This is a genomic window from Mesorhizobium sp. P2_A12 (assembly GCF_056405075.1).
Genome location: NZ_JBFUCU010000012.1, coordinates 1 through 112,045, shown reverse-complemented (window position 1 = coordinate 112,045; position 112,045 = coordinate 1). Strand labels below are relative to the sequence as shown.

The 112,045-nt window shown below is 61.8% G+C and carries 107 protein-coding genes, 2 tRNA genes and 2 pseudogenes (1 of these 111 cut by a window edge); 41 read left to right on the top strand and 70 right to left on the bottom strand.

Translation table 11 applies throughout. The features are described 5' to 3' along the window. From AC1DZU_RS23060 to moaA, 11 genes are all read right to left on the bottom strand, one after another. On the bottom strand, positions 1–212 hold the start of the coding sequence (locus AC1DZU_RS23060) for a DNA alkylation repair protein (RefSeq protein WP_477288646.1). 493 nt of this gene lie to the left of the window's left edge; only the first 212 of its 705 coding nucleotides appear in the window; the start codon lies at positions 210–212; the stop codon falls past the left edge of the window. 8 nt (positions 213–220) lie between these two features. After that, a complete protein-coding gene (locus tag AC1DZU_RS23055) occupies positions 221–1,090 on the bottom strand; it encodes an NAD(P)-dependent oxidoreductase (protein ID WP_477288644.1) in 870 nt (289 codons plus the stop codon). Between the two features lie 214 nt (positions 1,091–1,304). Beyond that, positions 1,305–2,174: an ABC transporter permease gene (locus tag AC1DZU_RS23050; protein ID WP_477288642.1), complete on the bottom strand. Its 870-nt coding sequence runs from the start codon at positions 2,172–2,174 to the stop codon at positions 1,305–1,307. After that, positions 2,171–2,890 carry an ABC transporter permease gene (locus AC1DZU_RS23045; protein WP_095091530.1) on the bottom strand — a complete coding sequence of 240 codons (720 nt, stop codon included), beginning with the start codon at positions 2,888–2,890 and terminating at the stop codon, positions 2,171–2,173. Before AC1DZU_RS23045 ends, AC1DZU_RS23050 begins: the two co-directional genes overlap by 4 nt. 76 nt (positions 2,891–2,966) lie before the next feature. Continuing rightward, a complete protein-coding gene (locus AC1DZU_RS23040) occupies positions 2,967–3,752 on the bottom strand; it encodes an ABC transporter substrate-binding protein (RefSeq protein ID WP_184874204.1) in 786 nt (261 codons plus the stop codon). Between the two features lie 150 nt (positions 3,753–3,902). Continuing rightward, positions 3,903–4,418 (bottom strand): molybdopterin-guanine dinucleotide biosynthesis protein B, encoded by a 516-nt coding sequence (gene mobB / locus AC1DZU_RS23035; protein WP_477288639.1) that lies wholly within the window; start codon positions 4,416–4,418, stop codon positions 3,903–3,905. After that, positions 4,415–5,047 carry a molybdenum cofactor guanylyltransferase MobA gene (mobA, locus tag AC1DZU_RS23030; RefSeq protein WP_477288637.1) on the bottom strand — a complete coding sequence of 211 codons (633 nt, stop codon included), beginning with the start codon at positions 5,045–5,047 and terminating at the stop codon, positions 4,415–4,417. The genes mobB and mobA overlap by 4 nt, the downstream gene beginning before the upstream one ends. Before the next feature lie 44 nt (positions 5,048–5,091). Then, on the bottom strand, positions 5,092–6,012 hold the full coding sequence (locus AC1DZU_RS23025; RefSeq protein ID WP_477288635.1) for a DMT family transporter: 921 nt from the start codon (positions 6,010–6,012) through the stop codon (positions 5,092–5,094). Positions 6,013–6,133: 121 nt separating this feature from the next. After that, positions 6,134–6,493 carry a hypothetical protein gene (locus AC1DZU_RS23020; protein ID WP_477288633.1) on the bottom strand — a complete coding sequence of 120 codons (360 nt, stop codon included), beginning with the start codon at positions 6,491–6,493 and terminating at the stop codon, positions 6,134–6,136. A 118-nt stretch (positions 6,494–6,611) separates the two neighbouring features. Continuing rightward, positions 6,612–7,085 (bottom strand): hypothetical protein, encoded by a 474-nt coding sequence (locus tag AC1DZU_RS23015; RefSeq protein ID WP_477288631.1) that lies wholly within the window; start codon positions 7,083–7,085, stop codon positions 6,612–6,614. A 58-nt stretch (positions 7,086–7,143) separates the two neighbouring features. Further along, positions 7,144–8,139 carry a GTP 3',8-cyclase MoaA gene (gene moaA, locus AC1DZU_RS23010; protein ID WP_477288629.1) on the bottom strand — a complete coding sequence of 332 codons (996 nt, stop codon included), beginning with the start codon at positions 8,137–8,139 and terminating at the stop codon, positions 7,144–7,146. A gap of 200 nt (positions 8,140–8,339) precedes the next feature. Between moaA and AC1DZU_RS23005 the strand changes: the two genes are divergently transcribed. Both AC1DZU_RS23005 and AC1DZU_RS23000 read left to right on the top strand, forming a co-directional pair. Beyond that, positions 8,340–8,693 (top strand): gamma-butyrobetaine hydroxylase family protein, encoded by a 354-nt coding sequence (locus AC1DZU_RS23005; RefSeq protein WP_095091538.1) that lies wholly within the window; start codon positions 8,340–8,342, stop codon positions 8,691–8,693. Positions 8,694–8,759: 66 nt separating this feature from the next. Then, positions 8,760–9,371: a pyridoxamine 5'-phosphate oxidase family protein gene (locus tag AC1DZU_RS23000; protein ID WP_095091539.1), complete on the top strand. Its 612-nt coding sequence runs from the start codon at positions 8,760–8,762 to the stop codon at positions 9,369–9,371. An 18-nt stretch (positions 9,372–9,389) separates the two neighbouring features. On the opposite strand, the gene AC1DZU_RS22995 is transcribed toward AC1DZU_RS23000, so the two are convergent. Beyond that, positions 9,390–9,842 carry a MarR family winged helix-turn-helix transcriptional regulator gene (locus AC1DZU_RS22995; RefSeq protein WP_378916515.1) on the bottom strand — a complete coding sequence of 151 codons (453 nt, stop codon included), beginning with the start codon at positions 9,840–9,842 and terminating at the stop codon, positions 9,390–9,392. A gap of 47 nt (positions 9,843–9,889) precedes the next feature. Between AC1DZU_RS22995 and AC1DZU_RS22990 the strand changes: the two genes are divergently transcribed. Further along, positions 9,890–10,801 carry an alpha/beta hydrolase gene (locus AC1DZU_RS22990; protein ID WP_477288626.1) on the top strand — a complete coding sequence of 304 codons (912 nt, stop codon included), beginning with the start codon at positions 9,890–9,892 and terminating at the stop codon, positions 10,799–10,801. A 13-nt stretch (positions 10,802–10,814) separates the two neighbouring features. Here AC1DZU_RS22990 and AC1DZU_RS22985 read toward each other — a convergent pair whose 3' ends face one another. Continuing rightward, positions 10,815–11,210 (bottom strand): rhodanese-like domain-containing protein, encoded by a 396-nt coding sequence (locus AC1DZU_RS22985; protein ID WP_184874214.1) that lies wholly within the window; start codon positions 11,208–11,210, stop codon positions 10,815–10,817. Between the two features lie 58 nt (positions 11,211–11,268). Further along, on the bottom strand, positions 11,269–11,883 hold the full coding sequence (locus AC1DZU_RS22980) for a TetR/AcrR family transcriptional regulator (RefSeq protein WP_477288624.1): 615 nt from the start codon (positions 11,881–11,883) through the stop codon (positions 11,269–11,271). A 99-nt stretch (positions 11,884–11,982) separates the two neighbouring features. Here AC1DZU_RS22980 and AC1DZU_RS22975 point away from each other — a divergent pair, with 99 nt between their 5' ends. After that, entirely contained in the window at positions 11,983–12,729 is a 747-nt protein-coding gene (locus AC1DZU_RS22975) for a 3-oxoacyl-ACP reductase family protein (RefSeq protein WP_477288622.1), read from the top strand. 212 nt (positions 12,730–12,941) lie between these two features. Continuing rightward, positions 12,942–14,822 (top strand): L,D-transpeptidase family protein, encoded by a 1,881-nt coding sequence (locus AC1DZU_RS22970; RefSeq protein ID WP_477288620.1) that lies wholly within the window; start codon positions 12,942–12,944, stop codon positions 14,820–14,822. Between the two features lie 123 nt (positions 14,823–14,945). On the opposite strand, the gene AC1DZU_RS22965 is transcribed toward AC1DZU_RS22970, so the two are convergent. From AC1DZU_RS22965 to AC1DZU_RS22955, 3 genes are all read right to left on the bottom strand, one after another. Further along, positions 14,946–15,428: a hypothetical protein gene (locus AC1DZU_RS22965; RefSeq protein WP_477288618.1), complete on the bottom strand. Its 483-nt coding sequence runs from the start codon at positions 15,426–15,428 to the stop codon at positions 14,946–14,948. 246 nt (positions 15,429–15,674) lie between these two features. Beyond that, positions 15,675–16,415 (bottom strand): lysozyme inhibitor LprI family protein, encoded by a 741-nt coding sequence (locus AC1DZU_RS22960; protein WP_477288616.1) that lies wholly within the window; start codon positions 16,413–16,415, stop codon positions 15,675–15,677. A 382-nt stretch (positions 16,416–16,797) separates the two neighbouring features. Next, on the bottom strand, positions 16,798–17,055 hold the full coding sequence (locus AC1DZU_RS22955) for a PepSY domain-containing protein (protein ID WP_457154209.1): 258 nt from the start codon (positions 17,053–17,055) through the stop codon (positions 16,798–16,800). A 252-nt stretch (positions 17,056–17,307) separates the two neighbouring features. Here AC1DZU_RS22955 and AC1DZU_RS22950 point away from each other — a divergent pair, with 252 nt between their 5' ends. After that, positions 17,308–17,514, top strand: a complete 207-nt coding sequence (locus AC1DZU_RS22950; RefSeq protein ID WP_477288614.1) for a hypothetical protein — start codon at positions 17,308–17,310, stop codon at positions 17,512–17,514. 114 nt (positions 17,515–17,628) lie between these two features. Here AC1DZU_RS22950 and AC1DZU_RS22945 read toward each other — a convergent pair whose 3' ends face one another. After that, positions 17,629–19,149 (bottom strand): winged helix-turn-helix domain-containing tetratricopeptide repeat protein, encoded by a 1,521-nt coding sequence (locus AC1DZU_RS22945; RefSeq protein ID WP_477288612.1) that lies wholly within the window; start codon positions 19,147–19,149, stop codon positions 17,629–17,631. Here AC1DZU_RS22945 and AC1DZU_RS22940 point away from each other — a divergent pair. Beyond that, positions 19,149–19,445 (top strand): hypothetical protein, encoded by a 297-nt coding sequence (locus AC1DZU_RS22940; protein WP_477288610.1) that lies wholly within the window; start codon positions 19,149–19,151, stop codon positions 19,443–19,445. The two genes, AC1DZU_RS22945 and AC1DZU_RS22940, sit on opposite strands and share 1 nt — an antisense overlap. A gap of 86 nt (positions 19,446–19,531) precedes the next feature. Here AC1DZU_RS22940 and AC1DZU_RS22935 read toward each other — a convergent pair. Beyond that, positions 19,532–19,831 (bottom strand): annotated as a pseudogene (locus AC1DZU_RS22935) (GcrA family cell cycle regulator); the annotation flags it as partial. Positions 19,832–20,217: 386 nt separating this feature from the next. On the opposite strand from AC1DZU_RS22935, the gene AC1DZU_RS22930 reads away from it, so the two are divergent. After that, positions 20,218–20,571: a hypothetical protein gene (locus AC1DZU_RS22930; protein ID WP_477288608.1), complete on the top strand. Its 354-nt coding sequence runs from the start codon at positions 20,218–20,220 to the stop codon at positions 20,569–20,571. 176 nt (positions 20,572–20,747) lie between these two features. Here AC1DZU_RS22930 and AC1DZU_RS22925 read toward each other — a convergent pair whose 3' ends face one another. Then, a complete protein-coding gene (locus tag AC1DZU_RS22925; RefSeq protein WP_477288606.1) occupies positions 20,748–21,425 on the bottom strand; it encodes a peroxiredoxin-like family protein in 678 nt (225 codons plus the stop codon). Between the two features lie 367 nt (positions 21,426–21,792). On the opposite strand from AC1DZU_RS22925, the gene AC1DZU_RS22920 reads away from it, so the two are divergent. Both AC1DZU_RS22920 and AC1DZU_RS22915 read left to right on the top strand, forming a co-directional pair. Further along, on the top strand, positions 21,793–22,071 hold the full coding sequence (locus AC1DZU_RS22920) for a hypothetical protein (RefSeq protein ID WP_477288604.1): 279 nt from the start codon (positions 21,793–21,795) through the stop codon (positions 22,069–22,071). A gap of 176 nt (positions 22,072–22,247) precedes the next feature. Next, on the top strand, positions 22,248–22,460 hold the full coding sequence (locus AC1DZU_RS22915; RefSeq protein WP_477288602.1) for a hypothetical protein: 213 nt from the start codon (positions 22,248–22,250) through the stop codon (positions 22,458–22,460). Between the two features lie 205 nt (positions 22,461–22,665). Here the strand turns inward: AC1DZU_RS22915 and AC1DZU_RS22910 are convergent, their stop codons facing one another. The 3 genes from AC1DZU_RS22910 to AC1DZU_RS22900 all read right to left on the bottom strand — a co-directional run bounded on the left by AC1DZU_RS22910 (position 22,666) and on the right by AC1DZU_RS22900 (position 24,548). Further along, on the bottom strand, positions 22,666–23,406 hold the full coding sequence (locus tag AC1DZU_RS22910) for a hypothetical protein (RefSeq protein ID WP_477288600.1): 741 nt from the start codon (positions 23,404–23,406) through the stop codon (positions 22,666–22,668). A gap of 245 nt (positions 23,407–23,651) precedes the next feature. Beyond that, positions 23,652–23,726 (bottom strand) — tRNA-Val (locus AC1DZU_RS22905). 138 nt (positions 23,727–23,864) lie between these two features. Next, complete coding sequence (locus tag AC1DZU_RS22900) at positions 23,865–24,548, bottom strand: phosphoglycolate phosphatase (protein WP_477288598.1); 684 nt, start codon at positions 24,546–24,548, stop codon at positions 23,865–23,867. A 391-nt stretch (positions 24,549–24,939) separates the two neighbouring features. Between AC1DZU_RS22900 and rpiA the strand changes: the two genes are divergently transcribed. From rpiA to gor, 3 genes are all read left to right on the top strand, one after another. Further along, positions 24,940–25,671: a ribose-5-phosphate isomerase RpiA gene (gene rpiA, locus AC1DZU_RS22895; RefSeq protein WP_477288596.1), complete on the top strand. Its 732-nt coding sequence runs from the start codon at positions 24,940–24,942 to the stop codon at positions 25,669–25,671. Continuing rightward, a complete protein-coding gene (locus AC1DZU_RS22890) occupies positions 25,658–26,266 on the top strand; it encodes a DUF2059 domain-containing protein (protein ID WP_477288593.1) in 609 nt (202 codons plus the stop codon). Before rpiA ends, AC1DZU_RS22890 begins: the two co-directional genes overlap by 14 nt. A 116-nt stretch (positions 26,267–26,382) precedes the next feature. Then, positions 26,383–27,771, top strand: coding sequence for a glutathione-disulfide reductase (gene gor, locus AC1DZU_RS22885; protein ID WP_477288591.1), 1,389 nt, complete (start codon positions 26,383–26,385; stop codon positions 27,769–27,771). A gap of 51 nt (positions 27,772–27,822) precedes the next feature. On the opposite strand, the gene AC1DZU_RS22880 is transcribed toward gor, so the two are convergent. The 3 genes from AC1DZU_RS22880 to AC1DZU_RS22870 form a co-directional block, all read right to left on the bottom strand. Continuing rightward, positions 27,823–28,461: a glutathione S-transferase family protein gene (locus AC1DZU_RS22880; RefSeq protein WP_477288589.1), complete on the bottom strand. Its 639-nt coding sequence runs from the start codon at positions 28,459–28,461 to the stop codon at positions 27,823–27,825. A 200-nt stretch (positions 28,462–28,661) separates the two neighbouring features. After that, positions 28,662–30,026 carry a magnesium transporter gene (gene mgtE, locus AC1DZU_RS22875; protein WP_477288587.1) on the bottom strand — a complete coding sequence of 455 codons (1,365 nt, stop codon included), beginning with the start codon at positions 30,024–30,026 and terminating at the stop codon, positions 28,662–28,664. 271 nt (positions 30,027–30,297) lie between these two features. Continuing rightward, entirely contained in the window at positions 30,298–32,190 is a 1,893-nt protein-coding gene (locus AC1DZU_RS22870) for an ABC transporter ATP-binding protein/permease (protein ID WP_477288585.1), read from the bottom strand. A 621-nt stretch (positions 32,191–32,811) separates the two neighbouring features. On the opposite strand from AC1DZU_RS22870, the gene AC1DZU_RS22865 reads away from it, so the two are divergent. Beyond that, entirely contained in the window at positions 32,812–33,240 is a 429-nt protein-coding gene (locus tag AC1DZU_RS22865) for a hypothetical protein (protein WP_477288583.1), read from the top strand. Between the two features lie 42 nt (positions 33,241–33,282). Here AC1DZU_RS22865 and AC1DZU_RS22860 read toward each other — a convergent pair whose 3' ends face one another. Together AC1DZU_RS22860 and AC1DZU_RS22855 are read right to left on the bottom strand one after the other, a co-directional pair. Further along, positions 33,283–33,963 carry a DsbA family oxidoreductase gene (locus AC1DZU_RS22860; protein ID WP_477288581.1) on the bottom strand — a complete coding sequence of 227 codons (681 nt, stop codon included), beginning with the start codon at positions 33,961–33,963 and terminating at the stop codon, positions 33,283–33,285. A gap of 18 nt (positions 33,964–33,981) precedes the next feature. After that, complete coding sequence (locus AC1DZU_RS22855) at positions 33,982–35,802, bottom strand: extracellular solute-binding protein (RefSeq protein WP_477288579.1); 1,821 nt, start codon at positions 35,800–35,802, stop codon at positions 33,982–33,984. 232 nt (positions 35,803–36,034) lie between these two features. Here AC1DZU_RS22855 and AC1DZU_RS22850 point away from each other — a divergent pair, with 232 nt between their 5' ends. Beyond that, positions 36,035–36,664: an invasion associated locus B family protein gene (locus tag AC1DZU_RS22850; protein ID WP_095091562.1), complete on the top strand. Its 630-nt coding sequence runs from the start codon at positions 36,035–36,037 to the stop codon at positions 36,662–36,664. Between the two features lie 74 nt (positions 36,665–36,738). Here AC1DZU_RS22850 and hspQ read toward each other — a convergent pair whose 3' ends face one another. Next, entirely contained in the window at positions 36,739–37,062 is a 324-nt protein-coding gene (gene hspQ / locus AC1DZU_RS22845) for a heat shock protein HspQ (protein ID WP_167392389.1), read from the bottom strand. Between the two features lie 172 nt (positions 37,063–37,234). After that, positions 37,235–38,443: a UbiH/UbiF family hydroxylase gene (locus AC1DZU_RS22840; protein WP_477288577.1), complete on the bottom strand. Its 1,209-nt coding sequence runs from the start codon at positions 38,441–38,443 to the stop codon at positions 37,235–37,237. Positions 38,444–38,557: 114 nt separating this feature from the next. Here AC1DZU_RS22840 and AC1DZU_RS22835 point away from each other — a divergent pair, with 114 nt between their 5' ends. The 8 genes from AC1DZU_RS22835 to AC1DZU_RS22800 all read left to right on the top strand — a co-directional run bounded on the left by AC1DZU_RS22835 (position 38,558) and on the right by AC1DZU_RS22800 (position 46,780). Further along, the gene (locus tag AC1DZU_RS22835) at positions 38,558–39,454 is read left to right on the top strand and encodes a DUF2182 domain-containing protein (protein WP_477288575.1); all 897 of its coding nucleotides are present in this window, start codon (positions 38,558–38,560) and stop codon (positions 39,452–39,454) included. 14 nt (positions 39,455–39,468) lie between these two features. Beyond that, positions 39,469–40,083 (top strand): DUF1326 domain-containing protein, encoded by a 615-nt coding sequence (locus AC1DZU_RS22830; protein ID WP_095091806.1) that lies wholly within the window; start codon positions 39,469–39,471, stop codon positions 40,081–40,083. After that, a complete protein-coding gene (gene pcsA / locus AC1DZU_RS22825; RefSeq protein WP_477288573.1) occupies positions 40,080–40,901 on the top strand; it encodes a phosphatidylcholine synthase in 822 nt (273 codons plus the stop codon). The genes AC1DZU_RS22830 and pcsA overlap by 4 nt, the downstream gene beginning before the upstream one ends. A 22-nt stretch (positions 40,902–40,923) precedes the next feature. After that, positions 40,924–41,904 carry a quinone oxidoreductase family protein gene (locus tag AC1DZU_RS22820; RefSeq protein WP_477288571.1) on the top strand — a complete coding sequence of 327 codons (981 nt, stop codon included), beginning with the start codon at positions 40,924–40,926 and terminating at the stop codon, positions 41,902–41,904. Between the two features lie 133 nt (positions 41,905–42,037). After that, positions 42,038–43,615 (top strand): ABC transporter ATP-binding protein, encoded by a 1,578-nt coding sequence (locus AC1DZU_RS22815; protein WP_477288569.1) that lies wholly within the window; start codon positions 42,038–42,040, stop codon positions 43,613–43,615. Next, positions 43,612–44,742, top strand: a complete 1,131-nt coding sequence (locus AC1DZU_RS22810) for an ABC transporter permease (RefSeq protein WP_477288567.1) — start codon at positions 43,612–43,614, stop codon at positions 44,740–44,742. The genes AC1DZU_RS22815 and AC1DZU_RS22810 overlap by 4 nt, the downstream gene beginning before the upstream one ends. Beyond that, entirely contained in the window at positions 44,742–45,662 is a 921-nt protein-coding gene (locus tag AC1DZU_RS22805; RefSeq protein ID WP_477288565.1) for an ABC transporter permease, read from the top strand. The genes AC1DZU_RS22810 and AC1DZU_RS22805 overlap by 1 nt, the downstream gene beginning before the upstream one ends. A gap of 50 nt (positions 45,663–45,712) precedes the next feature. Continuing rightward, positions 45,713–46,780 carry a BMP family ABC transporter substrate-binding protein gene (locus AC1DZU_RS22800; RefSeq protein ID WP_477288563.1) on the top strand — a complete coding sequence of 356 codons (1,068 nt, stop codon included), beginning with the start codon at positions 45,713–45,715 and terminating at the stop codon, positions 46,778–46,780. A 48-nt stretch (positions 46,781–46,828) separates the two neighbouring features. Here the strand turns inward: AC1DZU_RS22800 and AC1DZU_RS22795 are convergent, their stop codons facing one another. The 7 genes from AC1DZU_RS22795 to AC1DZU_RS22765 form a co-directional block, all read right to left on the bottom strand. After that, positions 46,829–47,935, bottom strand: a complete 1,107-nt coding sequence (locus AC1DZU_RS22795; RefSeq protein ID WP_477288561.1) for an acyltransferase family protein — start codon at positions 47,933–47,935, stop codon at positions 46,829–46,831. A 99-nt stretch (positions 47,936–48,034) separates the two neighbouring features. After that, positions 48,035–49,348: a 30S ribosomal protein S12 methylthiotransferase RimO gene (gene rimO, locus AC1DZU_RS22790; RefSeq protein ID WP_477288559.1), complete on the bottom strand. Its 1,314-nt coding sequence runs from the start codon at positions 49,346–49,348 to the stop codon at positions 48,035–48,037. 147 nt (positions 49,349–49,495) lie between these two features. Beyond that, a complete protein-coding gene (locus AC1DZU_RS22785) occupies positions 49,496–50,155 on the bottom strand; it encodes a TerC family protein (protein WP_477288557.1) in 660 nt (219 codons plus the stop codon). A 187-nt stretch (positions 50,156–50,342) separates the two neighbouring features. Next, positions 50,343–50,771, bottom strand: a complete 429-nt coding sequence (locus tag AC1DZU_RS22780; protein ID WP_457154815.1) for a DUF930 domain-containing protein — start codon at positions 50,769–50,771, stop codon at positions 50,343–50,345. Positions 50,772–50,827: 56 nt separating this feature from the next. After that, the gene (locus tag AC1DZU_RS22775; RefSeq protein WP_477288554.1) at positions 50,828–51,526 is read right to left on the bottom strand and encodes a DUF2161 domain-containing phosphodiesterase; all 699 of its coding nucleotides are present in this window, start codon (positions 51,524–51,526) and stop codon (positions 50,828–50,830) included. 354 nt (positions 51,527–51,880) lie between these two features. After that, a complete protein-coding gene (locus AC1DZU_RS22770; protein WP_477288552.1) occupies positions 51,881–52,684 on the bottom strand; it encodes a sterol desaturase family protein in 804 nt (267 codons plus the stop codon). Positions 52,685–52,742: 58 nt separating this feature from the next. After that, entirely contained in the window at positions 52,743–53,666 is a 924-nt protein-coding gene (locus AC1DZU_RS22765) for a class I SAM-dependent methyltransferase (RefSeq protein ID WP_477288550.1), read from the bottom strand. A 142-nt stretch (positions 53,667–53,808) separates the two neighbouring features. Here AC1DZU_RS22765 and AC1DZU_RS22760 point away from each other — a divergent pair, with 142 nt between their 5' ends. The 3 genes from AC1DZU_RS22760 to AC1DZU_RS22750 are packed head-to-tail and all read left to right on the top strand — an operon-like array spanning position 53,809 to position 57,259. Beyond that, positions 53,809–54,567, top strand: coding sequence for a TylF/MycF/NovP-related O-methyltransferase (locus AC1DZU_RS22760; RefSeq protein ID WP_477288548.1), 759 nt, complete (start codon positions 53,809–53,811; stop codon positions 54,565–54,567). Positions 54,568–54,581: 14 nt separating this feature from the next. Further along, positions 54,582–56,609: a glycosyltransferase gene (locus tag AC1DZU_RS22755; RefSeq protein WP_477288546.1), complete on the top strand. Its 2,028-nt coding sequence runs from the start codon at positions 54,582–54,584 to the stop codon at positions 56,607–56,609. Beyond that, positions 56,609–57,259, top strand: a complete 651-nt coding sequence (locus tag AC1DZU_RS22750) for a class I SAM-dependent methyltransferase (protein ID WP_206073843.1) — start codon at positions 56,609–56,611, stop codon at positions 57,257–57,259. The genes AC1DZU_RS22755 and AC1DZU_RS22750 overlap by 1 nt, the downstream gene beginning before the upstream one ends. Before the next feature lie 97 nt (positions 57,260–57,356). Here the strand turns inward: AC1DZU_RS22750 and AC1DZU_RS22745 are convergent, their stop codons facing one another. The 9 genes from AC1DZU_RS22745 to AC1DZU_RS22705 all read right to left on the bottom strand — a co-directional run bounded on the left by AC1DZU_RS22745 (position 57,357) and on the right by AC1DZU_RS22705 (position 71,295). Next, entirely contained in the window at positions 57,357–58,721 is a 1,365-nt protein-coding gene (locus AC1DZU_RS22745) for an HlyD family type I secretion periplasmic adaptor subunit (RefSeq protein WP_477288544.1), read from the bottom strand. Further along, positions 58,721–60,514: a type I secretion system permease/ATPase gene (locus tag AC1DZU_RS22740; RefSeq protein WP_425492244.1), complete on the bottom strand. Its 1,794-nt coding sequence runs from the start codon at positions 60,512–60,514 to the stop codon at positions 58,721–58,723. Before AC1DZU_RS22740 ends, AC1DZU_RS22745 begins: the two co-directional genes overlap by 1 nt. A gap of 17 nt (positions 60,515–60,531) precedes the next feature. Next, the gene (locus tag AC1DZU_RS22735) at positions 60,532–62,022 is read right to left on the bottom strand and encodes a beta strand repeat-containing protein (RefSeq protein ID WP_477288541.1); all 1,491 of its coding nucleotides are present in this window, start codon (positions 62,020–62,022) and stop codon (positions 60,532–60,534) included. Between the two features lie 169 nt (positions 62,023–62,191). After that, positions 62,192–64,291 carry a CAP domain-containing protein gene (locus AC1DZU_RS22730; protein WP_477288539.1) on the bottom strand — a complete coding sequence of 700 codons (2,100 nt, stop codon included), beginning with the start codon at positions 64,289–64,291 and terminating at the stop codon, positions 62,192–62,194. Between the two features lie 166 nt (positions 64,292–64,457). Then, the gene (locus AC1DZU_RS22725; protein WP_477288537.1) at positions 64,458–67,091 is read right to left on the bottom strand and encodes a matrixin family metalloprotease; all 2,634 of its coding nucleotides are present in this window, start codon (positions 67,089–67,091) and stop codon (positions 64,458–64,460) included. 181 nt (positions 67,092–67,272) lie between these two features. Continuing rightward, a complete protein-coding gene (locus AC1DZU_RS22720) occupies positions 67,273–69,966 on the bottom strand; it encodes a M10 family metallopeptidase C-terminal domain-containing protein (protein ID WP_477288535.1) in 2,694 nt (897 codons plus the stop codon). An 86-nt stretch (positions 69,967–70,052) separates the two neighbouring features. Next, a complete protein-coding gene (locus AC1DZU_RS22715; protein WP_167392394.1) occupies positions 70,053–70,211 on the bottom strand; it encodes a hypothetical protein in 159 nt (52 codons plus the stop codon). Between the two features lie 573 nt (positions 70,212–70,784). Then, positions 70,785–70,874: transfer RNA gene (locus AC1DZU_RS22710), tRNA-Ser, on the bottom strand. A gap of 97 nt (positions 70,875–70,971) precedes the next feature. Next, a complete protein-coding gene (locus tag AC1DZU_RS22705) occupies positions 70,972–71,295 on the bottom strand; it encodes a hypothetical protein (protein WP_477288533.1) in 324 nt (107 codons plus the stop codon). Between the two features lie 517 nt (positions 71,296–71,812). Here AC1DZU_RS22705 and AC1DZU_RS22700 point away from each other — a divergent pair. The 9 genes from AC1DZU_RS22700 to AC1DZU_RS22660 all read left to right on the top strand — a co-directional run bounded on the left by AC1DZU_RS22700 (position 71,813) and on the right by AC1DZU_RS22660 (position 81,473). Further along, positions 71,813–72,412: a c-type cytochrome gene (locus AC1DZU_RS22700; protein WP_477288531.1), complete on the top strand. Its 600-nt coding sequence runs from the start codon at positions 71,813–71,815 to the stop codon at positions 72,410–72,412. A gap of 652 nt (positions 72,413–73,064) precedes the next feature. Further along, positions 73,065–73,394: a c-type cytochrome gene (locus tag AC1DZU_RS22695; RefSeq protein ID WP_477288529.1), complete on the top strand. Its 330-nt coding sequence runs from the start codon at positions 73,065–73,067 to the stop codon at positions 73,392–73,394. 322 nt (positions 73,395–73,716) lie between these two features. After that, on the top strand, positions 73,717–74,946 hold the full coding sequence (locus AC1DZU_RS22690; protein WP_477288527.1) for a septal ring lytic transglycosylase RlpA family protein: 1,230 nt from the start codon (positions 73,717–73,719) through the stop codon (positions 74,944–74,946). 103 nt (positions 74,947–75,049) lie between these two features. Next, positions 75,050–76,216 (top strand): D-alanyl-D-alanine carboxypeptidase family protein, encoded by a 1,167-nt coding sequence (locus AC1DZU_RS22685; protein WP_477288525.1) that lies wholly within the window; start codon positions 75,050–75,052, stop codon positions 76,214–76,216. 208 nt (positions 76,217–76,424) lie between these two features. After that, a complete protein-coding gene (gene tmk / locus AC1DZU_RS22680; protein ID WP_457153016.1) occupies positions 76,425–77,099 on the top strand; it encodes a dTMP kinase in 675 nt (224 codons plus the stop codon). Next, positions 77,096–78,151, top strand: a complete 1,056-nt coding sequence (locus AC1DZU_RS22675) for a DNA polymerase III subunit delta' (protein ID WP_477288522.1) — start codon at positions 77,096–77,098, stop codon at positions 78,149–78,151. The genes tmk and AC1DZU_RS22675 overlap by 4 nt, the downstream gene beginning before the upstream one ends. A 137-nt stretch (positions 78,152–78,288) precedes the next feature. Further along, positions 78,289–79,842 carry a methionine--tRNA ligase gene (metG, locus tag AC1DZU_RS22670; protein ID WP_477288520.1) on the top strand — a complete coding sequence of 518 codons (1,554 nt, stop codon included), beginning with the start codon at positions 78,289–78,291 and terminating at the stop codon, positions 79,840–79,842. Then, positions 79,842–80,654, top strand: coding sequence for a TatD family hydrolase (locus AC1DZU_RS22665; RefSeq protein ID WP_477288518.1), 813 nt, complete (start codon positions 79,842–79,844; stop codon positions 80,652–80,654). Before metG ends, AC1DZU_RS22665 begins: the two co-directional genes overlap by 1 nt. Before the next feature lie 3 nt (positions 80,655–80,657). Continuing rightward, on the top strand, positions 80,658–81,473 hold the full coding sequence (locus tag AC1DZU_RS22660) for an MBL fold metallo-hydrolase (protein ID WP_477288516.1): 816 nt from the start codon (positions 80,658–80,660) through the stop codon (positions 81,471–81,473). 389 nt (positions 81,474–81,862) lie between these two features. Here AC1DZU_RS22660 and AC1DZU_RS22655 read toward each other — a convergent pair. Continuing rightward, a pseudogene (locus AC1DZU_RS22655) lies at positions 81,863–82,350 on the bottom strand (RidA family protein). Positions 82,351–82,545: 195 nt separating this feature from the next. On the opposite strand from AC1DZU_RS22655, the gene AC1DZU_RS22650 reads away from it, so the two are divergent. Then, complete coding sequence (locus AC1DZU_RS22650) at positions 82,546–83,241, top strand: TetR/AcrR family transcriptional regulator (protein WP_477288514.1); 696 nt, start codon at positions 82,546–82,548, stop codon at positions 83,239–83,241. A gap of 18 nt (positions 83,242–83,259) precedes the next feature. Here AC1DZU_RS22650 and AC1DZU_RS22645 read toward each other — a convergent pair whose 3' ends face one another. Then, entirely contained in the window at positions 83,260–85,419 is a 2,160-nt protein-coding gene (locus tag AC1DZU_RS22645; RefSeq protein ID WP_477288512.1) for a mechanosensitive ion channel family protein, read from the bottom strand. 269 nt (positions 85,420–85,688) lie between these two features. On the opposite strand from AC1DZU_RS22645, the gene AC1DZU_RS22640 reads away from it, so the two are divergent. After that, the gene (locus AC1DZU_RS22640; protein ID WP_477288510.1) at positions 85,689–86,597 is read left to right on the top strand and encodes an agmatinase; all 909 of its coding nucleotides are present in this window, start codon (positions 85,689–85,691) and stop codon (positions 86,595–86,597) included. 27 nt (positions 86,598–86,624) lie between these two features. Here AC1DZU_RS22640 and AC1DZU_RS22635 read toward each other — a convergent pair whose 3' ends face one another. From AC1DZU_RS22635 to AC1DZU_RS22605, 7 genes are all read right to left on the bottom strand, one after another. Further along, positions 86,625–87,278, bottom strand: a complete 654-nt coding sequence (locus AC1DZU_RS22635; protein WP_477288508.1) for a glutathione S-transferase family protein — start codon at positions 87,276–87,278, stop codon at positions 86,625–86,627. Between the two features lie 56 nt (positions 87,279–87,334). Further along, positions 87,335–88,207 (bottom strand): aldose 1-epimerase family protein, encoded by an 873-nt coding sequence (locus AC1DZU_RS22630; protein WP_477288506.1) that lies wholly within the window; start codon positions 88,205–88,207, stop codon positions 87,335–87,337. Positions 88,208–88,382: 175 nt separating this feature from the next. Next, positions 88,383–89,099 (bottom strand): Bax inhibitor-1/YccA family protein, encoded by a 717-nt coding sequence (locus AC1DZU_RS22625; protein ID WP_477288504.1) that lies wholly within the window; start codon positions 89,097–89,099, stop codon positions 88,383–88,385. Positions 89,100–89,122: 23 nt separating this feature from the next. Continuing rightward, positions 89,123–89,896, bottom strand: a complete 774-nt coding sequence (locus AC1DZU_RS22620; RefSeq protein WP_477288502.1) for an anti-sigma factor family protein — start codon at positions 89,894–89,896, stop codon at positions 89,123–89,125. Next, the gene (locus AC1DZU_RS22615) at positions 89,893–90,426 is read right to left on the bottom strand and encodes a sigma-70 family RNA polymerase sigma factor (protein ID WP_477289232.1); all 534 of its coding nucleotides are present in this window, start codon (positions 90,424–90,426) and stop codon (positions 89,893–89,895) included. The genes AC1DZU_RS22620 and AC1DZU_RS22615 overlap by 4 nt, the downstream gene beginning before the upstream one ends. 169 nt (positions 90,427–90,595) lie before the next feature. Further along, a complete protein-coding gene (gene phnX, locus AC1DZU_RS22610) occupies positions 90,596–91,411 on the bottom strand; it encodes a phosphonoacetaldehyde hydrolase (protein ID WP_477288500.1) in 816 nt (271 codons plus the stop codon). Further along, positions 91,408–92,565, bottom strand: a complete 1,158-nt coding sequence (locus tag AC1DZU_RS22605) for a TIGR03364 family FAD-dependent oxidoreductase (protein ID WP_477288498.1) — start codon at positions 92,563–92,565, stop codon at positions 91,408–91,410. Before AC1DZU_RS22605 ends, phnX begins: the two co-directional genes overlap by 4 nt. Positions 92,566–92,766: 201 nt before the next feature. Here AC1DZU_RS22605 and AC1DZU_RS22600 point away from each other — a divergent pair, with 201 nt between their 5' ends. Continuing rightward, the gene (locus tag AC1DZU_RS22600) at positions 92,767–93,951 is read left to right on the top strand and encodes an amino acid aminotransferase (RefSeq protein WP_477288496.1); all 1,185 of its coding nucleotides are present in this window, start codon (positions 92,767–92,769) and stop codon (positions 93,949–93,951) included. 123 nt (positions 93,952–94,074) lie between these two features. Next, positions 94,075–94,881 (top strand): nucleoside triphosphate pyrophosphohydrolase, encoded by an 807-nt coding sequence (gene mazG / locus AC1DZU_RS22595; protein ID WP_477289230.1) that lies wholly within the window; start codon positions 94,075–94,077, stop codon positions 94,879–94,881. A gap of 6 nt (positions 94,882–94,887) precedes the next feature. Here the strand turns inward: mazG and hflX are convergent, their stop codons facing one another. The 8 genes from hflX to dusB all read right to left on the bottom strand — a co-directional run bounded on the left by hflX (position 94,888) and on the right by dusB (position 105,009). Next, on the bottom strand, positions 94,888–96,279 hold the full coding sequence (hflX, locus tag AC1DZU_RS22590; RefSeq protein ID WP_477288494.1) for a GTPase HflX: 1,392 nt from the start codon (positions 96,277–96,279) through the stop codon (positions 94,888–94,890). Further along, entirely contained in the window at positions 96,280–96,525 is a 246-nt protein-coding gene (gene hfq, locus AC1DZU_RS22585; protein WP_006202172.1) for an RNA chaperone Hfq, read from the bottom strand. A 145-nt stretch (positions 96,526–96,670) separates the two neighbouring features. Continuing rightward, the gene (locus AC1DZU_RS22580) at positions 96,671–97,534 is read right to left on the bottom strand and encodes a D-amino-acid transaminase (protein ID WP_477288492.1); all 864 of its coding nucleotides are present in this window, start codon (positions 97,532–97,534) and stop codon (positions 96,671–96,673) included. 87 nt (positions 97,535–97,621) lie between these two features. After that, positions 97,622–98,983, bottom strand: a complete 1,362-nt coding sequence (ntrX, locus tag AC1DZU_RS22575; protein WP_095091615.1) for a nitrogen assimilation response regulator NtrX — start codon at positions 98,981–98,983, stop codon at positions 97,622–97,624. Beyond that, on the bottom strand, positions 98,973–101,258 hold the full coding sequence (locus AC1DZU_RS22570) for a sensor histidine kinase NtrY-like (protein WP_477288490.1): 2,286 nt from the start codon (positions 101,256–101,258) through the stop codon (positions 98,973–98,975). The genes ntrX and AC1DZU_RS22570 overlap by 11 nt, the downstream gene beginning before the upstream one ends. Positions 101,259–101,387: 129 nt before the next feature. After that, positions 101,388–102,848, bottom strand: a complete 1,461-nt coding sequence (ntrC, locus tag AC1DZU_RS22565; protein WP_477288488.1) for a nitrogen regulation protein NR(I) — start codon at positions 102,846–102,848, stop codon at positions 101,388–101,390. After that, on the bottom strand, positions 102,845–103,987 hold the full coding sequence (locus tag AC1DZU_RS22560; protein WP_477288486.1) for a two-component system sensor histidine kinase NtrB: 1,143 nt from the start codon (positions 103,985–103,987) through the stop codon (positions 102,845–102,847). Before AC1DZU_RS22560 ends, ntrC begins: the two co-directional genes overlap by 4 nt. Further along, a complete protein-coding gene (gene dusB / locus AC1DZU_RS22555) occupies positions 103,984–105,009 on the bottom strand; it encodes a tRNA dihydrouridine synthase DusB (RefSeq protein WP_477288484.1) in 1,026 nt (341 codons plus the stop codon). The genes AC1DZU_RS22560 and dusB overlap by 4 nt, the downstream gene beginning before the upstream one ends. Positions 105,010–105,240: 231 nt before the next feature. On the opposite strand from dusB, the gene AC1DZU_RS22550 reads away from it, so the two are divergent. Next, the gene (locus AC1DZU_RS22550) at positions 105,241–106,464 is read left to right on the top strand and encodes a bifunctional 2-C-methyl-D-erythritol 4-phosphate cytidylyltransferase/2-C-methyl-D-erythritol 2,4-cyclodiphosphate synthase (protein WP_477288482.1); all 1,224 of its coding nucleotides are present in this window, start codon (positions 105,241–105,243) and stop codon (positions 106,462–106,464) included. Beyond that, a complete protein-coding gene (locus tag AC1DZU_RS22545; protein ID WP_477288480.1) occupies positions 106,461–106,949 on the top strand; it encodes a CinA family protein in 489 nt (162 codons plus the stop codon). The genes AC1DZU_RS22550 and AC1DZU_RS22545 overlap by 4 nt, the downstream gene beginning before the upstream one ends. 65 nt (positions 106,950–107,014) lie before the next feature. On the opposite strand, the gene AC1DZU_RS22540 is transcribed toward AC1DZU_RS22545, so the two are convergent. The 7 genes from AC1DZU_RS22540 to AC1DZU_RS22510 form a co-directional block, all read right to left on the bottom strand. Next, positions 107,015–107,473: a type II toxin-antitoxin system RatA family toxin gene (locus tag AC1DZU_RS22540; protein WP_477288478.1), complete on the bottom strand. Its 459-nt coding sequence runs from the start codon at positions 107,471–107,473 to the stop codon at positions 107,015–107,017. Between the two features lie 114 nt (positions 107,474–107,587). After that, positions 107,588–108,553, bottom strand: a complete 966-nt coding sequence (gene lipA, locus AC1DZU_RS22535) for a lipoyl synthase (protein WP_379025166.1) — start codon at positions 108,551–108,553, stop codon at positions 107,588–107,590. Positions 108,554–108,691: 138 nt separating this feature from the next. Beyond that, positions 108,692–108,949: a GlsB/YeaQ/YmgE family stress response membrane protein gene (locus AC1DZU_RS22530; protein ID WP_095091622.1), complete on the bottom strand. Its 258-nt coding sequence runs from the start codon at positions 108,947–108,949 to the stop codon at positions 108,692–108,694. Positions 108,950–109,039: 90 nt separating this feature from the next. Then, a complete protein-coding gene (gene lpdA / locus AC1DZU_RS22525; RefSeq protein ID WP_477288476.1) occupies positions 109,040–110,485 on the bottom strand; it encodes a dihydrolipoyl dehydrogenase in 1,446 nt (481 codons plus the stop codon). Positions 110,486–110,501: 16 nt separating this feature from the next. Then, positions 110,502–111,140, bottom strand: a complete 639-nt coding sequence (locus AC1DZU_RS22520) for an SGNH/GDSL hydrolase family protein (protein ID WP_477289228.1) — start codon at positions 111,138–111,140, stop codon at positions 110,502–110,504. Next, the gene (locus AC1DZU_RS22515) at positions 111,137–111,559 is read right to left on the bottom strand and encodes a hypothetical protein (protein WP_477288474.1); all 423 of its coding nucleotides are present in this window, start codon (positions 111,557–111,559) and stop codon (positions 111,137–111,139) included. The genes AC1DZU_RS22520 and AC1DZU_RS22515 overlap by 4 nt, the downstream gene beginning before the upstream one ends. A 14-nt stretch (positions 111,560–111,573) precedes the next feature. Continuing rightward, a partial coding sequence (locus tag AC1DZU_RS22510) for a 2-oxo acid dehydrogenase subunit E2 (protein WP_477288472.1) occupies positions 111,574–112,045 on the bottom strand: 472 nt, incomplete at its 5' end.

Sequence of the window (112,045 nt, the reverse complement as noted above, 5' to 3'; positions counted from 1 at the left end):
TCCATGATCCCTGTCTGCCAAAGCGCGAAAGCGCGCTCGTGGTTGCGCTTGATTTTTTTGGCAATCTGCCGCTGCACGCCGTGCGAGATGCCGAGCGCACGTTCGATCTTGATGCCGTAGCGCAGCATGCCGAGGCGATTTTCTTCCGAGCCGATCGAGCGCAGATGCGCGACGATTTCTTCGGCACTGGATTGGGGCGAAAGCTCGGCCATCGCGAACCTTATTTTTCCAGGCGCGCCAGCAGCGAGGACGTATCCCAACGCTTGCCGCCCATTGCCTGCACATCCTTGTAGAACTGGTCGACAAGTGCTGTCACCGGCAGTTTGGCGCCGTTGCGGTCGGCCTCGGTCAGGCAGATGCCAAGGTCCTTGCGCATCCAGTCGACGGCGAAGCCGAAATCGTATTTGCCGGCATTCATCGTCTTGTGCCGGTTCTCCATCTGCCAGGAACCGGCCGCACCCTTGGAAATCACCTCGATCACCTTCTCGATGTCGAGCCCGGCCTTCTTGCCGAAATGGATGCCTTCGGCAAGACCCTGGACGAGGCCGGCGATGGTGATCTGGTTGATCATCTTGGTGAGCTGGCCAGCACCGGCCGATCCCATCAAGCCGACCATGCGGGCATAGGCATCGATAACGGGCCTGGCCCTGTCGAAAGCTTCCTGCTCGCCGCCGACCATGACGGTCAGCACGCCATTCTCGGCGCCCGCCTGGCCGCCGGAGACCGGCGCGTCGAGAAACGAAAACCCACCGGCCTGCGCGGCCGCCGCCAGTTCGCGTGCGACCTCGGCCGAGGCCGTGGTGTTGTCGATGAAGACCGAGCCCTTCTTCATCGATTTGAAGGCACCTTCGGGACCTGTCGTCACCGAACGCAGATCGTCATCGTTGCCGACGCAGGAGAAGACGAAATCCTTGCCCTTGGCCGCCTCCGCCGGCGTCGGCGCGAGGCTGCCGCCATGCTGGCCAACCCATTGCTCGGCCTTGGCCTTGGTGCGGTTGTAGACGGTGACGTCATGGCCACCCTTGTTCCTGAGGTGCCCGGCCATCGGATAACCCATCACGCCAAGACCGAGAAATGCCACAGATGCCATGATTTTACCCTTCAGACGGAAACGAAATTTGCTGCGAAAGCTCTAAAGCGCGTCGCGTTGAAACGGATTCAAGCGACGCGCCCTAGGTCTTTGTTTCTATGCATGTCGTTGCCCCAAGCCGGGGCCACTTTTGGGCGACATGCATAGGCTCTGCGCTCATTTCGTCAAGACGCCTGTGGGCTCATCGACTGGTGCAGGCAGTATATGGAACCAGTCAGCGTTTCAGGTGGATGGTGATCCGGCGCTCGATCCATTCGATGCCATGACGCAATATCTCGACCATGACGAGGTAGACGACGGCGACCCAGATATAGGCCTGAATATCGAAGGAGTTGGCGAAGGCGAGCTTTGCGTTGCCCATCAGGTCATAGACGGTGATGATGGCGACGATGGCCGAAGCCTTGATCATCAGGATGAGTTCGTTGCCATAGGGCCGCAAGGCGACGATCAATGCCTGCGGCAGGATGATCTTGCGCAGCGTCTGCAATTTGTGCAGGCCAAGGGAAGCTGCACCTTCCCATTGGCCCCTGGGCACGCTCTCGATGGCGCCGCGCAGGATTTCGGCCTGGTAGGCGGCGGTGTTGAGCGCAAAGGCAAAGACGCCGCAGTTGAATGCATCCTTGAAAAAATCCCAAAGCGTGAATCGGGCGACGGTCAGCCCATCGCTAAACACGGGAAGGTAGATGCCGAATTCGCTGAGTTGCGGCCGGAAAGAGCCAACGCCGTAATAGACCAGAAAAGTCTGGACCAGCAGCGGCGTGCCACGGAAAAAGTAGACATAGCAATAGGCGAGGCCGGATAGGATCCGGTTGCTGGACATACGGCCGTAGGCGACAGGGAGCGACAGTATCGCACCAAGCACCATCGCTATGGCGACCAGCGACAGGGTGACCCCAAGCCCTCTCAGATAGGCCGGCGCATATTTGGCAAAGAAGGCCGGATTCCAGGCAAGGACGAGATAGGCAACGATGCCCAGGCCGAAGGCTATCCACAGGCAGACGAGCGCGTAGCCCGCGATGCGGGGACGCGGCCAGCCCCGCGCCCGCGGCGGTGGCCGCTCGACCATGGTCGCTGTAGCGCTCATCGTTGTGCCTCCCGCCGGCCGAGCGAGCGCAGGATGGCGCTGGTGGCGAAGGACGACACTATGGCCAGACCGAGAAAGACCAGGGCCGCCACGCTGTAAAACAGGAACGAGTGCTTGGTGACGCGAGCGGCCACACCGGCATTGCGCAGCGTCTCTGCGAGACCGACGACCGACACCAGCGATGTATCCTTGAGCAGACTAAGCCAGCAGTTTTCCAAGCCGGGAAACGCGATACGAAGCAACTGCGGCAAGATCACCTTGCGCATGGTCAACCAGTTGGAAAGGCCAATGGCATAGCCGCCCTCATACTGGCCTTTCGGTATGGCGCGGAATGCCGACAGGAAAACTTCGCTGGCATAGGACGAGAAGATCAGGGAAAGCACGATCATGCCGGCGACGAAGCCGTTGACGTCGATGGTCGCGTCGGGCCGGAAATATCGGATGAGATGCTGCAGCAGAATTGGCACGCCGAAGAAAAACAGGAAAAGCGTCACCAGTTCCGGCAGGCCGCGGAAGACCGTGGTGTAGATGTTGGCGGCGAGGCGTAGCGAGGGTTCTTCGGACTGTTTGGCGTATGCAATGAAAAAGCCGATTGTCAGCCCGATCGGCAGCGTGGCGAGTGCGAGCGCGACGGTAACCAGGGCGCCATAAGCGATATCATCAAGCCAGCCATCGGGTCCCCAACTGAGAAGTGTCCATAAGCTCTGGGCTGGCATTGACTGGTCTTGTCTCCACGGCGATCACAGAAGACCGGAAAGGCGGCGGGAGTCTCCCGCCGCCTTTGTCATACTATCAGGATTCGGCGCCGAAGACGTCGAACTTGAAGTATTTGTCGTTGATTTCCTTGTACTTTCCGTTGGCGCGAATAGCATCGATGGCCGCATTGAACTTGTTGACGAGATCGGTCTCGCCCTTGCGTACGGCAATGCCGGCGCCTGGTCCGAAGATGTCGACCGGTTGCGGCGACGGCTGGCCGAGAATCTTGCAGCATGCGCCATCAGGCGAATCCAGCCACTGCTGAAGGACAACAATATCGTCCTCGATGGCGTCGAGACGACCATTGGCAAGATCTGCCTGCTCCTCGGGGCTGCTCGGATAGCCCTTGACGGTGCTGTCAGTGTAAGTCTTCGAGGCATAGTTGAAATGCGTGGTCGTGGTGGCGACACCAATGGTCTTGCCAGCGAGATCTGCCTTGGTCACGCCTTTCAGCGTGCTGTCTTTAGGCACGGCCAGGGCCGACGGCGTGTTGTAATATTTGTTGGTGAAGTCGACCTTCTCCTTGCGCTCCGGCGTGATCGACATCGAGGCGACGATGGCGTCGAACTTGCCGGCCTGGAGAGCGGGGATGATGCCGTCCCAATCCTGGGCGACGAAGGTGCACTTGACCTTCATCTGGTCACAAAGCGCCTTGGCGATGTCGATGTCGAAACCGACGAGCTGGCCATCGGCGGTGAGGTTGTTGAAGGGCGGGTAGGCGCCTTCGGTGCCGATCCTCAGGGTCTTTTCCTGGGCCTGGGCTACGCCGAGCGTCAGCAGCGCAGCCGATGCGGCAAGCGCGATACGCAGTGCAATACGCATGATAGTCCTCTCTTTATGGTCCCGGCCGTCGTTCCAAACGGCTCTGTGGGGCGGTGCTTTTGACCGCCCGCTGGCGCGATACTCCCACTCTTTCCAAGAAAAAAGCAACTGCAAAACCACAAAAATGGGCAAGGCTATTCTGCCGCTGCGTTAGCTCTCAGCAACGAGCCCAGTGTCCCGCTCGATGAAGTCGGCTATTGATTTCACTTCGTCGAGATCGAACACCGGCAAGAGCTCGCCTTCGGCCGCAAAATCGGCGGCGACGGCGACGATGTTCGGATCCGTTGCCGAAAGCGGCGTGCGGTCCTTCGCTTCCAGCCGTCGGGTTTCGATCTTGCGGTGGGCTTCGCGCTTGTAGCCTTCGACCAGCACCAGATCGCACGGTGCGAGCCGTGACAGAATCGCCTCCAGTGTCGGCTCATTCTCACCGCGCAGTTCGTGCATCAGCGCCCAACGATTGCCGGATACGATCGCGACTTCGGTGGCGCCGGCCTGCCGGTGGCGGAAGCTGTCGGCGCCCGGCTTGTCGATGTCGAAGTCATGATGCGCGTGTTTCACCGTCGACACCTTCCAGCCGCGCCGGACAAGTTCCGTGACCAGCCTTTCGGTCAATGTCGTCTTGCCGGAATTCTTCCAGCCCGTGATGCCGAAGACGCGTCTGTTCATGGTTTCATGCTTTGCAACAGACGTTCGGCCTGAACAAGATCGTCGGGCACGTTGATGTTGAAGAAAGGGTCGACCGGTTGGCCCGCGGATTGCGGAACCGGAAATTCCACCTCGACAAATTCATGCCGTTCGATGAAGGCCGAAACCCGCCTGATATCCTCATCGACCAGAAAGTGCCGCAAGGCGTCGCGGCAGTCCGTCGGCCACAGCGCGAAGGTCGGATGCCGCTTGCCGGCCGAGCACGCAACGGCAATCGAACCGGGACGCTGATCGGTTGCGGCAGCCAGTCGTTCGACAAGATCCAGTGGCAGGAAGGGCGTGTCGCCGGCAGCGGTGACGATCGCGTTGCAAGCCGTGTTGGCGGCGGCCCATTCGAGGCCGGTCAGGATTCCGGCAAGCGGGCCGGCAAAGCCCGTGACCGTGTCGGCAAGCACCGGCAGTCCAAAGCGCGAGAACCGCGACGGATCGCCGTTGGCGCTGAGCACCAGGGGGGCGATCTGCGGGCAAAGGCGCGACACGACCTGGTCAAGCACGCGACCGCCGCCAAGCGGCAACAGGCTCTTGTCGCCACCGCCCATTCGTCTGGACTGACCGCCGGCCAGAATGATCCCTGCAACATCTCGCTTCATGCCACCGAGCCTGTACGCCAGCCGTCGGAAATCACAAGAGCCGACTAGATTCCATCCGGGACCATGCTTGGTCCGGTGCTTTCGGCGACGATCTTTCGCCGGCCGACCACTCGCTCGCGGTAAAGCGCATAGAGGCCGGAGCCGATGATGATCGAGGCACCGACGATCATCGGAAGATCGGGAATGTCGGCGAAGACGAACAGGCCAAGCAGGATCGACCAGATCAGGGCCGTGTAGCGGAACGGCGCGATGAAGGAGATGTCGCCCGCCCGCATCGCCATGATGATGAACTGGTAGCCGATGAGCACCAGCACCGCGGCCAGCGCCAACAAGGCTGTGCTGTTTCCCGTCATCGGCGTCCAGCCCCCCATCGGCGAAAGCAACGCGGCTCCCAGGATTGTCATGGCGAGCGCGGTGGCGGTCGACACCAGCAGCGTCGGAATGGCCTGGGGAATCCGCTTGGTGGCGAGATCGCGCACTGCACAAGAGGCAACGCAGGCCAGCGCCACCAGCGAGTAGACGCTGAACCCCTCAAAACCTGGCCGTACGACGACCAGCACCCCGGCAAATCCGATGGCGATGGCCAGCCAGCGCCGCCAACCGACGCCCTCATTGAAGACAAGCGCTGCGCCCATCGTCACCGCCAGCGGCAGCGCCTGGAGGACGGCCGAGACACTGGCGATCGGCAAATGGGCGAGCGCGATCAGGAACGTCACCGTGCCGCCGGCTTCGCCGAGGACGCGCAGGGCCACCATAGGGTCGAGCATCGAGCGTAGCCGGACGAGGGCACCGCGCTGCCAGGCAAGCGAGCCGACGAACAGGGTGGCAAATGCTCCCCTGATCAGCATGACTTGCGCCATGTTCATCGATTGCGACGAGTATTTGGTGATGGCGTCGTTGAGGGTGAAGCCGGCCATCGCCACTACCATGAACAACGCGCCGCGAAGGTTTGGGGAAAGGGGCAAGATGACTACCGGCTCCGCTTTGCTTAAAGCCTGTAGCAGTCGGGCATGAAACAGCAACAGCAAAGGGCTGGGCCACAGGATTGTCCGGTGCCCAGAATATCGCCTGCCATGGCGGCGGACCTTATTTCTTCGGCGTCAGAATTTCGGTGCCGTTGCCTTCCTTGCCGGCGATCGTCCACAGGCCGTGCAGCGACCCGTCATCCTCGACCTTGTAGACGACAAGGCCGATGTCCTTGCCCATTACATAGCCGGCCGAGAAGGCGTCGTCGTTGCGCATGCAGATACCGTCGGAGGACGAGCCCCCCGTCTCCCAATGGATCGCGCAGGTCGTCCCGCTGGTCAGCGTGATGGTGGCTTCGCCACCATAGGCCGAGCCGTCGAAATTGGTGCCGGCGACCGTATAGGTGCCGCCGATCGACTGGGCCGTAGCGGGCAAGACCGTGAGGCCAAGCAATGCGAACGAAAGAAGAAGTTTGCGCATGGTGTATTCCCCCAGAGCGAAAGACCGCTACGAGACGGAGGCTAGGCGGGAAAACTCCGTCGGTAAATCAGGCGAACATTTGTGAACAGGGATTTGTCGGCGGTGTGGCCGAAAATGCTCATGGTCCTTTGAGGCTGCTGGCGATGGCGCCGACCAGCGGATCGTATTTCGACTTCAGGGCGGGCGGGTAATCGACCCAGACCGTGCGGATGACGCCATCCCGGCCGAACAGGCGTCGCTCGTAGAAGATCTTTCCATTCTTCAAGCCCGACAGCACGGCCCAGTCCTTGCCGGCCCTGCTGTAGGTGACCTTGTAGCCGGGTTGACTACTGGCCTTCTCCGCCGCCACGAAACCCTTCGGCGTGTCGTCGTCGATGTTGAGGATCCCCGAGCAGATCAGGCTGGCGCCGTCGGCACTCAGCCATTCCTGGCCGTCGCCATTTTCCGGCTCGGGCTGGCGGTCGGTGAAGATGTCGTCGGGAAAGGTGCAGACGGTGCCGAAGCGCTCATTTGTGTAAGTGAATGGCGCGGCGACGGCGTTGGTCGCCGCAATTGTTGCGACAGCCGCCAGAAATGACGAACGACTCAGCATATCCCACCTCGAAGCCAATGACCCCCGGAGGCGATCCTGCATGAATTTCGCGAAAAGATCAGCCGCCGGTGACGCTCATGTGCCGCGAAACGGAGGGGCGGCTGGTGCGGCGGTCGATGATGAAATCATGGCCTTTCGGCTTGCGGCCGATCGCCTCGTCGATGGCCTCCGCGACCAGCTCGTTGCCTTCGGACGCGCGCAAGGGCGCGCGCAGGTCGGCGGCGTCCTCCTGGCCAAGGCACATGTAGAGCGTGCCGGTGCAGGTCAGCCGGACGCGGTTGCAGCTCTCGCAGAAATTATGCGTCATCGGCGTGATGAAGCCGAGCCGTCCGCCGGTCTCGGCGACATGCACGTAGCGGGCCGGGCCGCCGGTCTTGAAGGGAATGTCGGTCAGCGTGAACTGGCGTTCCAGCGACGCGCGCAGCAGCGACAGCGGCAGGTACTGGTCGGTGCGGTCGCCGTCGATCTCGCCCATCGGCATGGTTTCGATGACCGTCAGGTCCATGCCGCGGCCATGCGCCCAGCGCATCATGTCGGGCAGTTCGGCGTCGTTGAAATCGCGCAGCGCCACCGCGTTGAGCTTGACCTTCAGCCCGGCCGCAAGTGCTGCATCGATGCCTTGCATGACCTTGTCGAGATGGCCCCAGCGGGTGATCTTGTGGAACTTGTCGGCATCGAGCGTGTCGAGCGAGACGTTGATGCGCTTGACGCCGCAATCGGCGAGCTCGGCGGCGAAGCGCGACAGCTGCGAGCCGTTGGTGGTCAGCGTCAATTCTTCCAGCGCGCCGCTTTTGAGATGCCGCGACAGCTGGCGCACGAGGTGCATGATGTTCTTGCGAACCAGCGGCTCGCCGCCGGTGAGGCGCAATTTCCTGACGCCTTTTTCGATGAACACCGTGCACAGCCGGTCGAGTTCTTCCAGCGACAGCAGGTCCTTCTTCGGCAGGAAGGCCATGTCCTCGGCCATGCAATAGGTGCAGCGGAAGTCGCAGCGGTCGGTGACCGACACCCTGAGATAGCTGATGGTGCGCCCAAAAGGATCGATCATGTCCATGCTTCAAACAATTCCCGTGGCCGTGAGCGGCATCGTTATATACCGCTATGTGATACGATCCGGCCTGCCATTCAAGATACCGCTTCTCGATCTTTGGTAACATTCCCTGGCCGACATCGCATGTCGGCTCACCTCAAACGGCCTTTTCCCTTCCGGCGAAGCAGCGTAGGGAAGGGTGGATTGCCAAGGGAACGAACACCATGACCGCACCCAGGGAACTCCGGGTCTCGAAGGACCGCAAACTGCTGTCCGTCACCTTTCCCGATCATCGGCCGTTCGAACTGCCGGCGGAGCTGTTGCGTGTCGCTTCGCCATCGGCCGAAGTGCAGGGCCATTCGCCGGACCAGCGGGTGACGGTCCCCGGCAAGCGCAATGTGGCGATCCTGAAGATCGAGCCGGTCGGCAATTATGCGGTGCGCATCACCTTCGATGATTTTCACGACACCGGCATCTTCACCTGGAATTACCTGCACACGCTCGGCCACGAAAAGGACGAGCGCTGGAATGCCTATCTCGCCGAGCTTGCGGAAAAGGGCTTGAGCCGGGACCGCTAGGCCGTCGCTGTCGTCAAAACGTCATCGATGTGGGGTAGCGCCGGCAAAGGTTTGGAGACGAGGAAGATGTCGGTCATCACCACGGTCGAGCAGCTCGAGGCGCTCTATGGCGTTCCAGGCGAGGCTTCGTTGGTCAAGGAACTCGATCACGTCATTCCGGAATACGCAGCCTTCATCGAGGCCTCGCCGTTCGTCGCGCTGGCAACCAGCGGACCAGAGGGCCTGGACTGTTCGCCGCGCGGCGATCTCGCCGGTTTCGTGCGCATCGTTGATCCGAAAACGCTGATGATGCCGGACCGTCGCGGCAACAACCGCGCCGATTCGCTGAAAAACATCATTCGCGACCCGCGCGTCGGTCTTTTGTTTCTCGTGCCGGGCTCCGGCACGACGCTTCGCATCAACGGCAGGGCCCATATCACGACGGATACAGCGCTGTGCGCATCGTTCACGGTGGACGGCAAGGCGGCGCGCTCGGTCACCGTCGTCGATATCGATACGGTCTACTTCCAATGCGCCCGCGCCATCGTCCGCTCCGAGCTGTGGAACCCGGCGAGGCATGTCGACCCGAAGTCGCTGCCGACGCCCGGACAGATCCTGGAAATCACCAGCCGCAGGAACATCGACGGCGAGACCTACGACAAGGAATGGCCGGAGCGGGCGAAGAAGACGATGTGGTAGGTTTCGGGGCTGAAAGGGCTAGGCGTCTTTCAGCACATCGTAAATCTTGCGCATCTGCTCGCCGATCATGTCGCATTGTTCCGGCGTCGACTGGCTCATCGCCTTCTCGATCAGCGCCATGTGCACTTTCAGCGCCTGCATCAGCAGCGCCTCGCCGGCTTCGGTCAGTGCAAGCCGCAGGATCCGCTTGTCCTTCTCGTCGCCTTCGCGGCGCAGCAGGCCACGCGCCTCCAGCTGCGGCAAGAGCATTGTGATGTTGGAGCGGCCGACGAGCAGCTTGCGGGCAAGGTCGTGCTGCGACATGCCGGGGTGGCGATAGAGGTTCATCAGCACGTCGAGCTGCGCCGGTTTCAGGTCGAGCGGCGCCAGTTTCGTCGCCAGCGTGCGTTCAAGCACATGGCAGGCGCGCGCCACCGCGACCCAGTTGCGAAAACGCGGGTTGTCCCAAGGTAACTCTTGTTTATTGTTCATCTTTGAACTATTATGTTCATGCTTGAACGTATGGATGGATTCTCACTATGGCATCAATCGGGCTGAAGGTCATCCGGCGGGTGTTTGGTGCGGCTGAGCGTATTGCGCCGCGCCTGACCGGACGCGCGGCTTTCGAACTGTTCTGCCGCACGCCGAATGTGAAGGCGCTCAGCGATGGCGAGCGCCGCGCCGTGGACCGTGCGGCCGGGTTCATGAGAGAGGCGCGCCATCACCGGCTGAAGACCGCGACCGGCTGCGTCATGGTGCACGAATTCCGGCCGGAGCCGGGCAGGGCGGCGGCCGGCACCGTGCTTGTCGTGCATGGCTGGCGTTCGCGCACCGAATATATGCGTGCGCTGATCGAAGGCTATCGCGCGGCCGGCTACAGGGTGGTTTCGCTTGACCTGCCTGGCCACGGCCAGTCGCAGGGCCGACGGCTGAACATGGTCAATGCCGTGGATGCGGTGCGGGTCGCCGGCGAATGGTTCGGCCCTTTCGTGGCTGTTGTCGGCCATTCCTTTGGTGGCGCCGTCGCCGCCAATGCCCTCGCCGGCTCGGTCAAGAACATCCCGCCGCTGGTGGCGGGACGCCTGGTGCTGATCGCAGCGCCCAGTTCCCTGCCGGCGATCTTTGCCGACTTCAGCCGCATGCTCAATGTCGGCCCGCGCTCACAGGCCGCCATGGCGGACCGTGTCGAACATCTTTCCGGCCGGCCGCTGCACGAATTCACCGGCGACCGCCAGCTCGCTCACGCGCCGGTGCCGACCCTGGTCATCCACGCACCGGACGACCGTGAAGTTCCGGCCGATCATGCCACACGCTATGCCGGCGCCGGCGGCCATGTGCGGCTCTACTGGGCCGACGGACTTGGCCACCGTCGCATTCTTGCGGACAAGGGCGTGGTCGGACGCGCGGTCGGTTTCGTCGGCGAGCATCCCGAGCCGTCGCTGCTGCACTGAACGGCCATCGAGGCTATTTCTTCTTCCCGCCGGGCTCGACCGGCAGTCCGGCCGCCTTCCAGGCGGTGTAGCCGCCAAGGATGTGCTTGACCGGTGACAGCCCCATGTCCTGCGCCGTCTTGGTGGCCAACGCCGAGCGCCAGCCGCCGGCGCAGAAGAAGACAAAGCTCTTTCCCGAAGCGAAGAACGGCTTGTGATAGGGGCTTTCGGGGTCGATCCAGAATTCCAGCATGCCGCGAGTGACATGCTTGGCGCCGGGGATCCTGCCGTCGCGTTCGACCTCGCGCGGATCGCGCAGGTCGACGAAGATGGTGTCTTCATCGTCAAGCAGCCCGGCCGCTTCCTCCGGCGACACCACCTCGATCTCGGCATTCGCCTCATCCAGCAGTTCGCGATACCCTTTTTTCACAGGCTTGTCCTCCCGACCGGCTGGCTGTCTGGATTTGCAGCACAATGGCCGGCGTTTGTCACGCTCTGTCCGTGCCGGCCATCGTCTGCCACGCCGCCATCGCGCCGGCCACGGTTGCCAGAAGCGCTGAATGCGAGGCGCCGTCGCGGGCCTGGATCGACATGCCGTGCTGGACAGTGGCGTAGAAGGTGGCGGCAGCGCTGCAGTCGAATCCGACCGGCAGTTCGCCTTCGGCAAGGCCGCGTTCGAGACGCGTGCGCAGGGCGGCATGATTCTCGGCGCGACGACGGCGCAGATCGTCGCAGATGGCGCCGCGGCTGGAGTCCTGGTGCAAAGCGCCGAGCGTTATCAGGCAGCCCTGCGGGCGATCGGTCTGCGCGTAGGCTTTCGCCGTGAGGCATAGAAATTGTTCGATCGCCTGACGCGCGGTCGGCGCTTCCTCAAGCGCCAGCCAGATATCGGCCCCCTCGGTGCGCGAATAGAAATCGGTCGCCTCGAGGAACAGCGCCTCCTTGCTGCCGAAGGCGGCGTAGAGGCTGGGCGAGTTGATGCCCATGGCGGCGGTCAGCTCGCTCATCGATGCGCCTTCGTAACCGCGAGCCCAAAAAACCTCCATCGCGCGGTGCAGGGCTGCGGTTCGATCGAAGGTGCGGGGGCGGCCTCGTTCCGACATGACGCCCTTTTCTGTGTTGATCGATACATAATTCAGTTGACGCGGCCGGGCAAGACTGACAGTTATTTATGTATCGATCATTACAAAAAGGAGAAACAAATGTCGCCCAACAGCTTGAACGGCAAGGCCGCGCTCGTCACTGGCGGCAGTCGCGTCATCGGTGCGGCGATTGCGCGACGGCTTGCCGCCGAGGGCGCCAGCGTCGCGCTGACCTATGTGCATGGAGAGGAGCAGGCCCGCTCGGTCGTTGCCGAGATAGAGGCCAAGGGTGGTCGCGCCATCGCCATCAAGGCCGACAACCGCGATGCGGTGGCCATAGACAAGGCCGTCGATGACGCCGTGGCCGTATTCGGCCGACTCGACATCCTGGTCAACAGCGCCGGCATCTGGCGTGCCGCACCCATCGACACCCTGTCGCTCGCCGATTTCGACGAGACCATGTCGGTCAATCTCAGGGCGCCGTTCGTCGCCTCGAAGGCGGCGGCAGTGCATATGGGCGAGGGCGGCAGGATCATCTCGATCGGCAGCAATCTTGCCGAGCGGGTGACCGACACAAGTCTTGGCGCTTATTCGGCCAGCAAGGCGGCACTTGTCGGCCTGACCAAGGCGCTGGCGCGCGACCTCGGCCCGCGCGGCATCACCGCCAATGTCGTTCACCCCGGTTCGACCGACACCGACATGAATCCGGCTGATGGCCCGCATGCCGAACACCAGCGCCAGAAAATGGCAACGCCGCGCTTTGGCAAAGCCGAGGACATTGCCGGTATGGTCGCCTGGCTCGCGGGACCGGAAGGCCGATTCGTCACCGGCGCGGCGCTGACCATCGACGGTGGCGCCAACGCCTGATCCCCGCAGGATCTCCCCCGGCCGGAGCGGAGACACTTCGCTCCGGCCGTCACGATGTTGTGAAACCGTTCTGCAACAAGCGTTCCAAAATTTATGGAAGCTTAACGAAATCAGTATGAATCAGTATAGTCGCGCCTTACATCCGCCATGCGGTGAGCGAGATCGTCTTAACGGTGCGGAACGGGAACCGGTTACAGCCGGGCGGGTGATTCATGAAATTCCTCCGAAACAAAGCAACCGTGATGCCGCTGGTGGCGATCTCGGCAACGCTGGCCTTCGGTGTGCCTCAGGCAGGCGCGCAAGGGCTCTTCGACATGCTTTTCGGAGGTGGCGTCAGGCACGAGCCGCAAGGTGAGTTTCCACCCGCGCCGCCCAAGCACAAGCCGAAAGTGCCGGGTGGTGGCGGCGGCGTAAAAATCAGCAGCCCGTCCTACTACACCTACAAGGCCGATCGGCTGGTGCGCATCGACTTTTCGGCGCTGACCGCGGCGCCAATGCCGTCGGCCCCGCAGGATGCCGCATTCGTGCCCTCAGCCACGGGGGCTGCCTTCCACGACGCGATTGCCGGCTTGAGCGACTACGAACTCTATGCCGAGCCCGATATCGCCAAGGCGCTGATCGCCTACTACTCGGCCAATCCGGATTTCATCTGGGTGACGGGCACGGGCCTCAATAGCCGCGCGCAGGATGGGGTGCGGGTGCTGGGCGAGGCAGCGAGCTACGGCCTTGAACCGGCCGACTACACGGTCAACGTGCCTGCCGCCAACGCCTCGCCGGCCGACGCCAATGCACAGCTGAAAGAGCTCGTCCGCTTCGAGATGGCGCTGTCGGCCCGCGTGCTGCGCTATGCTCATGATGCCCAGAACGGCCGCGTCGAGCCCAACCGCATGACCGGCTACTATGATTTCCCGGCCAAGCCGCTCGACTTGCAAGGCGTGCTGAAAACGCTGGCGCATACCCAGGAGGTGCGCACCTATCTCGAATCGCGGCATCCGCAGAATGCGGAATACCAGGCGCTGCGCGTCGAACTGGAGTCCCTGCAGGCCAGCGCCGAGAACGAGATCGTCGTCGACCCCAAGCTGCTGCTGAAGCCGGGCGAAACCAGTCCCGAACTGCCGAAGCTGCTAACCCTGATCGCCCGCAATCTCGATGACGAGATGGGTGGCGCCTATGGCGAGATCCTTTCCAGGCTGGCCACCAGCGAAGTCTATGTCCCGGAACTGGTTCCGGTGATCGAAGCCGTGCAGAAGAAAGCCGGCATGAAGGGCGACGGCGTCATCGGACCGCGCACCGTCGCGACGCTGGCCGGAACGTCCAAGGCCGACAGGTTGCTGAAGGTTGAGGTGGCGCTGGAGGAACTGCGCTGGCTGCCTTCCGATCTCGGCAGCCCGCGTGTCTTCATCAACCAGCCGGCCTTCACCGCGAGCTATATCGACAATGGCGAGGAAAAGCTGAAGACGCGTGCCGTCATCGGCCGGACCACCAACCAGACCGCCTTCTTCTACAACCAGATCAAGCAGGTCGACTTCCATCCCTATTGGGGCGTGCCGCAGTCGATCATCGTCAACGAGATGCTGCCCAGGCTGCGCAGCGATCCCGGCTATCTCGATCGGGCCGGCTACGAGGTCACCGATTCGCGCGGCAAGCGCATCCCTTCGTCGGCGGTTGACTGGGGCGCCTATGGCGCCAACATTCCCTACAGCGTGCGCCAGCAGCCGAGCGAAGCCAATGCACTGGGCGAGCTGAAGATCCTGTTCCCCAACAAGCACGCGATCTACATGCACGACACGCCGCAGAAATCGTTCTTCAAGCAGGATATGCGCGCGCTCAGCCATGGCTGCGTGCGGCTGCAGGATCCGCGCGGCATGGCGGCCGCCGTGCTCGGCACCTCGGTCGACGATATCGCCGAGAAGCTGAAGCACGGACATTCGACCGAGGATGTGACGCGCAAGATCCCGGTCTATGTCGCCTATTTCACCGCCTGGCCTGATATGTCCGGCAAGGTCGAATATTTCGGCGACGTCTACGATCGCGATACGCGGCTGAAGCAGGCATTGGATGCCACCGAGGCGGTGCGCTCGCCGTCGAGTTGAGCAACGGCCTTTTTCGACTTCTAAAGCGCGTCGGCTGAAACAGTTTTAGCCGACACGGCTTAAGTCTTTGTTTTTATGCGTGTCGCTGTCCCAAACCCGCTGCGCACTTTTGGACAACACGAATCAACGCTCGAACAGCGGGCGCCTGAAACCCGCGTCGCGTCCGGCGATCAGCCAGTACACCAAACCGGCGACAAGGCCGGCCGCGGCGATGATGCCGATGTCGGCCCAGCGCTCGGGGTCCATGTCCTCCGCTGAACTTGGCCAGATCAGGAAGAAACCGCCGGCGGCCGCCGCGGCGCCGAAAAGCATGTGCAGCAGGAAATTGCGCAGTGAGAAGAGTTCGGCAATCAGCGCGAAGATGAGCGTCTGCAGTGCGGTCACGACAATGGTCAGGAAATAGACGAACATGCCGAGCGGCGGAACCACAAGGACCGCGATCGGCGAGACGCCCATGACGTCGAAATAGGCGGGCGCGTTGGGTAGGGAACTGAGCGCGGCGTAGATCGCCACGACAGCGATCAAGCCGACCAGCACCGATACGAGGTAGCCGGCCAACATCATCAGTATGCGCTTCAGCACGTGCTTCGCCGTCGCCATGCCCATCCCCCATGCGGCGCCTGTGGGCCGCAGTCAGCCATCAAAGCGAGACTGACGCAAGGGGAGTGGCAGGACGGTGCAGGGTAGTCGCTTCAGACCAATGACAAGCTCGACTTGTGGCGGAGACCACCAATTGCCGAAGTCGGCGCCGCCCCTCATCGCCCTGCCGGGCACTTCTCCCCGTATCGTGACAAGGAGAGGATGCCGGCAGGCAGGTGAGGGGCAGCGCTACGCGGAACACGAAGCGGCAGTTCACGCGCCGCCGCACATATGCTCGGAGTCCGGAAGCGCCCATGATGCCTTGATGGCGAGATCGATGCCGTAGTAGACACGGCCGCGCTCATCGCCCTTGGGGCAATCCCTGGGAATGGAGATCAGACACATGACTGCCGCGTCGCCGACCTTCGAGGCGGCCAGGCCAGGGTCGCGATCATAGGAGACGGCGCCGCCGTCATTGGTGAATGTCGCGGCACTGCCGCCATCCGGGTTGGCCGTTTCCAGCGGATCGTCGCCAAGCCGCGTGGTCAGCGTCTTGATATGGGTGGAGGCGCATTGGCCGATTGCCGAGGGCAGCGGCTGATCAGTCTCTTTCGGGTTTCGCGCCGCGGCTTCCAGCGCCTTCTTGCCGACCAGTGCGATGTTGTAGTCCTGCACCCATGGCGGCGCGGCGCCATAGGTTTGCAGCGCGTTGTTCAGTGCGCTGGCGATGCAGGCGGTGTCGCTCTTGCAGGCATTGCGGTCGGCAATCAGCCCTCGGGCGATCCTGCGCTTGTCGCCGCCGAACGCCGGCTCGAAATCCTTGAACGCCTTGGCGACCAGCAGGTCGATGGCCGACAGCTGCGGATCGGCGCAGATCGCCTTTTCTGCCGGCCGGCTTGCCTTGGCGCAGTCGAAGGATGGCCCATCGGCCCGCGCCGGAGCGGCCCCAAGGATGCCGCCGGCCAGAATGAAGGCCAGCACGGCCAGAAGACGGGTTCGAACGGAAGATCGCATGATTGCCCCCAAGCCACGATTGCCCAAGGCGCAGCCCACGCCCTGGCATGCATGTCATACCTCAAGAATGGACAATTTTGGGCGAGGCTAGGGCAATCGCTTCAGGTTTCGAATTCGTCTCCGTCACCCTTTTCCGGACGCTGGCGCTGCCCCTCACCAGCCTGCCGGCATCCTCTCCCCGTATAGTGACGCGGAGAGGGCGCTGTCATCGATGGTTTCGCCAATTGTCGACGTTGCAAAAAGGAGCCGGCGTTGCGGCCATCCCCCTTCTCCCCGTCACTATACGGGGAGAAGTGCCCGGCAGGGCGATGAGGGGCGGCGCCGACTTCGACAATTGGGGATCCAGTGCGCCGCGTCAGATACGGACACTTGCCGACGAACCCTATTTTGGCTCGGCGGTCACGGGATCGTAGGTGATTTCGACCTTGGCCTTGTCAGACGTGTAGTAGGTGACGACGTAGGCGCCGCTGTCCCAGTCGACTTCCTTCACATAGCGAAAGCCGTCGCGCTTCTCGACCTTGGCGAGGATCTCCGACAGTTTCTTGGCGTTGGGCGGCGGCAACAGGGGCTCATCCGCGGCAAAGGCCGGCCCGCCGGCGAGAAGAACGGCGACGCTCGTCGCCAGCAGAAATCTAGACATGGCTTTCCCTCAAGTTCTCGTCGGACAGAAACTCGCTGCCATGCCGGTTTGTTCCGCAGCTGAAGTGCGTGGCGATTGAGTTCACCGATTGCAGCTTTCGGAAGAAAAACCCATGCGCCAAAAAACCACGATGCGCCGCTTCAGTATTCATGGCCATATTATGTTGGCGGTTCATTGGGGGTCACTATGCGCGCGCGTCATGTCGTCTTGCTTGCACTGTCGGTGCTTTCCATCCCGGCCGTATGCATGCCCATGCAGAAAGCCAAAGCGCTGGAACCTGAACGCTACACGGTCTATTGCGCCGACGACCGCATCTCGGTTTCGTTCTGGGATCTCGACCAGATGAAGGTGCGGAACGGCTCCGACGTCTGTCAGTTCCAGAGCTACACGAGCTACAGCAGCGCCCTGAATTTCGCCCAGAAGAATTCTGGCGGGGAAGGGGCGGACTGCAGTTGCTAGCTCTATTGCACTGGATTGCGATGTTGAGGAAACCAGGCGCGCTTGGGTAGCCCAGCAGTTGCCACGGCATCGATGGATTTCTTGTTGGCGTCCACGTCGGCCCGAGTGGCGGCCCTAGCCTTGGTCCTCATACGCTGCGAGTGCCTTGGCGACGCCGGCAATGAGGTGTTCGACATCACTCGCATGTTCGAAGGCGATTCCGGTTTGCGCAAACTCAAGCGGCGAGTAATCAGGCGCTATCCGCTTGACCTCTGCCATAATGCGCTGAGCTTCCTTCAGTTCGCCGAGTTGAGCGTGACACCCCGCCAGCCTTGTCAGTCGCCAGGGGGTCCTCGGGGGGACCTTGGACATGCTGACAAGCGCGGCCTTGTAATCTCCAGCCGAGTATTGGGCGATGGCGCGATCATAGTGGTACCAATCAGGATGGATCGGGTTGATCCGTATCGCACGGTCAATCGCCGCGAGTGCTTCAAGCGGCCTGCCTCTCATCGTCAGCAAGTACCCCATTTGCGCAATCGTATCGGCGTCATATGGGTTGAGGTCGAACGCGCGTTGAAGGTGATGTTCGGCCGATTCGAACCGACGGGCAGAGAGCAAAGCCTGGGCAAGCACGCGATGGCAGCGTGGCTCTTCCGGCGCCAGGGTCACCGCACACTCCGCGCGGTCGATCAATGAAGCAAGCAACGCCGGGGATGCCTCGGCATAGCCACCGATAATGAGATCGGCGAGCGCGGTGTAGGAATGCGCCAAAGCATAGGTCGGGTCCTTGTCGACCGCACCCTGAAAGAGATCGCGCGCGGCCTGATTGTCGTCAGCGCCATAGCCGCGCAGCCGGGCCAGTCCACGCAGGAGAAGCTCATATGCGGCCAGGCTATCGGGAGGCTTCGGGGTTGCCTGCTTGACACCCGCGTCGTCAAGCCGAGCGACCAGCCGGTTCACCACACGGCTGGCGATTTCTTCCTGCATGTCGAAGATCTGGCCGCCAGAAGCAGAAAAGGTATCGCTCCAGAGAACTTCACCCGTCGAAGCGGTCATGAGACTGACGGTGACCCGCATGCCGTCTGCGCGGGTCGTCGCCCTGCCGCGGACCAGATAGGTCGCGCCGAGGCTGTCGCCGACGGCACGCCAATCCGAAGCGGAATCGGAGACAAATGCAAATCCGGAATTGCGCGCCAGCACAACGACCGTCCCGAAGCGAGCCAACGCGTTGACAATGTCCTCGGCGAAACCGTCGACCAAAGGGGCGTCGTCCGGCGCACCTTCATTGCTGAAGCGCAGTACCGCAACGCTCGGCTGTCCAGAGCGCTCTTGTCTTGGCGTATCGGGAAGAGAGAGGAGGTAGCCGCGTTTGGCAACCGTGCGGATAATGGTTTGGCTTTCGTCCTGCAGCGCCTTTCGCAACTCCCTGACCGCCTGCGTCAGTGAGTCCTCGGTCACGAACACATCGGGCCATACCGCTGACATCAGTTCAGACTTGGTCGCGACACGCCCGACATTCCTGCTGAGGTAAGTTAGCAGATCAAACGCCTTGCAGCGCAGAGCAACAGGTTTTCCATCGCAGACAAGCAGCCCGCGGGCAAGATCAAGCTCGCAACTGCCAAGTGCCAGTATGGGCCCACCGTTTTCTTGCGACATTGAATGCCGATCTGACCAGCTCGACCAAACGCAGCCTGATTGGGGTCTCAATCGGCTCGGACGTCAAGGGATCAGAGGAATTTGACCTGCCTTCACCTTGGCTGGAAGTCATCCGCCTCTCCACGGCGATGATCTCCAGCATTTCGAACATTGTTCCAGGCATGGGCGCACAAGGCGACCCAACCATGACGCTGGACGCAAATTCCAGGAGTTCCTGCCGGGCGGCTTGGCGCGTGTTCTCATTCAGCGACATGTTCGACCTCATCCGGTTCGTTCTTCAGAACAATGCAGCCTAGGAACGGCCGCGTACCGGAAGATTTCTGAAATTCTGCTGAATCTCTCCCCTTGTCGCGCTTGCGGTCGGGGAGGCCGCCCGCTTAACTTACGCGGCGCGTCGTTGGGCGGGTTGGAGACCTGAACGGGTTCGACGAGGGTCGACGGCGGTCACGATGCTGTGGTGGTGATCGCAATAGACGCGATCCGGCGAAGTTGGCCCAGCACAAAAACGGTAACCCCCGGGTACTGACGCGTCTTCGCTCACTGGGAAGCGGCACTGATAGACGCCTAGCTGGATGAGGGGGACGTCTCTCGAAGTTGGTCTGATATTTTCAGGCATGATTTTCAGGTTCCTAGTTGATAGCCATTGCCGGCTGACGGCCGCAGTGCGACAGCGTCGGGGCGAGCTTCTCTCGTTTTGGAGGGCTGTGGATCACCATATGGTGTTGGTCGCAGCATCAATGAAGCCTGAGGCCCTGCTTTCGGAAGCCAGTTGTTGCGACTTAAGGCCACACTTGGCCGCTCGGATGCGGTTGACAGCACTAAGGCACCCGGCGGGCGATGTTGTCGCCCCCGGGTTAATCGGCAGGCGGGGTGAGGGGTGGCTTGTGGGGCCCAACGCGCTGCGCTTTCGGTTTTCAGGGCCCTCAACCGGAAAGCCCTAGGAGGGCGAGCTGCGGGAGCGAAAACATTTTGTCAGCAGACAGTGTGGTCGCGTCCCAGAGCATCTCACCGAACCGTTGCGCGGGTGCTATGGTGTGCCCGCATGATCAGACAGCAGGGATATGAGGCATGCCCGAAGTCACCCGCCGTACACTTCTCGCGTTCGCCGCCGTCGCCTCGGTCGTTGAACCGACGCTTGCTGAAGGGGAAGGCGCCTCGCCCGAATTGCGGGCGCTGATCGGAGCCCATGAAGCCACCTATGCCGGGCTTTACAGGGTTGTACATCGAGCGGGCAGTAGCAGCCACGAACGCCAGTGGGCAGACCGGATTGAACAGGAAGCATTGCTGGCCATCTGCTCCTATCCTGCGATCAGCCGAGGCGACCGACGGGCTAAGGCCGAGTACCTGTTGACCGCTGAGGCTCGGGGTGAACTCGACCTGGAAGAGCACATGCAGGCCATCCTGCACTCGATGAAGCGCTGATCGCGGGCTCGACGCAATTGTCTTTCCGCGCTGGCGCGTGGTTGGTCGCGCATACTGGAATTCCCACCGCACTCAGCCCGTCGTCGAAGCGACTGCCCCAAGCGGGGCGACCCGGCTCGAACTAACGGTTTGCATAACACCTGCTATCCGTGCAGCCGATGTCCGCAACCGCGCCGCTACTGACCAATATGCGACGCGACCGACATCATCGCCTCAGAGTTCGGGTGGGCGCCCAAGCCGCCATCGAAAACCTCGGAGAACGTCCAGCGAACGACGCCGTTGCGGTCGAGCAGGAACTGGCCGGTGAGCTGGCCCACGCCGGTCGCCATCATTTGCTGGTCCGCTTCAGTGATTTCGTAATTGTCTTTTTTGTTCAGATATTCGAGCGTGGCAAACGGATCCATCGGCTCAGGCATTTCGCCCGGCACGTTGAGCCGCATCGCCTTCACATCGCTCATCGAGACCTTGTGCGGCAATGCGCTCTCGCCCTCAGTTACTATTTGCATATTGGGCAATCCAAAGGCGCGGTGTGAAACGCGCTCCGGATCGGATGCAGCAAGCAAACCAACCATCGGATGGTACCGGAGATAAAGGCGCGCCCGCTCGATGGGTGTGTTCACCACCGTGAGGCTTTCGATGCCCTTTGCGTTAAGGGCTGGTGTGAGCAGGGAAACCGTCGCGATATGACGCCTGCAAAACGGACAATGCAGACCTCGATACAGCCCAACCAGCACTGCCTTCTCGCCGCGGAAATCGTCGATAGCTATCTTGCCCTCGCGAGTAATTGCGTCGAGTACGAAATTGGGCGCTCGTTCGCCTAGTTGCAGAGGGCCTACGTCGGCGCGGTCAGACATGCTTGATCCTCCTCGCGGCTCAATCCAGTAACGAAAGCGCGGCGGTACTTCCGGCTCCAGCCCGTGTTCGGCACACACTTCCTGAGCGTGTTGAAATTGCAATGTAGCACAGAGATGGGCGGACGTTGAGGCGCTACCTAAGCCTTGCGGAGCCTCACTCCTGGCGCGCAGAAGCAAACGGCTGGCAATCAAGGAATCGATCATAGGGGTTGGGGCCTGGCAACGAGCGCAGCATTTCGGCCTTCGGGACGGAATACCGCCGCGAAAGAGGCGAAATCAGCTGCTCAGTTCCCGACGCCGGTGTCGAAAACAATCGTCGAATTGGTGGCGACATAGCGGCGAAACAAAGAGGCTTAGATCGACGATTTTGGCCAACATCTTACTAAGTTTGCGGGCGCTGATCGGAGCCCATGAAGCCACCTATGTCGGGCTTCACAGGGTTGTTCATCAAGCGGGCAGTAGCAGCCACGAACGCTACAGGGCAGACCGGATTGAACAGGAAGCATTGCTGGCAATCTGCTCCTATCCTGCGATCAGCCGAGGCGACCGCCGGGCTAAGGCCGAGTACCTGTTGACCGCTGAGGCTCGGGGTGAACTCGACTTGGACGAGCACATGCAGGCCATCCTGCACTCGATGATGCGCTGATCGCGGCTCGACCGGCGCAGTGCAGAGCTTGGACCCATCAACAGGAGTTCATGCGCGGACTCCCCGGCTATCTCGCCACCTTCCATTACTGCGACTACGCATCAGTGGCTAACGTACGAAGCAGTCAGCGACCTGTCGGGCAAATGGCAGATGAGACGAGCGCTCGATGAAGCCCCGTGCCCGTGCAGAAAGCCAGGGCGCTGGAACCTGAACGCTACACGGTCTATTGCGCCGACGACCGCATCGAGGTTTCGTTGTGGGATCTCGAACAGATGAAGGTGCGGAACGGCTCCAACGTCTGTCAGTTCCAGAGCTACACGAGCTACAGCAGCGCCTTGAATTTCGCCCAGAAGAATTTTGGTAGGGAAGGGGCGAGCTGTAGTTGCTAGCTGGCCGTCATTAAGCTGCAACCGCATAAATTTCTGCCCTTGCTTCTTCGAAGGACCATCACTAGATTCGCGCTTCGGGTTCTGCCCGCTCCGCGATGCCACTTCCCCCTGTTGGGGCGCCGCGGCGACTAATGAAAACGACTAACTCATAGTTCTGACGTTCGCGACTCCATCGGTAGCGACCGATCTAATCAGCAGGGGAATGTCAGGAACTTCGAACGACCGTGCAACCGGTCGGGGAAAGTTCCTGGCTGAGTACCAGGCTTCCCCGACCAGAAAGAGGAAGCCAGATGAACCAAAATTCGCCACTCATTCGCGCCTGCCTGGTGCTGACGTTGTTTTGCGGTGTGAGCGCGGTGATTGTCGCGATCGTCGCCGCAACCACACCCATTGCCGGAAGCAATGCGTTCGTACTGCCTGTGCTGAACACGCTCGTGACGATGTTCGGTCTGGGCGTCGGAGCGTTCTTCTTCAAGGGGCAGAGCATTCTGAAAGCTGGCGCGGCAAAAATGCCGCCGGAGGCGCAGTTATTTTCAACGGGCATTTTGAAGGACATTTGCCCCAACTTGATGATGCCCTTACTGCAATTTGCTTCCGCACGAATTGCATCGCCGAGAAGGTCCGCTTTCGTCTGGCGGATGCACTCTTCGGGCGAGGCGAAGCCGCCTTGGTTCACATAGCCTTCATGGCATGCCTTGATGATATCCGGCTCCGTGAATTTTGCCGTGGCGCGTGCCTGTTTGGTGTTAACGCCGGTGATCTCGATGACTGTCGCAGGCGGTTCTATGCAGCTTCTCTGCAACTCAGCACCTGACGCCACTGTAGCTAAGGACGAGACGCTGGCAGCGAGAAGGATAGCTCGCGTCAGGGACATTTGTCGCAACGCCAGTGGCGTCGAAAACGACGCCCTGTGCGATCTAGATTTGTCCGAGGCTTGGCTCGCCATGGTTCCCCCCCTGATGCCAACTGTGGTGGTCAAGTTGCGTCTAAGGCAATCCAGCGTCAAGCGGGGCAATTGGAGGGGAGGGCTGGCGGAAGAGATGGGATTTACCGACGGGTACGGTTGCCTACAGGCCCGCCGGCCGGCCTTCGGCATCCAGCCGGTGACGACCGGGTGACGACCCGGACCAGAGAGCGGGGCGTTGCCTTGCGTTTATTTTTCTGTAACGCCTTGGTTTCTTTGAGAAGTTTTGGTGGGCGATGCAGGGATTGAACCTGCGACCCCACCCGTGTGAAGGGTGTGCTCTCCCGCTGAGCTAATCGCCCGCTCGTTGCCCGAAGGCCAAGCGAGCCGCGATATAAGGGAGGCGGGTGCGGGAAGTCAAGGCGGTGTCAGGCGTTCCGGCAAGGATCGGATTGTTGTCCTGTGGACCCGCCTCCGACGTGACGCCGGCTGCTTTCCGGTCAGTTCCCCGAGGCGGCGATCAGCCTTTGCGCCAGATCGAGCGTCAGGGCGTCGAAATGCGAGATCACCGCCGAGGGTTCGAATTCGCGCACATGGCGGTCGGTGTAACCGAAATCGACCGCCACAACAGGAATGCCGGCGGCCTTGGCAGTGTCGATGTCGGTCTGCGAATCGCCGACCATCAGCGCGCGATGCGGATCGCCGCCGGCCAGCTTGATGGTCTCGATCAGATGGCGCGGGTCGGGCTTGCGGAACGCGAACGTGTCCTGTCCGGCGATTGCCGCGAAATGCTTAGTCAGGCCTAGCGCCTCGATCAGCGCCAGCGAGTTGGCTTCGTATTTGTTGGTGCAGATGGCCAGGAGATAGCCGGCGTTCTCGAAGCGGGCGATCGCCTCGACGACGCCGGGATAGGGGCGCGATTTGCCGGGGATGTTGAGGGTGTAGTGGTCGAGGAAGAGTTTAAGCAGCCGGTCGTGCTCCTCGACATCGAGCGACCGCTGCTGGGCTGCATGGGCCCGCTCGATCATCACGCGGCCGCCGTGACCGACAAAGCGCCTGAAGCCGGCCTCATCGACCGCCGCGATGTGGCTGGCGGCAAGGCTGTGGTTCAGGCTGTCGAGCAGGTCCGGCGCTGTATCGACCAGCGTACCGTCGAGGTCGAACACGATGATCGGGCGAGTCATGGTCAGTCCTGGGCCAAGTTCATGCAAGTGGCAGGCGATAGCGGCTGCGGCGCGTCAAGGCAAGCGGGATAGGGCAAGCGGGGCGGGTCGTTCTGGCAAGCAAGCCCCGCCGGACCGGGTATTTCGCGGCTTGCCGCCGGACATGAAAAAACCCGCCATGGCGGCGGGTCGTTGGCGCAAATCAGCACCATGGATAGAAATGTAGCACAGCTGCCTTCACCAGGTCAAGAAAAAATTCCTATCTCAATTGCCGGACGCATTGCCCCTGACCGCGCGTTGCGGAGAACAGCCATGCTGCTCGTCACCAGGGCGTACGCCGCTGCCAAAGGCTTTGACCCGCCCGGCAAAAATGCTAGGAGCCCAGCAGCGAATTTCCGGGGCAGCAAGCGGCATGGATGCAAGACAGTTGAAGGTCGAAGCCGCGCGGGCAGCGCTCGCCTATGTGAGCGACGGCATGCGGCTCGGCATCGGCACCGGCACCACCGCGGAAGAGTTCGTGCGGCTGCTTGCCGAGAAGGTCGCCACCGGCATGACGATCATCGGCGTCCCGACTTCGGAGCGCACCGCGTTGCTCTGCCGCGAGCTTGGCGTGCCGTTGTCGACGCTGGAGGAAACGCCGCAGCTCGATCTCACAGTCGATGGCGCCGACGAGGTCGATCCGGCACTGACCCTGATCAAGGGCGGCGGCGGCGCGCTGTTGCGCGAGAAGATCGTTGCCGCGGCTTCCCAGCGCATGATCGTCATTGCCGACCAGTCGAAGATGGTCGAGACGCTTGGCCGGTTTCCACTGCCGATCGAAGTCAATAAGTTTGGCCTGCGCGCGACCGAAATCGCGATCGGCGCGGCGGCTGAAAAGCTCGGCCTGTCCGGTCCGGTCATATTGAGGATGACGGGGGACCAGGCTTTTGTTACAGACGGCGGCCATTTTATCCTCGATGCATCTTTTGGCCGCATTCCGGATACAAGAGCGCTTTCGAATGCTCTCCACGCCATTCCGGGCGTGGTCGAGCATGGTCTTTTCATCGGGCTGGCGTCAGCGGCCATCATCGCCGGCGGCGACGGTATCCAAACTGTCCATGCCGCCCGAAAACCAGGGAGTTCTACCGATCATGATGTTGCATAACCGGGTTCGCAGCCTTTGCGCCGTTCTGGCGGCTACGGCCGTTTTCGCCCTCTCTTCGCCGGCGTATTCGCAAGAAGTCACGGACTCGCACCTGAAGGCCGCCCGCGCGGCGGTCGCGGCGATCCACGCGACCGACCCGTTCGACAACATCCTGCCGCAGGCGGCAGCCGCGCTCGAATCGCAGCTCATCCAGAAGAACCCGGACATGCAGGAGCTGATCGGCAAGACCATCAACGAGAAGGCGCTGGCGCTGGCCTCGCGCCGCGCCGACCTCGAGAAGGAAGCCGCACTCGCCTACGCAAAAGTGTTCTCCGAAAAGGAACTGACGGATATCGCCGCCTTCTACAGTTCCGATTCGGGCAAGAAGCTGCTGGATAGCGGCCCGACCGTGACCCGCGAACTGGTCAAGGCAGCCGACATCTGGCAGAACGGCCTCGCGCGCGATCTCGCCCAGCAGGTCGGCGAGACGCTGGCCGCGGCCGCCAAGGCCAAGGCGCCGGCAGCCCCTGCCGCAGCACCCGCGGACGCAGCCGCGCCTGCGGATGGCGCCGCACCCGCCGATGGTTCGGCTCCGGCAGACGACACGCAGAACTGATCTTGCGTTTCCAAATGGCCTTGCGGCCATCGATGAAGCCCGGCTTGTCCGGGCTTTTCTTTTGCTGCCCGGCGGCCTACCTGTCACTGGATTTCTGAAGCTTGAGGAGCCGCCAGATGGCCGGGTACGACTACGATCTTTTCGTCATCGGCGGCGGCTCGGGCGGGGTGAGGGCAGCGCGCGTGGCGGCGGCACTCGGCAAGCGCGTCGGCATCGCCGAGGAATACCGCTATGGCGGCACCTGCGTCATCAGGGGCTGCGTGCCGAAAAAGCTCTATGTCTATGCCTCGCAATTTCCCGAGCATTTCGCCGACGCCGCCGGCTATGGCTGGACGGTGCCGGAGGCGAGTTTCGACTGGCAGACGCTGGTCGCCAACAAGGATCGCGAAATCAGCCGGCTCGAGGCGATCTACCAGAGGAATGTCGAGGGCGCCGGCGGCGAGGCCTTTCACTCGCGCGCCATGATCGTCGATCCGCATGTCGTGCATCTCCTGGGCGAAGATCGCACCGTCACCGCCGACCAGATCCTGATCGCCACCGGCGGCCGCCCGGCGCCGCATCCCGCGCTGCCCGGCCATGAGCACTGCATCTTCTCCAACGAGGCTTTCGATCTCAAGCAACTGCCCAAGGCGATCATGATCGAAGGCGGCGGCTACATCGCCGTCGAGTTCGCCAACATCTTCCACGGCCTCGGCGTCGACACCACGCTGGTCTATCGCGGCAAGGAGATCCTCAGCCGCTTCGACATGGACCTGCGGCGCATGCTGCACGAGACGATGGAAAAGAAGGGGATAAGGATCCTCTGCCATTCGGTGTCCGAATGGATCCGCAAGCGGCCGGACGGCCGGCTCGACGCACTCGTCACCGGCGGCACGGTGCTGACGGTCGACCAGGTGATGCTGGCCATCGGCCGCATCCCCAACACCGAGAATATGGGGCTGGAAGGCATCGGGCTGGAGATGACCAAGACCGGTGCGATCGCTGTCGACAAATACTCGCGTACCAACATCGACAACATCTGGGCGATCGGCGACGTCACCAACCGCGTGCAGCTGACGCCGGTGGCGATCCACGAGGCGATGTGTTTCATCGAAACCGCTTACAAGGGAAATCCGACGGCGCCCGACCACGACACCATTGCCACAGCCGTCTTTTCACAGCCCGAAATCGGCACGGTCGGCCTGTCGGAGGATGATGCCGTCAAACGCTTCCCCGACATCGAGATCTACCGCGCCACGTTCCGGCCGATGCGGCATACGCTGTCCGGCCGCGACGAGAAGATGCTGATGAAGCTGGTGGTCGACGGCGCTTCGAAGCGAGTGCTCGGCGCGCACATCCTGGGACCGGATGCCGGCGAGATGGCGCAGCTTCTCGGCATTCCGCTGAAGGCCGGGCTGACCAAGGATGATTTCGACCGCACGATGGCAGTGCATCCGACCGCGGCGGAAGAGCTCGTCACCATGTACAAGCCGACCTATCGGGTGAAGGACGGCCAGCGGGTCTGAGCTTTCGCCTGTCGGTTCGTGTATGATCGGTGGTCTTGCTAATTTTTGGAGCTACTTCCAGAGGGATATTCCCTCTTGCGTCAAGGCTCGTTGCACAGCCGCCCGCTCATCCAACCGACGTGCATGAGCGGTCCAGGCGGGGTAGGTATTTCGCATGTCAATGGCCATACGATTCCCCCACCTGTAGAATACGAGCAAATACGGATCAACGATTGAATAGGACGCTCCCACGGCCCAATCTCGGTCCGTCAGCTTGGATTCTATAAGCGTAAACGCGGAAGCCAAGTGCTCCTTTCCCTTATGAACCAAGGGCGCGTACATCGATTGGTCCGGCAAGAAAAAGTCGGCCCGCCAGATCATTCGGACGGCAACCGCGTGAACCGCACTCGATAGCCAGTTAAACCATTCGATGGAACGGGCGATGTTTTCTGCATCCGCTGTCAGTAGCCCCGCGTCTGGATTCGTCAGGCCCAGGTGAAACAGGATTGCCGGCGCTTCCGTGAGAGTGAAATTCTCGGCAATGAGAACAGGGATTCGCCCTTTCGGGTTCAAGCGGCGAAATTCGTCGGTCTTGGCTTCGGGATGGCCTGGCGACATCAACGCCAGCGAATAGGGTTTTCCAATCTCCTCCATGACGATGTGAGGTGCAAATGAGCAAGAGCCTGGCGCAGCATGAAGTGTGTAGTGCATCAGCTCCTCCGAAAACCGTATCTTTCCTGCTGCAATCTGTACCGAGTCTTGCTGGATTTGAAAGACGCTCAAGTTGGGCGGCTGATACCCAGCCGGCGCATTTCCCGATAGACGGTGGAGCGCCCTCATGCAGGCTTGAAACGGGTAGGGCGCAAGCCACCGCCGGCATTGCCGGCGGTGGTGGAGACCGTTGGTTCTGATCAGAGCAACGTGCCGCGCAGGATCACCAGCGCCACCGAGAAATAGATCACCAGCCCGGTGACATCGACCAGCGTGGCGACGAACGGGGCCGATGCGCTGGCCGGATCGAAGCCGATGCGTTTCAGGGCGAACGGCAGCATCGAGCCCGACAGCGAGCCGAAGGTGACGATGCCGACCAGTGCGGCGCCGACCGTCGTGGCGATCAGCGGCCAATGCGGCCCATAGTCGTAGAAGCCCATATATTGCCAGAGCGCGATGCGGCCGATGCCGACCACGCCGAGCATGGCGCCGAGCACGAGGCCGGTGGGCAGTTCGCGCAGCGCCACCCGCCACCAGTCGCGCAGCCCGATCTCGCGCAGCGCCAGCGCCCGGATGACCAGCGAGGTCGCCTGCGAGCCGGAATTGCCACCTGAGCTCATGATCAGCGGGATGAACAACGTCAGCACGATCGCCTTTTCCAGCTCGCCCTCATAGCTCTGCATGGCATTTGCCGTCAGCATCTCTGAGATGAACAGCGCGCACAGCCAGCCGCCCCGCTTCTTGATCATGGCGAGGAAGCTCATCTTCATGTACGGCTCGTCGAGCGCCTCCATGCCGCCGAAACGATGCACGTCCTCGGTCGTCTCCTCGATCATTGTGTCGATGATGTCGTCGATGGTGACGATGCCGAGGATCTTGCCGTGGTCGACGACCGGGACAGCAAGCAGATCGTATTTCGAGATCGTCTGCGCCAGGGTTTCACGATCGGTCAGCGGGGTGACCGTCACCGGCGCGCGATCCGGCGCCACCGTCATGATCGAGTCCTCCGGCTCCCCGGTGATCAGCCGGCGCAGGCCGGTCGACCGTATCAGGAGGTGCGTTTGCGGATCGACGATGTAGATCGCGTAGACGGTTTCGCGCGTCCGTTCGACCTTGCGGATGTAGTCGAGCGTGCGGCCCACGGTCCAGTCCGAGGGCACGCTGACGAACTCCGTCGTCATGATCGATGCGGCGCTGCCTTCGGGATAACCCAGAATGGCAAGCAGCGTGGCGCGCAGCGGCGGCGCCAGTCCGCCGAGCAGCTCGGAACGAGCCGGCTCGTCCAGCTCGCGCAGGATGTCGGCGGCACGGTCTTCCGACATGGCGGTGAGCAGCTTGCCCGCCTTGGCGCGCGGCAGCGCCTCCATGAGTTCGGGCGCGCGGTCGAGTTCAGGCTGGTCGAATATCTCGACCAGCCTCTCGAACGTCACTTCACAAAGCAGTTCCGTCGCGCTTTCTCGCGGCTCCCTGTTCAGGGCCTCGACAATGTCGGCGACGTGATCGTTGGCTAGGATACGGGCGATCGCGACGGCCTCGTCGCTCGCTACGGGGGTAAATTCGTTCATGGCTCACTCCTTGCCGTCCGGCAGGACATGAACCATTCAGGTCACGTCTAGGCGGACGGCTGTTGCGTTCGACTGTGACTGTCGCCAGGCATGGCGCTGTGACCTTTCCGCTTGCGGGTTCGCGTTTGACTGTCTGCAAGCCGGCGCAACATAGGTGCGCGCCTTGCCGAGTCAATCGCGGTGAGGACGAAAAACGGCGCCGAATGGCACCACTCGCGAGACTGTGATCAGCGGCCGCCGCATGGCGCGGCCGCCCCAGATCCAACTGCCGCTATTTCTGCTTCAGTCGGCGCGAGAAGCGCAGCCACTTGTCCTCAACCGGCCTTGGCTGGACGAGAATGGTGGTAAGTTCGACAGGCAGGGTCGGAACCAGGGGCTTCTTGGTGGCGACGCCGTCGGCGATCGCCACGATGCTGTGGTAGAATTCTGCGCCGGTCAGCGATCTCGGCGCCACCGCCTCGTGCATGACACTGATGACCGTGACATCGGGGCAGTTGTCCTTGATGGCCTGGTGGAAGGCAATCTTGCCCTCGGGGTCGAGCGCGCCCGTCGCCTCGTCGAGGAACAGCAGCCCCGGCTGCTGCAGCACGATGCGCGCCACCACCAGCTTCTGTTTCTGGCCGCCCGACAGAACCTGATCCCAGCTCTTGCCTTCGCGGCTTGCGTCGGCCATGTGCGAGATGAAGTCGCCAAGGCCAGCCTTGTACAGCGCAGCCGCGACCTGCGCGTCGCTATGGCCGTACTCGGAGTCTGGCAGGCAGACCAGCTGTTTCAGCGACACCGGCTGCAGCTTGACCTCCTGGGCGGCATAGAAGCTCTTCACCCCTTCGGGGAAGACGATGGTGCCATGACCATAGGGCCACAGGCCGTTGATCGCCTTGATCAGCGAGGTCTTGCCGGAACCGGATTCACCTTTCAGGAACGTCCATTCGCCGCGCCGGAAGCGCAAATTGGCGGCACTGAGGAACGGCGTGGCGTCCTCGCCCTGATGCGCCAGTTCGAGTTTCTGGATGGTCAGGCCGAAAACCGGGTTCTGGCTGGCGTAGTGGAAGTCGGAACGGCCGGTCTGGCTGTAGAATTCCTGCGGATGCTGGACGTTCTCAATCGCATTGGCCAGTTCGGTCACGCGCTGGCTGTTGGCGCGCAGCGTGGCGATGGCGGGCATGACGTGGATGAACCACGAACATTGGCCGATCAGCGAATTGACCAGCTCGGAGCCGGTAATATAGCCCTTGAGATCGAGACCATTGTGGATGAACGGCACCAGGCCAGGTCCGTAGGCGACGATGCGGGCGCCGATGAAATTGTAGATCAGCTCGAACGACATGTAGACGGTGTTGACGATGTTCAGCCGCGTCCATGTGCCGTCGATGTCGACATAGAGCCGGCCATGCATGGTCCTCTGCACGCCTTCGCCCTGGGACGCCGCGACATGGAAGCTGCGGCGCAGGAACGTCGTCAGCTCGCCGCGATAGCTGCCTTCGGCCTGCTGCATCCTGACATTGAGGCGCTCGAGCAGGCCGCCGAGCTTGACCGCGATCCAGGTGTTCAGCGGCACATAGGTGGCGACGGCCAGGAAGGCGAGGACGGCACTGCCATAGCTGCCGAGGAACTCCAGTCCCTTCACCTCGACGGAGTTTTCGAGCAGCTTCTGGCCGACGAAATAGAGCGAGGTGGCGACGCCCAGCACGCCCATGGCGAGCCCGATGGCGCCGCCGGTCATGTCCTTGATGGATTCCTGGACGCGCTGGTCGATGTTGTCAGGCGCCGGTGCGCCGTTGCCGGTCGACGCATGCTGGGCATGAAAATGCGTGTGATTGTTGTCCAGCAATGCTTCGTTGAAGCGGCTGTCCAGCCAACCGCGCCATTTGCGGTGCAATGTCGCCGAGACAAGATTGCGGATGCCGGTAAAGCCGGCGTCCTTCAGCAGGACCAGCAGCACGAGGATGCCGGCATTGACCAGCAGCGTGCGAAGCGGCGTGGTGTTGGCGGCGTCGTGGAAGAAGGCGATCGAGTTGACCAGTTCGCCGGAGGCTTCGGCGAACCAGACACCGGCCTTGCTCGACAGCGCCGTGAGCAGCGCGATCACCAGCGTGAGTGTCCAGGCTTCTTTCCACCGGTCCGAAACCCAGTAGGCCCGCATCAGCCCCCAGAAGGTACGCATGGACGATACCGGCGTCAGGAGCGATGGCCGTGCGGCATCGCGAGGTGTTTTTTCCGGTACTGACTCTTGCGTTGGTCTACCGACCCGAATCACGATCCCGCCCAAACCTTTTTTGTTTTGTTACGGATGGTAACACCAATTGATCATTTTCTATTAATTTTTAAAGCTGGCCAAAGGGATTACCCCGGCGGACCGTTGCCGTGAGGCAACAGATTGCAGGACCGAAACGCCGTCAAACAGATCGGAAAAAACAGAATATCGCTATTGATTTCAAATTGTTGATGGATGCGGGAGGGTCATCGGTGAAGTTTCCCTTAGGGAAGGTTTTCACACGGGTTTGTGAACTCGAAAATCTAATTGACTGGTAAATTTCCCGACTGCGGACTGACCGAATCTTCGGAAAATGTGCCGTTCGTGACCTCGCCGGGCTTGCCGTCTAACCCTGTCGGAGGCTGAAAAGTGACTGGAAACGGTCATTGCGGCAGCCGCGCCGCGCTGCGCATCCGGCCCTGTAGGGTCAGGTCAGAAACCTTATTTGACAATTGCTTCGTTCGGGATTGAACCTTGCCGGGCACTGTCGGCACCCATGCATGTCCGGTTCTCCAACAAGGAAGCTTCCCAATGCTTGTACGCGCAGCCGCAACCCTGGTTCTCCTTGCCTGGCACCCCCTGGCGCAGGCCGCCGAGCAGAGCATTCCGGCAGGCGCCGAGGGCCAGATCGAGTTCAACACGCCGTCCGGCAACATTGGCTGCATCTATACCCCGAAGGGCGGCACCAGCACCTATGAGCCACAGGACGGCGGTCCGGAACTCAGCTGCTCGCGCGTCGCGCCGAGCTATGTCACCACCATCCTGGGTCCCAAGGGGCCGGCGACTTTGATCAAGAACCCCGGCGAGCAGCCATGCTGCAGCGATGTCACCAAGCTCGCTTACGGCAAAAGCTGGAGCGCAGGGCCGTTCTTGTGCGAATCGTCAACCAAGGGATTAGCCTGCACGGCCACGAACGGCCATGGATTTTTCATCAGCAAGGCCAAGGTGACCGTGAAGTGATGACGCTTGCTCTCGCTGCATAAGGGCAGGGTAGCCGATCTCTCAGCCGACCTTTTCCAATTCGCCGCGGGACTTGGCGGCAGCCACCTGACGGATGGCATCGGCCAGGGTGTCGGCGTCCTGTGCGCCCATGACCGCGTATTTGCCCTCGATCAGGAAGCACGGCACGCCTGTTATGCCCATGCGCGAGGCGGTGGCGATCTCGGTGCGAACCGCCTCGACGTCGGCCTCGGTCGGCAACAGCGTGGCGACCACGGATGCGTCCATGCCGGCCTCGCGCGCCGCTTCGACCAGAACGGCATGGTCGCCGATATTGACGCCTTCCTGGAAATTCAGCTGGAACAGGCGGCGCACCAGCCGGTTCTGCACGGCTTCGCCGGCGGCACCGGCCCAGCGGATCAGGCGGTGCGCATCGAGCGTGTTTGGCGCCACCTTGATGGCGTCGAAGGCGAAGGAAATGCCTTCGGCTTCGCCAAGCGGCTCGATGCGGGCATGAATTTCGCGGATGCGCTCGTCGCTGCCGAACTTGGCCAGCATATAGTCGCGGCGATCCTTGCCTTGCGGTGGAATGGTCGGATCGAGCTGGAACGGCCGCCAGCGGACGTGCACCTCGGTGTCGCCGACAGCTGATATCGCCTTGTCGAGCCGTTTCTGGCCGATGAAGCACCATGGACAGACGACGTCGGACACCACGTCGACGGTGACGGCGTTCAGCTCACTCATCTCGATCTCCCGAAATCCTCAGTTCGGCTTGCGCCACCAGCTTGGCAGTTGATACCCAAATATGGGCGTCTTTTGCGGATGTTCCAGGTAGTTCCAGTACGCAATCCATTGCTGCGTGTTGTACTGCGTCGGCACCATGTAGTTGCCGGAGATCAGCAGCCGGTCGAGAACCCTGACCGCCGCGACATAGTCTTCCTTTGAACGCGCGCGCAGCATCGCGTCGATCGCCGCATCAACCGCCGGATCGGCGACACCGGCCAGGTTGAACGAGCCTTCGGCCTTGGCCGCTTCGGATCCCCAGCGTCCAAGCTGTTCGATGCCGGGCGACAACGAATTGTTGAAGCCGCTCGATCCGATCAGGGCCTCGAAATCGAAGCGCTGCTTGCGCGACTGGATCTGGTCGCCGTCGAGGCTGCGAATGGTGACGTCGATGCCGATCTTCTCCAGCGTGCGCTGATAGATGCCGGCAAGGCGCTCCTCATCCTGCGAAGCAACCAGAATCTCGAAGCCAAAGGGTTTGCCATCGGGATCGAGCATCGTCCCGTCCTGCACGTGATAGCCGATGCTTTTCAACAGATCGAAGGCCGCTTTCAGCACCTTGCGATCCTGCCCTGAACCATCGGTGACCGGTGGCCGGTACGTGCCATCCATGACATCGGCCGGCACGCGGCCGGGGTAGGGCGCCAGAAGCGCCTTTTCCCTGTCGTCAGCCGGATGACCGAGCGCGGAAAGCTCGGAATTCTGCCAATAACTCATTGCGCGCGCGTATTTGCCGCCAAATAGGTTCTTGTTGGCCCATTCGAAGTCGTAGAGCATACCGAGTGCACGCCGCACCACCGGGTTAGCGAACTTCTGCAGCCGCATGTTGAACAGGAAACCGGTCACCACCGGCGGAATGCCGGTGTCGAAGGTTTCGGCGACCACGTCGCCCTTGTGGAAGGCCGGAAAATCGAGGTCGCGCTCGCGCTTGACCGGATCGCCGTCGTCGTCGATGGCGCAAAGGCCCTTCTTGAACGCTTCGAGCTTGGCGTTGGCGTTGAGGAAATACTCGATTGTGATCTGGTCGTAATTGTCGAAACCGCGCTTGGCCGGGACGTCCTTGCCCCAATAGTCAGGGTTGCGCTTGAAGACGATGCGTTGGCCGGGCTGTACCTGCGCAACGGTGTAGGGGCCACTGCCGATCAGTGGCTTCAGCGTCGTCTTGTCGAACGTGTCCTTGTCGAAGGCATGCTTGGGTATGATCGGCGTCAGCGCGATGATCAGGGGCGTCTCACGATTGGCCTTGTCGTTGAAGGTGAAGCGCACGCTGTGGTCACCGGTCTTTTCGAGCTTGGCGATCAGGCTCATGCGGGCGCTGTAGGGTGGACGGCCCTTGTCGGTATAGACATCGTAGGTGAACAGCACATCCTCCGGCGTCACCGGCTGGCCGTCGGACCATTTGGCCTTCGGGTTGAGATGGAACTCGATGCTCTTGCGCTCGGGATCCATGTCGGCGGTATCGGCGAGCAAGCCGTACAGGCTGAAGGGCTCGTCGTAGTTGCGCTGCATCAGCGGCTCGAAGACGAGATTGCCGTAAGTCTGGTCCATCATGCCGCGCGCCGTCGTGCGCAGGCTCTTGAGGATGAAGGGATTGAGATTGTCGAAGCTGCCGACGACGCAATAGGTGATCGAGCCACCCTTCGGCGCGTCCGGATTGACGTAGTCGAAATGCGTGTAGTCCGGCGGCAGGGCCGGTTCGCCCTGCATGGCGATGGCGTGCTTCGGCTCCGACGCGGCCGGCTGATGCGAAAGGGCGAGAAGCGATATCGCGGTGATCAGCCAAACAAGAACGCGGCCCATGATCGTCTCCTTACTGGGTCGGCTTGATGATTCGGTGCGCACCCTAGCATGAGGCACCTGCGTGCCGGCCAATGGCGTCATCAAGAATTACAAGTGGCGGGCTGGATTCGACATCGCTTGCAGTGTAACACGCCCCCCGAAGTCATTCTGTTGCCTCATTTTGGCAACAGGTAGCTGGACCACACGGCACGAAGAAGCCGGTCCCGGGATCATTTGAGAGGAAGTGCACGACATGACGAGCCTGAACAGCAACGCGTACCGCCTGTCGGTCATGGCCGCTGGCGTGGTCGGCTTTCTGGGCGCAGGGCTTCCCGCTGCTTCCGCACAGCAGCAACAGCAGATTCCGCAAGGCTGGTTCAAGGCTTGCACCAAGCAGGAAGACGTCGACATCTGCAACGTCCAGAACATCACCACGGCCGGCAACGGCCAGCTTATCACCGGCGTCAGCCTGATCGAGCTGAAGGGCAAGGTGAACCGCAAGGTGTTCCAGGTGACGGTGCCGACCGGCCGTCTGGTGCCTCCCGGCATTGGCCTGCAGATCGATACTGGCAAGGCCGTGAAGCTTGATTACGTCATTTGCTTCCCGGATCGTTGCGTGGCCGAAGTTCCGCTCACCGACCAGCTCGTCGGTGCCTTCAAGAAGGGTCAGGCGATCACGCTGACCTCGGTCAATTTCCAGAACCAGCAGAACCCGATCAAGATCGCCCTGCAGGGTTTCAGCGGCGCCTATGACGGCCCGCCGCTGCAGCAGTCCGATATCGAAGACCGGCAGAAGAAGCTCCAGGACTTCGTCGCCAAAAACAACCAGGATTTCGCCAAGAAGCTCAAGGAAGAGCAGGACAAGGCGAAGACCGCCAACTGATCAGCCGGTTTTTGTCGGCCTAACAAAAAAGCGGGGTCATGCCCCGCTTTTTTTTGCGCCTGTCGTCTGGTCGGTTAATGCCTCGATTGCCGTTTCGGCTCGTAGCGCCCGTCCGGCCTCTTGTCGAACATCTCCTTGATCTGCGGATGCCGGACCGGCTCGCCCGACTGATCCTCGAGCAGGTTCTGCTCGGAGACGTATGCGATGTATTCGGTTTCCGAATTCTCGGCGAGCAGGTGATAGAAGGGTTGATCCTTGCGCGGCCGCACGTCGGCGGGGATGGCTTCGTACCATTCGTCGGTGTTGGCGAACTGCGGATCGACATCGAAAATGATGCCCCTGAAGGGAAACAGCCGGTGGCGAACCACCTGTCCGATTGCGAATTTGGCTGTTTTCATCGTACTCACCACTGAATTCCTTAGACTTATTTGGCGCAGACTGGGCACCAATTCAATCCCGACGCGTTTTGAGCGTGCCTTGAAGCTACGCAGGACGCGGCGAAAGGGTTTTGCCGCATGCCGCCGATGTCGACATTTTCCGCGGATTGGCGGAATGTTGGGAAGATCGCTATCAGCGCGCCGGCTTTCGCAGGCCGCCGGCCAGCGCCGCAAAGCCGCTGCCGGGACGAAGCCCCTCGCGCATGAAGAAGGCGCGAAGCGGCGCGAAGCCACCGAGCACGCCGAGCCCGGCAACACGGGCCATCTGCGCCGGCAGCATGTCGGAAAGCAGCGACATGTTGAGCAGATTGACCGCACTGCTGCGCGCCAGAATATCCGGGCGGCGTTTGAAATCGTAGGCTGCAAGGGCCTTGGCAGCGCCGGGGTCGGTGCGATTTTCACCAGCAATACCAACAAGATCGTCGATATCCCTGATACCGAGATTGAGGCCTTGCGCGCCGATCGGCGGAAACACGTGGGCGGCTTCGCCGACAAGCGCTACACGCTCCCGCGCGAAACGCAGCGGCGTCACCGCCGAAAGCGGATAGATCTGCCGGCCCGGCTCGACCGTCACCCGGCCCAGCATCGACTGCATCTGCAGTTCGACCCGCAGGGAAAGCGTCGCATCGTCCAATGCGGCGAGTTCCGTCGCGGTCTCGGGCTTCACCACCCAGACCAGGCTCGAGCGATTGCCGGGCAGCGGCACCTGCGTGAACGGACCGGTCTCGGTGTGGAATTCGGTCGAGGTGAAGGCATGATCGCCGCTATGACGGAAATTGAGGACAAAAGCTGCCTGCGGGTAGGAGCGGGCCGAGGTCGAGATGCCGGCCGCCTGGCGCGCCGGCGACAGCCGCCCGTCGGCGGCGACCGCCAGGGAAGCGTCCACCGCGCTGCCGTCGGTCAGGACGGCACGGGCGTACGCGGCCTCGAGATGCCAGCTCGCCACCATCGACCGTCGCCAGTCGATGCCGGTATGCTTCGCAACCGTGCTGGCGAGCGCGGGATTGAGGACGCTGTTGGGCAGGTTCAGCCCGAATTGGTCTTCGTCGATCTCGCTGGCGCGGAAGGTGACGACCGAGCTACGGATCAGCCGGCTGGTCGCGTCGACGATGCGCATCACCTTCAGGGGCGCCGCCTTGGGCTTGATGTCTTCGAGCACGCCCAGCCGCGCAAGCACCTGCAGAGCGGGGTTCATCAGGGCCGTCGTGCGGCCATCGGGGGCAGAAGCTTCGGGCCCGACAAGTGTCACCGGGAAACCCGCATCGGCGAAAGCGAGCGCCGCGATCAGCCCTGCCGGCCCCGTGCCAGCAACCAGTATCCGCGCAGTTTCTCGATGCTCCAAGATCGGCTTCCGGCTAGCAATGCGAGGCAGGCCACACGACCCTGCCAGTCGGTCCAGCATATAGGTCAATTCATGCCGCTTGATCAACGCGGCGATTCGGCTCATTCGGATGTCATGACCGGCCAGCAAGACGACTTCAGCCATCTCGACCGCGCCGGCCGCGCCATGGCGAACATCGCCCGCAGTCCCCGCGTGACGGTGAACGTCGTTGTCGGCGCCTGTATCCTGCTTGCCTGGCTGTTGCTTGCCGCGATGGCAATCCGCAGCGCCGAAGGGCGGATTGCCGGCGTCAGCGCCCCTGGCGACGCGCTCCTGCGCAACCTGCCGCGGCTGCCGCTGCCGGATTTCCTGGAGCGGTTCTTCGCGCTCTGCCTGTCGCCGACGCCGCTCGACGGAAGCCTCGGCCTCAAAGCCGGCGCGCTCGTCCTGATGTGGTTCCTGATGGCGATCGCCACCATGCTGCCTTCGGCCGCAGCAATGATCCGCACCTATTGCGAGATTGCCGACACGGCTCGCATCAAGGGCGAGCCGGTCGTCCATCCGCTGGTGCTGGTTGCTGGTTACCTCAGCGTCTGGCTCGCTGCCTCGATGATGTTCGCGGCGCTGACCTTGGCCATTCATGCATCCGCCTCGTCCAACGGGTTGCTCGACCCCGTCATCGGTATTGCCGGCGCGCTCGCTCTGCTGATTGCTGGCCTCTACCAATTCAGCGGCCTGAAGGAAGCCTGCCTGAAGAAATGCAGGAACCCTTTCTCGATCCTGTTTGCGAACTGGAGCGCGAGGCCCGTCCGCGTCTTCCGGCTTGGCGTCGCGCAAGGCCTGTGGTGCTTCGGCTGCTGCTGGGCGTTGATGCTGGTGATGTTCGCCGTCGGGGTGATGAACGTCTTCTGGATGGCGTTGATCTGGCTGTTCACCCTGATCGAAAAACAGACGGCGAGCAGGGTTCCAACCCGGCTGGCCGGTGCGATACTGCTTGTCTGGGCAGCAGCGCTGCTAGTAGTCTCGCGATGAGTGGGGGGAAATCGATGTCAGACCAGAGCTGGGCGATGAAAGGAGAGCTCGTACTCTCCTGCAATTGCACGGTTTTTTGCCCTTGCGTGCTGTCGCTCGGCAGTCATCCGCCGACCGAAGGCTATTGCCAGACCTGGGCCGGCTTCCGCATCGACGCCGGCCATTTCGGCGAGGTCGACCTGTCGGGGCTCAATCTCGGATTGATCATGGAAATCCCCGGCTATATGAGCCGCGGCAACTGGACCGCCGGCCTGTTCATCGACAAGCGCGCATCGGTCTATGCGGTCAAGGCGCTGACCAAGATTTTCACCGGCAAGGCGGGCGGGACCACATCGTTGCTCTCCATCCTTGTCGGCAAATTCCTCGGTGTCGAACAAGTGCCGATCACCTATGAGACGCGTGACAGGACACGCATCTTCCAGATACCCAAGATCATCGACGGGGCGGTCACGCCGATCCCCGGCAAGGACCGAGACAAGGATACGGTGATCAGCAATTCGGAATACTGGATCGCGCCTGAGATCATCGTTGCCAGGTCAGACAAGAGCAAGATGCGGGCTTTCGGCCGAAACTGGAATTTCGCCGGCCGGTCGGCCGAAATCTGCAAGCTGGATTGGCGGGGCCCGTGAGCAAAAACACAACGGCCAGGAAGATCACGGCCAAGAAGTTGACGGATCGGATTCCGCGGCCGAAGAAGAAAGTCACCTGGCCGCAGGCGAGGGCGTTCTCCGTCCATCTGCTGACCGCCTCGGGCTCGTTCCTAGCCTTCCTGTCGCTGGTGGCGGCGAGCGAACAGCGCTGGACCGCGATGTTCTGGTGGCTGGGGCTGGCATTGTTTGTCGACGGCATCGACGGGCCTATCGCCAGAAAGCTCGAGGTCAAGGAAATCCTGCCGACCTGGTCGGGCGAAATGCTCGACAACATCATCGACTATGTGACCTACGTCCTGATCCCGGCCTTTGCGCTATACCAGCGCGGCTTCATGGGCGAGGGACTGTCGTTCCTGTCGGCGGCGATCATCGTCGTCTCCAGCGCAATCTACTATGCCGACACCGGCATGAAGACGAAGGAGAATTTCTTCAAGGGATTCCCCGTGGTCTGGAACATGGTGGTGTTCACGCTGTTCGTCATCGAGCCGGGGCAATGGGTTTCGTTCGCGGTGGTGGTGGTGGCCGGCATTCTGACTTTCGTGCCGATCAATTTCATCCATCCGGTGCGGGTGGTGCGGCTGCGGCGCATCAATCTCGCGATGACGCTTTTGTGGTGCGCGTTCGGCGCGCTGGCGCTGGCGCAGGCGGCACTCGCTGCCTTCTACGATCAGATCGGCGTGCTGGGCGAACAGGTCAGCACCTTCACCAAGATCGGCATCAGCATTACCGGGCTCTACCTTGCCTGCATCGGTGGCGTCATGCAGTTCTTTCCAAATCTCGGTGCCAAAAAAGCCTGATCAGTCCAAGGAAGCCCAGCCCATGTCCAAAGCGATCCGAATCCATGCCAATGGTGGCCCGGAAGTCCTGGCCTATGAGGACACTGATCCCGGCCGTCCGGGTTCAGGGCAGATCCTGATCCGGCATACGGCGATCGGCCTCAATTTCATCGATGTCTATCACCGCACGGGCCTTTATCCGCCGCCTGGCGGATTTCCCCTGGTTCCGGGCAGCGAGGCTGCAGGCGTGGTGCTGGAAGTCGGCCAGGACGTCGACTGGCTGAAGCCGGGCGACCGCATTGCGTATGCGACGAATGTCGGCGGCGCCTACGCCGAGCAACGCGTCATTGCGGCCGGCCACGTGGTCAAGGTGCCGGACGGCATCAGCGACGAACAGGCGGCCGCGATGATGCTGAAGGGCATGACCGCCGAGTATCTGCTGCGGCGTACCTTCAAGGTGAAGGCAAGCGACACGATCCTGTTTCATGCCGCCGCCGGCGGCGTTGGGCTGATCCTCGGGCAATGGGCTAGCTATCTCGGCGCGACCGTCATCGGCACGGCCAGCTCAGCCGACAAGATCGAGCTCGCCAAGGCGCACGGCTTCGATCACGTCATCAACTACAAGGAGCAGGATTTCGTTGCCGGCGTCGCGGCCATCACCGGCGGCGGGAAATGCGACGTCGTCTACGATTCGGTCGGCAACGACACGTTTCCAGGGTCGCTCGATTGCCTCAAGCCGCTCGGCATGTTCGTCAGCTTCGGCCAGTCCTCGGGATCGATCCCGCCGTTCAGCATGTCATTGCTGGCCCAGAAGGGCTCGCTGTTCGCCACAAGGCCGACCTTGTTCGTCTACAATGCGAAACGCGAGGACCTCGAGGCCTCCGCCGCGGCCCTGTTCGAGGTCGTGCTCAGTGGCGCCGTCGAGATCAAGATCAACCAGCGTTACGCACTCAAGGACGCCGGCAAGGCGCATTCCGACCTCGAGGGCCGCAGGACAACAGGAACCACCATTCTCATCCCTTAGTCCCTTCCGCCTTGCTATCCGTTGAATTTCCGCTGAAATTCTTGAAGCTCTTTCAAGACGCGTGCCGCTTTCCGATGAGAGCAGGCCGCGCCTACCATGCTTGCGGGAACACAGAACATATCTGGCTAACCAGATGGGAGGCACTGTGAGTGCAAATCAGGACGGCACGAACCTGCTCGAGGTCCGTGGTCTTACCAAGATATTCGGCACCCTGACGGCGTGCGATCATATCGATCTCGACATCGCTAGGGGTGAAATCCACGCTTTGCTCGGCGAAAACGGCGCCGGCAAGTCGACGCTGGTCAAGATGCTGTTCGGTTCGCTGGAGCCCAATTCCGGCGAGATTTGCTGGAACGGCCAGGCGGTCAGGATTTCCAGCCCGGGCGCGGCGAAAAAGCTCGGCATCGGCATGGTGTTCCAGCACTTCTCGCTGTTCGAGGCGCTGACCGCGGCCGAGAACATCGCGCTGTCGCTGGATGACGGTTCACCGATCAGCAGCATCGCGGCGAAGGCGAGGGCGCTTTCCTACAGCTACGGCCTGCCGCTCGATCCGGAATCGCTCGTCGGCGACCTGTCGGTCGGCGAACGCCAGCGCATCGAAATCATCCGCTGCCTTCTGCAGACGCCGCAGCTCATCATCCTGGACGAGCCGACCTCGGTGTTGACGCCGCAGGAGGCCGACAAGCTGTTCGAGACGCTGGAGCGTCTGCGCTCGGAAGGCAAATCCATCCTCTACATCTCGCACCGGCTTGAAGAGGTCAAACGCATCTGCGACCGCGCCACCGTGTTGCGGCATGGCAAGGTGGTCGGCCACTGCAATCCGCGCGAGGAAACAGCCTCGTCGCTGGCCCGCATGATGGTCGGCAACGAAGTGCAGGCCGTGGTGCGTGCGCCGGTCGAGGGGATCGACAAGGCGCAGCCGCTGCTCGAGATACGCAACCTCACCCGCAAGCCGGCAACGCCGTTCTCCATACCGCTCAAGGGCATCAGCCTTAAAGTCCGCGCCGGCGAGGTGATCGGTATTGCCGGTGTCGCCGGCAACGGCCAGGGCGAATTCTTCGAATCCGTCTCGGGCGAGGTGTTGCAGCAGGATGCCGCTTCCGTGCGCATCCGTGGCAAGGACGCGGGTGGCCTCACCATCACCGGACGTCGGTTGCTGGGCGCTGCCTTCGTGCCGGAAGAGCGCCTCGGCCACGGTGCCGCGCCGCGCATGAAGCTTTCCGAGAACCTCTTGCTGTCGCGCCACGCCACCGACGGCAAGGCGTTTGTCGGCGCCGGCGGGATGGTCAAGAGCGCTGCCATCTACAGCGCCGCCCAACGCATCATCGTGGCGATGGACGTGCGCAAGAGCGCGCCGGATCCGGAGGCCGCGGCACTTTCGGGCGGCAATTTGCAGAAATTCATCGTCGGCCGTGAACTCGACCGCCGGCCAAGCGTCATGGTGGTCAACCAGCCGACCTGGGGTGTCGACGCCGGTGCCGCCGCTCACATCCGCCAGGCGTTGATCGAACTGTCGCGCAGCGGATCGGCGGTACTGGTGATCAGCCAGGATCTCGACGAGCTGTTCGAGATATCGGATGCGATCGCGGTCATGCACAATGGCGAGCTGTCCAAGCCGTTGCCGATCGCCGAAGCGACCTTCGAGAAGGTCGGCTTGCTGATGGGCGGCGCCGAGCCCGGCCACGCCGAACATACGCTGGAGACGGCATGATGCGCCTCGAACTCGTCAAACGCCCGCAGCGCTCCGTGCTGTTCTCGGCCCTGTCGCCCTTCCTCGCTTTCGCCCTGACGATCATCGCCGGCGCCATCATGTTCGCGCTGCTGGGCGTCAACCCGTTGACCGCTTTCCGGATCTACTTCATCGAGCCGGTCAGCCAGGTCTGGCAGCTGCACGAACTGGCGATCAAGGCGGCGCCGCTCATCCTGATCGCTGTCGGCCTCTCGGTCTGCTACAAGGCCAACATCTGGAACATCGGCGCCGAAGGCCAGTTCATCCTGGGCGGTATTGTCGGCTCGATCATTCCGGTGCTGTTTCCGCAGTTCGAAGGCCCGCTGGTGCTGCCGCTGATGCTCCTGCTCGGCATGATCGGCGGTGCCGCCTATGCGGCGATCCCGGCTCTGCTCAAGACGCGCTTCGGCACCAACGAGATCCTGACCAGCCTGATGCTGGTCTATGTCGCCCAGCTCTTCCTCGACTGGCTGGTGCGCGGACCATGGCGCGACCCCCAGGGCCATGGTTTCCCGCAGACCATTCAGTTCAACGACTCCGCCGTACTGCCGGAGCTGATGCCGGATGCCGGACGGGCAAACTGGGGATTTGTCTTCGCGCTGGTCGCCGCGGTGCTGGTCTGGATCCTGATGAGCCGCATGCTGAAGGGTTTTGAAGTCCGTGTGCTAGGCTCAAGCCCGCGGGCAGGGCGCTTCGCCGGCTTCGGCCTCAACCGCATGGTGTTCTTCGCCTTCCTGCTGTCGGGTGCCCTGGCGGGCCTTGCCGGCATCTCGGAAGTCTCGGGCGCCATCGGCCAGCTGCAGCCTGTCATTTCGCCCGGCTACGGCTTCACCGCCATCATCGTGGCGTTTCTTGGCCGCCTCAATCCACTTGGCATCGTCGCCGCCGGCCTGGTGCTGGCGCTGACCTATCTCGGCGGTGAAGCGGTGCAAAGCGCGCTCGGCATCTCCGACAAGGTGGCGCGGGTGTTCCAGGGCATGCTGCTGTTCTTCGTGCTCGGCTGCGACACGCTCATTCACTACCGCATTCGCCTGATCGGCCTGGCGCTGACCAAATCGGAAAGTGCTGCGAAGCTTGAAGCCGCGCCAAAGTTGAAGGAAGCCCGTTGATGGACATCACCATAAACATCCTTCTGACCATCGCCACGGCGGCAACGCCGCTGTTGATCGCCGCGATCGGCGAACTGGTGGTCGAGCGCTCCGGCGTGCTCAATCTCGGCGTCGAAGGCATGATGATCATGGGTGCCGTTGGCGGCTTCGGCGCCAGCTATCTCACCGGATCACCCTGGATCGGCCTCCTGGCGGCGATCGTCATGGGGGCGGTGTTCTCGCTGCTGTTTGCCGTCATGACGCTGTCGCTGGCCACCAACCAGGTGGCGACGGGCCTGTCGCTGACGCTGCTCGGCCTCGGCCTCTCCGGCATGATGGGGACGAGCTTTGTCGGCCAGCCCGGCGAACGGCTGCCCAACCTCGACATCCCCGGGCTGACCTCGATCCCCGTCATCGGCAGGCTGCTGTTCGGCCAGGATCCGATCTTCTACATCTCGATCGCGCTGACAGCAGCCGTCATGTGGTTCCTGTTCAAGACCCGGACCGGACTGACGCTGCGCTCGATCGGCGACAGCCATACGTCGGCCCATGCGCTGGGCATCCAGGTCATCCGCTATCGTTATCTCGCGGTGATCTTCGGCGGCGCCTGTGCCGGTCTGGCCGGCGGCCACCTCTCGCTTGTCTACACGCCGCAATGGGTCGAGAACATGACAGCCGGCCGCGGCTGGATCGCGCTGGCGCTGGTGGTGTTCGCGTCGTGGCGGCCATGGCGGGTGCTGGCCGGCGCCTACATCTTCGGCGCGGTGTGGATCGGCCAGCTTCATGCACAGGCTTTTGGCATTCCAGTGCCGTCCCAGTTTCTTTCTTCGCTACCCTATCTGGCAACCGTCGTGGTTCTCGTTCTAATCTCGCGCAACAAGCGTCTGACGATGATGAACACACCGGCTTCCTTGGGGCAGCCATTCGTTCCGGATCGTTGACAATAAAAACAAACGGGAAGCTCCAAGGCTTAACACAGAGAGGTAACACAATGAAAAAACTGCTTATTGCCCTGATGACCACGACAGCGGCAGTTTCGCTGGCGGCGTCCGCAGAGGCAGCCGACAAATTGAAGGCTTGCTGGGTCTACACTGGCCCGATCGGTGATTTCGGCTATTCCTACCAGCACGACCAGGGCCGTCTCGAGGTGGAGAAGGCGCTCGGCGACAAGGTCGAAACCGCCTATCTCGAAAACGTCTCCGAAGGCCCTGATGCCGACCGTGCTTTCGAGCGTCTGGCGCGCGAAGGCTGCAAGATCATCTTCGGTACCTCCTTCGGCTTCATGGACCCGGAAGTGAAGGTCGCCAAGAAATTCCCGAAGGTGATGTTCGAGCACGCAACCGGCTACAAGACCGGGGACAATCTCGGCATCTACAATGCGCGTTTCTATGAAGGCCGCTATGTGCTCGGCCAGATCGCCGCCAAGGAATCGAAGGCTGGCGTCGCCGGCTACATCGTTTCCTTCCCGATCCCCGAAGTGGTGATGGGCATCAATTCCTTCATGCTCGGCGCACAATCGATCAACCCGAATTTCAAAGCCAAGATCGTCTGGGTGAATTCGTGGTTCGACCCGGGCAAGGAAGCCGACGCCGCCAAGGCGCTGTTCGACCAGGGCGCCGACATCATCGTCCAGCATACCGATTCGACCGCTGCCCTGCAGGTGGCCGAGGAACGCAAGCTGCACGGCTTCGGCCAGTCCTCGGACATGATCAAGTTCGCACCGAACGCGCAGCTGACCTCGCTCACCGACGAATGGGGTCCATACTACATCAGCCGGGTCCAGGCGGCCCTCGACGGCACCTGGAAGCCGGACAATGTCTGGCTCGGCATCAAGGACGGCGCGGTCAAGCTCGCCCCCTTCACCAACATGCCCGACGACGTGAAGGCGATGGCCGAAGCCACCGAGAAGAAGATCGCCGGCGGCTGGAACCCCTTCACCGGACCGGTCGCCAAGCAGGACGGCACGCCGTGGCTGAAGGATGGCGAGGTCGCCGATGACGGCACGCTGCTCGGCATGAACTTCTATGTGAAGGGTGTCGACGACAAGCTGCCGCAGTAAACGGCGCGAGAGACCGAAAAGGAAAGGGGCGCCGCAGGGCGCCCTTTTTCATTCGGCGGGTTGCGTCGTGGCCTGGGTGTGACGAAATCTCGCCAATCCGGCATCGACCGCGCGGCCGAGCCAAATCCTGAGCAGCCGCTGAGCCGGTCGTTCGCAGGCGCTCCAGATTCCCCACGAAACAATAAGCATGAGTGCGATGCAGCCAAAGGCAGCGAACCATTTGCCGACCAGCGGAGCTGCGGCATTGATGGCGAGGTAGCCGATGTTCTGGTGCAGGAGATAGAGCGGGTAGGTCAGCCCACCCAGCGCCAGAGTGAGCGCCGAGGATCGCAGACGATGACGCAACAGGACCGCGCCGATCAAGGCCGCGTGCATGACGACATTGGCGACGACGAGATTGGCCGACGAAACGGAGATGCCATAGTGGTCCTGCATCCAGTGCTGCGTCACGGACAGTGTGCCGCATGAGATCAGGAACGATGCCGCGAGCAACAGCAAGGCGGGCAGGGAACGGCCATGTGCGTGGAGGTGGTGGACCAGCACGCCGGCGGCGAAGAACGGCGCGAACTCGGTGATGAACAGCAGCCTTGCCGCGCCGCTGCCGAGGAAGAATTCGTTCAAGGCCGAGATCGCCAGCCAGATGAAGATCAATTCCAGCTTGCGTCCCTCGAAGAGCCCGGTGAACAGGGCCAGCGTTACCCAACCGTAGAAGACCAGTTCAAGAACGATCGACCAGTAGACGCCATCCATAAAGGGCCGGCCGAAGGCTGGCGCGAGCATCGACAGATTGGCGGCATACTGGGCGAAGGAGGCCGCAAGCAGCGGTGTGCCGGCAAGCGCGACAATTGCGAAAGTGATCGTCATGCAGAACAGGAAACCCGGATAGAGGCGAACGAAGCGTGCGATCGCGAACTGGTCCCAGCGCCGGTTTTCCGCAGACCAGGCAATGACGAAACCGCTGATCAGAAAGAACAGATTGACGCCGAGATAGCCATGGATGGCGAACGGTGCGGCAAGTGGATACCCCTCGGCAAGGAACCCTTCGGCGGTTGCGCCGCGAAAGAAATAGTGAAACAGCACGACGGCCAACGACGCCGCCAGCCTGAGCAGGTCCAGCGTCGCGATGTAATCCCGCCTGGCAGGTCTGACGTCCATCCGAATTTCCGCATTTACGGTCTGGAAACCATACTGCGGATCGCGGCTGAACGGGTTAAGCGGGCTGAACTATCGCCAGGTGTAGTAAATTCGGCCGCGTCAGACCGCCGAACCGTAGAGGTCATAGGCATCGGCGCGGTCGATCTTGACGGTGACAATGTCGCCGGCACGCAGCGGACGGCGCGACTGGATATGCACCGAGCCGTCGATCTCGGGCGCGTCGTATTTGGTGCGGCCCTTTGCCGATGTGCCGTGCGCCTCATCGATTAGCACCGGCAGGCGCTTGCCGACCTTCTTGGCAAGCTGCGTCGCCGAGATCTTCTGCTGGCGCTGCATGAAGCGGTGCCAGCGTGCTTCCTTGATCTCTTGCGGGACCTGTTCGAGGCCGAGGTCCTTGGAGCGGGCGCCGCGGACCGGCTCGTATTTGAAGCAGCCGGCGCGGTCGATCTTGGCCTCGTCGAGCCAGTCGAGCAGCATTTCGAAATCATCATCCGTTTCGCCGGGAAAGCCGACGATGAAGGTCGAGCGGATGGCGAGATCAGGGCAGACCTCGCGCCAGCCGCGGATGCGCTCGAGCGTCTTTTCGCCATGAGCGGGCCGTCGCATGTTCTTCAGCACCTGCGGCGAAGCATGCTGGAACGGGATGTCGAGATAAGGAAGGATCTTGCCGTCGGCCATCAGCGGGATGACGTCGGCGACATGCGGGTAGGGGTAGACGTAGTGCATGCGCACCCAGATGCCGAGCTTGCCCAGTTCCTCGGAAAGATCGAGGAATTTCGCCCGCACTTCGCGGTCGCCGAACATGCTGGTCTGGTACTTGATGTCGATGCCGTAGGCGCTGGTGTCCTGCGAGATGACGAGGATCTCCTTGACGCCGGCCTTGGCCAGTTTCTCGGCCTCGCGCAGCACGTCGGCCGCGGGCCGCGAGACGAGATCCCCACGCAGCGCCGGGATGATGCAGAAGGTGCAGCGGTTGTTGCAGCCTTCGGAAATTTTGAGATAGGCGTAGTGGCGCGGGGTCAGCTTGACGCCTTGCGGCGGCAGCAGGTCGATATAGGGATCGTGCGACGGGGGCGCCGCCTCATGCACGGCGGCCATCACGCTCTCATAGGCCTGCGGCCCGGTGATCGCCAGCACATTGGGGTGCCTCTCGCGAATGACGTCCGGCTCCGCACCAAGGCAGCCGGTGACGATGACCCTGCCGTTTTCCGACAGCGCTGAGCCGATGGCATTGAGCGACTCGTCGCGGGCGGAATCGAGAAAGCCGCAGGTGTTGACCACGACAAGGTCGGCGCCGTCATGCTTGCGTGCGATCTCGTAGCCCTCGGCGCGCAGGCGCGTGATAATGCGTTCCGAATCCACAAGGGCCTTCGGGCATCCAAGACTGACAAAACTCACGCGAGGAGCGGACATATAGGGTTTCCGGGCTTTTCAGGATTGCCGGCGCAGTACCACACTTATTGCGGCATTGGTATGGGCACGCCTTCGATGCGGCAAAACGCACGGCGACTGCGCTTGCGTCCATGCTCTTCCGGATCGAAGACGCAGCCGGCAGCCGCCTCAGCTGACCACGTTGTTTACATGCGGCCAGACTTCCATCGCACCACGGTAGACCATGTCCACGGCCACATAGAGAATGATCAGCAGGCCGATATAGGCGATCCAGCGGTGGCGATGCAGCAGCTTGGCAATGAAAGTCGCGGCGAGCCCCATCAGTGCGATCGATAGCACAAGGCCGATGACCAGCACCGGAAAATGATCGCGCGCAGCGCCCGCGACCGCCAGCACGTTGTCGAGCGACATCGACACGTCCGCGACGACGATCTGCAATGCTGCCTGGCCGAGCGTCTTGCGCTTCGTCTTGCCGGCCACCATCTTGTCGCTGTTGAGATCGGAGTTCGACAGCGCCTCGGTCGCTTCCAGCTCATCGGCATGCGACGTGCGCAGTTCGCGGTACATCTTCCAGCAGACCCACAGCAGCAGGATGCCGCCGGCCAGCAGCAGGCCGACGATCGCCAGCAGCTTGACGGTAACCGCGGCAAAACCGATGCGCAGCACCGTTGCCGCCAGCACGCCGATGAGGATCGCCTTCTTGCGTTGTTCGGCCGGCAGGCCGGCAGCGGCAAGGCCGATGACGATCGCATTGTCGCCAGCAAGCACGAGGTCGATGGCGATGACCTGGAGCAGGGCGGTCAGGCTGGCAGCGCTGAAAATGTCCATCGACCGGAAGCCCTTGCTGATTTGCCGAGTGTTCGTCGATTATCCAGGACGGCCCTAACTTGGTGGTCCCTTGGCGTCAAGGGATCACTCACGGCGACGTGATCAAACCATCTTTGCACTGAAGCCGCGTTGAGGGAGCCGCTGCACGCGCCCGTAGCCGGGCAGAACCACCGCCGCCGACTGCCAATCAATCGTAGAGATTATACTTTGCCCACTCGGCTTCCGGAATCTCGTCGCCGATCCGATAGCGGAGCTGCAATACTTCCATATGGTCGGGCGCCGTCTGGCATTTGAATTTCAACCGGTACCATTGCCCCTTGCTGCGAAATGCAGCACCCGGACTTCTGATTGCATCGGCGCCCATCTCGGGCGTCGCGAAGGCGTAGGCAACGACGCGATCCGCCTTGAACTTGCGATCGTCATGGGTGATCCGGTCGAGCACTTCGGCATCACAACGCTGTTCAAGGCGGGTTTGGGGGTCGAGTTTCAACAGGCCGGCGCGCAAGGCATTGTCCATTGCGTTGGCCGGGAAACCCAATGTCACGGACGCAAAACCCAGTGTCACGGACGCCAAGGCCATCATGCAGAGCTTCTTCATGGGTGGGACAAGCATCATATTTTACCGGAAAAATCAACCAAGGGGAGGGCCCCGAAGCCTGCAGGACCCTTCAATCAAATGGCCGGTTCGTTCAAAATTGCGTGTCGAGATTCATCATGCGATGGTTGCGGCCAACGGATCAACGAGGCACGGCCGGCATCCGTGAGATCATAGAGACCGCGGTCGACGCGCGCGAACCAGCCATAGACATTGTGCCGCAGAATCTTCGGCGCGATCGGCGTCAGCGCCGTCAGATCACGCGGACGCTTGGGTCCATCCGCCATGGCGGCGGCGCAGGCAAGCGCGCTTTGGCGATAGGCGGTCATGATCGGATTGCGCGATCCTCCTCCCGCAACGGGATCGCCGCGACGGCGCTGGTGCTCGTCGACCAGGCGAGAGCGCCGCCGCGCATTCTTGCGCGGTGCCACGGCGATCGGGCTGAGAAGCACCTCGACCCGGTCGGTCGCGGTCACGCCAAGCAGGCCGAAGCCAAGCCGGCGGCAGAGATTGCGAAACCGCGCATCGCCTTCGCGTCCCTTGCCCCGGGCCGACATGCGCGCGGCCAGCCACACCTCGTCGCAGGCCGTCGCGCGATCCACGCCCTGCAGCACGAGTTCAAGATTGAACTGCAGCTTCAGCTCGCAGATGACGACGATGGGCGGCTCTCCGTCGCGCAACGCGACGATGTCGCAGCCACCGATCTCACCCTTCACGACGAAGTCGAGGCCTTCGAGGAACCGCTTCACCGGCGCATAAAGTGAGGTCTCGTTCATACAGAGGAGACTTAGCCGATTCGGCGCAAAAAGCCTTCCTGACAGCGCACAGCAGGAGACAGTCTCCTTTTCCGAACAGCTCTCCGTTGAGGACATGGAACCCTGCGCGCCCGGCAACGCGGCCTTCGATCGTGAAAATGTGGTGCCGCCGTCCGGAAAAATTAGAAACGACTAATGCACTTGTGTCGCATCAGTGTCGCAATCGCGCGATAATTAACCACTGCGCGAATGACAAATGCAGCGTTGCGCGTCCTCCCAAGATGACCCCTCTGGTCCCTGCCGGTGGGGTTTTCTCTTTCAAAGAACCGTAGTGGCGCTCGCGAAGGGGCAAACCTGTCTCGACGCCTTACGACGTCAACCTTCCGCTTCAGTGCTCGGTGCTGCTGGATTAGATCGCTGCCTGCGGGGCTGGAGCGGATAGCCGACCTGGCCAAAGTAGGTCGAAGGGACCGGATCATCGACGCCGTACTTCTCCGGCACCTTGTTGCCGGTGGCATTATAGGTACCGAACATCACGTCGAGGAAGGGCAACTGCCCGGCGAAGTTCTTGTCATAGGCTTCGCGCTGATTGGCGTGATGCCAGCGATGGAACTGCGGGCTGGCGATCAGCCACTTCAAAGGGCCGAACGAAATCCGCATGTTCGAATGGACCAACATCGTGTGCCAAAAGTAGATGACCGAAAAGATGGCGATCGAGGCTTCCGAGAACCCGAGGAAAAAGACCGGCGTCAGCGATATTGCCTTCGTGACTATGATGTCGACCGGGTGAGAGTGGAAAGCACCGAGCCAGTCCAACTCCTTGATGCCATGATGAATGGCATGGAACTTCCAAAGCGCAGGGATTTTATGAAAGGCGCGATGTGCCCAGTAGACGCCGAGATCGGTGATCAGGATGATTTCCGCAACCTGTAGCCAGACGGGCTGACTGCCAACGGCTTGCGTTATCGATTGCGGGACAAGCATGGCAGCGAGCCCGAGGACACCGGCGGCCATCAAGACGACGGCTGCCTTTACGATAAAGCTGTTGAACAGCAGGTAGATCACATCGACGGCAAAGCCCTCGCGGAGGATCTTTTGCGGCCGCTCGGCAAAAAGATGTTCGAACGGAATGAAGATCAGCGCGCAGATCAACAGCGCCTTGATACCAAAAATATCCATTCACCCGCCTCTATCGCCCTAGCTTCGTGTCACCGCGGAAAGCCGGTGATTCGCTAGTCTAGCGCGCAAAGCCGCGTTTGATGCGATCGACCACCGCCCTTACCGGGGCGGATGCACGCCAGGTCGTGCTGGACGTTATGGCGTCCTGGCGAGCCTGTGCGTCCCGGCTTGCCTTTCGCGCACGTTCAATCTCCTCGATCAGCCGCGAATTGTCCGAGCGCAGGTGCTCCAGTTCGGCATCGTTTTGCCGCGAGTGCACGCTGGCTATGTGGGACCATAGCTGCCGTTGCCAGCGGTCCAGGGAAGTCTCCCGCTCCAAGGCATGAGGCTGGAGCTGATCCCGGACCGCGGACGCGAGCCTGCCGAGGCCCATCACGGCGACGGTGTCGGGAAGGAACGCCGTCTCGTGCTCGATGCCGAGATGATCGAGAAAGCGCTCCGCATTGACAATGGCGTCCGCGATCAGGTTGGCATCGTGGAAGGAAATGATGCAATCCGGCTTCATAAGCCCGAGAACGCCGACAAAGTCCGAAAAACAGGCCGTGTTGGTGTGCTCCGCGTCGATCAGCGCGAGCGTCGCCTTGGGCTTGATCGACTGGGGCGGCACATCGGAAACGTCGCTATCGATGGTGGTCAGCTTGGCCATTGCGTCGGGCGGAAGCTTGTCGGACAGCAAGGCGACCATCCGGGCCGCCGTGTTGTCCGGGTAGTGAAAAACCTCGGCACGCTCGTCGGGCTGGGTCGCCGGCCGCAGATCGACCGATATCACCGCCTCGCAGGCCGGATCGATCAAATGCGGCAGCAGGCTGCCGCCGATATCCGAGCCAACCTCGAGATAGACGTAGCGGCCGAGCATCGATCGCGCGAAGTTCTGCACGCGCAGGAAACTTGTGCGGTCACTGAGCGTGCTTCCGGTATCGACCTGGAAAACAGCAATGTCGAGCTTCTCGATCATGCCCATCGCTTGATTGGCGGTTAGCATTCAGGGGCTCCCATTGGACAATTATTCGCCGCTCGCTTGCATGGCGCGACCGGTTGGATCGCGCAAATCCTGTTGCACTTCGGCTGGATATCCGCAACAGCGTATTTCGCCATGAACAGTTACGCGCCTTGAAAGGTCGACGATGAACCGCCTCTATACTGATCTCCTGATCAAGATCATCGCCAACACAATCTACGGCTCTGGTTCGCAGGTGATCGATCCGTCGAAAATCGGAGAGTCGACCCCGTTCAATCGCGAGGATCGCCTCATGGGCCGCGATTGGCCGACGGTTGCTCACTCGATGGCGGGCGTCAGGCGCCTGACAAATGTCCGCGACCTCGTCCAGCGCGTCATCGATGAAAACGTGCCCGGGGATTTGATCGAGACCGGCGTCTGGCGCGGTGGCTGCTGTATCCTGATGAAAGGCGTGCTGGCCGCCAACGGGATCACGAACAGGAAGGTGTATGTCGCGGACTCGTTCGACGGTTTGCCACCGCCGGACCCCGAGAATTTTCCGGCCGACCTGGGTGACAGGCTGCACGAATACCGGCAGCTTGCGATTGACCAGGCACAGGTCGAATCCAACTTTGCCGCCTATGACCTCCTGGACGACCAGGTGGTCTTCGTCAAAGGCCTGTTCGGAGACACCTTGCCTGGCCTGAAAGCCGGTCCATTCGCCCTGATCCGACTGGACGGCGATATGTACGAGTCGACGATGGACAGCCTCGAAGCGATTTATCCAAGGCTGTCGCCCGGCGGGTTCGCGATCATCGATGACATGGCGTTTGGGCCATGCCGGCAAGCGGTCGAGGACTACCGCACGCGTAACGGCATCAAAGCCGAGATCCACGAGATAGACTGGACGGGCGGTTGGTGGCAGAAGCCAATGGCTGACAACTGAGCCACGGAATCGCGATGAAAACGAAAACCCTGTCCGTCGTTGTTGTCGCTTACAACATTCCCCGAGAACTGCCGCGAACCTTGCGTTCGCTCGCAACGCCCTACCAGCAAGACGTGAGGACGGATGATTACGAGGTCATCGTCGTCGACAACGGATCGTCACCAGCCGTTAGCGAGGGGCTGGTTGCGGACTATGGGCCGAACTTTCGCCTGCTGCGCATCGACGACGCATTGCCGTCGCCCGCGGCTGCCGTCAATCGCGGGATAAGGGAGGCGAGGGGGGACAACATCGGCGTTATGATCGACGGCGCGCGGATCGTGACACCCGGGTTGGTGCATTTCGCTCGCATCGGCCTGGGCATGGCTCCGACGGCAGTCGTGGCTGCGCCTGGCTGGTATCTTGGCAGCGACACCCAGGTGAATGCCCGCAGCAATGGCTATACGAAGGCCATCGAGGATTCGCTTTTGCAATCGATCCGATGGCCGGAAGATGGGTACCGTCTGTTCGAGATCGGGACGATGGATGAGTCGTCGGTCGATCCGTGGTTCACGCCGATATCCGAAGCGAATGCCCTGTTCATGAGCCGGGAGAGCTGGCAGGCAATCGGCGGCATGGATGAACGCTTCACCTATCCGGGAGGCGGCTTCGTCAACATTGATACGCTCGAACGTGCGATGGAGATGCCGCGGGCAAAGCTCATCCTCACCCTGGGAGAGGCTACATTTCACCAGTTGCACGGAGGTGTCGCCACCAACGCAACCGTCGAGCAGCCCAAACACTGGCTCCTCTGGAAGGCCGAAAGGGACGCGTTGAGGGGGCGCGCGGACTTTAGCTTTCACGCCCCCTCGGCGTTCGTGGGATCGCTGCCTCTAGCGCTTGCGCCGCACCTTGCCCGCGCCCTGATTGTGTCTCCACACGGCGCCGGGCCAGCCACGGCCGCGGGCTTCAGGGCGCAATTGAAGCCATCGGAAGAACCCGCGCCGACCAACCAGGCAGCCGCGGCGCTTGTCGAGTTGGCCAAGGTCGAGTTGGAGCGCGGGAATTACAAGGCGGCGGCAGACGTCGCTCGCATGGCAAGCAGCCATGCACCCGCCGAGCTGGCAACGTCACGCGTGCTTTTGTCCGCCGGCCTTCTTTCGCGGTACAATGAGCATCGGGATGCCGCCTATTTCACGGCGATCGGCGATGCGCACCGTGTCATCGGCGAGAACGAAACCGCCGACATTCAATACCGCAACGCCTTGGCGCTTGCCGCCGACAGCGTGGGTGCCCATGCCGGCCTGGCCAGCACGCGGATGTCGGGGCCTTCCTATTACGACTGGCTGGAGCGTCTTTACGCAGAGCTGAAGCCCGCCGTGGTGGTGGAGATAGGCGTCTTTGACGGCGTGTCACTTTCCAAGGTGAAGGCACCAGCCCTTGCAATAGGCATCGATCCCAATCCACGCGCCACGGTGGCGCTCGGCGCGCAAACGCACATTTTTCCGGAGACGAGTGACGCCTTCTTCGATCGCGGTGGAGCGGACGCCCTGCTTGCCGGCCGCCCGGTCGGCGTCGGGTTCATCGACGGTCTGCACACTTTCGACCAAGTGCTGCGCGACTTTGCCAACCTTGAACGCTACTGCGACGCCGGCTCGGTTCTGCTCGTGCACGACACCGCCGCCCTGGACGACGCGACGCAAAGGGTTCCGCCGACGACGCAATTCCACACCGGCGACGTCTGGAAACTGGTTCCGGCGCTTAGGACGCTGCGCCCCGATCTCGACGTGTTCACCATTGCCACGCCCTGGACCGGGCTCACTGTGATATCCGGCTTCGGCAAGGGCAGATATGATCGTTCGTGGATCGCCAACGCCGCCCAACGCTTTGCAAACATGGAGTTTGCCGAGATCGAGGCAAACCTTGGCGAAGCGCTTGGCCTTGTCGCAAACGAATGGGAGCCGGTGCTTGCGCGGATCAGGGCCAACCTCGTCGGCAAAGCGGTGGCAATTCACGATCAAGGCGGCTGGCGGCGGCAAATTGCCAAGCTGATGAAGAGGCTATGATGGGCGGGTTCCTGCATCAGTACTTTCTGAACAACAGCGGCAAAGAGATTTACAAGTGGCTGCACTATTTCGACGTCTACGAGCGCCACTTCGAACGGTTCAGAAACCGGAGGCCGGTCGTCGTTGAAATCGGCGTCTACAAGGGCGGATCGCTCGACATGTGGCGTGCTTATTTCGGCGAGGGCGCGCGAATCGTCGGAGTAGACATCGATCCTGCATGCAAGGCGCACGAGTCCGAAGGGGTCGAGGTCTTCATTGGAAGTCAGGACGACCCTCGACTGCTCGATCGGATCGTCGAGAAATATGGCCCCATCGACATTGTAATCGATGATGGCAGCCACATGATGGATCATGTCATCGCGACCTTCGAGCATCTCTACCATCATGTGCAGCCGAACGGCGTCTACTTCGTCGAGGACACGCATACGAGCTATTGGGACGACTATGGCGGAGGGCTGCGCAAGCCGGGATCGTTCATGGAATTCGCCAAGGGAAAGCTCGACGAGATCAACGCGCATCACGCCCGCGGCGCCTTGCCGCCGAACGCCTTCACCCATGCAACAGACTCAATCTGTGTCTATGACAGCATTGTCGTCTTTGAAAAACGGCCGCAGGGCAGACGTCAGTCGCTCTTGACAGGGCAGGGGTAAATCCATGCACCGGCCGGTTTGAAGTCGTTGGCTCTCGGTGCTTCGCGCTTAAAGGGCTGTCCGAGTTGAAGGCACCCGCGCCCACGATCTTGGGCAATTATTCCCTGAAGGCCCGGGAGAGCTGATCGGTGATGGGTTTCATCAGATAAGACCAGACAGTGCGGTCGCCGGTCTGGATATGCAATTCGGCAGGCATGCCCGGAATGAGCCGGGTTGCCGTTTTCAGGCAGACCGCCTCGTCCGTAATGTTGATGCGGGCCTCATAATAGGCCGTCCGGTTGGCTGTGTCCTTGACCAGATCGGGGGAGATCCGATCGACCGTCCCGTGACACTCCGGCGTGGTGTTGCGATCGAAGGCCGAGAAGCGGATGACGACCGCCTGGCCAAGGCTGACGTCGTCGATGCGCAAGGGCGGAACCTGGGCATCGATCACCAGATCGTCGGTCTGCGGCACGATCAGCATCATGGTCTCGCCAGACGCGACAACGCCGCCAACCGTGTGGATCGCAAGTTCCTGCACGACGCCTGATTGCGGAGCCTTTATCGTCATATGGTCCAGCTGGTCCATGGCCACCTGCTTGCGCTCGACCAGTTCGGCCTCCTTGCCTTCGGCCTCGCGCAGGTCAGCGTTGGCGCTTTTGCGGAAGTCGTTGTCGAGCTGGATACTGGCCAGCGCGTTCTCGCTGATGCGCCCTTCCACTTCGGCGATCGCGGCCAGGAGCCTTCCGGCCTCGCCTTTTTGCTGGATGGTCTGCGTTTTCAAAGCGGTCAGGCGATCCAGCGATGCGAACCTCTTGGCGTAGAGATCCTGGATGATGACGAGGTCGTTGGTCGCCAGGTCAAGAGCTTCGAGGGCCGCGTCGCGCTGGGCCTTGAGGCCTTCGATCTGTTCTCGATATTGATCGTTGCGGGTTCCAAGCTGCGCCTTCTGGCTTTCCAGAAGCGTCATGTTGCTTCGATGCAGCGCGTTTTCACCCGCAATGAGGATCGCCATTGCGGGATCGCTGGCGCGGGCGGACAGATCGTCCGGGATGATCATCTCGTCGCGGCCAATGGTCTCCGCCTCCAGGCGGGTCATTTGCAGCCGCGCGCGGTCCAGCTGCTGGCCAATGATACCGAGATTTGCGCGTGCCACCGTGTCGTCGAAGCGAACCAGGACCTGGCCGGCCGTAACCTTGTCGCCATTTCGCACAAGGATTTCGCGGACGGTACCGCCAGTCTGCTCCTGCACCTTCTTCACATTCGATTCCACCACCACCGTTCCGCTGGCGATGACCGCACCGGCAAGGGATGTGGTCCCGGCCCAGATGCCGATGCCGCCAACAAGTGCGGCGACAACGACGAGGCCGGATCCAATGGTCCATCGAACTCCGTCACCACGCATCGACGAGCGTTGCGATGCCGGCAGGGTTGCTGCGTGCGAACGCGTCAGGTCGGCCGTTTGCGTGGGTGCGAGGCTCATCATGGCCGCCTGTCATGCAGGGTGACGACAGTTGGTGCGCGTTCGCCGCCCGGGGCCTGTTCCGGCCGCACATTGGCTGGGCGCGTCATCTTTGCCAGCACTTCGTCCCGCGGTCCCATCGCCTGTACCGTGCCGCCGGCCATGACCAACACGGTATCGATATTCGCCAGTGCCGCGGGCCGATGTGCGATGACGACGACGATGCCACCTCGATCGCGTACGCCCTTTATGGCTGCGCCCAGGGCGATGTCGCCCTCGCCGTCCAGATTGGAATTCGGCTCGTCGAGAACGACGAGGAACGGATCGCCATACAATGCCCGCGCCAGACCGACCATCTGACGCTGGCCTCCGGAGAGTGCTGAGCCGCCTTCGCCGATACGCGTCTGGAAACCGTCGCTCAGCCGGAGGATCATCTGTTTGACCCCGGCAGCTTCGGCCGCCGCAACAACCGCATCCGCGCTCGCGTTGGCGTTGAAGCGGTTGATGTTCTCGGCAACGGTGCCCTCAAACAACTCGATGTCCTGCGGCAGGTAGCCGACGTCGCGTCCAAGCGCTTCTTCATCGAATTGATCGAGTGCGGCCGCATCAAGACGCACAGTGCCGCGGAGAGGGGTCCATGCCCCGACGAGCGCACGCGCCAGCGTGGACTTGCCTGACGCGCTTGCTCCGATGATGCCCAGCCCGGCTCCCGCCTGCAAGGAGAACGCCACATTCTGGATGATTGGTTTTTGCTGGCCGGGAGCACCGACCGAGACCGCCTCGACCGACAGTGTCTCCCGAGGCCGCGGAAGCGTAAGAGGCGCTTCTTGTGCATCGGCGTTGCGCAGCATCTGCTTGAGCCGGCCATAGCTCTGTCTGGTGGAAACCCATGGGCGCCAGTTGGCGATGACGAGATCGACGGGCGACAGTGCCCTGGCGAGCATGATCGACGTCGCGATCATGATGCCAGGCGATGCCTCGCCTTCAATCACCAGGTAGGCGCCTAGTCCGAGCATCAGCGATTGCAGGATCATTCGCCACGTCCGCGAGACGGTCCCGGTCGCGCCGACAACGTCGGAAATGCGCAACTGATTGGCAAGATAGGCTTCGCTCCGGTCCTGCCAGAGACCGCTGATGCGAGGTCCCATGCCAAGTGCACGAACAACCTCCGCGTTCCGGCGTCCGGCATCGGAAAGCTGCTTGCGGGAAATGGATGATTCCATCGCTCGTTTGGCGGGACCGCGGCTCAAGCCTTCGGCAACCAGGGTCAGCAAGACGCTCACGATCGCGCCCGCCGTCGCGAGCGCTCCAAGCAGCGGGTGGAGGAAAAAGATGCCGACCAGATAGAAGGGCAGCCAGGGCAGATCGAAGAAGGCTGTCGGGCCCGATCCCGAGATGAAGCTGCGTATCTGGTCGAGATCGCCGATCGGCTGAAGCCGTGTGCCTTCCTGACCGGACCTGAGAGGGAGCGAGACCGAGAGAGCAAAGACAGCGGGTTGCAGGCTGGTGTCGAAACGCCTGCCGATCCGTGCAAGCAGCCTGAGCCGCAGGAGATCAAGCAGACCATAGGCGATATAAAGTCCCGCCATGGCGATCGAGAGCACTGTCAGGGTCGGAATGCTGTGCGAAGGCAGGACGCGGTCATAGACCTGAAGCATGTAGAGCGAGCCGGTCAGACCAAGCAGGTTGATCATTCCCGAGAAAACGGCGACGCAAACCAATGCCGCGGCGCACGACCTTAGCGCACGGCTGGGCGCGGACAATCCCGCTGGGGCAGGACGGGAGCCGCCGCGGTTCTGTATCTGAATTGCCACATGCCCCCGCTTAACGTTCAGACTACGACGAAATCGGCGTTGGTCAGCGCCAGGTTTGCGGCAAGCGTGGCGAAATGGATGGAACCACCCGCCGCACTGCCGTTGCTGTCATAGGTGAGCCAGCCGGTATCCGTCTCATAGATGATATGATCGTTGCCGTCACCCGCAAGGCCGGTGGTGTTCTTAACGAACTGTTCCGCCGTCAGCGTGCCGTTGCCGCCAAGCGCTGCAAAGATCGCATTGTCGACCTGGATTGTGTCGTCGACCACTGAGAAGTCGGTAATGCGGTCGACATTGGCAGAGGCGTTCAGCGCCGTGGTGAAGACGAAGGTGTCATGCCCGGTGCTGCCGGACAGCGTGTCGTTGCCGAGCAGGCCGTTGATGATGTTGTTGCCGGAATTGCCGGTGATGATGTTGGCAGTCGAGTTGCCTGTGCCATTGATGGAAGCCGCGCTGCGCAACGCCAGGTTCTCCAGCTCCTGGCCGGAAAGATTGAACGAGACATAGGCCTGCACATTGTCGGTGCCACCCCCGTTGGCCTCGATGACATGGTCTCCGGCATTTTCGACATAGTAGGTGTCGTTGCCTTGAGCGCCACTCATGGTGTCGGCGCCGGCAAGGCCGTTGATGACGTTGTTGCCGCTGTTGCCGGTGATGATGTTGGCAGCGGAATTGCCGGTGCCGTTGATCGAGGCCGCGCCGCGCAGCGCCAGGTTCTCCAGAGCCTGTCCCGATAGGTTGAAGCTGACATAGGCCTGCACATTGTCGGTGCCCCCGCCATTGGCCTCGATGACATGGTCGCCGGCATTGTCGACATAATAGGTGTCGTTGCCTTGCGCGCCGCTCATGGTGTCGGCACCGGCAAGGCCGTTAATGATGTTGCTGCCTGAATTGCCGGTGATGATGTTGGCAATGGAATTGCCGATGCCGTTGATGGAGGCCGCGCCGCGCAGCGTCAGGTTCTCCAGCTCCTGACCGGAGAGATTGAAGGAAATCGTGCTGTTGACTGTATCGGTGCCCTGGCCATTGGCCTCGAGGACAACGTCGCCGGCATTGTCGACCCAGTAGGTGTCGTTGCCGGTGCCGCCGCTCATCGTGTCGGCGCCGGCGCCGCCATTGATCGTGTCGGCGCCGCCGAACCCATAGAGCACGTCGTGCAGCGGTGTTCCGTTCAGCGTGTCATTGCCACTCAGCGCAAGATTGAGCAGACCCATCGTGTCATTGCTCATGACGAAGCCCACAACATCGGTGGCCGCTACGTTCAGGCCCGTGATCTGCAGCACCGTGCTGCCAGCCACCACATATTGGACGGATGTGACGGTTCCACCGGTAGGGACGCCGGCGTTATAAGTGAATCCAGAGCCCTGAAAGAGTGTGTAATTCGATGCGTCGTCAAAAAACCTTGCATAGAGAGGCTGGGCGTCCTCGAAGTCGTAGTCGAGCAGTGCTCCCACCTGCAGCGTATCGAAATTCAGTCCAGAAACCGTACCACCGCTGACAACAGCCATGACGTTCTCCCACCCAAGATTAACAACCCCAACCTATATTTACGAGGTTTCCTGAAACAGCACAACTGACCGTTCTTACTTGTAGTTAGCCACCGAGGGTTCGGGATGGAATTGTTGCAATGCACTTTGGCGGCGGCGAGGTCCGCTTCGGGGGACCGGCATGACCTTCTTATACCACGACGAAATCGGCGTTTGTCAGCGCCAGATTGGCGGCGAGGGTGGCGAAGTGGGTCGAGCCGCCCGCCGCACTGCCGTTGCTGTCATAGGTGAGCCAGCCAGTGTCCGTCTCGTAGATGATGTGATCATTGCCGTCACCGGCAAGGCCGGTGGTGTTCTTGATGAACTGGTCGGCGGTCAGCGTGCCGTTGCCGCCAAGCGCTGTGAAGATGGCGTTGTCGACCTGGATGGTGTCGTCGGCGACCGAGAAGTCGGTGATGTGGTCGACATTGGTGGAAGCATTCAGTGCCGTGGTGAAGACAAAGGTATCCTGGCCGGTGCTGCCGCTTAGCGTGTCGTTGCCGAGGAGGCCGTTGATGACATTGGCGCCCGAATTGCCGGTGATGATGTTGGCGGTCGAGTTGCCCGTGCCGTTGATGTTCGCTGAGCTGCGCAGCGCCAGGTTCTCCAGCTCCTGGCCGGAGAGGTTGAACGAGACGTAGGCCTGGACATTGTCGGTGCCCTGGCCGTTGAGCTCGACGACGTGGTCACCGGCATTGTCGACATAGTAGGTGTCGTTGCCTTGTGCACCGCTCATCGTGTCGGCGCCGGCAAGGCCGTCGATGACGTTGTTGCCGCTGTTACCAGTGATGACATTGGCAATGGAATTGCCGGTGCCATTGATGGAAGCCGAGCTGCGCAGCGCCAAGTTCTCCAGCTCCTGACCGGAAAGGTTGAAGGAGACATAGGCCTGCACATTGTCGGTGCCCTGGCCGTTGAGCTCGACGACATGGTCGCCGGCATTGTCGACATAGTAGGTGTCGTTGCCGATGCCGCCTTGCATGGTGTCGGCGCCTTCCTTGCCGTCCAAAGTATCATTGCCGCCAAGACCGCTGAGGGTGTTGATGCCTGAATTGCCGTTCAGCGCATTGGCCAGGCTGTTGCCGGTGGCGTTGATCGAAGCCGCGCTGCGCAGTGCGACGTTCTCGATGTTGCCCGTGAAGTGGTTGCCATCACTGAGGTTGATCGAGATATAGCCATTGACAATATCCGAGCCGTTGGCGCCGGCAGTGCTTTCACTGACGATATCGCCGGCGTTGTCGACATAGTAAGTGTCGTTGCCGGCCCCGCCATACATGGTGTCGGCACCTGCCTTGCCATCCAGCGTGTCATTGCCGGCCTTGCCGTCCAAATGGTCGCCGCCCGAGGAACCATATATGGCTTGGGTGCCGTCGGTGCCGATCAGCGTCAAGGCATTCGTGCCAAGCCCGACGATAGATGAAATGCCGTTGACCGCTGTCACGGATACCGACGTGCGGATGGTCGACTGGCCCATCAGATCGATCTTGGCGTTGAAGCCGGCAGCGATCGTCGCGGTGAGAACCACCGGCGTCACCTGGTCGCCACCGGCAAACGTGATGGTCTTGAGACCGGCCGTCAGCTCCTCGGAATAGCCGCCCGCGCTGCCGCTGGCCGTGTTCGGTCCGCCGCTGACGGAGACCGTTATGTTGCCGCGGCCTTCGCCGATCGAATAGAACTGGTCGGCGGTCACGGTATCGTTGAAGGCGACACCAGTGAGAAACTGGTGGTTTGCGCCTGGGCGGCCGAAATCTTCCGTCAGCATCGTCGCGTTGAGGCCCTGATAGACCCCCTGGGCCTGGCCGACACCGACCTCCTGATAGTCCGGATCCATCAAATTGACCCGGTGGCCGCGGCCAGGGTAGTTCGAATCGACAAACAGAAGTTGATGGAGCTGCAGAGACATCGCCGGTGTGAGAGTACCGGAAGTAGCGCTGTACGCGATGTTTTCGCCCGCCGAATTGTAGCTGTAGCCAGCGGCCGTTATCCGCTCGAATGGATCAGGGTCGCCCGCGCCCGGTCCCGTATGCGCGAAGTAGTCTCTATCGATCATGTCCTGGCTATGAGCCCGCGCCACGCTGAGCAGCGTGTCGTTCATCGCCAGCGGCTGCTTCATCGCGGTGGAGATGGTCTCGTTGGCCGGGACCCCCTCATTGAGGCTTATGCCATATCGTGCGGCTTCAGCGGCGGGATCGAGCCGCGCGCGATTGATCAGTTCCAGGATTGCCTGCTCGACAGCACTCTGATTGGCCATGACTTTCCCCATCCAGTATTGTGCGAGTATTATTTTTAGGCAACAAACTGCCGAAACACCAGCCGGCTGGAAGAAACCTGCTCAAAAGCCGTGCCATTCAATGCTTGAACGGGCTCGCCGTAATCGGGCGCCTGCGATTGCGTGGGGAGCTCTATCTTCGAGCGGATCAGACCACGGCGAAATCGGCGTTGGTGAGCGCCAGATTGGCGGTCAGCGTGGCGAAATGGGTGGAGCCGCCAGCGGCGCTGCCGTCGCTGTCATAGTAGAGCCAGCCGGTGTCGGTCTCGTAGATGATATGGTCGTTGACGTCGCCGGCAAGCCCTGTGGTGTTCTTGACGAACTGGTCCGCAGTCAGCGTGCCATTGCCGCCAAGCGCTGCGAAGATCGCGTTGTCGAGCTGGATGGTGTCGTCGACCACCAAGAAGTCGGTGATGCGGTCGACATTGGTCGAGGCGTTCAGCGCTGTGGTAAAGACGAAGGCATCCTGGCCGGTGCTGCCGGACAACGTGTCGTTGCCGAGGAGGCCGTCGATCGCGTTGGCGCCACTGTTCCCGGTGATGACATTGGCGATCGAATTGCCGGTGCCGTTGATGTTGCCGGTGCTTCTCAGCGCCAGGTTCTCCAGTTCCTGACCGGAGAGATTGAAGCTGACATAGGCCTGCACATTGTCGGTGCCCTGGCCGTTGAGCTCGATCACTTTATCACCGGCATTGTCGACGTAGTAGGTGTCGTTGCCGGTGCTGCCGCTCATCGTATCGCCGCCGCCGAGGCCATCGATGACGTTGTTGCCCGAATTGCCGGTGATGATGTTGGCGATCGAATTGCCGGTGCCGTTGATGGAAGCCGAGCTGCGCAGCGCCAGGTTCTCCAGCTCCTGCCCGGAGAGGTTGAAGGAGACGTAGGCCTGCACATTGTCGATGCCCTGGCCGTTGAGCTCGACGACATGGTCGCCGGCATTGTCGACATAGTAGGTATCGTTGCCTTGCGCGCCGCTCATGGTGTCGGCACCGGCAAGGCCGTCGATGATGTTGTTGCCGGTATTGCCGGTGATGATGTTGGCAGCGGAATTGCCGGTTCCGTTGATCGAAGCCGAGCTCCGTAGCGCCAGGTTCTCCAACTCCTGACCGGAAAGATTGAAGCTGACATAGGCCTGCACATTGTCGATGCCCTGGCCGTTGAGCTCGACGACATGGTCGCCGGCGTTGTCGACATAATAGGTGTCGTTGCCGGTGCTGCCGCTCATCGTGTCGGCACCGCCGAGGCCGTCGATGATGTTGTTGCCGCTGTTGCCGTTGATGATGTTGGCGATGGAGTTGCCGGTGCCGTTGATCGAAGCTGCACTGCGCAGCGCCAGGTTCTCCAGCTCCTGGCCGGAGAGGCTGAAGGAGACGTAGGCCTGGACGTTGTCGGTGCCGCCGCCATTCGCCTCGATGACATGGTCGCCGGCATTGTCGACATAATAGGTGTCGTTGCCGGTGCTGCCGCTCATCGTGTCGGCGCCGGCGAGCCCATCGATGACGTTGTTGCCTGAATTGCCTGTGATGATGTTGGCAGCGGAATTGCCGGTGCCATTGATCGAGGCCGCGCTGCGCAGCGCCAGGCTCTCCAATTCCTGGCCGGAAAGGCTGAAGCTGACATAGGCCTGTACATTGTCGGTGCCTTGGCCATTGGCCTCGATGACAAGGTCGCCGGCATTGTCGACATAGTAGGTGTCGTTGCCGATGCCGCCTTGCATGATATCGGCGCCACCACGGCCGTCGATGACATTGCCAACATTATTCCCGATGACGGTATCGGCATGTGCGCTGCCGATGACGTTCTCGATCGTTGTCGAGAACGCAAGGCCCAGATTTCGCTCCCATTCATAGGCCGGGGTGGTCGGATCAGTCAGGGTGTTTCGAATAAAGTCCCCAAAGCCACCAAATTGCGCGGTGAGGTCAGCTATCTGATTCTCGACATTGTAGTAGTCGAGATCCGAATAGGCGCCGGGGCGCAAATCGACGGTCGAACCTCGGGAAAGCGCGGACAGGTCTAGAGTGTCCGTGCCGCCGGCATCGTAGATCGCCTGCCTGCCATTCAAGCCATTGTCGGTAAAGGCATAGACCGTATTGCCGGTGGCAGTGGTCGGATCTGCGCCGTAATGGGACTGAATCGCCATGATATCGAGCACCATTGGCGTAAAGGACGACGTTCCCTCGACACTGTAAGCGATGCCCCCGCCGCCGCCGTCTGACCAAGTGAAGAAATAGTCTTCCGAGGTGTAGCTCATCACCGTGTAGGTTCTGCTGTCGTATCCCGCCGGCACAGTCGGCGCCTCGAACGGGTGTTTCAGTCCTAGGGCATGCCCGGATTCGTGGATGAGAATCTGGAAATCAGAGGTATGCTGGGCGAAACTGGATGACTTATAGGTCTCGTCGACCCAGATGTCGCCGTTGACGGCAATTGCCGTGTTGCCGGGCAGGGGCGGGCCATAGGCATAGGCGGCTATGCCTGAGCCCTCGCGCGCTGTGACGTCGGTGAATGCGACGCGGATTTTCCCGGGGATTGCATCCGATACCTCAGTTATCGAAGGCGCGATCAACGCGTCCCAAAGAGACAAGGCGGTCCGAAAGCTCGCCGCCTGGGTGCTGTTGAAAGGTCCAGACTGAGCGTCGAAAGGCTCTCCCGATCCATATTCTGTCTCCCAGAGTGAACCGGCGCCTGGAATTGAGTAAGTGATCGTCGAGCCGGACCACTTCGCACCGTCCACGTCAACAAGCCCATTCCGGGCCTGTGTCACGGTCACATTTGTCAAAGTCATCGCGCACCCCCCGCGGTTGTTGGACGATAATATTCGGCGACAGTTTGGATCATAGATAACGGTGTCCGCTACGCTCGGAGAAATTCCAGGAAAAGTGTGAAACAGTTTCCTGTCCGGAATTGTGTCAAACAAAAAGAAAGAGCGGTTTTGCGTTCATTGAAACGATGAACCGCTCCTACCTTCACACCACGACGAAATCGGCGTTTGTCAGCGCGAGGTTAGCGGCCAGCGTGGCGAAATGGGTTGAGCCGCCAGCCGCACTGCCGTCGCTGTCATAGTAGAGCCAGCCGGTGTCCGTCTCGTAGATGATGTGCTGGTTGGCATTGGTGGCGGCGCCCGACGCGCTGGCGGCAAACTGGTCAGCCGTCAGCGTACCGTTGCCGCCAAGCGCTGCGAAGATGGCGTTGTCGACCTGGATGGTGTCGTCGGCGACCGAGAAGTCGGTGATGTGGTCGACGTTGGTCGAGGCGTTGAGCGCCGTGGTGAAGACGAAACTGTCGTTGCCGGTGCTGCCGGACAGCGTGTCATTGCCGAGGAGGCCGTTGATGACGTTGTTGCCGGAATTGCCGGTAATGATGTTGTCGGTGGAGTTGCCGGTGCCGTTGATGTTGCCGGTGCTTCTCAGCGCCAGATTCTCCAGTTCCTGCCCGGAGAGGTTGAACGAGGCATAGGCCTGGACATTGTCGATGCCCTGGCCGTTGAGCTCGATCACGTGGTCGCCAGCATTGTCGACATAATAGGTGTCGTTGCCTTGAGCACCGCTCATGGTGTCGGCACCGGCAAGGCCGTCGATGATGTTGTTGCCGCTGTTGCCTGTGATGATGTTTGCGATCGAATTGCCGGTGCCGTTGATATTGCCTGAGCCGGTCAGCGTCAGCTTCTCCAGTTCCTGTCCCGACAGGTTAAAGGAGACGGAGCTGAAGACGCCGTCAGTGCCCTGGCCGTTGAGCTCGACGACATGGTCGCCAGCGTTGTCGACGTAATAGGTGTCGTTGCCGGTGCTGCCACTCATGGTGTCGGCGCCGCCGAGGCCATCGATGATGTTGTTGCCGCTGTTGCCGTTGATGATGTTGGCGATCGAATTGCCGGTGCCGTTGATATTGCCCGCGCCGGTCAGCGTCAGCTTCTCCAGTTCCTGTCCCGACAGGTTGAAGGAGACGGAGCTGAAGACGCCGTCGGTGCCCTGGCCGTTCAGCTCGATGACATGATCGCCGGCATTGTCGACGTAGTAGGTGTCGTTGCCGGTGCTGCCGCTCATTGTGTCGGCGCCAGCGAGCCCGTTGATGACGTTGTTGCCGGAATTGCCGGTGATGATGTTGCCAGCGGAATTGCCGGTGCCATTGATCGAAGCCGCGCTGCGCAGCGCCAGGTTCTCCAGCGCCTGGCCGGAGAGGTTGAAGCTGACATAGGCCTGGACGTTGTCGGTGCCGCCGCCATTGGCCTCGATGACATGGTCGCCGGCATTGTCGACATAGTAGGTGTCGCTGCCTCCGCCGCCGCGCATCGTGTCGGCGCCGCCCTTGCCGTTCAGCAAATTGTTGCCGGAATTGCCGATCAGCGTGTCAATGCCGGAACCGCCAACGGCATTCTCGATCGTCGCGCCGAAGGCAATTGACACATTGCGGTGGCCGCCGCCGATGTCGGAGAAACTGCCTGCCGCCAGATTGATGATTTGGGCTTGGCCGAACCCGGACGCATCCAGCGTATCGACACCACCAGCGTCCCAAATGCAGATTGCCGGCGAGGGGTTCAGGGCGAAGTTGTACACGTTGCCGGCATTGGAACCAAAACCGTAGACGGTATTGCCCGTACGCGTCGTCATATTGGCGCCGTAGAGCTGCTGAACAGCTAGAATGTCATACAACATCAGCGTGTCGGGATAGTCATTGTAGTCGGATGCGCCGGTGTTGGTCTCGTCGAAATAGCTCATCACGCTGTATTGGTTGCTGTCCTGGATGAACTGGGCATCGTTGCCGTAGGTCGGATTGGACCCGGCATTGTATTCGCCCGGATGTGAAAGGCCGAGCGCGTGGCCTGTTTCGTGCAGAATGGTCTGATAGTCGTAAGAGCCGATCGGCAGATTTCCCGTGTCGACGGCGTCGGTGTTCAAATGCACGTCTCCGGAAATGTCGCCTGGCGCGGTCGTTCCCGGGTAAATTGCGTAGGCTCCTGCGGGGTCCGGCTTCGATGTGTAGTTTCCAAACAGCATCGTCGCGTTGTCGCTGGTGCCAGCGGGGTTGACTTGCGTGAAAGTCAGGCCGCAGACCGACGAATACATGGCAAGCACGGACTTGACGGCTGCGATTTCCGCAGAGCTCAACGGGCTGAAGGGGGCAGCAAACCCTTGCGAGTCCGTGCAATTGACGTCCGTCATTCGCACAGCCCATGTCACGTTCACCGGCTGCCCGGGCGCTGTGCTCCAGCTGCTTCCGGGCCTCAGGATCGCGCCCGCCCCCATCAATTCGTCGTAGCTGGCCCGGGTTCCGCTCACTACGGAAACGCCATATTGCCCCACGTAACCATCGTTATACGCGCCGGCATTGATGAAGTAATCGCCGGTGGTCAAGGCCGTGTAGGTGATCGTCGAATAGCGGTACTGGCCCGGGATGACGTCATCGTTGGACGCAACCAATGTTCCGGATGCGTTCATGAGAGCCATGAACGTATCCTCGACATTGTCGCCGACGGTCGGACTGACACGCGCACCTTCACCGACTTCCGCGAATGTGTAGGTCTGGCCCGCCACCAGGTGCACCCGGTACCAATCATGGTCGCCGGCCGAAGACAAATGGCCAGTTGCTGTCTGGCCGACTGCCAGGGTGTAGCTCGTGGCGATGGATGACGCCGCATCCGTTGTTTCGGTGACGTTTGGCATTGCCTTCCCCCTCTGCGTTTCCTGCGGCAGCGCCGCTTATTATCTATAATGCAGCACGAGGCTCGCAACCCGCATGTCCGACTGGCCTATTTGCCGTCGTTCACTTTGTCCTTGCCGCATAGCCGTTCTGCCACTTCGAGTGCCCTGCGAAGGACTTCCCGATTTTCCGCTGCCGAAATGATTGGGCTTCCAAGGCGTGCTTCGTGCAGACGCGCCAGCGCCTGCTCGCAGGTTTTGGCATTCATCGGGCGTTGCGGATTTCGAGGATAGGATTGTACGGGCTGAGGTCCGACAATGGATGACACGATAGCTCCTACGCATAGGAGGTTCCGAGTCATGAGCCTTTTCCGTGACCGGTCTGTCTTTGACCAGGCGGCCGTCCAATTCTCGGCTTGGTGACAGCCACCCATGCCTGTCGCCATCATGATCGGCCACAACCACCTTCCAAAAGACACAATCGCTTTCCGCGGCTTCGCGCCGACAGGTCAATTGCGGAACATTTGTTTCCGAAATCCTATGCCCACGCCCCTAGATTGATACTCTATGTCACGGTCACGACTGTATTCAACGCTGTTCTTGAGGACCAGCTAAAATTCCTGCTTGAATTCCGTATGTACCGCGTTGCTTTGTTGGCATAGGTGCATCTCTCTTGCCATCGGACTGGACTGCTTTGGGTAGGTGCCCGGACTGCGCCAGTCGTCCTAGATGACTGGACATCGCAACTATTCCATGTCCGATAATTCAATGGCTAGTGAGAGTGTGGCAGGTCGTGCCGCCGCTTTTTTTCTGATTTATGATCAATGTCTTGCTTAAAAACATGGCGGAGGAAGTGGGATTCGAACCCACGGTGAGCTTGCACCCACGCCGGTTTTCAAGACCGGTGCCTTAAACCGCTCGGCCATTCCTCCGTTGTGATTTTTCAATCACTTAGGTAGTGCGCTGCCGGCTGGCTTCGGCCTGTTGGCACCGGATTGGCACCGAAGGCGTTCCCGACTGGTTCGCGCTTCATTCCTGTAGTGCGGCATTGAGGGCCGCGTCAACCACCGCTGCGGCACCTTCCTGCTGTCCTGGGAGCAGGTGCGCATGAATGTTCAGGGTGACTGGACGGATTGGCGTGGCCGGCGCGGGCCGACACGACATGCACAGGAACGCCGCTGCACAACAGATGCGTGATGTGGGTATGCCGGAGGCCATGAAGGTGACTTGCGGAACACCAGCAGTTTCTGCTTCCCGAGCGAACTGTTTCGAGAACGGGCGAGGGGTTCGAATGCGGCCATCCCACATCGGAAAGGCCAGATCCTTCCCATCCTTGCCCATGCCAAGCTTCAAGCGATGCTCCTCGCGGGCCGTCGTAGGCGCCATGGTGCTGCATTGAAAGAAAACTCGCCGGGCGAAGGAACCCCAATCCCTCAAGCCCGGCGAAAGTTTACTTCCTGATCCCCGATCAGGACCGGTAGGAGGAGGGTACCGGCAATCTATGCAGTGCAAAACCGGTGCCAGCATTTTTTGTCCCGAAATGAGACAGGCCAACGCGAGCCATGCGCAACAGCGAACTTACCGAACGCCCTGGCCGAGGCTGGACGTGATGGGCCGAGGGCGTAGGCCCAATGTCATCTCGGTTGACGAGCTCACCCACAAACTGATTGCTGAGCGGCGGTGATCGGAATTCGGGGGATCGAGATCGGCGAAGAGGTCGACAGCCTCTATCGCACGATCCTTGATGCCATCGTCCACTATGACGCTGGCGTGCCGGAGTGACCATTCGCCGCTTGCCGGCGAGTTCACACGGGTTGACCTTCCATGTGCTGGAAGGTGTATGGCCGAAGCGTGACTTGGAGGTAGGCGCATGAACATTGGAGTTGCGGCCTGCCCGCACTGGGGAGCGCACAACTCGGTGAAACGCATCGTCCTTGCGGTGGGGCTTGCACTGGCTTGTGTTTCAGGCCTGGCCGCTGCCAAGGTTGGCAGTGAAGCACTCATTGAGGCCCGCCAAGCGTCCATGAAACAAATGGCAACGGCTGCAAAAACGCTTGCTGGGATGTTTAACGGCCAAGTCCCTTACAACGCTGCTGCATTTCGAGACGCTGCCGAAACCCTACGAGATCGAACCGGGAGCCTCGTTGGCGAGTTTCCATCCGGATCGCTCGGTCCACTGTCCGGTGCCAAACCGGAAATCGACCAAGACCGACGAAGTTTTGAGGCGCTGGCTCACCACATCGCCACGCTCGCAACTGCACTGGCAAAGGAGGCTGCGAATGCGCCCCCGCAAATCAACGCCGAAATGCGGATGGGGCCTGGAACGATGATGGACGGCGGAAGTCTGCTGGGGAAGCGCACTAACGCGGCTGAACCCGATCCGGCGACGCTGCCCGCAGAACACTTGGTGCACATGATTTTGCAGGATTGCACCAGTTGCCACTCCAGGTTCCGCCAAAAGATTCGGTGACGGTCGTCCACGAACTAATTCTCTGATGATTTTGTCGACGCGCAACTCCTGCTTAGCGGCATGAGTGAACGGGCGCTGGCTGGGCGGTACTTTGCCCTGAAGGCCGGTGCTTGCCGCTGCTCCCGCCGTCGCTGGTACATCCGCAGTCGACGACGGGTGCCGGACTTAAAGCTTGCACCGGCCATTGCGGGGGAGGTCAGATCTCCCGCTCGAGTGAATCTACAACCACATCTGAAGTCGCTCAATTAAGGCTAAGTGCGGGTGGCCATCATCCTTTCAGGGGCCGGTCCCGTACCATCGAATGAACAGCGCTTGCGGGCGTGAACTATAATCCTTCCGTTGCGGCGACCCCTTCAACGGAGATCGCCTATGGCCAGGACCAAACTTCACAAGCAGCTTTCAGAGGCTGAAATCGAGCGCTTCCTCGCCGAGGCGGAGCGGCTACACAAGAGCATCGTCCAGCCGCTCTTATCGCCTAGCAGCGAGCATTTCCGGGCGCCCCAGCGCACCCACCGGCAGGGATGCGCCGTTCATTCAATGGTAGGAGACAGGGCCGGTGAAGTAGGATTCGCAACGCCGCCTCGCCGGGTGTAGGATGCCTTGTCGTCCGATCTAAAAGGCCACGGACGACGGAGCATTCCCGGAGCATAGTATGCGTGGTTTGATCCTTGGCCTGGCTGCCCTCGTGGTCACCTCTTCATTTGCCCAGGCAGCAGGCGACAGCACCGCCGGCCGGAAAGTCATGGTGAAATGCCAAGCGTGCCACGGCAAGGATGGCCTCGGCAAACTGTCTTACACGCCCAATATCGCCGGCCAGAAGTACGACTATCTCGTCCACGCGCTGATGGCTTACAAGGCCGGAGAGCGCAAGAGTCAAATGATGTCGCTGGTCGTCAAGAGCCTGAGCGATGAAGACATCGCCAATGCTGCGGCTTACTATGCCGCGATCAAGATTACCGTCGAAGTTCCGCCGGACAAGTAACCAGGGCTGGCGATGTGTGGAATCATGCGGTCTTCCAGCTAAGGCTAGGACCTCTTCCGCAGCCGTACCCCGGCGCCGCCGCCATTCTCGGGGATGAACTCGACGCCAGCCGCTTCCAGAGCGCGCGCCGGCTGGCCGCAAAGGCACCGTGCCACAATATTGCCCGGTTCCGGCCATAATCGATTAATACCGTGATAAACAATTCCTGCGCACAAAGGATCGGGGTTCACGGCGTCGTTGGTATTGTCGAGTGAGTGCTTTGGCTCCTCTGGCGGTTAGATGGCGGCGTCTTTCATTGAGACTGTAGGGGACATCTGAAAAAATGCAGGCTGTGACGCACCCGCGTCTTCGTCGCGCTGCTACAGTCGCGTTGTTGGCGGTATCGGCTGCCTTGCTGGCGGCTTGCGCATCGCCTGAACCCAAAGCGATGGTCTACAAAAAGACCCGCTCCAAGGAATATTTCTCCGAATCCGAATACGGCGCGAAGGCAAGCCCACGTGTGGCCTTCCGGGGCGGGCGGCTGCAGCGTGGCGGCGGCCGGGACCAGCTCGGCAAGCCCTATCAGGTCCGGGGCAGGTGGTATTACCCCAAGGAAGACAAGCACTACGCCAAGGTCGGTCTGGCCTCCTGGTATGGCGATGCCTTCCACGGCCGGCTTACCGCCAATGGCGAAGTCTACGACATGACACACCTGACGGCGGCGCATCCGACCATGCCGCTGCCAAGCTATGCCCGCGTCACCAATCTCAAGACCGGCAGCTCGGTCATCGTTCGCGTCAACGATCGCGGCCCCTACCACGAAGGCCGCATCATCGATGTGTCGGAGCGCGCCGCCCAAATGCTTGATTATGCCAACATCGGCACCGCGCAGGTGAAGGTCGAGTATGTCGGCCGCGCACCGCTCGACGGCGATGACGACCAGTATCTGATGGCCTCCTACCATCCCGGCAACAGGGCGCCGGATCCGTCGGATGGACTGCCGACCGGCGTCATGGTCGCCATGAACGGACCGTCGCCGAGCCTTCCCGTTGGTGCCGCCGCCGTGCCGTTTCCTGGCCAGTTGACCGATTCGGGGGCGGCCCAGGCGGTCATGCCGGCGCAGTCGCCGGCCTATGGCGACCTGGCATTGCCGGATTTCGGCCCGATCGTGCCGGAGCGCCCAGAGATCAGCCTGCCGCCGCAATCGCCGTTTGCCGTGGCCTCGCTCTCCTATGCGGACGAGCGGGTAGAGCGCGCCTCCAACGCCTTCGCAGCGCTTGGCGGCGACGGCATGTCACCGGCCGACCTGCTTCAATCGTGGAAGCGTCAGTCGCCGTCTGCCGGTTCGCCCACCGACTATGTTGCGGCAGGTTCGTTCGAGGATGCGGCGGACGCCAAGCGCGTTGCCGCCCAGCTTGCCGCATTCGGCAAGATCGAGATCCAGCGTTCAGAACTCGATGGCGAGGATTGGTATTCGGTCAATCTCTATCCCGACGGCCATCGCAATCTGGATGATTTGCTGCAGGCAGCCTGGTCGCATGGTGCGCCGGATGCGCTGGCTGTGCGCAACTGAGCGCAAGCAAGGTCGGATCTCCACTGCGCGGTTGATCCGCCACGGAAAAAGCCTGATACTTTTTGCGGGCTTGCCGGACGTGCCGGCCAACGGGTCGAATTTCATGCAATTTCGCTTGCTCCAGCCTTTCGCCGGGCTTCTGTTTTTTTGCCTACTATTGCTTTCCCTGGCTCCAGCCAGTGCGCAGCTTTTCGAGACCAAGGCCGCGCAGGTTTTCATGATCGACGCCGAAACCGGGACGGTGCTGTTTTCGAAAGATGCCGATAAGCCGATACCGCCGGCTTCGATGGCCAAGCTGATGACCATGGAAGTGGTTTTCAACGCCATAAAGTCCGGGCGCCTGAAGCTCGACGACACGTTCGTGGTCAGCGAAAACGCCTGGCGCAAAGGTGGTGCGCCTTCGGGAACTTCGACGATGTTTGCCAAGCTCAAATCGTCGATCCGGCTCGAGGATCTCATTCAGGGCGTAACGGTTCAGGCGGCCAATGACGGCTGTATTGTCATTGCCGAAGGCATGGCCGGCTCGGAGGACAATTTTGCCGCACAGATGACCGAGCGCGCGCGCCAGATCGGGCTCAAGACATCGACGTTCGTCAATTCGACCGGCCTGCCCGCGGACGGCCAGCAGACGACGGTGCGGGAGCTGGCACTGCTGGCCGTGCATCTGTGGCGCGATTATCCGGATTTCTATCACTACTACGGCCAGAAGGATTTTACCTGGAACAAGATCTCGCAACGGAACCGCAATCCGCTTCTGGCAATGGACATCGGCGCCGACGGCCTGGCGGTCGGCGCGAGCGAGACGTCAGGCTTCGGCATCGTCGGTTCGGTCAACCACAACGGCACGCGGGTGATCGCGGCGATAAGCGGACTGGCCAGCGACAAGGAACGTGCCGAAGAGGCGCGAAAACTGCTCGACTGGGGTGTTCGCTCTTTCGAGAAGACCGAAATCTTCGCCAAGGACGAGGTGGTCGGCGAAGCCCAGGTTTTTGGCGGCGCGAAATCCGGCGTGGCGCTGAAGGCCAAGGGTCCGATCGCCATCTTCCTGCCGATCACCAACCGCGACAAGCTGACGGCCAAGATCGTCTACACTGGCCCGGTTGCCGCTCCAGTGGAGGAAGGGCAACCGGTGGGCGCGCTGCGCGTCTGGATCGGCGACACGCTCAGCCAGGAAACGCCGCTTTTCGCCGCCGAGTCGATCGGCGTCGGCACGTTGCCGCAGCGAGCGCTCGATGCCGTCAAGGAACTGGCGATCGGCTGGCTGCGCTAGAGCGGTTCGTCGTTTCACGGAAACGCAGAACCGCTCTATCTCTTTGCTTTAACGCAAGTCCCTAGGGAAAGCGCTACGCGCTTTTCCCGGGAAAACCGTTTCACATTTTTCCTGGAATTGCTCTAGCGCCGACGGCATAGACGTTTGGCCCGACGCGGACTATCTAGAGCGCTATAACCACCCGCAAGCATGGCAAGGGCTTTTTCGATTGGCGCGCGGATTTTTCATCACCTTCGAAGGCGGCGAAGGAGCAGGCAAGTCGACGCAGATCGAGCGGCTGGCCAGGAAGATGCGCGCCAAGGGATATGATGTCCTCCCCACTCGTGAACCTGGCGGCTCGCCTGGCGCCGAAGCTGTCAGGCATGTGCTGCTTTCAGGCGCCGCCGAACCGTTCGGGCCGAAAATGGAGGCGCTGCTGTTCGCCGCCGCGCGCTCCGACCATGTCGAGCAGGTCATCCGTCCGGCGGTCGAGCGTGGCTCCATCGTGCTTTGCGACCGCTTCCTGGATTCATCACGCGTCTACCAGGGCGTCACCGGCGGTATCGACCCGGCGTTCATGGATGCGCTGGAGCAGGTCGCCATCAACGGCATGATGCCGGACATGACGCTGATCTTCGACATCGATCCGGCGGAGGGCCTCAGGCGCGCGACGTTGCGGCGCGGCACCGAAGCAATCGCCGACCGCTTCGAAAAGGAGAGGCTGGCGATCCATCAGGCCCGCCGCGAGGCGTTTCTGGCAATCGCGGCGGCCGAGCCGGAACGCTGCATCGTCGTTAACGCCGCCGCCGATCCCGATACGGTCGAGAATGTCGTCACCGCCGCCGTGTTCGCGGCGCTGGAGGCAAGAACGCCGTCGCGCAACAGGCAGGCGACGCCGGCATGATCTTCGAGCGCATCGCACCCGAGCAGCACGACACGCTGGACGGCGTGCCCGAGCCATCCGAAACACCGCGCCTGGTTGGACACCGGCAGGCCGCGGGGATGCTGACCGCCGCCTATCGTGCGGGAAAGCTGCCGCATGCGCTGATCTTCTCCGGGCCGGTCGGCATCGGCAAGGCGACGCTTGCCTTCCATCTTGCGCATCATCTGTTGAAGCACCCGGACTTCGCGCAGGCGCCGGAAAGCCTTGCCATTCCCGATCCGGCCTCGTCGCTGTTTCGCCAGATCGCCACCGGCGCGCATCCTTGCGTGCTGCATCTGACCCGTCCGCCCAACGACAAGACCAAGAGCTTCAAGACCGTCGTCACCGTCGACGAGATCCGCAAGGTCAACCGCTTCCTGTCGCTGACCTCGCATGACGGCAGCTACCGGGTTGTGATCGTGGACCCAGCCGACGACATGAACACCAATGCCGCCAATGCCTTGCTGAAGAATCTCGAAGAGCCGCCGGCACGAACGCTGTTCATCCTGATCGTCCATGCGCCGGGCAGCCTGCTGCCGACAATCCGGTCGCGTTGCCAGGTGGTGCGATTGACGCCTCTCGATGCCGAAGACCTGATGGCGGTGCTGGAAACGGCCGAACCGCCACCGCCGGACGATCCTGCCGAGCGCGCGGCGCTGGCTGAGCGGGCAGGGGGCAGCGCGCGCAGCGCGATCTTGTTGACGCAATATGGGGGGCTGGAGATCGCGTCGACGCTCGACGCCCTGGTGGCGGCAAGAAAGAACGATGTAGGCGGCGCGTTTCGCCTTGCCGAGGCTGTCGCCGGCCGCGACCAGGCGATCCAGTTCGACATCTTCAACCGCCGGGCGCTGGAGCTGTTATCGGATGCGGCAAGCCAGGCAGCGCTTGCGGGCGACCTCGCACGGGCCAAAACGCTGTCGGACACTTGGCATGAGGCGCTGGACGCTATATCTGAGACCGACACCTACAATCTCGACAAGAAGCAGCACGCCTTGACCATGATCGACCGCCTGAATTCTGCAATGCGAATGTGACGGTTTCTCCATGCATGCCTGCCCCAAAACCGGGGCCACTTTTGGACGGCATGCATTGGCCTCGGGATGGCAATCGCCGCCCCGATGCGATATCCACCGCCACGCCTTTCCATTCAGACATTCATGACGGTTCATTCATGTCACGCGACAAGTTCTACATCACGACGGCGATTTCCTATCCGAACGGCAAACCGCATATCGGCCATGCCTACGAACTGATCGCAACCGATGCGCTTGCCCGCTTCCAGCGGCTCGACGGCAAGCACGTCTTCTTCCTCACCGGAACCGACGAACACGGCATCAAGATGCTGCAGACCGCCAAGCGCGAAGGCATTTCGCCGCGTGAACTGGCCGATCGCAATTCGGCCGAGTTCAAACGCATGGCGGAGGCGCTCAACGCCTCCAATGATGACTTCATCCGCACCACGGAAGAGCGGCATTACGCGTCGTCGCAGGCGATCTGGAAGGCAATGGCCGCCAATGGCGACATCTACAAGGGTGGCTATGCCGGGTGGTACTCGGTGCGCGACGAGGCCTACTACGGCGACGAGGAGACGGAGGTCCGCCCAGACAATGTCCGGTACGGGCCACAGGGAACGCCCGTCGAATGGGTCGAGGAAGAGAGCTATTTCTTCCGCCTCTCGGCCTATCAGGACAAGCTCGTCGCGCTCTATGAAAACCAGCCCGACTTCATCGGCCCGGCTGAGCGCCGCAACGAAGTGATGAGCTTCGTCAAATCCGGCCTCAAGGACCTGTCGATCTCGCGCACCACCTTCGACTGGGGCGTGCCGGTGCCGGGCGACGAGAAGCACGTGATGTATGTGTGGGTCGACGCCTTGACCAATTACATCACAGGTGTCGGCTATCCCAATGAAAATGCTGACGATTGGCATTTCTGGCCTGCGGATGCGCACATCATCGGCAAGGACATCGTCCGCTTTCATGCGGTGTATTGGCCGGCCTTCCTGATGTCTGCCGGCATCCCGCTGCCGAAACGTGTCTTCGGCCACGGCTTCCTGTTCAACCGCGGCGAGAAGATGTCGAAATCGGTCGGCAACGTCATAGACCCGTTCACCATGATCGAGCACTACGGTCTGGACCAGGTGCGCTACTTCTTCCTGCGCGAGGTGCCGTTCGGCCAGGACGGCAGCTACAGCCATGAGGCAATCGTCAACCGCACCAACGCCGATCTTGCCAATGGCCTTGGCAATCTGGCGCAGCGCTCGCTGTCGATGATCGCCAAGAACTGCGGCGGCGTGGTGCCGCAACGCGGCACCCTGGCGGATGAGGACAAGGCGATCCTCGATCAGGCAACTGCCGTGCTCGCCGTGGCGCGCAAGACCATGGCCGAGCAAGGCATCCATCTGGCACTGGCGGCGATCTTCGGCGTCGTGGCGGAAGCCGATCGTTATTTCGCGGGCCAGGCGCCGTGGGCGCTGAAGAAGAGCGATCCGGCGCGCATGGAAACCGTGCTGTGGACGACTGCCGAACTCGTCCGGCGCGTGGCGCTGCTGTGCCAACCCTTCATTCCGGGATCGGCCAACAAACTGCTCGACCTGCTGGCGGTGCCGGCGGACAGCCGCGATTTCGTGCATGTCGCGGCAGACCACGCGCTTGTCTCCGGGGTTGCCTTGCCCGCGCCGGAAGGGGTGTTCCCGCGTTACGTTGAACAGCCGGATGCGAACGTCTGATGCTCGTCGACAGCCATTGCCATCTGGATTTTCCAGACTTCGCCGAGGAGCGGGCGGCCATTGTCGCCCGCGCCAAGGCGGCCGGTATCAGCCGCATGGTGACGATCTCGACGCGCGTGAAGCGGTTTCAGCAAATCCTTGAAATCGCTGAAACCTTCGACGAAGTGTACTGTTCGGTCGGCACCCACCCGCATAACGCCGCGGAGGAACTCGACGTCACCGCCGCGGACCTTGTGCGCCTGTCGGCTCATCCGAAGGTGGTGGCGATCGGCGAGGCGGGGCTCGATTACTTCTACGACAAGGCGCCGCGCGATGCCCAGGCGCAGGGCTTTCGCGCCCACATCACCGCCGCGCGGGAAACGGGACTGCCGCTGGTCATCCATTCGCGCGATGCCGATGACGATATGGCAGCCATCCTCGAGGACGAAACAGGGAAGGGCGCCTTCCCCTTCATCCTGCACTGTTTTTCGTCCGGGCGCCGGCTGGCGGAAATCGGCGTTGCGCTCGGTGGCTATGTATCGTTCTCGGGTATCCTGACCTTCAAGAATTCGGCGGAATTACGCGCCATCGCAGCCGATGTGCCGCATGACCGCTTGCTGGTCGAAACCGACGCACCCTATCTGGCGCCCGTGCCGTTTCGCGGCAAGCGCAACGAGCCAGCCTATGTCGCGCACACTGCCAAAGTGCTGGCCGAAACAATCGGCGTCAGCGAGGCTGACATCGCTGATCTGACGACGAACAATTTCTTCCGTCTGTTCGGCAAGATGCCGCGACCTCCCGAGCAAACTGCTTGGCCCGAGCAAAGCGCCTGAACGATGACCGACCGGCTGCGCCTTACCATTCTCGGCTGCGGCTCGTCGCCAGGTACGCCGCGCATCACCGGCGACTGGGGCAATTGCGATCCGGATAACCCGAAGAACCGGCGCACCCGCGCCGCCGCACTCGTCGAGCGGATTGCTGCGGATGGCAGCCGCACCAGCGTCGTCATCGACACCGGACCGGATTTCCGCCAGCAGATGCTTATGGCCTCCGTCAGGCGCATCGATGCGGTCGTCTACACGCACCCGCATGCCGACCATATCCACGGCATCGATGACCTGCGCGGTTTCGTCCTCGAACAGCGCCAGTTGATCGATATCCATGCCGACCAGCCGACGATGCTGCGCCTGCGGCAAGCGTTCGGCTATTGTTTCGAGACGCCGGCAGGCAGTTCCTATCCGCCGATCGTCGACGCTCATATCATCGATCACGCCAAGCCGGTGGTGATCGAAGGAGAGGGGGGTGCCCTCACCCTCGAGCCGCTGCCGCAGGTGCATGGCGACATCATATCGCTCGGTTTCCGCATTGGCACGCTCGCCTATTGCCCTGATATCAGTGACTTTCCGGAGGCCACCGTCGAACGGCTGCGCGACCTCGACGTGCTGATCATCGACGCGCTGCAGTACCGGACGCACCCCAGCCATTTGTCGCTTGGCGAGGCACTGGGATGGATCGAGCGGCTGGCGCCACGGCACTCCGTGCTGACGCATATGCATGTGCCGCTCGACTACGCCACGGTGATGGCCGAGACGCCAGCCAACGTCGAGCCAGCCTATGACGGCATGGCGATAGAAATCCCATATGATTCATAGTGATGAGGCCAATCCTTCATCGCTGGCCGCACTGGAATTTTCGACAATGAATGACGCACGGCCAAATCGTCTGGTCAACACGGATTTCAGCTGCCGTGCATGCCGGATCGACTTGCCGCGATAGACACGACGCCATGGTCCAAGATCTCTCCGTTTGAGTAGCCCGGGCGTCATGAGCATCATCCATTGCCATAACCAGACCCGCGCCAAGCGGCTGATAATGCGGGATAATCTTCGTCTGGCCGCCATATACGCAAGTTCCATAATCTATCTTATGCGACTTTCTGATGTGCGGTAATGCCACCCGGCTAGAGCAATTGGCCGCAGCGCAAATGAGAACGCCACCGGCCAACTGACCAGTCACCAACTGGCGATGCACACCGCCCGCGCTAATCAAGCACGACCACGGCCTCCACCTCGAACAGCATGGGGTCAATTGCAAGCTTGGGAACGGGAACCAACGTCTGCGCCGGCAGCGCCTCGCCGAACATTGCCTTGACGTTCTCGGTCAGCACCTCAAGCTTTGACATATCGTGATCGACCACGAAGACCGTCAGCTTGGCGACCTGATCCGGTTTCGCGCCGATCCCGTCCAGCGCGGTGCGCAAATTTGCGTAGGCCTGCTTAACCTGGGCGGCGAAGTCGGGCGACAGCGCTCCCGTGCTGTCCTGGCCGCCCTGCCCGGAGATGTAGGCCACCCGGCCTTCACGGGGTGTGATCACCGCTGTGCTGTAGCCATTCGGCGACGGGTCGTAGAGGTTTTGGGGATTGACGATGGTCAGCTTGCGATCGTTCTCATTGGCTGTTGCCGCCGTGGGAACTGCGATGGTCATGATGATTAGCCTCCAATAAGCAGACGCTTGATTGCGTGTGACATGATTTTCTCTCGCTCCGCGGACTGCGAGCGACCTACCCTCGCGGCCGGCATGATTGAACTTTAACCACATCGCCATACGATGAATCGTGCGATGTACGAGTCATCGTATGGTACGCTGTACGAGTCAATCGTTCAAGATCGACATTCGTCGCGTTGCCGGTCAAAATCGATGTCCTAAACAGCGAGGATAGATGGATGGCAGCCAAACGTAGCGGCGCCGGGAGCAAACGACCTCAACAGGTCGGTGTCTCGCACCAGCCCGTGCAGGAGGCGAGTAGTGAACCGCCTCTCACGCGGGAACGTATCGTGGCGACGGCGGTAGAACTACTGGACGCCCAAGGCGTCGACGGATTAACAATGCGTGGGCTGGCCGATCGCCTCGGCTCGGGCGTGATGAGCCTATATTGGCACGTCAACAACAAAGAGGATGTCTTTGATCTGGCGCTCGACTCGGTGCTCGAATATCGCGAACTGCCGCAAATGGCTGAATCTCAAGACTGGCGCGGAGAAGTCATTCATATGCTCGAAGACTGGCGCGCCATCATGCTGCGCCATCCCTGGTCGGCATCGCTGTTGCCGCGCAGGGCGCTCGGCCCGGGCATCCTCAGCCGCCTGGAGCTGCTGAGCAAGACCTTGTCCAGAGCCGGCGTGGCTGACGCTGATTTGAACGTCGCAATATGGTCACTCTGGAACTATGTGATGGGCGCCACCATCACCCGGACGACCTTCGATCTCTCGGATGACGACAGGGCCGCCGCGCAGCAGCGCCTTGCGCTTCTTAGCGAACGCTACCCGACAATCGAACGCTCTCGTCTGCTGTTGGATGACGATTGGCTCGGCGCTTTCAGGAAAGGCCTCGGCTTCCTGCTCGATGGCCTCGCTCCAAGATAAAGTTCCGCGGGCCGACTTTTATCCCTCGCCTTCCTTGGCCTTGGCTTCCGCAACCTGTTTGCGTACCACCGCATCCCTGGCAGCAGCCGCGCTTGCCCCATGGTCCTCATTGCCGGCTGCGACCTGCACTGTGGGCGAGGCAAACTCGATCCCGTTTGCCGCGAACGCCTCGCGGATCATGACATAGGCCCGGCGACGGATAGTGAATTGGTGTCCCGGCTTGGTCGTCATCGCGAAACTGAGGTTGATGCCATAATCGCCGAAAGCCTCGACGCCCTTCATCTTCAAGGTCTCGATGATCTGCGGACCGAATTCCTCATCTGCCAGCAGCTCGGCGCCGACCCCCTTGACCAGCTTTTTGACCTTGGCAATGTCCGTCTCGTAGTTGACCGAAATGAAGAACTTATCGATCACCCAGTCGCGGCTCATGTTCTGGACGGCGCCCAACGAGCCGAATGGAACTGTGAAGATCGGGCCGCGGTGATGGCGCAGCTTGACCGAGCGAATGCTGAAGGACTCGACCGTGCCCTTGTAGGTGCCGCTCTGGATATACTCCCCGACGCGAAACGCATCGTCGGTCATGTAGAACACACCGCTGATGACGTCCTTCACCAGCGACTGCGATCCGAAGCCAATGGCAACGCCGAAGATGCCCGCGCCCGCGATCAATGGACCAATCTCGACGCCAAGGCCGGAGAGAACCATCATGATCGCAATGGCGGCAATGAGTGCGGCGAGAAAATTCTTCAGGATCGGCAGCAGCGTTAAAAGCCGCCCGCTGCGGGCGAGCGCTGCCTCGTCGCCGCCCTCTGTGCGGGCGCGATCGATGCGACCCCCAATGAGACCCTTCACAAGTTGCCAGATGAGATCGGCGGCGAGCAGCACCACGATGCCGCTCAATACACCTCGGACGATGCGGTCTACACTTTCGTCACCCATCATTCCGCTGGCGCGCAAACGCACGACGGTCGCAAGCCAGGCGACAGCGAGCCCGATGACGATCGCCCTCGCCCCACGCTCAACGAGCACTTCGAAGATGGCATTGTTCGACTTCGTCGTCTCGTCGGAGCTGGCGAAAAACGACTTGGTGATTGAGCTGGTGGATCTCAGGATTGGTGGGAGGATCAAGCCATAGATGCCAACCCACAAAAGCGTGCTCATCCCCACGACCCACAAGAGCCAGAGCATGCAAAGGAAAAATGTCAGCAGCCATTCCTTGAGCCGATAAACCTTGGAAGGCTCGATCGCCGCCGGCCGCCGCCATACGGATTCGATCGACACCGCGAGGAGACCGAGACCGAGTATGTAGACGATGAGATTCCTGACGTTCGGCGTGAAGTGGAGGATGTTCATCTCGCCTGCGAGCGCCCATCCAAGGAAGAATACGCCAGCAAACAACGCGACGCGGCGGCGCCAGAAAGCCGCGGTGACATCGTCCATGGGAATGAGCCGGACCTTCGGCTGGTCTCCCAGGTTCAAATTGCCGTCCGCCGTGCCGAGAATAACTGACGTGATCCGCATGATCACGCGCCAGGCGATGACAGCGATCAGCAAAGGCAGCACCAGCGCAGAAAGCAGTGGTGGCCAGGTAAACGCCAGGAAGGCGCCGACACTGGCCATTGCGAACACGACGAGCGGCGCGATGGCGACGAACAACGTTCGGGCGATCACATGATGTCGGGCGGGTGCGCCCGATTCCGGGCTTTGAGCTGGGTTGCGGCGGTGAGCCCTGCCGACGATCCGGCGGAAGATGAACTCGGCACCTAACCCAAGCGCCACAAAGGCCGCGAACAGGACGAGGATCGCTCCCGGCCCTCGCCCGTGAATCTCGGTCATTATCGTCGAGCTTGCGCCGGAAATCTCGTCGGGGACCTCAGGAACCGCATTGCCAATGCCCTGCAAATGCTCGCGAATGGCGTTGGACCAGACCATGAAGTCAGTGGCAGAAGCGCCCATTGGCATTGCCGAATCGGCCGCGGGTGCCGCGCCCTTCTCTGCGATCCACGCCTTGACTTCGGGATCGTTCAGCAATTTCAGCAACTGTTCGACTTTTTCAGGTGGAGGGGGCGGCGCCGCAGTCGTCTGCGCCCGGGCGATCGCAGTGAATGCGATCAGGGACGCCATCAGCATTGCAAACAACACGCCGGTTCTGCCAGCCCGGAAAACCATCACACTCATCTGCTGACCCCCGATGGACTCACTTTCACTATGCCCACAACATAATGCCTCACGAACAAAATAATGTAGCGATGCAATACGCCCGAACAGGGCCGGAATTGTCTGGCGAAGCGGAGTGCCAAGGGAGCTCGGCCATCAATCGCCAGTCCCCGTTCAGGTAAGGCAATTTCGCGTTTCAGCTGGGGTGGCGCGTTTCGCTCCACAGAGCTTCGCCAAACTGATACATCGGCAATCGACAAAAATTTCAGCCAGACCATCATCAAGACCAAATGACCGCATCTCCCGTTCTCGGCTTTCCCGATCGCCTCGCCGATGGCCGCATCCCCGGTGCGGTGATCTTCGGAGCCGGTCACGGCAGCACCTATCCTGGCAAGGACAGCAGCGGCCATGCCTTGGCCGCCGATGCCATCCGCGCTGCGAGCCAGGACGATGCCGCGCTCGTCGAGCACTGGGATTTCGATCTCGGCGGCCCGCTGTTCGACGGCAAGCCGGGCAACTGTATCGACACCGGCGATATCCCGACCATCATGCATGACAATGCCGGCAACCGGACCCGGATCGAGGCGAAGACGCGCGAGGTCCTGGCATTGCCGGCCGTACCGATCCTGCTCGGCGGCGACTGTTCCGTGACCTTTCCCTTCCTCGCCGCCTTTGCGAATCACGGGCCGGTCTGGATCCTGCAGATAGACGCCCATATCGATTGGCGCGACGAGGTGTCTGGCGAGCGTCACGGCTATTCGAGCCCGATGCGTCGCGCGAGCGAGATGCCGCATGTCGCCGGCATGGTGCAGGTCGGCCTTCGCAGCGTTGGCAGCGCAGGCATAACCGAGATCGAAGCGGCGCGGCGCTATGGCAGTCGCTTCGTGACCGCCCGCGAGATTCACGCCCAGGGCGTCGAAGCCGCGCTGCGGCATATTCCGGAAGGATCGCGGGTTGTTGTCACGCTCGACTGCGACGCCCTCGACCCCAGCATCATGCCGGGCGTGGCGGCGCGTACGCCCGGCGGCCTCACCTACACGCAGGTGATCGACCTGATCGCGGGCCTCGGCAGGCGGGCCAGGATCGCAGGATTCGATCTTGTCGAATTCTATCCTCCCGCCGATATCGACAGCCTGTCGGCCCTGACCGCGGCGCGCATTCTCGTCAATGTGGTCGGCACCATCGCCCGGCAGGTTTGAAAGCCGGCTTCTTGTAGGATGTGCCCGCTAATCTGCTGCCGTTCGTGGGACCGGAGGCAATGCGGGCGCGTCCAATCCCTTGAAGGGATCGCGCCAGGCCTCGATGTCTTCAAGCCGACGATACCAGCGGCCGACAGAGGGATAGTCATCGAGCGGCAGTCTGGCGGCCTCGTTGAACGGCAGAAAGGTCGCCATGCGGAAGTCGGCGTAGGAAACCGAATTTCCGACCAGCCATTTCCGTGCGAAAAGCTCTGCCTCGAGTATTGCCGCCGCTGTGCGGAAATGTGTCAGCCCCTCCTCCACACGCTGTTGATCAATCGGGCCTATGCCATACCGCTGTTTGGTGCCACGTTCGAAATGCACCGTGTCGCAGGCGAATGCGAAGTGCTCCTTGCCCCAACTCAGCCACCGGATCATGTCAGGCTGGTCATCGCCGGTGCGCCAGAAATCCGAACGCACGTCGCGCGACAGCCGGCAGGCTATGGCGTCTGCCTCCCAGAGGCTTTTTCCGCCGTCGTCCACAAGTATGGGCAATGAGAGATTGGGGTTTAGCAGGCGATATTTCTCGGCCTGCCCCGGAGCGAATGGCGAGGCGAATTCAAATTCGACATTCGCGTCGAGATAGCGTGCCACTGCAACGGCGAGCCGAGGATTGGGATTGCGACTGAAGTAGAGCTTCATTGGACACTCCGGTCTGGCTGGCCAACGCTATTGCCTGAGTTGTCGATGACGGAGGGTCACAGCAGCCGGATTTGATAGCTCAGCACGCGCTTGGCGGCCGGCGCGATCAGCATCAGGCCCGGCTTGTCGACAAAATCGCCGTTGAAGTCCACCGGACTTGCGATGCCGTGCCAGGGCTCGATGCACAGGAACGGCGCGCCGCCCGGCTTTGACCAGACGCCCAATTCCTGAAATCCCTGCCACGCCATCTCGATCACCGGACCACGCCCGGCGGCATATCGCACGCTGGTGCTGGCCGGCTGGTCGAGAATGACCGCGTCCTCGTCGAACAGCCGCTCTGAGAGCGCGAGGATGTTGCCGTCGACAGGCGTCGGCTGCGGCGTCTTCAGCAGCAGGCCGTCCTTCAGGCGACGGACCGGAGCAGGTTCGGCAGCAGCGAAAGTCAGCTGGTAATCCGTCTTGGCCAGATCCGGCAGCAACGGCCAAATGAATGCCGGATGCGCCCCGATGGACGCCGGCATCGGCTCTTCGCCGGTGTTGGTGATGTCGAAGGTGACGCCAAGCAGCCGGCGGTCCAACGTGTAGGTCACGGCGAGGCGGAAGGCGAATGGATAGTGCGTGCGGGTATCGGCGTCGTCGGTGAGAACCAGCGTGCAGGATTGTGGGCCGCTCTGGGCCCAGGCAAACGACTTGTCGCGCGCGAACCCGTGCTGCGTCATCGGGTAGGTCTGGCCGCGATGGCGCAGCTGATCTCCGTTCAGCCGGCCGACGATCGGAAACAGCACCGGCGAATGGCGCCGCCACTCCGGCCCGGCCTGCCACAGGAACTCAAATCCTTCTGCGTCTTGCAATGAAACCAGTTCGGCGCCCTGTGCGACGATGGTCGCCGAGATGCCGTCGCCCTGAAGCGTTTGGCTGTCTTGTGCCACATATCCTCGCGCGGTCGGTATTGAAGGGTGGTGCGGTGGCAGACTAGCAAATGCTCTTGGGGACTCAAGGTGTAGCCGGTCCTGCCAGAACGAATTGTGGCCGGAGGATCTCCCTCCGGCCACCTCCCCGCATCAAGGGGCGATAGTCCTCGCCCCTGCCCACAGCGGACAGTCGTTACTCGCGTTCGCCGGTGAAGTTCAGCAACAGCTGGAAGATGTTGATGAAGTTCAGATAGAGCGAGAAAGCGCCGAAGACGGCCAGCTTCTGGCGCGATTCCGCGTCGAAATTCTCGGCATACTGCTCCTTGATCGTCTGCGTGTCCCAGGCGGTCAGGCCGATGAACACGGCGATACCGATCACCGAGATGGCAAACTGCAGCGCGGTCGAGCCGAGGAAGATGTTGACGATGCTGGCGATCACCACGCCGATCAGGCCCATGATCAGGAACGACGAGAACTGGGTCAGGTCACGCCTGGTCGTGTAGCCATAGAGGCTGGTGGCGCCGAACATGGTGGCGGCGGTGAAGAAGGTGCGCGCGATGCTGGTTCCGGTGAAGACCAGGAACACCGAGGCCAGCGACAGGCCCATGACAGCGCAGAAGGCCCAGAACATCGCCTGGGCGCTGGCCGCCGACATGGTCTGCATCTTGAACGAGAACAGCATGACGAAGGCGAGCGGCGCCAGCATCACCACCCATTTCAGCGGGCTGGAGAAGATCGGCACGTAGAGTGCGGGCGTCGATGAGATCATGAAGGCGACCAGGCCGGTGACCACCAGGCCAACGCCCATGTAGTTGTAGACGCGCAGCATGTGCTGGCGCAGGCCCTCGTCGAAGACGGCGCCGGTTTGGGCGCCGGTGCCCACGCGGTATCCCAGATTGGGGGTGTTCATTTGGCTTCTCCTTTGTGGATCGGTCAGTAAAGCGTTTTGGCGAGTGTCTCGGCGGCGCGGTCGAGGTTGTGGACCTCGCTTCGTCCGACCACCGCATAGGCAACCTCGCCAATCTGGAAATAGGCCGATGAGATGTCGCCCGAAGGCGCGACGGTCGGCTTGACGACGTCGAAGGTGCCCGGCCGGATCGCAAACAGCGAAACCAGGCCCATCTCCTTCGTCTCGACAGCCATCTCGACGCTCGGGCCGAAGCGCGACGGATAGATCTGCACGTCGCGCACCTTCCAGTCCTTGGGCAGCGACGGCATGACGATGGCGGTTGCGGCGCGGATCTCGCCGGCATTGTAGTTGGGCGCTTCCGGCTGCGACGGCATGGTCTCGCGCACCAGCGTCGTTCTATGGGCGCGCACCGCCTCGTCGACATAGGCGGGCGGCTGCGGCGAGGCGACGACCTTGGTCACCGACATCGGCCCGATGATGCCGTTTGCCAGCCAGCCGGCGGCGACGAAGGCGGCCACTGCCGCCGCGCGCTGCAGCACGCCGAAGATGCGACCGCGGGAAAGCCCCCTCTCCAACCGCCGCGCGGCATCGGCCGTCGCCGGCCGCGCCATGCCCCCGGACCCGGCAAGCGCCACGCGCAGTTCGTCGCGAGTCCGCAGATCCGACATCACGCGCGCCGCCGCCTCCGGACGGGTGGACAAAAACGCCTCGACCTCGATGCGGCGGGTGACATCGAGCTGGTCGTCGACATAGGCGTCGAGGTCGGCATCGGCCACGGGATCGACAGTTCCAGTCATGACGGTCCTCCAACGATCCTGAGGTGGTTTTTCGTCTTCGAGGGCGCCGCGTCCTCCGTCTCGCGCAGTGCGGCGCGCGCCCTGCCGATGCGCGACATCAGCGTTCCCAGCGGCACGCCACTGGCATCGGCCGCCTGTTGATAGGAAAGCCCTTCGATGGCGACGAGATGCAGGGCCGAGCGCTGTTCTTGCGGCAGGCTGAAGAAGGCTTGGCGCACCTGCGCCAGGCGCACGGAGTGTTCCTGCGGCGCCGGTGTGGTGCCATCGGCAAGATATCCGGCCTGTTCGAGGCGAGCGGCTTCGGATTTGCGGGAGCGCATCTTGTCGATGAATGTGTTGTGCACGATCGACAGCAGCCATGCGCGCAAATTACCGCTAGATCGGAAAGTGGCGCGCCGTTCATACGCCCGCACCAGCGCGTCATGCACGAGATCCTCAGCGTCCGTGCTGTCACGTGTCAGCGAGCGCGCGTAGCGGCGCAGCGACCCGAGCTGCCCTATGATGTCAAAACGCGGCATCGACCGTTTCATGTCTTGTTTACGGAGCATCTGGGGATTTTAATCCCAGCCGCGCATTTTTTTCGCGTATCGCTGGAGGACATCGTTCGCAACCGTCCTCGCCTCGCCGGCAAAACCGGGCAATCCCCGCGATACCGGCGCAGAGTGCTGCAAAGCAGGTGGCACTCGGCCGAGTGAGCGATCAGGGCCTTTCGCCGCGCCGCAGCTTGCCTTCAATGGCGGCAATCACGGGCAGCAGATCGGCGACGCCGTTGACAACGAAATGCGCGCCGGCGGCCGTGAGCTTGGCCGATGCCTCGGCCCGTTTCATCCTGAACACATCCGCAGCCATAGTCTGAGTCTCCGCCAGCGTGTGACCAAAGACATTGCCGGTCACCGCCACGCCGACGGCCCAGGCGCCCGCATTGATCCCCTCGCCGATACCGACCTCGGTGTCATCGACCTTGACACACAGCCACGGCGGATAGACGCCGAGTTCGGTCAGCGCTTTCCAGAGCATGAACGGCGTCGGCCTGCCGTCGGGCGTATCGCCGGTGCAGACCAGGCAATCCGGCGAAAAGCCCTGCGCGGCGGCAACCGGCAGTATCTCCGCCATGATGTCGCGCGTATAGCCAGTTGTCGTGCCGATCTTGAGGCCGCGCTTCCGCAGCGCCTTGACCACGTCGACAACACCGGGAATGACATCCGAGAACCGCGCCGCCACAGCCCGGTTCTTCGGCACGAATACCTGATAGATGGCGTCGATGTCGGCATTCGTCGGCGCATGACCGTGCTGCTCCGTCCATGCGGCGGCGATCCTGGGCTGTGCCAGCAGTGCTGCGATGTGCGGGCGCTTGGCCATTCCCATCGGTCCCCTCGCCTCATCGACGCTGATCGCCACGCCGAATTCGGCGAAGGCCTCGACAAAGACACCCATCGGCGCCAGCGAACCGTGATCGACAACGGTGCCGGCCCAGTCGAGGACGACGGCGCGAAGCAAACCGTGAGTGGGCATCATGCGATCTTCCTGGCGTCGGCCGTGGTTGAACCGAAAAACTCGTCGACCACCTCATCGGCGATCGCGAACGAGGTGCTGGCGCCGGTACCGCTGGTGATCATGACCAGCCGCACGCCCTCCCGCGGCGCGTCGGCGAACATTGTTTGGCCGGTTGCTGAGGCATAGATGCCGGTCCAGCGTTCCAGCACGGGCGGCGGCGGGCCACCAAAGACGGCGCTGAACTCCTCAAGGATGAGGTCGTCGACACGCCCCGAGGCGAACGGATCGGGCGTTGTCGCATAGTGGTGTGAATCGCCCACCACGAGCGTGCCATCGGCACTCTGGACGACGATCAGATGCACGCCATTGTCGAGCGCGTCGCCTTGCTCCACTTCCAGCCGGCTTCGCAAAGCGGCGGCTTCTGGCAAAGCGGCGTAACCGCTGTAACGCGCCAGCCCAAGATCCGACATCACCGCTGCCGGCAACCGGAAGCCGGGATCGGCAAGGCGCATCATCTGCAATTTGCAGCGGGTGACGCCGTATCGCGCGATGTGATCGGGGTAAAGCGTGGCCAGATCGTCGCCCGGGCAGACGATCACCTTGTCGGCGAAAACCGGGCCCCGGCTGGTCTCGATATCGGGCGGCTCGATCGAGCGTACCGCCGTCTCGCGCCGGAATTGGACGCCATGCTTTTCGGCGAGGAAGGTTGCCAGCTGCGGGATGGCCTGGCGCGACTCGACACGCACATCGTGCGGGCTCCACAGGCCGCCGGCAAAATTCCGGCCCGCCAGTTCTGGATGGTCGCGGCGAAGCACATCGGGTTCGAGCAGCAGGCAACCCTCGCCCATCTCGGTTCGAAGAAACGCCTCGACCACCGAGAGCGCTTCCGGACGGCGCGCGACGACGACCAAGCCGCGCTGGATGACTTTGATGCCGGCGGGCGCGGCCAGTTCCAGCCAGATGTCGCGAGATCGCATGGCACGGCGCCATACCTGGCCGCGTTCCTGACCACTGACCGTAACAAAGCCAAAATTACGCACCGAAGCGCCGTTGGCCTGAGCGTCGCGGTCTATGACGACGACGCTGAGACCGCGACGGACGGCGGCGAGCGCATGGGCGAGACCGACAATGCCGGCGCCAACGATGGCGAGGTCGAATTTTTCTTGCCGGCTCATCGTTATCTCACACCGTCATTCTCAGGCTTCGTGCTGGAAAGGCTATTCAGACTACGCCGATGTGACAGTAGCGTGTAGGTCCTGATGGCCTTGCCGTCTCGGACAACGTCCATGCACAGCCACGCCGAGGCGGCAGGAAAAGCTCTGGCGAAATACGTTCGATTTGCGTATCACTCCGCCGCGTCAACGGAACCTTTGCCAATGTTCGAAGATCTGCAGCCCGCCCCCGCCGACAAGATCCTTGCCCTGATCGGCCTCTATCGCGCCGATCCGCGTCCCGACAAGGTCGATCTCGGTGTCGGCGTCTACAAGGATCGCGATGGCAAGACGCCGGTCATGCGCGCTGTGCGCGAGGCCGAAAAGCGCCTGCTGCAGGGCCAGGACACCAAGACCTATCTCGGCCTGGCCGGCGATGTCGGCTTCAATGCGGTGATGGCCAAGCTTGCCTTCGGTCCAGGCGCTGACATGACGCGCATCCGCGCCGCACAGGCGCCGGGCGGCTCCGGCGCACTGCGGCTGGTGGCGGAATTGCTGAAGCGGACGCGTTCGGACGCGACGGTCTGGCTTTCGGACCCGACCTGGCCGAACCACATGCCGGTGATGCGCGCCGCTGGCCTGCAGATCCGCGAATACCCCTATTTCGATGCTGCTTCGGGTGCCGTTCGCTTCGACGACATGCTGGCAGCGCTCCGGACGTCAAACAGTGGTGACGTGGTGCTGCTGCATGGCTGCTGCCACAACCCGACCGGCGCCAACCTCGACAGCGCGCAATGGGCCGCCGTTGTCGATCTGGTGGTCGAGCGCGGCCTGCTGCCGTTTGTCGACATCGCCTATCAGGGCTTTGGCGATGGCCTTGAGGCCGATGCTCTCGGCTTGCGCCTGCTGGCCGCGAAGGTTCCGGAAATGGTCGTCGCCTCGAGCTGCTCGAAGAACTTCGCCGTCTACCGCGACCGCGTCGGCGCTGCGATGATCCTGGCCAAGGACGGCGCCCAAGCCGATCTGGCGATGGGTCAAATGCTATCGGCGGCGCGCGCTATGTATTCGATGCCGCCGGATCACGGTGCTGCCGCTGTGCGCATCGTGCTGGAAGACGCCGCGTTGCGCGCGGACTGGGAGGCCGAACTCGAGGAGATGCGGCTGCGCATGCTCAGGCTTCGGGTCCAGTTCGCCGAGGCGCTGCGCCGGCAGTCCAATTCCGACCGTTTCGATTTCGTCGCCAGCCACCGGGGCATGTTCTCCCGCCTTGGCCTCACGGAGGCGCAAGTCGAGCGGCTGCGCGCCGAGCATGGCATCTACATGGTCGGCGACAGCCGTATCAACGTCGCCGGTCTGCCCGAGGACGGGATGGACGAACTGGCCAAGGCGATCGTTTCCGTCCTTGATTGACAGGCTGGGTACCCAGCACCTGTGGACAAGGCCCCCTCGCCGGCCGACAGCGTTGGCTGGGCGAGCGGCCGCGCGATAGCATTGGTCGCATGACGCCATCGAAAGACATTTCACGCGAAAGACATTTCACGCCTGATCGAGATCATGGCGGCGCTGCGAGCGCCGAAAACCGGTTGTCCGTGGGACATCGAGCAGGATTTCTCGACTATCGCGCCCTATACGATCGAGGAGGCATATGAGGTGGCGGACGCCATCGCGCGCGGTGACCTCGACGATCTGCGCGACGAACTCGGCGACCTTCTGCTGCAGGTGGTCTACCACGCGCAAATGGCCGAGGAGGCCGGCGAATTCGCCTTCGGCGATGTGGTCCGGGCCATCACGACGAAGATGATCCGTCGCCATCCGCATGTCTTCGGCGACGAGGAGGCCCGCAGCGCCGGCATGGCCAAGGGCATGTGGGAAAAGATCAAGGCCGAGGAAAAGGCGGAAAAACGAGGCGCCCGCCTCGCCCGCGGTCTCGACCCCGAGGACAATGGCAAGGGGTTTCTGGACAGTGTTCCGGTCAACCTGCCCGCGCTGACGCGAGCGCTGAAACTGCAGGAGAAGGCCGCCCGCGTCGGCTTCGACTGGAGCGAGGCAGCGCCTATCCTCGACAAGATCGAGGAAGAGATTGGCGAGTTGCGCGAGGCGCTGGCCAAGGGCGACACCGCATCGATCAAGGACGAGTTCGGCGACATGCTGTTTGCCCTCGTCAATCTCGGCAGGCACCTCAAGCTCGATTCGGAAGCCGCGCTGAGCGGCACCAATGAGAAGTTCCGCTCACGCTTCCACTATGTCGAGCAGGCGCTGGAGAAATCCGGCAACACGCTGGACAAGGCGAGCCTGGCCGAGATGGAAGCGCTCTGGCAGGAAGCAAAAACCGTTAAGTAAGCGACGTTACCCTTTGGTTTTGGCGCGCAATCTGCTTTCGATCTCTTCGCGGGCGCTTTGCGTCGCCTTGAGCGAGATGGTGGCGCTGCCGTTGTCATTGTCGGTTCGCGAAACGACGTCGCCGTTGCGGTAAAGCCAGTCGACAAGACCGAACTGTGCCGGCTCGATCGTCACCGTCAGGTCCTCGAGTTCGCCCGCCATGCGCGTTTCGATGATCGCCTTAAGCGCATCGATGCCCTCGCCGGTCACCGCCGACACAGCAACCGGCGGCGCCTTGCTGGCGTCGGCGCCGTCGGCTAGCAGCCGGTTCCTGTTGCCTTCGTCGAGCCTGTCGATCTTGTTCCACACTTCGATGACCCGCTTGGCGTCGCCGGCATCGACACCGAGATCGGCGAGGATGCGCTCGACATCCTCGGCCTGCGCGGCTGTGTCGGGATCGGAAATGTCGCGCAGGTGGATGACGAGGTCGGCCTCGACCACCTCTTCCAGGGTGGCGCGGAAAGCGGCGATCAGATGCGTCGGCAGGTCCGAGATGAAGCCGACCGTGTCCGAAAGGATGATCGGCGTCCCATGCGGCAGGCGCACGCGGCGCAGCGTCGGGTCGAGCGTGGCGAACAGCATGTCCTGAGCCAGCACGCCGGCTCCGGTCAGCCTGTTGAACAAGGTCGACTTGCCGGCATTGGTGTAGCCAACGATGGCAACCACCGGAAACGGAACCTTCTTGCGCTTGGTGCGGTGCAGGTCGCGGGTGCGGCGCACGGTTTCCAGTTCGTGCTTCAGCTTGATGATCTTGTCCTGAAGCACGCGCCGGTCCGATTCGATCTGCGTTTCACCGGGACCACCGAGGAAGCCGGCGCCGCCGCGCTGGCGCTCGAGGTGGGTCCAGCTGCGCACAAGACGGCCCTTCTGGTAATTGAGATGGGCAAGCTCGACCTGCAGCGTGCCTTCCTTGGTGCGCGCGCGCTCGCCAAAGATCTCAAGGATCAGCCCGGTGCGGTCCAGCACCTTGGCATTCAGTTCCTTTTCGAGATTTCGCTGCTGCACCGGCGTCAGCGGATGGTCGACGATGACCACTTCCGCATGACCCTCTTTGACGATTTCGGCGAACTCGGCGACTTTGCCGCTGCCGAGCAACGTCGCCGGGCGCGGATCGTTGACGGTCACCACCGCCGTGTGGATCAGGTCAAGGTTGATGGCCCGGGCAAGGCCGACGGCCTCGTCATGACGAGCGTCAGCTGAACGCGTCAGCCGCGGACGGTTGGTGTCGTCGTCGCCGCGCGGCTGGCGGGTCAGCACCGGCACGATGACAACCGCCCGGGTCGGGCCCTTGGCTTCCGTCCCGGGTTGATGTGCTGGTTTTCCGCGAACTGGTGCGTCCGCGTCTTTCTCACGTGCCAATCAGGCGCCCTGGCTTTCCTCGCCATCGAACATCTGAACCGGCTGGCTCGGCATGATCGTGGAAATGGCGTGCTTGTAAACGAGCTGGGAATGACCGTCGCGGCGCAGCAGGACACAGAAATTGTCGAACGAAGTGACCACGCCGGTCAGCTTCACGCCGTTGATAAGGAAGATGGTGAGCGGGTTCTTGCTCTTGCGAACTGAATTCAGGAACAGGTCCTGAAGGTTTTGCGATCGTTCCGCCATTGTTCTTGTCTTTCGCCGATCCCCTTCGGTTTGCAAGCCAATGCGCCAAATTAACGGGCACATGTCAAGCGCGCAAACACCCTCTTGTCGTCAGTAACGACAAGCAGAACGAGATAAATTGATGTTCATTCCACCTGTGCGGTTATCAGGCTGGACTTTTTTCCGCAATGTCAAAAAAGGCCTGACGCAAGGAAAGTGTTACTGAGCCGGGGTGTCCATTGGCAACCGGATCGCCGTCGATGGCCACCACCGGCATGGCAATTGTCGTTGCGGAACTGATGAACGCCTCACGCGCTGCCTTGGCCTCGGCGACGGAAAAACCACGTTCCTCGATCTTCAAGCCGAGGCTGGCCGCCACCTCGAACATGGTCGTGCGGGTGATGCCGCGCAGGATGCCATGCTCGGCCGGCCTGGTGACCAGAACGCCATCCCTGGTGACGATCCAGGCGTTCGACGAGCCGCCTTCCTTGACCATGCCGTCGCTGTCGACGAACCATGCCTCCTGCGCGCCCGCTTCCTTGGCCTTCTGCTTGGCCAGCACGTTAGGCAGCAGTCCGACGCTCTTGATATCGACCCGGTCCCAGCGATTCTCCGGCACGGTGATGACCGCAATACCGGTTTCAGCCCGCTTTGCTCCGGCGGCAGGATCGGCTTTCCTGGCTGTGACCACCAGGGACGGCCTGGTGTCCGCAGACGGGAAGACAAAATCGCGGCTGGCGACACCGCGCGTGACCTGGACATAGACCAGGCCGTTGGCGACGTGATTGCGGTTGATCACTTCGCGCAGGATGAGCGGCAGGACACCGCGCGTGACCGGCCAGGCGATCGACAATTCGGTCAGCGAACGGTTCAAACGGGCCAGATGGCGCGGCATATCGACGATAAAGCCACGCGCCACCTCGCAGACCTCATAGACACCATCGGCGAACTGATAGCCGCGATCCTCGATATGCACGGAAGCGTCCGCGTGAGCGACGTAGCGCCCGTTGACATAGGCAATGCGCGGCATTGGCGACCCCTGGATAATTCTCGGGCTTTCTTATGCGATTCCGCCGCTGCCGTAACCGGCAAATGGTTAGCCCAAGCGCGGCGGCGGTCAGACGCCCAGCGACTTCAGCTTGCGGTGCAAAGCGGAGCGCTCCATGCCGATGAACTCGGCGGTTTTCGAGATGTTGCCGCCAAAGCGGTTGATCTGGGCGATCAGATAGTCCTTCTCGAACTGTTCGCGCGCCTCGCGCAGCGGCAGCGCCATGATGTGCTGGTCGGATTGATTCGGCGTGCGCGGCATGACATCGCCGATCTCGGACGGCAACAGGTCGGCGGTGATCGGCGCATCGACGTCATCGCCGCGCGCCAGGATCATCAGGCGCTCGACATTGTTGCGCAGTTGGCGGACGTTGCCCGGCCAGTTGTGCGCCTGCAGCACGGCCAGCGCGTCATCGCCGATGCGGCGCGGCTTGATGCCGGCCTGACGGGCGATCTGCTTCATGAAATTATCGACGAGGTAGGGAATGTCCTCGCGCCGCTCGGCCAGTCCCGGCACCATGACCGGAACCACCGCCAGGCGATGATAAAGATCCTCGCGGAAACGCCCGTCGGCAATCATCGCTTCGAGGTTCTGCGAGGTCGAGGAAATGATGCGGACATCGACCTTGACCCGTTTGGTGCCGCCTACCCGCTCGAACTGCTGCTCGACCAGCACGCGCAGGATCTTGTTCTGCGTCTCGCGCGGCATGTCGGCCACTTCGTCGATGTACAGGATGCCGCGATGGGCCTCCTCGAGCGCGCCGACCTTGCGCTCGACACCGTTCGATTCGGTGCCGAACAGCTCGATCTCCATGCGCTCGGGCGTGATGTTGGCGGCGCTCAATGTCACGAACGGCGCGCCCTTGCGTGCCGACAGCGTGTGGATGGCGCGCGCGGCCAGTTCCTTGCCCGAGCCCGACGGGCCGATGATCATGACGCGGCTGTTGGTCGGCGCGACGCGCTCGATGGTCTGGCGCAGCTGGCTCATCGCCGACGACATGCCGATCAGATCGAAGGTTTCGCCGCTGCGCAGCTTGAGGTCGGAAACCTCGCGCCGCAATTTCGAGGTTTCGAGCGCGCGCTCGGCAATGAGGATCAGCCTGTCGGCCTTGAACGGTTTTTCAATGAAGTCATAGGCGCCGCGACGAATGGCGGAGACTGCGGTTTCGATGTTGCCGTGACCGGAGATCATCACCACCGGCAAGGTCGGGTGCATCGTCTTGATCTCGTCGAGCAGCGCCAGGCCGTCCAGACGCGAGCCCTGCAACCAGATGTCGAGGAAAATCAGCCGCGGCGCCCGGTCGGCGATCGCCGCCAATGCGCTGTCGGCATCGAATGCCGTGCGGGTTTCGTGACCTTCGTCGCTCAGGATGCCTGCGACGAGTTCACGGATGTCTTCCTCGTCATCGACGATGAGAATATCAGACGCCATTACCGACCTTTTCAGTTTCTCGTTCGTTTTCCGTCCTGCTTTCGCCACGCGGAAGCGCGACCGCCACAGGCGGCAAGATGATGCTGATCATCGCGCCGCGCCCGCCGTGGAAATCCGCGGGCGCATCATGAAGTTCCAGCCTGCCACCATGGTCCTCCACGATCTTCTTGACGATAGCGAGACCGAGCCCGGTGCCCTTCTCGCGTGTGGTCATATAGGGCTCGAGCAGCCGTTGGCGATTCTCGCGCGGCAAACCTTTGCCATTGTCGATGACGTCGATGCGAATCGCGCCATTCTGGCGGCCGGCTTGAATCCGGATTATGCCGTGCGAACCATCCTTCTGTTCCAGCCCATCGATCGCTTCGGCGGCGTTCTTGATCACATTGCCGAAAGCCTGCGCCATCAGCCGGCTGTCGAACGTGCCCTTGAGCGGCTCGCTGCCGAATACCCGCTCGAAGGTGATGTCAGCGCGGCTGACCTCTACCAGGAATGAGGCCTCGCGCAGCGATTCGCGCAGGTCGATGGCCTTCATTTCGGGCTTCGGCATGCGCGCGAACGCCGAGAACTCGTCGACCATGCGGCCGATATCCTCGACCTGCCGGATGATGGTGTCGGTGCACTGGTCGAAAACCTCGCGATCCTCGGTGATGACCTTGCCGTAGCGACGCTTGATGCGCTCGGCCGACAGCTGGATCGGCGTCAGCGGGTTCTTGATCTCGTGCGCGATGCGCCGCGCCACGTCGGCCCAGGCGGAGGAGCGCTGCGCCTGAACCAGATCGGTGATGTCGTCGACCGTCACGACATAGGATTTTTCCTCCGCGCCGTCGTCGCCGGCCTCGATGGTGATCTGCACGTTGAAGGTCCGCTCGGCACCGGCACGGTAGAAGGTCACCTGCTCGCGATAGACCGGTTTGCCGGACTTGCGGCCGATCTCGAAGACGCGGCCGACATGCGGCAGCACGGCGGATAGGTTCTGTCCAAGTGCCGCGTTGGCGGATATGGCCAGCATCGCTTCGGCCGAGCGGTTGACGATGGTGACGATGCCATAGGGATCGACGCCGATAACGCCGGCGGTGACACCGGCAAGCACCGCTTCGGAGAAGCGGCGCCGTTCGTCGATCAGGTCCTTGGCGGACAGGATCTCGTTGCGCTGTGATTTCAGTTCGAGAAGCATCTTGTTGAACGTATCGCCGAGCGAGGCGACATCGCCGTCCGATGGCCTGACGGGAACCGCGACGTCGAGATTGCCGGTCGCCACCTCGTCGGCGGCGCCGATGAGCTGGCGGATCGGCCGCACCAGGCGATCGGCAACGGCAATGCCGGTCCAGATCGCGGACAGGATGATGATCAGCGTCAGCGACAGATAGGGCAGCGCGAAGGCCACCTGCGAGGTGCGCCTGTTGTCTTCCAGCCCGCGATATTCGTCGGTGTTGGATCTGACGATCTGGCGCGCCTTGATCACTTCGGGATCGACGAGGCGAATGGTGTAGAGATAGAGCCCATCGATCTCGCGCAGCTTGACGATGGCGCCCATGATGTTGCGCGTTTTCGGCTCGATCAGCACCGGCTTGCCGTCGGAGGCGCTGGCCACGGCGCCTTCCGGCGGCTCGGGCATGGCGAAATCGGTGTCGGTCTTGGCGCTCATGACGAATGAGCCGTCGGGCTTGATCAGCGCTGCATGGGCCAGCGACCGGCCCACGGCTTCCTTGTTCATCAGGTCGAGAAAGCCAGTCCGATCAAGGCCATAGAGCGTCCTTGACGCGTCGAGATCATAGGCCATCGACAGCGTCGTGCCCTGGAGGTTGCGGGCGTTTTCCTGGACATAGGCATCGGCGATCGACAATGACGAATTGACGATCGTCTTGGTGCGGATCTCGAACCAGCGGTCGAGGCCGATGTCGAGCGTGATCGAGGCGATGATCGCCACCATGATGGCGGGAATTGCGGCGACCAGGGCAAACATGGCGACGATGCGCACATGCAGCCGCGAGGCCGCCTTGCCGTGCCGGCGCGCCATCAGGATGCGGTGCACTTCGCGCCCGACCAGCGCGATGAGGAACAGGACGAAGACGGCATTGAGGGCGATCAATGCGAGCGTCGTCGACTCGTTGGGCGTAATCGGCGTGGCGCCGACAAGGATGGTGAACGAGATTGCCGCCGTCAGCAGCGCGCCGCCGACCGCGACCACGCCGGGCAGCGCAAGCAGCCTGCGCCCGTCGCGTGCGCCGGGTTCGCTGAAAAGCGGTTGGTTGAGTGTCGGTGCCTGCGGAGCCATGTCGCCGTCTAGAGCCATCATTGCGTCGGATGTATGCAACGCATTGTGGCGATTATGCAACAAGTGTGACCGAGACGGAAATCTTTCGCGAGATGGTCCCCTGAAAAGAGCCTGCGCTCGGATCAGGGCTCAGGGCTGTCGCGATGATTTGTAGACGTTGACGCCGAGGTCGCGAATTTTCTTGCGCAGCGTGTTGCGGTTCAAGCCCAGCAGTTCGGCGGCCTTGATCTGGTTGCCTCGGGTTGCCGTCATCGAGGCCAGGACCAACGGATATTCGACCTCGGACAGAATGCGCTGGTAGAGACCGGCAGGCGGCAAATCGCTGGCAAACGAGGCGAAATAACGCTGCAGGAAATGCTCGACCGCCTGGCCGATCGACAGGTCGTCGGGAATGAGGTTGCCGCCGCCCGGCACCACCGGGCGCTCGCCGGTCTTGAGCTCCGCCTCGATGATCTCGGCCGAAATCTCGTCCTGCGAATAGAGCGCGGCGAGCCTGCGGACAAGGTTTTCCAGTTCGCGCACATTGCCCGGCCAGGGGTAACGCTTCATCAGTTCGATGCCGCCCGACGAAATGCGCTTGGTCTGCAGGCCCTCCATCTCGCCGAGCTTGAAGAAGTGCCGGACGAGGTCGGGCACGTCCTCGGAGCGCTCGCGCAGCGCCGGCAGCCTGAGCGGCACGACGTTGAGGCGATAGAAAAGATCCTCGCGGAAAAGGCCCTGGTTGATCAGCGTGCGCAGATCCTTGTTGGTGGCGGCGACGATGCGCACATCGGTCTTGATCGGCGTGCGTCCGCCGACGGTCGTGTACTCGCCCTGCTGCAGGACGCGCAGCAGCCGGGTCTGCGCCTCCATCGGCATGTCGCCGATCTCGTCGAGGAACAGCGTGCCGCCTTCGGCCTGTTCGAAGCGACCGGTGGAGCGGTTCTGCGCGCCGGTGAAGGCACCCTTCTCGTGGCCGAACAATTCCGATTCGATCAGGTCACGCGGGATCGCCGCCATGTTGATGGCAACGAACGGGCCGCCACGGCGGCGGCCATATTCATGCAGTGCACGCGCGACCAGTTCCTTGCCGGTGCCGGATTCGCCTGAAATCATCACCGTCAGGTCGGTCTGCATCATGCGCGCCAGCATGCGGTAGATGTCCTGCATGGCAGCCGAGCGGCCGACCAGCGGCATTGCGTCAGGCTGCTCTTCCGGCCGCGCATCGATCTTTGGCCGCCGCGGCTCGGAAAGCGCCCGGTTGACGATGTTGAGCAGCTCGGTCAGGTCGAACGGTTTCGGCAGATATTCATAGGCGCCGGTCTCGGATGCACGGATCGCCGTCATGAAGGTGTTCTGGGCGCTCATGACGATGACGGGCAATTCCGGCCGCGCCTTCTTGATGCGCGGCAGCATGTCGAAGGCGTTTTCGTCCGGCATCACCACATCGGTGATGACCAGATCGCCCTCGCCCGCCGCCACCCAGCGCCACAATGTCGAAGCGTTGGAGGTGACGCGCACGTCGTGACCGACACGCGAAAGCGCCTGGTTGAGGACGGTGCGGATCGCCGCATCGTCGTCGGCGACGAGAATATTGCCGCGAACGGTCATTTGCGGTCTCCTTCGCCGTCTTCATCGGCGCCGTATGGCACTTCTTTCCAGGCCGGCATCAGGATGCGGAATGTGGTCCCGCGCGGCGTCGATTCGCATTCGATGATGCCGCCATGCTCGCCGACGATCTTGGCGACCAACGCCAGCCCCAGCCCCGAGCCGTTCGGCTTGGTGGTGATGAAGGGATCGAACAGGATCGGCAGGATGTCTTCCGAAACGCCGGAGCCATTGTCGCGCACGCAGAACTCCAGCGGCAGCGATACGCGATCCTGCGTGCCCGGAACGGAAACGCGGATGCCCGGCCGGAATGCGGTCGACAGCACGATCTCGCCCTGCGGGTCGCTGCCGATCGCCTCGGCGGCGTTCTTGACCAGGTTGAGGAACACCTGGATGAGCTGGTCGCGGTTGGCAAACACCGGAGGCAATGAAGGATCATAATCCTCCATTATCTTGATTCTCTTGGCAAAACCGTTCTTGGCTATCGCCTTCACATGGTCGAGCACGACATGGATGTTGACGGGGTAGCGATCGATCGGCCGTTCGTCGGAAAACACCTCCATGCGGTCGACCAGCGACACGATGCGGTCCGTCTCGTCGGTGATCAGCCGCGTCAGCGCGCGGTCCTCGTCGGAAGCCGAAAGTTCGAGCAGCTGGGCAGCGCCGCGGATGCCGGAGAGCGGGTTCTTGATCTCGTGGGCAAGCATCGCCGCCAGGCCGGTCACCGAGCGTGCGGCGCCCCGGTGCGTCATCTGCCGGTCGATCTTGTCGGCCATCGACCGTTCCTGGAACATCACCACGACGGAGCCCGGAAATTCCGGCACCGGCGCGACATAGAGATCGACGACCTTCTCGATGCCGAGGCGCGGCGACGACACGTCGACACGGTACTCGTTGACGGGAGCGAGGCGTTCGCGCACCTGATCGACCAGCGTGAGCAGCGGGCTGCCGAAGGGAATGAGTTTCGACAGCGTGTTGCGGGCCAGCATGGTCGCGCTTGAACGGAAGAAGTCCTCGGCATCGGCATTGGCGTAGGTGATGAACCCTTGCTCGCTGATCATGATCACCGGGCGACGGATGGTGTTGAGCACAATCTGGGCAGCGTCCGCCATTTCAACACCCTGGCCAGCGGCGGCGATCATGCGGCGCTCCGCAGGTTCGATGGTTGCGCATCGCGGGAAAACAAATCGCGCAGCAAGGCGATGACGCGGGCGGGCTCGAATGCCGTCAGTATGGCCTTTCGGCTGTCGTCAGCCACGCCGCCGGCATGGCGGTCGAGATACCAGCCAAGATGCTTGCGCGCCTGACGCAGGCCACTTTCGACGCCATAGAGCGCCAGCATGTCCTCGTAGTGGGCCACGACATAGTCGGCCAGCGCCACCCGGTTCTGCGGCGCCTTGGCTGCCTCGCCCGTCGCGGCCGCCGCGATGCTGCCGGCGATCCACGGCGCGCCATAGTGCGCGCGCCCGATCATCACGGCATCGGCACCGGATTGATCGAGAATCGCAGCCGCTTCCGCCGGCGAAGAAACATCGCCATTGGCGACGACCGGGATCGACACGGCTTCCTTGACGCGCGCGATGGCGCGCCAGTCGGCCTTGCCCTGATAGAACTGGCAGCGCGTGCGGCCATGCACCGTCACCATCCTGACGCCGGCCTGTTCGGCGCGGCGCGCCAGCATAGGGGCGTTGAGCGCGCCTTCGTCCCAGCCCAGCCGCATCTTGACCGTGACCGGCACCTTGACCGCGCCAACCACGGCGTCGATCAACGTCAGCGCGTGGTCGAGATCCAGCATCAATGCCGAGCCGGCATAGCCACCGGTGACCTTCTTGGCCGGGCAGCCCATGTTGATGTCGATGATGTCGGCGCCCTCGCCAGCGGCGATGCGCGCGCCTTCGGCCATGTGCGCTGCCTCGCGCCCGGCAAGCTGCACCATATGAACCGGCAGGCCGGAATGACGAATGCGCAGGTCGCAGCCGGCCCTGCCTTTGGCAAGCTCGCCGCTCGCTACCATTTCGGATACGACAAGACCGGCGCCATGCGCGTGGGCCCGCTGCCGGAACGGCTCATCAGTGATGCCCGACATCGGCGCCAGGAACACGCGATTGCGGATTTGCACACCGCCGACGTCGAGCGGCGCGGCCAATTTGGTCAAATCAGGCATGCACAAAAACCAAGCATATTAATTCGTTGCACATTCTCTAGCCAGAACCGTCGCAATGTGCAACGCGGAATGACGTCACATTGAGGCGCAATTGGGAAAATGCTGGACTTCTGAATTGGCGCCAGACGCCCCTTGGAAGGCGCAAAGGACGCCTTGGAAGTTCATATTTGGCGCACGATCTTTTCCGAAAACCGATTACACTTTTCGGGATCGTGCGCTAAGCCAATCTGCATGACTGACGCAAGTGAAAATTCGAGTGACGATGGCAAGGTCGCCGTGGTGATCGTCGCCGCCGGTCGCGGCGCTCGCGCCGGGCAGGCCAACGGACCCAAGCAGTATCAAAGCATTGGCGGCCACGCCGTCATCGCCCACACGATTGAGATTTTCCTGGCCCACCCGCGGACCAGCGAAGTTGTTGTCGCCATTCATGCCGACGACCACGAGTTGTTCCGGCAGGCGGCAGGCGCCAACGCAGAGCGGGTCATCGCCATCATGGGCGGGGCGACCAGGCAGGCTTCGGTGCGGCTCGGACTGCTCGCACTGAGAGGCCACGCACCGGGCCGGGTTCTGATCCACGACGCCGTCCGCCCGTTTGTCGATGCGGAATTGATCGACCGGACCATCGACGCCATCGGCGAGCGCGAGGGCGCGCTGCCCGCCCTGCCCGTCGCCGATACGTTGAAGCGCGAGTCGGCCGCTGGCGTCGTGGGAGAAACCGTTTCCCGCAACGGACTTCACGCCGCGCAGACGCCACAGGGCTTTCCGTTCTGGCCCATTCTTGCCGCGCACGAGAAAGCCCATCACTTGGGAAAAATGGACTTCACCGACGACGCCGCGATCGCCGAATGGGCGCATATTCCTGTAAAGATCGTTCCGGGTTCACCGGACAATGTCAAACTCACCTGGGCACGGGATATTGCAATGGCGGACCAGCGGCTTTCCGGCGAACGTGCGCGCTTCCCCGACATCAGAACCGGCAATGGCTACGACGTCCACGCCTTCGAACCTGGCGACCACGTCACCCTGTGCGGCGTCGCCATCCCGCATGACAAGAAACTCTCGGGCCACTCCGACGCCGATGTCGGCCTGCATGCCTTGACCGATGCGCTGTTGGCGACCTGTGGCGCGGGCGACATCGGCACGCATTTCCCGCCGTCCGATCCGCAATGGAAAGGCGCCGCGTCGTGCATCTTCGTCGAACATGCGGCGAAGTTGGTGCGCGAGCGCGGCGGCCGCATCGCCAACGCCGACATCACGCTGATCTGCGAGGCGCCCCGCGTCGGCCCGCATCGCGAGGCGATGACGGCGGCCCTGTCACAGATGCTGGCAATTTCCCCTGATCGCATCTCGATCAAGGCAACAACCAACGAAAAGCTCGGCTTTGTCGGGCGCGAGGAAGGCATAGCGGCCATAGCCACCGCAAGCGTGGTGTTTCCCGGCGAGGTCCCGGAATGACCAACAACGACCTGGCAAACGCGCTGCTTCAGGCCTGCCAGCAGCGCGGCATCATGCTGGCAACGGCGGAAAGCTGCACGGGCGGCATGATCATCGCCGCGCTCACCGACATTGCCGGCTCGTCCGCCGTGGTCGATCGCGGCTTCATCACCTATTCGAACGAAGCCAAGATGGACATGCTCGGTGTTTCCCCCGCCACGCTTGAGGAGTACGGCGCGGTTTCACGCGAGACGGCAATCGAAATGGCAAAGGGCGCGCTGGCCGGTTCGCGCGCCAAGCTGACGCTGGCGGTCACCGGCATCGCCGGGCCTGGCGGCGGCTCGGTGGAAAAGCCCGTCGGCCTGGTCTGGTTCGGCGTCGGCCTGGACGGCCAGGCCATGACCGCAGAGCGCCAACTGTTTGCCGACAAGGGTCGCGATTTTATCCGCCGTGAAACAGTTGGGCATGCGCTGGAACTGGGACTGCGTGCGCTTGGCCAGCGTTAAAGCGCGACGCGCTTAAAGTATTTGTGCCAGTCGTTGTTTCGCTGCGCACTTTTGGGCGACATGCATCAGGCCGACGGTGCGGCACCGTAGATGACGTCAGCGCGCTTCTCGAAAGCTTCGGCGAACATGCGGAAGGCGCGATCGAACATGGTGCCCATTACCGCGCCCAGAATACGGCTCTTGAACTCATAGTCGATGAAGAAGCGGACAGTACAGCCGCCGCCATCGGGTTCGAAGCGCCAGACATTGCTCAGATATTTGAACGGGCCATCGATGTATTTCACGTCGATGGTGTTCTCGTCGGGTTTCAGCAGCACCTGCGTGGTGAAGGTTTCGCGGATCGCCTTGTAACCGATGCTCATGTCGGCGACGAGAACAGTGCGTCCGTCACGCTCCTTGCGCGAGCGCACCGTCAGCGCTTCGCAAAGCGGCAGGAACTGCGGATAGGTTTCGATATCGGCAACCAGTGCGAACATCTGTTGCGGCGTGTGGGCGACCCGGCGGGTGGCTTCGAATTTCGGCATGAAACCGGCTCTAAAACGCGTTGCGTTGAAACTTATTCATGCGACGCGCTTTGGATTCCTTGTTTTTATGCATGTCGTTCTCCCAAAACCGAGGTCACTTTTGGGCGACATGCATTAGAGCGATTTCTTAAGAAGCGCTTCCCGCGCCGCACGCAGCCTAGCGAAATCGTCGCCGGCGTGGTGCGACGAGCGCGTCAGCGGGCTCGACGCCACCAGCAGAAACCCCTTGGTCCGGCCGATCGTCTCGAAGGACTTGAACTCCTCCGGCGTGACGAAGCGGATCACCGGATGGTGCTTCTTCGACGGCTGCAGATACTGGCCGATGGTCATGAAGTCGACATTGGCCGAGCGCAGGTCGTCCATCAATTGCAGGATTTCGTTCCGCTCTTCGCCCAGACCCACCATGATGCCGGACTTGGTGAAGATCGACGGGTCGAGTTCCTTGACCCGCTGCAACAGCCGGATCGAATGGAAATAGCGAGCGCCCGGACGAACCGTCAGATAGTTCGACGGCACGGTCTCGAGATTGTGGTTGAAGACGTCGGGCTTGGCCGCCACGACGATCTCCAGCGCGCCTTCCTTGCGCAGGAAATCGGGCGTCAGGATCTCGATCGTCGTCAACGGTGTCGCGGCCCTGATGGCGCGGATGACCTCGGCAAAATGCTGCGCACCGCCATCGGCGAGATCGTCGCGGTCGACCGAGGTGATGACGACATGGGTCAGGCCCATCTGCTTGACCGCGTGCGCGACGCGGGCCGGCTCGTCGGGATCGAGTGCGGTCGGGATGCCGGTGGCGACATTGCAGAACGCGCAGGCGCGTGTGCAGATCTCGCCCATGATCATGAAGGTGGCGTGCTTCTTCTCCCAGCACTCGCCGATGTTGGGGCAGCCGGCCTCTTCGCAGACGGTCACCAGCTTGTGCGACTTCACGATCTCGCGGGTCTCGGCATAGCCCTTCGAGACCGGCGCCTTGACGCGGATCCAGTCGGGCTTGCGCAGCACGTCCTGATCGGGCTTGTGGGCCTTTTCCGGATGCCGCAAGCGCGGTGCATTGGCGATCGTATCGAGGACAGTGACCATCTGGAAACCTGGTTTGTTCGCGACCGCCGGTCCGGCGTCCGCTGTCATAACGTCATCTAAGACTTTTCAACTCAAAGCAAAAGGCCGCCACAGTGCATGCCGCAGCAGCCTATTTCGCATAGCAGCGCTTCGGCGATGTTAACGGCGCACCAGGCGTCCGACCCAGATCAGCAGGCAGGCGCCGATAAAGCCGGTGATCAGATAGGCGGTCCAGCCGATGCCAAAGACACCGACGTTGAGCGCCTGCAGGATGGCGTTCAGCACGATCGCGCCGACGATGCCCAGAACAATATTCATGAAGATGCCGGTGTTGCTCTTCATGACCATTTCGGCGAGCCAGCCTGCCAGGCCGCCGATAATGATTGCTGCTATCCAACCGACGCCATTCAAGTGCATATGCGCTCTCCTTGTGTGATGGGTGAAAATGCATCCGCAAACGAACATCCTTGCCGCCGGGTTCCATCGACTACCCGCGCGCCCGATTTATCATGCATTCAGCGCGCGGCCATAGGCGTCGAGCACGCTTTCCTTCATCATCTCCGAGAGCGTCGGATGTGGGAAGATGGTGTGCATCAGTTCTTCCTCGGTCGTCTCCAGGTTCATCGCCACGACAAAGCCCTGGATCAGTTCGGTCACCTCGGCGCCGACCATATGCGCGCCGAGCAGCTGACCTGTCTTCTTGTCGAAGATGGTCTTCACGAAGCCCTGGTCCTCGCCAAGCGCGATGGCCTTGCCGTTGGCGGCGAACTGGAAACGTCCGACTCGGATATCCCAGCCCTCGGCCTTGGCCTTGGCCTCCGTCAGGCCGACGGAAGCGACCTGCGGATTGCAGTAGGTGCAGCCCGGAATCTTGAGCTTGTCGGTGGCATGCACGCCGGGAAAGTTGGCAATCTTTTCGACGCACACCACGCCCTCATGCTCGGCCTTGTGGGCAAGCATCGGCGGGCCGGCGACATCGCCGATGGCATAGATGCCGGGCACATTGGTCTTGCCGTAGCCGTCGACGACGATACAGCCGCGGTCGGTCTTCACGCCGAGCGCCTCAAGCCCAAGGCCCTCGATGTTGCCTTGCACGCCGACGGCCGAGATCATGCGGTCGGCGGTGATCTTCTCGACCTTGCCATCCTTCATCTCGACATGCGCGGTGACCGAGTTCGCACCCTTCTCGACCTTGGTCACCTTGGCTTCGAGGATGATCTTCATGCCTTGCTTCTCGAACTGTTTTTGCGCGAATTTCGAGACTTCGGCGTCCTCGACCGGCATCACCGCCGGCAGCAGTTCGACAACCGTAACTTCGGCGCCCATGGTGCGGTAGAAGGAGGCGAATTCGATGCCGATGGCGCCTGAACCCATGACCAGCAGCGATTTCGGCATCTCCTTCGGCACCATGGCCTCGAAATAGGTCCAGATCAGCTTGCCGTCCGGCTCGATGCCGGGCAGCGCGCGCGGCCGGGCGCCGGTCGCCAGAATGATGTGCTTGGCGGTGTAGGTGCCCTCGCCCTTGACGCCTTTCGGCACCGGCGGCTGCGGCTCCATCGGCGTCTTGGCCGTCTTGGACACGACGATCTCACCCGGTTTCGAGAGCTTGGCCCCGCCCCAGATCACGTCGACCTTGTTCTTCTTCATCAGGAAGGCAACGCCGCCATTCAGCCGCAGTGAGACTTTTCGCGATCGATCGACCACGGCCGACGTGTCGACGCTGACCTTGCCGTCGAGCTTCAGCCCATAATCCTTCAGATGATCCGAATAATGCATGATCTCGGCGGAGCGCAGCAGCGCCTTGGTCGGGATACAGCCCCAGTTGAGGCAGATGCCGCCGAGATGCTCGCGCTCGACGATCGCCGTCTTGAAGCCAAGCTGCGCGGAACGCACCGCCGTGACATAGCCGCCCGGGCCGGAGCCGATGATGATGACGTCGTAGTTCTCAGCCACGGTTTTTCTCCCTGATTCACAATTCCAGCATGCCGCGCACGACCGGCGCTAGAGCCGTGCCGATGTTGCGCGTGTTTTCGGCATCGAGGTGGACGCCGTCGAGCGGTGTACATCTAGCGACGCCCGCTGCATCAAAAAAGCCGCAGCCCATCTCGTTGGCGGCGGTTTGATAAAAGCCTGCGAGCTTGGGCGACTCGATTGCACCGGTTCCCAACATTTCGGCGTAGTCTGCCTTGCGGGTTTCCACGATATGCGGCGGCGCTACCAGAATAATCCTGGGAGCGGCACCGCCGAACGGATAGGCGTGCCCCCGCACGATTTCTACGAGACGTCGCATGCCATAGGACGCTATGACTGCGCTGCCATGAATCGACGGCTTCATGTCGTTGGAGCCAAGCATGATGACGATCAGATCGATCGGCGAATGCGTGCTCAGGATCGTCGGCAATATCCGCGCGCCGTTTCGGTCGGCGCCCGACAAGAAGTCGTCGTAGGCCGTGGTGCGGCCGCCCAGTCCCTCGGCAATGACATGGAAGCTCGGTCCGAGTGCTCTCGCCAGTGTGGTTGGCCACTGGTCTTCAAATTGATGTCGACCCAAAGTCTCCGGGTCGTGTCCCCAGGTCAGCGAATCGCCGTAGCACAGAACTGTCTTCATGCACCCACACCCACCTGTGCCTTGGTCAAACCGCGTCTCACCCGCCAGCGCACGAACAGCCATTGCACAACGACGGTCACCAGCCCCGGCAGGCCAAAGCCGACCACCATGGGAATGTCCTTCTTCACCACCGCGACACCGCTGTCGGCGTAGAGGATCAGCGCGACCAGCAGGGCAAGCAACACCGCAAACACGATCAGCAACCACTTACCCGTCCTGGCCACCGCCGCGACCGGATCCGTCATGAACTGCGCCACGAAGAAGACGAAGGTAACCATGAAGGTCACCAGCACCGAGAACATGAAAACGAGGATGTATTCTTCCTCCGCGCCAGTGGCGATGGCCAACCACTGCGCGACCGACCCGCCGGCCAAACCGGAAAGAATGAAAGCGAAAAGGCTGGTGAAGAATGTCCGCACCGCCCTTTCCCTTCCTAGACCAGCATGCCCATCGGGTTCTCGATCAGGCGTTTGAAGGCGACAAGCAGTTCGGCCCCCAGCGCTCCGTCGACGGCGCGATGGTCGGTCGACAGTGTCACCGACATCACGGTGGCTATTCTGATCTCGCCGTTCTTGACCACCGCCCGCTCCTCACCGGCGCCGACCGCCAGGATCGTCGCATGCGGCGGGTTGATGACGGCGGCAAAGTCCTTGATGCCAAACATGCCAAGGTTCGACACCGCCGTGGTGCCGCCCTGATACTCTTCCGGCTTCAGCTTTCGGCTGCGCGCCCGGCTGGCCAGGTCCTTCATCTCGTTGGAGATTGTGGACAGCGTCTTTTCGTCCGCCTTGCGGATGATCGGCGTGATCAGGCCGCCCGGAATCGACACCGCAACGCCGACATCGGCATGCTTGTGCTTGACCATGGCGCTTTCGGTCCACGACGCATTGGCATCCGGCACCGCC

What these genes read in the sequence shown, in the direction of transcription:
- AC1DZU_RS22900 (WP_477288598.1), bottom strand. Translation starts at nt 24,548, where the DNA reads ATGACTCGCCCGATCATCGTGTTCGACCTCGACGGTACGCTGGTCGAT.
- lipA (WP_379025166.1), bottom strand. Translation starts at nt 108,553, where the DNA reads ATGGTCACTGTCCTCGATACGATCGCCAATGCACCGCGCTTGCGGCAT.
- AC1DZU_RS22835 (WP_477288575.1), top strand. Translation starts at nt 38,558, where the DNA reads ATGACCGGCCAGCAAGACGACTTCAGCCATCTCGACCGCGCCGGCCGC.
- AC1DZU_RS22785 (WP_477288557.1), bottom strand. Translation starts at nt 50,155, where the DNA reads ATGGACATTTTCAGCGCTGCCAGCCTGACCGCCCTGCTCCAGGTCATC.
- mobA (WP_477288637.1), bottom strand. Translation starts at nt 5,047, where the DNA reads ATGAAGCGAGATGTTGCAGGGATCATTCTGGCCGGCGGTCAGTCCAGA.
- AC1DZU_RS22540 (WP_477288478.1), bottom strand. Translation starts at nt 107,473, where the DNA reads ATGCCGAAATTCGAAGCCACCCGCCGGGTCGCCCACACGCCGCAACAG.
- hspQ (WP_167392389.1), bottom strand. Translation starts at nt 37,062, where the DNA reads ATGAAAACAGCCAAATTCGCAATCGGACAGGTGGTTCGCCACCGGCTG.
- AC1DZU_RS22745 (WP_477288544.1), bottom strand. Translation starts at nt 58,721, where the DNA reads ATGAGCCTCGCACCCACGCAAACGGCCGACCTGACGCGTTCGCACGCA.
- AC1DZU_RS22735 (WP_477288541.1), bottom strand. Translation starts at nt 62,022, where the DNA reads ATGGCTGTTGTCAGCGGTGGTACGGTTTCTGGACTGAATTTCGATACG.
- AC1DZU_RS22820 (WP_477288571.1), top strand. Translation starts at nt 40,924, where the DNA reads ATGTCCAAAGCGATCCGAATCCATGCCAATGGTGGCCCGGAAGTCCTG.
- AC1DZU_RS22780 (WP_457154815.1), bottom strand. Translation starts at nt 50,771, where the DNA reads ATGATGCTTGTCCCACCCATGAAGAAGCTCTGCATGATGGCCTTGGCG.
- AC1DZU_RS22775 (WP_477288554.1), bottom strand. Translation starts at nt 51,526, where the DNA reads ATGAACGAGACCTCACTTTATGCGCCGGTGAAGCGGTTCCTCGAAGGC.
- AC1DZU_RS22945 (WP_477288612.1), bottom strand. Translation starts at nt 19,149, where the DNA reads ATGTCGCAAGAAAACGGTGGGCCCATACTGGCACTTGGCAGTTGCGAG.
- mobB (WP_477288639.1), bottom strand. Translation starts at nt 4,418, where the DNA reads ATGAACAGACGCGTCTTCGGCATCACGGGCTGGAAGAATTCCGGCAAG.
- AC1DZU_RS22635 (WP_477288508.1), bottom strand. Translation starts at nt 87,278, where the DNA reads ATGAAGCTCTACTTCAGTCGCAATCCCAATCCTCGGCTCGCCGTTGCA.
- AC1DZU_RS22765 (WP_477288550.1), bottom strand. Translation starts at nt 53,666, where the DNA reads ATGCTAACCGCCAATCAAGCGATGGGCATGATCGAGAAGCTCGACATT.
- AC1DZU_RS22925 (WP_477288606.1), bottom strand. Translation starts at nt 21,425, where the DNA reads ATGTCTGACCGCGCCGACGTAGGCCCTCTGCAACTAGGCGAACGAGCG.
- ntrC (WP_477288488.1), bottom strand. Translation starts at nt 102,848, where the DNA reads ATGACCGTTCGCGGCAATATTCTCGTCGCCGACGACGATGCGGCGATC.
- AC1DZU_RS22750 (WP_206073843.1), top strand. Translation starts at nt 56,609, where the DNA reads ATGGGCGGGTTCCTGCATCAGTACTTTCTGAACAACAGCGGCAAAGAG.
- AC1DZU_RS22620 (WP_477288502.1), bottom strand. Translation starts at nt 89,896, where the DNA reads ATGACTGGAACTGTCGATCCCGTGGCCGATGCCGACCTCGACGCCTAT.
- AC1DZU_RS22865 (WP_477288583.1), top strand. Translation starts at nt 32,812, where the DNA reads ATGCTTGTACGCGCAGCCGCAACCCTGGTTCTCCTTGCCTGGCACCCC.
- AC1DZU_RS22545 (WP_477288480.1), top strand. Translation starts at nt 106,461, where the DNA reads ATGACCAACAACGACCTGGCAAACGCGCTGCTTCAGGCCTGCCAGCAG.
- AC1DZU_RS22605 (WP_477288498.1), bottom strand. Translation starts at nt 92,565, where the DNA reads ATGAGCCGGCAAGAAAAATTCGACCTCGCCATCGTTGGCGCCGGCATT.
- AC1DZU_RS22725 (WP_477288537.1), bottom strand. Translation starts at nt 67,091, where the DNA reads ATGACTTTGACAAATGTGACCGTGACACAGGCCCGGAATGGGCTTGTT.
- AC1DZU_RS22880 (WP_477288589.1), bottom strand. Translation starts at nt 28,461, where the DNA reads ATGCACTACACACTTCATGCTGCGCCAGGCTCTTGCTCATTTGCACCT.
- AC1DZU_RS22600 (WP_477288496.1), top strand. Translation starts at nt 92,767, where the DNA reads ATGTTCGAAGATCTGCAGCCCGCCCCCGCCGACAAGATCCTTGCCCTG.
- AC1DZU_RS22665 (WP_477288518.1), top strand. Translation starts at nt 79,842, where the DNA reads ATGCTCGTCGACAGCCATTGCCATCTGGATTTTCCAGACTTCGCCGAG.
- AC1DZU_RS22645 (WP_477288512.1), bottom strand. Translation starts at nt 85,419, where the DNA reads ATGAGTGTGATGGTTTTCCGGGCTGGCAGAACCGGCGTGTTGTTTGCA.
- AC1DZU_RS22755 (WP_477288546.1), top strand. Translation starts at nt 54,582, where the DNA reads ATGAAAACGAAAACCCTGTCCGTCGTTGTTGTCGCTTACAACATTCCC.
- AC1DZU_RS22800 (WP_477288563.1), top strand. Translation starts at nt 45,713, where the DNA reads ATGAAAAAACTGCTTATTGCCCTGATGACCACGACAGCGGCAGTTTCG.
- phnX (WP_477288500.1), bottom strand. Translation starts at nt 91,411, where the DNA reads ATGATGCCCACTCACGGTTTGCTTCGCGCCGTCGTCCTCGACTGGGCC.
- AC1DZU_RS22530 (WP_095091622.1), bottom strand. Translation starts at nt 108,949, where the DNA reads ATGCACTTGAATGGCGTCGGTTGGATAGCAGCAATCATTATCGGCGGC.
- AC1DZU_RS22855 (WP_477288579.1), bottom strand. Translation starts at nt 35,802, where the DNA reads ATGGGCCGCGTTCTTGTTTGGCTGATCACCGCGATATCGCTTCTCGCC.
- AC1DZU_RS22700 (WP_477288531.1), top strand. Translation starts at nt 71,813, where the DNA reads ATGAACATTGGAGTTGCGGCCTGCCCGCACTGGGGAGCGCACAACTCG.
- AC1DZU_RS23040 (WP_184874204.1), bottom strand. Translation starts at nt 3,752, where the DNA reads ATGCGTATTGCACTGCGTATCGCGCTTGCCGCATCGGCTGCGCTGCTG.
- AC1DZU_RS22760 (WP_477288548.1), top strand. Translation starts at nt 53,809, where the DNA reads ATGAACCGCCTCTATACTGATCTCCTGATCAAGATCATCGCCAACACA.
- AC1DZU_RS23000 (WP_095091539.1), top strand. Translation starts at nt 8,760, where the DNA reads ATGTCGGTCATCACCACGGTCGAGCAGCTCGAGGCGCTCTATGGCGTT.
- metG (WP_477288520.1), top strand. Translation starts at nt 78,289, where the DNA reads ATGTCACGCGACAAGTTCTACATCACGACGGCGATTTCCTATCCGAAC.
- AC1DZU_RS22715 (WP_167392394.1), bottom strand. Translation starts at nt 70,211, where the DNA reads ATGAATGCCAAAACCTGCGAGCAGGCGCTGGCGCGTCTGCACGAAGCA.
- AC1DZU_RS22890 (WP_477288593.1), top strand. Translation starts at nt 25,658, where the DNA reads ATGATGTTGCATAACCGGGTTCGCAGCCTTTGCGCCGTTCTGGCGGCT.
- AC1DZU_RS22995 (WP_378916515.1), bottom strand. Translation starts at nt 9,842, where the DNA reads ATGAACAATAAACAAGAGTTACCTTGGGACAACCCGCGTTTTCGCAAC.
- AC1DZU_RS23020 (WP_477288633.1), bottom strand. Translation starts at nt 6,493, where the DNA reads ATGCGCAAACTTCTTCTTTCGTTCGCATTGCTTGGCCTCACGGTCTTG.
- AC1DZU_RS22685 (WP_477288525.1), top strand. Translation starts at nt 75,050, where the DNA reads ATGCAATTTCGCTTGCTCCAGCCTTTCGCCGGGCTTCTGTTTTTTTGC.
- AC1DZU_RS23055 (WP_477288644.1), bottom strand. Translation starts at nt 1,090, where the DNA reads ATGGCATCTGTGGCATTTCTCGGTCTTGGCGTGATGGGTTATCCGATG.
- AC1DZU_RS22660 (WP_477288516.1), top strand. Translation starts at nt 80,658, where the DNA reads ATGACCGACCGGCTGCGCCTTACCATTCTCGGCTGCGGCTCGTCGCCA.
- AC1DZU_RS22560 (WP_477288486.1), bottom strand. Translation starts at nt 103,987, where the DNA reads ATGATCGCCGCCGCTGGCCAGGGTGTTGAAATGGCGGACGCTGCCCAG.
- AC1DZU_RS22965 (WP_477288618.1), bottom strand. Translation starts at nt 15,428, where the DNA reads ATGGGCATGGCGACGGCGAAGCACGTGCTGAAGCGCATACTGATGATG.
- AC1DZU_RS22975 (WP_477288622.1), top strand. Translation starts at nt 11,983, where the DNA reads ATGTCGCCCAACAGCTTGAACGGCAAGGCCGCGCTCGTCACTGGCGGC.
- dusB (WP_477288484.1), bottom strand. Translation starts at nt 105,009, where the DNA reads ATGCCTGATTTGACCAAATTGGCCGCGCCGCTCGACGTCGGCGGTGTG.
- AC1DZU_RS22810 (WP_477288567.1), top strand. Translation starts at nt 43,612, where the DNA reads ATGATGCGCCTCGAACTCGTCAAACGCCCGCAGCGCTCCGTGCTGTTC.
- AC1DZU_RS22970 (WP_477288620.1), top strand. Translation starts at nt 12,942, where the DNA reads ATGAAATTCCTCCGAAACAAAGCAACCGTGATGCCGCTGGTGGCGATC.
- AC1DZU_RS22950 (WP_477288614.1), top strand. Translation starts at nt 17,308, where the DNA reads ATGCAGAAAGCCAAAGCGCTGGAACCTGAACGCTACACGGTCTATTGC.
- AC1DZU_RS22815 (WP_477288569.1), top strand. Translation starts at nt 42,038, where the DNA reads ATGGGAGGCACTGTGAGTGCAAATCAGGACGGCACGAACCTGCTCGAG.
- AC1DZU_RS22550 (WP_477288482.1), top strand. Translation starts at nt 105,241, where the DNA reads ATGACTGACGCAAGTGAAAATTCGAGTGACGATGGCAAGGTCGCCGTG.
- AC1DZU_RS22990 (WP_477288626.1), top strand. Translation starts at nt 9,890, where the DNA reads ATGGCATCAATCGGGCTGAAGGTCATCCGGCGGGTGTTTGGTGCGGCT.
- AC1DZU_RS22805 (WP_477288565.1), top strand. Translation starts at nt 44,742, where the DNA reads ATGGACATCACCATAAACATCCTTCTGACCATCGCCACGGCGGCAACG.
- AC1DZU_RS22930 (WP_477288608.1), top strand. Translation starts at nt 20,218, where the DNA reads ATGCCCGAAGTCACCCGCCGTACACTTCTCGCGTTCGCCGCCGTCGCC.
- AC1DZU_RS23015 (WP_477288631.1), bottom strand. Translation starts at nt 7,085, where the DNA reads ATGCTGAGTCGTTCGTCATTTCTGGCGGCTGTCGCAACAATTGCGGCG.
- hfq (WP_006202172.1), bottom strand. Translation starts at nt 96,525, where the DNA reads ATGGCGGAACGATCGCAAAACCTTCAGGACCTGTTCCTGAATTCAGTT.
- AC1DZU_RS23045 (WP_095091530.1), bottom strand. Translation starts at nt 2,890, where the DNA reads ATGCCAGCCCAGAGCTTATGGACACTTCTCAGTTGGGGACCCGATGGC.
- AC1DZU_RS23050 (WP_477288642.1), bottom strand. Translation starts at nt 2,174, where the DNA reads ATGAGCGCTACAGCGACCATGGTCGAGCGGCCACCGCCGCGGGCGCGG.
- AC1DZU_RS22910 (WP_477288600.1), bottom strand. Translation starts at nt 23,406, where the DNA reads ATGGCGAGCCAAGCCTCGGACAAATCTAGATCGCACAGGGCGTCGTTT.
- gor (WP_477288591.1), top strand. Translation starts at nt 26,383, where the DNA reads ATGGCCGGGTACGACTACGATCTTTTCGTCATCGGCGGCGGCTCGGGC.
- rimO (WP_477288559.1), bottom strand. Translation starts at nt 49,348, where the DNA reads ATGTCCGCTCCTCGCGTGAGTTTTGTCAGTCTTGGATGCCCGAAGGCC.
- AC1DZU_RS22720 (WP_477288535.1), bottom strand. Translation starts at nt 69,966, where the DNA reads ATGCCAAACGTCACCGAAACAACGGATGCGGCGTCATCCATCGCCACG.
- mgtE (WP_477288587.1), bottom strand. Translation starts at nt 30,026, where the DNA reads ATGAACGAATTTACCCCCGTAGCGAGCGACGAGGCCGTCGCGATCGCC.
- AC1DZU_RS22955 (WP_457154209.1), bottom strand. Translation starts at nt 17,055, where the DNA reads ATGTCTAGATTTCTGCTGGCGACGAGCGTCGCCGTTCTTCTCGCCGGC.
- AC1DZU_RS22770 (WP_477288552.1), bottom strand. Translation starts at nt 52,684, where the DNA reads ATGGATATTTTTGGTATCAAGGCGCTGTTGATCTGCGCGCTGATCTTC.
- AC1DZU_RS22690 (WP_477288527.1), top strand. Translation starts at nt 73,717, where the DNA reads ATGCAGGCTGTGACGCACCCGCGTCTTCGTCGCGCTGCTACAGTCGCG.
- AC1DZU_RS22830 (WP_095091806.1), top strand. Translation starts at nt 39,469, where the DNA reads ATGTCAGACCAGAGCTGGGCGATGAAAGGAGAGCTCGTACTCTCCTGC.
- AC1DZU_RS22960 (WP_477288616.1), bottom strand. Translation starts at nt 16,415, where the DNA reads ATGCGATCTTCCGTTCGAACCCGTCTTCTGGCCGTGCTGGCCTTCATT.
- AC1DZU_RS23005 (WP_095091538.1), top strand. Translation starts at nt 8,340, where the DNA reads ATGACCGCACCCAGGGAACTCCGGGTCTCGAAGGACCGCAAACTGCTG.
- ntrX (WP_095091615.1), bottom strand. Translation starts at nt 98,983, where the DNA reads ATGGCGTCTGATATTCTCATCGTCGATGACGAGGAAGACATCCGTGAA.
- rpiA (WP_477288596.1), top strand. Translation starts at nt 24,940, where the DNA reads ATGGATGCAAGACAGTTGAAGGTCGAAGCCGCGCGGGCAGCGCTCGCC.
- AC1DZU_RS22570 (WP_477288490.1), bottom strand. Translation starts at nt 101,258, where the DNA reads ATGGCTCCGCAGGCACCGACACTCAACCAACCGCTTTTCAGCGAACCC.
- AC1DZU_RS22870 (WP_477288585.1), bottom strand. Translation starts at nt 32,190, where the DNA reads ATGCGTACCTTCTGGGGGCTGATGCGGGCCTACTGGGTTTCGGACCGG.
- moaA (WP_477288629.1), bottom strand. Translation starts at nt 8,139, where the DNA reads ATGGACATGATCGATCCTTTTGGGCGCACCATCAGCTATCTCAGGGTG.
- AC1DZU_RS22615 (WP_477289232.1), bottom strand. Translation starts at nt 90,426, where the DNA reads ATGAAACGGTCGATGCCGCGTTTTGACATCATAGGGCAGCTCGGGTCG.
- AC1DZU_RS22795 (WP_477288561.1), bottom strand. Translation starts at nt 47,935, where the DNA reads ATGGACGTCAGACCTGCCAGGCGGGATTACATCGCGACGCTGGACCTG.
- AC1DZU_RS22980 (WP_477288624.1), bottom strand. Translation starts at nt 11,883, where the DNA reads ATGTCGGAACGAGGCCGCCCCCGCACCTTCGATCGAACCGCAGCCCTG.
- AC1DZU_RS22640 (WP_477288510.1), top strand. Translation starts at nt 85,689, where the DNA reads ATGACCGCATCTCCCGTTCTCGGCTTTCCCGATCGCCTCGCCGATGGC.
- AC1DZU_RS22625 (WP_477288504.1), bottom strand. Translation starts at nt 89,099, where the DNA reads ATGAACACCCCCAATCTGGGATACCGCGTGGGCACCGGCGCCCAAACC.
- AC1DZU_RS22675 (WP_477288522.1), top strand. Translation starts at nt 77,096, where the DNA reads ATGATCTTCGAGCGCATCGCACCCGAGCAGCACGACACGCTGGACGGC.
- AC1DZU_RS22520 (WP_477289228.1), bottom strand. Translation starts at nt 111,140, where the DNA reads ATGAAGACAGTTCTGTGCTACGGCGATTCGCTGACCTGGGGACACGAC.
- AC1DZU_RS22650 (WP_477288514.1), top strand. Translation starts at nt 82,546, where the DNA reads ATGGCAGCCAAACGTAGCGGCGCCGGGAGCAAACGACCTCAACAGGTC.
- AC1DZU_RS22860 (WP_477288581.1), bottom strand. Translation starts at nt 33,963, where the DNA reads ATGAGTGAGCTGAACGCCGTCACCGTCGACGTGGTGTCCGACGTCGTC.
- AC1DZU_RS22695 (WP_477288529.1), top strand. Translation starts at nt 73,065, where the DNA reads ATGCGTGGTTTGATCCTTGGCCTGGCTGCCCTCGTGGTCACCTCTTCA.
- AC1DZU_RS22850 (WP_095091562.1), top strand. Translation starts at nt 36,035, where the DNA reads ATGACGAGCCTGAACAGCAACGCGTACCGCCTGTCGGTCATGGCCGCT.
- AC1DZU_RS22580 (WP_477288492.1), bottom strand. Translation starts at nt 97,534, where the DNA reads ATGCCGCGCATTGCCTATGTCAACGGGCGCTACGTCGCTCACGCGGAC.
- AC1DZU_RS22730 (WP_477288539.1), bottom strand. Translation starts at nt 64,291, where the DNA reads ATGGCCAATCAGAGTGCTGTCGAGCAGGCAATCCTGGAACTGATCAAT.